The following is a 112,357-nucleotide window of genomic DNA, read 5'->3' as shown; positions in this document are numbered from 1 at the left end:
CCGATCACCCCTGACCGAGAAGTCCACGAGTATCTGGCGAAGCAAAACTACACTCTGACGAGCATCCCAGCGGAAGGAATCCCGGTCCAGCTCCGAGGCAAGGCCAATGCCAGCCAAGGCGGGGACAGCATCGACAAGACTGCAGAGATCCCGGCAGCGGTCAAAGACGCGGCAGTCCGTGCCGTTGCGGCTATTCCGGGGCTCGCCATTGCTGGGGTCGACATTCTCTACGATGCCCGCCGAAGCCCTGTTGAGGACAGCTTCCGCGTCATCGAGCTCAATTCCCGCCCTGAGATCGAGATCAATATGTATCCCTGGGAAGGTTCCGGTCAGGACGCGCCACAACACATTCTCGATGTCTTCTTCCCAGACACCAGACGTTCGGCAGACAGTGGTATGGAGAAACTAGCGCTCGACCTGGAGCAGCTCCTTGCGCCGCTTAAAGGAGCATCCGCAGAGCAGGTCCTGGTGCGTAAGAAACCCACCCACAACTATCCTGTGCGCAGCTGGTACCGGCATGGGCTGAGCTCGCCGCTCAGCGCGGACAAGAGGAACAGGATCTACTTGGCTGCCCGACAAGCATCAGTCTCAGGACGTATATGGGCCGAGGGGAACTCCGGATATCTGGCGCTGTTCGGCACTGAGGACCGAGTCCAGAAGTTCATTCGGTTGGCCGATAAGCACCTGCACCTCGATCACAGCTCAGCGCAGCACTGGACAGGTGTTGTCACACAGGGCTTCCGCATCGACGGCTGAACCTCTCTCAGGTGCAGTGCGGATGCTCAGCGATTGAAACGCGCACGGACCCCGTTCACTCCGCGCTTCAACCGCTGTAGAGCGGAAGCCTCATCGTCGTGCTGCCGGGACTCCAGCTGTTCGCGCAGCTCCAGCGACTCCGACTCAGCCTGTGCCAACTTCTTCTTGAGCCGAGCGATCTCTTGCCGCCTGCTCTTGAGCAGACTGTTGGCCTTGGAGATGCGCTTCCTGAGACTCTGCACTTCAGCCCAGGTGCGTGTGGTGCCTGACTGATAGGCACTGAGCGGTAGGTCATACGTGGGCTCCTCCCACTGCTTGCCGTTGAGCGGATACTCCAACAGCCGGGGTTCCATACGGCGGATCAGTTCCCGGAAGAGGGTCAGCTGGACCCGGTCCAGCTCGGGAACTGAGAGCATCAGCCGAATCATCCGGCGTGAGCCGAAGAGCTGGTATGTATCGAAAGTGACGTCAGACTCTACAATATGAGCGTGATTCCAGTTCGCCACCCGATGCTCCCAGAGGAACAAATCCGTCATCCGGTAGCCAGAGGGCACAGAACGCAACTGAGTGGTGTCGATGTACTCCTGGAACGCTTCCTCGCCCAGTTCCCACCACGAGTCGTCCAGGGGCCGGTCCGCGTCTTTCCCCCGTTTGGTCAGGCTTGCCATCCGCCGGGCCGAGAGCTCCAGGGACTCGGAGAAGTGCAGCATCGTGGCGAAGTGCCATTTGCCGACGCCGTTGATCTGCCCGCGGATGTGCAGCGAATCATGTGGAAGGTGGGAATGGTAGACCCACGAGATCACCGTATTGGACCGCCGGGAGCTCAGCTCACGCAGCACCTCCACATACTCTTTGGGCGGTTTCTCGGCAGTGTTCAGGTCAAACATCTGATGGGGAAGCCCGAGATCCGCAGACATCGTGGCGGCCAGTTTGTCCCGGTGCAGTTCCCGGCTCTGCCTTCCGGAGCCCAACGCCTTGGTGTAGGTGAAGACCTCCACGGACTCCTTACCTGAGGCGCCCGCAAACGCAGCCAAAGAGCTCCTGGAGTCGATGCCTGCACTGGCGGAGACCACAATCTTCCGGCTGCTCTCCAGCAGCACCTCCACCTGCTTCTCCAGCACAGGCTGCATCAGGTCGGCAGCCTGTTCCACCGTCAGCGGCTCATAGGGCCGTGGGCCGATTCGAGTGACCTCACCTGTGCCCAGCTCCAGTTCCGTGTTGGGGGTCAGCAGCCACACGCTCTCGTAGGGGGTGGTGCGACCGGGGAAGTCCTGGTTCTTCGGCTGGCTCAGCCACTTGGTGAACCGGCTTGGTTTCCGCTTCAGAGTGCGGCCCACAAGATTGACGTGGGAAGAGATCAGTGTGGCCTGCTCATCATGGAAGATGGAGCGCGAGGCGATCGCGTCAGTCTGAGCCCGGACGAGGTTGTGGACGCGGTCTAGCACCACGAACTGCCCGAACATCTCCTCCAGGATGTCCAGATACTCGTCACGGGATGACCGCAGCGCTTCCAGCAGATGGGCAGCGATCCTGCCGAGATCAGTCGTGGCGAGATTCGGGTCCAGGGCATGACCGCACAGCAGGACTTCATGATCGCCTGATGACGCCACCGCAAGGGTGACCCGGGGATCCCATCGGAAAGTTCTTCCAGCGAATGTCCGCTCTCTCCAGAAGCTCGGGACATCAGGGCTGAGGTTCTCAGGGTGCAGGACATAGCCCCGTGCGTACCGCAGATGCGAGAAGTCGGGCTGAGCGGGGATTGTTTTGGGGGCCGCTGGGTGCAGATCGACGGAATGTTCGTCCCTGACGTTATCGGGCATGTATTCTCCTCAGCGTGCGCCTTTACCGTGCCAGTCTAGAGGGCCTTCAGTCGAACCAGCGTCTCCTGCAGTACTACGCTGGGCTGGGCCGGTTGCAGCCCACAGCCCTGGAACGCACTGCCTTGAGGGCGGAGTCCGTCCATATGCGAGAGATCCTGGCCTATCGTGCCACTGAGGGACGGACCACATATACCGCGCTGGTGCAGCACGTGCTCCAGGGAGAGACGCTGGAGGAACTCAGCAATTATGAGGCCGTGGCGAGCCTGGCTTGGGTGGTTGCCCTGCAGAACAGTGAACAGGAGGATACCGCTGTTGCCGTCGGGCTCCTGGAGTATGTTCTACCCCGGTGGCCGCGGGACCAGGTGCCGGACTACCGGTACCACCGGCTGCTGGCCGAACTGTATTTCGAACAGGGGAACACCACGGCTCTGAACTCCCTCCTCACTGAGTTTCCAGGGGTGCGCCGGTACTTCCACGGATACATTCCCGTGGACGCTCAGAACCCCTTCGCAGGGAGCCGGCCGGCGAGGCAGAGATCCTTTGAGAAGTGGCTGAACGGATTCAACCGCATGTTCACCGAGAACGGTCTGATGCCAGTGCACCTGAGCGACGGTCCGGAGGAGCCCTTCAACCGGCTGCGCACAGACTATGGGCCGACGGTGGGGGAGCGGGGGCCCAGGGTAAGCGTCATTATGACCTCGTATAAGCCGGTGAGAGAGGACATCATCCAGTCAGCCCGGTGCATCCTCAACCAGACTTGGGCCGATCTGGAACTCCTCGTCGTCGATGATGCTTCACCGGATGAGTACGGGCCGATCCTCGACGATCTAGAGAACTTGGACCCGCGGGTCAAGCTCATCCGCCTGGAGGCCAACGGGGGAACCTACCGGGCCCGCAACGCTGCCCTCGAACACGCCACCGGTGAGTTCATCACCGGACAGGACGCCGACGACTGGTCGCACCCCCAACGGATCGAAACCCAGGTCAAACAGCTACTGCGCCACCCTGGCACACCGGGCAACCAGGTCTACACGGTCAATATCAGCTCCGAGCTGGTGCGAATCCGGCGCGGCTACCACCCCTTCATCCCCAGCGCTCCGACCCTGATGGTGCGTGCCGAGATCATGCAGGAACTGGGCGGATATCTGCCAGCACGCAAAGCAGCCGACAATGAGCTGCGAGGCCGGGTCGCCGCCTACGCCGGCGCCACAATCGAGGTCATCCGGCTCCCACTGATCCTGATGCGGATTCTGCCGGACTCCCTCTCCCGCGCAGACTTCCGCCCCGGCTGGCAGCACCCGGCCCGCCGCGCCTTCTGGAGCGCATACCGCACCTGGCACCGCAGTGCCCCCCGCGAGGAGCTCAGGGCAGGAGGGAACGAAAGATTCCCTATCCACGTGCCTGCCAGGTTCACCCGGCCACCTGCGGAGCAGCTCTCCACGGATGTGGTGTTCTTGGCCGATCTCTGTGGTGACGGAGGCCTGCAGTCCAGCCTGGTGGACGAAATACAGGCGCTGAAGAGTTCCGGGCTGAGTATTGGAGTGATGCATATGGAGAACGCCCAGCATCTCGCCACGGGTGCCAGGCGGTACCACCGGCCCGTCCAAGAGATGGTCTCAGCCGGAGAGATCCTCCACGTGCTGCCGGACGAAGAGTTCCATCAGGTAGGACTGCTGGTGGTCCGCAGCCCGGAGATTCTGCAGTTCATGCCCCGCGGGTCCAGCGCATTCACCCCCGGGCACCTATGGACTGTGGCAGAACGCCCGCCCGAAGAGGAACCTGTCACCTATCTGCCCGAGGCCTGCGCCCAGCACGCAGAGGAATTCTTCGGCACCCGACCACAGTGGGCGGCCACCTCTACCGAGGTGCGGGAGAGACTCCACGAGCGCCTCCCAGCCGAGGATGTCCGCCAGCAGCCCTACCTGGCTCCCTTCAGGCCCGCCCCCTACCGGGCCCCGCGGCGACGCCCCCGCAGCCTGCGGCCGGTCATCGGCGGCTGGGCCGGCCCGCTCCCCGAAGAATGGCCGAATGATCCCTCCGAAGCAGAGCTGCTGTGGCCCACCGACGGCAGCGCGGAAGTCCGGCTCTACGGGGACGCCGCCCCTGCGGCGCGGATCCTCTTTGGGCACCAGCTGCCGGCTGAATGGGTCGCCTTCCCTCCCGAAGAGACCCACCGATGGGCCTATTACCGATCCCTGGACTTCTTGGTGCACTACCCCTCATACCCGGTCTTTGCGCCGGAGAGGCCGGTGCTGGAGGCACTGGCCTCGGGGCTGGTGACGATCCTGCCGCCTAGGCACCGACCATTGTATGGGGAGGCGGCGGTGTACGCAGAACCTGCTGAGGTCCCACATATTGTTCAGGAGTACTGGAATGATAGACAGCTGTACAGTGCGCAGTCCCAGCGAGCGGCTGGTTTCAGCGCCTTTCACGGCGAAGAGGAGTACGTCCGGATGATGGCCCGCGCAGTCCAGCAGGGCAGCCTCCAGAACCAGGAGGCCCCCGCGTGATGATTCGTGGGCTTTCATTGCGGCAGCTCATACTGGCCGGTGGGTATCTGACAGCTCTGGCCGTCACGCTGGTGTGCGCAGTATTGGGTGCCTGGAAGGCAGCGGCCATAGCCGGGATTCTGAGCTTCGCGCTGTTCTCTGTGTGGGTAATCCTTACCCTGGCCGCTATGACCCGGAACCAGCAGGCATTGCGCCAGCGCATTGCCCAGCTGAACCGGGAAGGAGCCAGCTCTGAGCTGAGCAGGAGCCTCCGGCGGCTCAATAAGCACTATGCCCTGATCACCGGCAGCCTCCGGGGCTCGGAAGAACGGATAGCAGCAGCCGAACGGCGGATGCTCAACGCACTGGAAGCTCACCGCCAGCACGTTGAGGACAGCCTCGATACCATCGCTGATTCCAGCCAGAACAAAGGACCCTCTGCATGAATGACCAACAGGTGCCCAGCGCCCAGGAAGCCATCGAGCTGATGCGCCGAGCTGACCAGGCGGTGCAGCGAAGCCTGTCCAGGATGCTGAGCCCCGAGGCGCTGCAGAACGGCGGGGAGGAGCATCTCGCCCAGCTGCGGGAGCTGCTGTCCGTGGCCTCACCGCGCCATGTGCGCGATGTGCAGCTGCACCGGATGCGCAAGCACAAGCTCTACGTGGGCCGGAGCCTGTCCTTCATGGGCTCCATTGTGGCCAAGACAGAGGTGGGGCGCCTGAGCGGCTCACTGCCCGGCTGGGTGCTCACCAAGAAGCACATCGGATACGAGTTCATGGACATTCTGGATGTGCGCAGGCCGGAGACTTTCGGACCGGCTAAGCCGTTCAAGGATGTCCAGCTCACAGCAGGCACGGTGATCAAACCCTCGGCAGGTTCGGGTTCCAAGGGCGTTTACCTGGTTTTCTCCGAGGACGAGATTTTTCACGCCAAGGACGGGGAACAGTTCGCCGACAGAGCGTCGCTGGAGCAGCATGCGCAGGCGATTCTGAAGGACCGGTCCTCAGCCACCAGTGCCAAGCGTGACCTGTGGAAGGTGGAGGAACTCATCCTTTCCGACACTGAGCACCGCCGTCCTGCCGTTGACCTGAAGTTCTGGTGCTTCTACGGGAAGGTTGGTTTCGTCTCGGAGATCAACCGGCACCCTGAGACTCGCTGGGACTTTTGGAGCCCCGAGGGTGAGCGTATCGACGCTCCTGGGCGGTGGAATGCCGTTCGCTACGAAGGAGCAGGGTTTGACCCGGAGCATCTGAAGCTCGTGGAGCGCATCAGCGCCGAGATTCCCTATCCCTTCATGCGCGTTGACATGCTCCGCGGTGACGGCGAGCTGGTCTTCGGCGAGTTCACACCACGTCCGGGAAGCTCCAATGTCTTCACCCCCGAATGGGACAGGAAACTCGGGGAGATGTGGGGCCTGGCCGAAAACCGCCTCCAGAAGGACCTCATCAAGGGCAAAGAATTCTCAGCCTACCGCGTGTTGCGCCAAAGAATACAGCGACGGGAGAAGTCCGCCCGCGCCTCTGCCCGGTCGAAGAAGAGCAGCGGTGGAGATGCCGGGAAGAAAGCCTGAAGCTAACGCGACTTGCGTGCGCCCCGGGCCGAATGCTCAATCAGATGCCGGAGGATGGCTCGGTTGGGATGCTGAGCAGATCCGTAGGCTGGGTACCGGAATTCTGCGATGTCCGGGGCCGCTGAGAGGCTCAGCAGCACGGCCGATTCCAGGCTGTCCACGGAGTTGACCACCAGATCCACCGCTGCTGCGCTGAGGCCGGGGACAGCCCACATCGCGTCCAAGGCCAGCTCGGCGATCTCCGGGGCAAGCTGCTCAGTGACGTCCACGCTGATCCGCCCGTCACCATAGCCCTGCACGGAGGAGTCCAGCCGCTGAACGGTCCCCGGGGGAAGGACCTTGCGGGAATTGACCGGAAGCTGCTGGAAGAACTTCTCGCCGACCTTCGGCTGGATCTCAGCCAGATAGTTGCACTCGTTGCGCTGCTTTATCTCCCGGCTGGCCAGCTGACCCACCGTCAAGTTGCCATCACCGACCACATAGAGCGGAACCCGCACCACCGCCGCCGCAGCACGCTCACCCACCGTCAGCACCCGCAGCGGAATCCCCGGTGCAGTAGTTGTCAGCAGAATCTGCTGGAAGTTCTTGCTCCGGGCGCTGACAGCCTCCACCTCCGCCTCCCAGTCCCGGGAGAACTGCTCCTCCGAGGCGGTGCCCACCCGGGCAATGAACCCGGAGTGCTTACGGGCACTGGAGACGATGACCTCCCCCTGCTGCGAGCGGAAGTGCTCCAAGGCGGCGTCGTACTGGTGCGGGGCGAAGCTGGTGCTCTCCGGCACAGGAAGCCCGGAAGCACGCAGGTAGCTGCGGGTCAGCGGGAGCGACTGGGTGACACGCCGCGCCTGATCGCTGCTCAACGTGGTGGCCCGGCCGTCGAACCCGCCGATGGCCTCTCCTTTGTACACGTAGACATAATGGTCCCTGGTGATCTTGCGGATCTTGATCCCCAGGGAGCGGGCCGCCCCCATCATCAGCGCCGAATGGCCGAACACATTGCTGCGCACATTCAGCTCCCCGTGCTGAGGGGCCACCACCTCGCGGATGAACCGCTCTAGGGGAGCGGACTGGTCCTGACTTCGGGCAGAACGCGGAGTGTCAGCGGGTGCGGTGGCCATAGTCATACAGTATCCGCAATCGATGCGTGTGATGCTGGAAGCGTACGGCGAGGCGATGGTGGGGGGCCACGCACTATTGGTCAAAGAGAGCTGTTACCACGCATTCACGTTATCCACAGAACTGGTGAGCTTCTCAGATTGAGCGTTGGCAGATGAAAGAATGCATGGCATGAGCGCTCCTGACTTGGACCCCGAGCTGATGAACAGATTCCGTCGCTCGGGGGCGGAAAATCACGTCACACTACTTATTGGTGCAGGCGCGTCGACTGGATCAGGCCTGCCGAACTGGAGAGAACTCGCCAGGCGTTTGTTGCTCGAAAGCTCCTCCGTGGAGTCAGGAGAGGCAGCTGACCTGTTGCTCCAGCATCAGGACGAACTGCTGGCAGCAGAAGCAGCAAAAGCTCGCCTCGGGGTCGACTGGGGGTCAGTTGTTAGGAGGGTGCTCTACCAGGGGCCCCCAACTCAAACTCCCTCTGCCCTGCACCGTGCTGTTGTTGGGTACGCTCTTTCCGGAGATTCTGAAGACACTACGTTGCTAACGCTTAACTTCGACACATTGCTGGAATCAGCATTCCACCATGAGGGGGAGAACGAGGCTAAAGCTGTTGCCACAGATAACCACAAAGAGTCGCTTCCTGTGTACCACCTTCATGGGATCGTAGACCGGAGGTGCGCGCCTGAAGGATTAGCCTTGACGCTCTCCGACTTCAATGAGTTGATCGGCGCTCCAGACACCTGGCAACTGCGTGTGTTGAAGGAATGCGTCCGCAAAGGTGCGCTCTTAATCGCGGGCACATCCTACCGGGACCCGGACCTCCGCCACTGGTTGCACGAAGCGCTGCGAGAACAGCCCCAAGGTCACGAAGCCATCGTTCTGTTGGCTCGGGAAGCGTTTGGGCTGTCCCGCGCTGACTTTGCAACTGTACGCGACGCGTTGGAAGACCAATGGAGAGCGGTCGGCCTAGAGCCGGTTATCGTCGAAGAGTTCACAGATGCAGGTCAGATCCTCCGAGAACTACGGCATATTGATGCTCCAAGCTACTTATCGCCCCAGGAGAGGGCGCAGAGCCTTTGGGCCGCTCATGAACGCTCCTTCGGGGACCTCCAGAAGCAGTACGCCGAACAGCTCTCCAAAGAGTCGGGGCAGTTAAAACAACTTTTCGGCGCAGAACGCCTGAACTTATCTCTTTGGTTGGCGGAGGGGGACGGCAATCTGGTGCGCTGGGCCTCTCAAGATCGAATCTATTGTGATCCTACGCAGCTTCGCAGAGTTCCGAGCGGCCACGACAGCCCCTGGATTGCAGGACGGGTGTTAGGTGCTGATGATACGCGCTTTCAGGACCTTCCGGAGGGAGGCCCCGGGAGATGGGGAACAGTGCTGGCGACTCCGATTCGAGTAGAAATTCGCGGGTTGCCTTATATCGCCGCTGCGGTGCTCAGTGTCGGTTTGCCGGGGAAAGCAGAAGATTACGTAGGCGTGGAAGGACTTTGGGGCGAGGAGATCCTAGACATCGCAAACGATTGGAGCCGACGGCTCGGCTCCGCTGATGAGATAGCCGAATGTTCTACACTGGACACTGAAAGGGAGTGATCGCAATGGCCAGCCAATTATCTTTGCAGAGCCTAGGCAACGGTGAGTACCGGGTCACGGGAGTGCGGAGTAGCGCGCGCACGGGTCGATACATCACTGCAACCAACGCTGGAGGCACTTCACTCAGTGCAAGCGCCGTACAGGGCCGCCGCTCCTCGTAACAACGGCCATTCACTGCGCCGATGCTTTTGCACAAGGGTCTCCTGTCTCACAGCACGCACTACGTTGCCGAGCGCGTATAGCCTATTGAGGTGATTGAACAGGAGCTGGTAGACAGTGTTGGGGTGAGCGTACGGGCCACCGGAGACCCCCGGGCGCAGTTCCACGGGTTCTCCATGCCGGGCACCCGCACCGACCCGGAGCGGTACTTCGTGGTCCTCGACGACAGCTGGCCCTACCACCAGCGCACCAAGGCCCTGCAGAACTCCTGGAGCCCCCAGAAGCTGGCCGACTACATCGAGACCCGCAGCCTGAACCGCATCCTGGTGCCCGCCGCCATGGGCGAGGCACCCTTCGGACCCCAGCGGGACTACCTCTACGCCGAAGGCACCTACGAGTTCATCCAGGCCGCCGGCCTCGCCGGGCGCCGGCGCGCTGCCGAAGCCGGGAAACCCATCGCCGCAGTCACCGGATCAGCCGGAAAATCCACGTTCAAAGCCATGCTCCAGGCCGCCTACCAGGCCTGCTGTCCCCGGCATCAGGTGCTCTCCCCGCCCACCCACTTCAACACCTACATCCGGGTGCTGTCCGAACTCACCCGCGCCGCCGACCACGACCTCACCCTGCTGGAGCTCTCCGCCGGGGGCCGGGGCGCCTTCTTCCGCGAAGCCATCCCCAACGGCACCCCCATCTCCCCGGAGGTCGCGGTGATCACCAACATCAGCCACGCCCACACCAAAGTTATGAAGCACCTCAGCGGAGTGGTCAAGCAGAAGTCCGAGATCCTCAAGAGCCCGCCGCCCGGCGGCACCGCCGTGATCAACCACGACACCCTGCGCAGCCGGGACCTGCAGGACCGCGCGCTCGCCGAGGGCTGGAACCTTCTCACCTACGGCCAGCACGACGACGCCGCATACCGTCTCCTGGACTACAACCCGGCAGAGAGCACGGTACAGGCACAGACCCCGGCAGGAACCCTGCGGTACCGGATCGGCGCCCACGGCCACCATATGGCCGGCAACAGCCTGGCCGTGCTGGCAGCCCTCCACGCATTAGGGGTACAGGACACCGAGCCGGCCTTCGCCGCCTTCGAAAGCTTCCAGGCCCTGCCCGGCAGAGGCGAGACGGCTGCGGTGGATCACCCCGCAGGCGGACAGGTCCACCTCATCGATGAGACCTACAATGCCAACCCCTCCTCGATGACCGCAGCCCTGCAGAGCCTGGCCGCTCGGCAAGCCGGGGCCGGCCGGCAGCGCAGAATCGCGGTGCTGGGTGACATGCATATGCTCGGCCAGTACGAGCTGAAGCTGCACCGCAGAATCATCGAATCCCTCAGCGACTACGGACTCGACCGGATCTACCTCTGCGGGGAGCTGATGGGCCAGGCCTACGAGCAGACCGGTCCACAGAAGAACATCACCCACCTGCCGGACACCGCCGCTCTGACCCGGCAGCTCAACGATGACCTCCGCGGCGGGGACACCGTGATGCTCAAAGCCTCCAACTCCATGAACCTGGACGAGGTGCTCACCCAACTGGTGACCCAATGGCACCAGAACCGGTGACCCCCGAGGAACTGCGCAGCGGGATCCGCAGCCTGTTCGCCCCCGAGGCAGCAGCCGGGGCCTATGCCATCGACCTGCGCACCGGGGCAGTGCTGGCCAGCTGGCAGGAGAGCACGCCCCGGATGATGGCCTCCACCGCCAAGCTCTTCACCATCGGGGCCGCCCTGCAGACCCTGCCGGTCCGCGGCCACGAGCGCACCGAGCTGCTGCAGCGCTGCGCAGCAGCCGGCCGGAAATCCGACAACACCGTGGCCGATGAACTCGCCGAACAGATCTCCCGGTACAGACGGGGCCTGATCCGGCCGCGCCGGCCCAACACCGCACACGGAGCCCAGCTCATCACCCGCCACGTCAGCTCCGTGGTGCGCAGGAGCACCCAGGGCCGGGCAGCCCTGCAGCTGGGTGCCGAATACCGGCAGATCGACGGCTCCGGGTACCGGTTCGCCAACCGGGCCAGTCCCCGGCTGGTAGCCGAATATCTCGCCGCCATGGCCGCTGCCCCCGGCGCCGCGGAGTTCACCGCGAGCCTGGCCGTGATGGGCCGCAGCGGCACCCTGCGCTCCCGGGGCCGCGGAGAGGGGATCACCGGCCTGGTGCTGGGCAAGACCGGCACCCACCTGACACCGAAAAGCGAAGGCTACCCACGGGGGATGCGTTCCTCAGCTCTATCCGGGTACTGCCTGGCTGGGCCGGAGGGAACCCCCGTGGTGGCCTTCGCCGTGATGCAGGAACGCCCCGAGTCCAAAGCTGCGGCCAAGGCGCTTGAGGATCAGGCCGCCGGGCTCCTGAGCCGCTGGGCGGTGGCATAGATCTCCGCCGGCTCCTCGGTGCCCAGTGCCGCCAGCATCTGCTGGGCACCCTCGATCAGCTGCACCCGGGAGGTCCGTGCCCCATAGAGCTCGGCAAGAGATGATGCTTGGGCTGCCAGGGCGGTGATGGCGGCGTCGTCGTTCTGGTCCTTGCGCAGGATCAGCTGGGGGATATGCAGCTTCAGCAGCCGGTTCCAGTAGTCGATGCGCATCCGGCCGGCGAGCTTGGCCCGCTGCCCGCCCGCACCGCGGCCCAGTGCCAGGATGCCGAAGCAGTCATGCAGGAACTGCAGCTGCTTGACCGCCGGGATCTCCGCGCGGGAGACATGGCCGCGGCTGTTCTGACCGGCCGGATCCAAGGTGATGAAGTAGCAGTTGGTGTCCGGGACCTCAGCCACCTGGCGGGCGTGCAGGAAGGCGCTGATCATGAAGGGATGGTCACTGGCGTAGATCAGCGACTCGTTGAACCGGTAGCTGAGGCTGCGCAGGAACTCGGTGCGGAAGAGCTTCTGCACATGCAGGCTGTTCAGCCACCCGGCGTGGTAGCCGCCGGGGTGCTCGGGGTTCTTCCGGGCCAGGATGTTCGGAGCCGAGCGGTTGACCCCCACATAGCGGCCCACGGCGATATCGGCCCGCTGCGCACCGGCTGCGCGGGTCAGTGCCTGCAGGGCTTCGGGGCCGAGGTAGTCGTCTGCGTCCAGGAAGAAGGTGTAGGTGCCGCGGGCGCGGTCCAGAATGGTGTTCCGGCCCCTGGAGGGGGAGCCGGTGGACTTATGGGCCAGCACCTCGAAGCCTGCCCACTCTGCGCTGCTGCTGAAGCTGCGGGCTGCGGCGGTGGTGCGGTCCGAGGAGCCGTCATCCACCACCAGGACCTCCATCTGATCCTTGGAGAGAGTCTGATCTACGAGGCTGCTCAGGCACCGGCTGATCACCGCGGCGTCGTGATAGCTGGTCACCCCCACGGTGACCAGGGGGGTGCCGGGTGTACCGGTGCGCGGGGAGGCCCGGCGCAGGCGTTCAGCCAGAGAAAAACCCATGAGCTATACCCTAATGGGGTGAGTGAGGCCGCTGCGCCACTACGGAATGTACGCGCGTAGTCCCTGAAACCCAGCCGGCCAAATCAGGGTTAATACTTTGCGCCAGGCGCACCATGTCGCGTACGCGGCTCTTGAACTTGACGTTGAGGACAGGCTCAGCATGCGCCACGCGGTTCCGCAACGTGTGGAGACGTTCAACGCGGCCAGCATGGGCTTGAGGCTGGTCGTGAGGGCGCCCTGTAAATGCAGTCTGAAGCGCCTCTCGCCATAGGATTTTCCGTTGGACATAGTTCTTGGCGTTGGGGTCCTGTGTGGGCATAAGCCGGGCATATACGCCGAACGACAGTTGGGCGACCAGGTCATTGTGGTCGATGCTGGTATCCTTGCGAGGGTGCTGGGAGTCACGGTTGCTGCGTGCTGTCTCTGCGTTAGTTCTGGCTATTCGAAGTGGCTTGCGAATCATCGAGTTGAGGGGCTTTGCCGCCCGAGCAGTCCATTCCCAGGAATACCCCGGCCCTTGGGAAGCGTTCCATTTCCTGAGGGCATCGTCGATAGCGTTGCGGAACAACACTTCTGTGATGCTGAGCGTTTCGAAGAGGGCCCCGGAAACCTGGGTATTCCAGAGATACAGGCGTAGCGCCAGTTCCAGGTTTTGTGAGCTGGCCTGCATGTAAGGATCCATGCGGGCAGCATGTAAGTGATTCAGGACATGTTGGGCCGTAGAATCTTGCGCCATAGGATCATCCTGGCATATTGTGTAGCTAATACGAGGACAAGGTCCCTCGTTCTTTATACATAGATCGTCCCTCCGGCAACTGCCGGGGGGCTTTCTCTTTTCAGGGATACCCTAATGGGGTGAGTGAACATGGAACGCCGCCTCAGCCGATCATTGCCGTAGTGCCCTGCCGGGCCGGTTCGAAGCGGGTGAAGAACAAGAACACCAGGCCCTTCGCCGGGTTCGACAACGGCCTGCTGGAGCTGAAGCTCAAGCAGCTGAGCAGGGTCGAGGCGCTGGAGGAGATCCTCATCTCCACCAATGACCCGGTGGTGGCCGAGATCGCCGGGGAGTTCGCCGAGCAGGACCGGCGGATCACCGTGGTGGAGCGCCCTGACGAGCTGGGCCGGTCCTCCACCCCGATGAGCGAGTTCATCAAGTATCTGGGCACCCTGCGGGATGAGGGCACCATGCTGATGACCCACGTGACCCACCCCTTTGTCACCCACACCGTGTTCAACGAACTGATCAGCGCCTGGGCCAGTGCCGCCGCGCAGGGACACGACTCCCTGCTGACGGTCACCAAGCTGCACACCTTCCTCTGGGACGCCGAGGGCAAGCCCTTCAACTACGACGCATCCGTGGAGAAGTGGCCGCGCAGCCAGGACATCGCCCCGCTGTATGAGGTCAACCATGTGGCCTATCTGATTCCCTTCGCCCGGGTCCGGGAGGTCGGTGACCGGGTGGGGGAGCGGCCCTTCATGCATGAGATGGAGGGCGAGGCAGTCATGGACATCGACTGGGAGGAGCAGTTCGACCTGCTTCAGGACATCGCCCTCGCCAAGATCCACCGGGGGTATGAGCTGCTGTAGGCAGAGTGAGCGAGCCGGGGTGCCGGCGCCGTCGTCGGTCTTGGATGTCTAGGTTGGTACGATCAATTCGCTGGTCTCAGGGTGTACCAACTAAGAGGCGGTTGGTATGATCAATTAGGTAAGCGCTCGGTGTACCAAGTTTGGAGAAACCAATGCCTAGAGGCCGGCCATCGCGTGCGACGGTATACCAGCGATTGGAGAATGCAATCGAGGAGCTCAACGAGCGTCTCGGTGGCCTGCCTTCGCCGAAAGAGGCGGAATTCATCTGGTCTGATATCTGGCATTTGGAGGCGCACCACTCAACAGCGCTGGAGGGCAACACCCTGGTCCTGCGCGAGGTCGAGACTCTTCTGGAAAAAGGACGGGCTGTTGGAGCCAAGCCCCTCAAAGAGTATATGGAAGTCCAGGGGTATGGCGTCGCTGCGCAGTGGGTCTATAGTCAGGCTCTTGAGCCAGGAGATTGGAAGACGGATGGATTGATCAGCGTCTATGAGGTGCGGCAGGTCCACCACCGAGCGATGAGCCCCGTCTGGGAAGTTGCTCCCCACCCAGAAGCCACACCGGCAGAAAGTCCAGGGAATTTTCGCGAACACGACATTCATGCTTTCGACGGAGGCATGACTCCACCCCCGTGGCCGTTGGTTCCAGCAGAAGTTGATGAGTGGGTGGCTTTCATCAACTCTCATTCGGACATGTTGCGCAGTCGTGAAGACTCGAAGCCTTGGCCGGAGCGCCTCGCCGAAGTTCATAACCGGTTCGAGCAGGTGCACCCTTTTATCGATGGCAATGGACGTGCTGGCCGATTGCTGCTGAACCTGTTGCTTGTGCGGCTTGGCTATCCCCCTGTGATTGTGCTGAAAAAGCAGAGGCCGGCATACCTGAAAGCTATGCAGCGTGCCGATGACGGAGACCATGGGCCCCTTGGGGAACTCTTGGCAAGAGCAATGTATGACAACTTGAATAGGTTTATTGTGCCGAACGTCGCCGGGCCTGCACGTCTTGTCCCGTTGAGTGCATTGGTTGACAAAGAACTGTCACTTGTTGCTCTCCGGCATGCTGCTCGGCGGGGGCGTCTCGACGCCGTCCACGGTCCCGATGGAGAGTGGAGAAGCTCGCGGAAGGCCGTTGACGAGTACAAGAAGTCCCGAGGCAGGATCTGAGGGGTAACGAAGCATGATTCGTGTGATCTGTGTCCGTCATGGTGAGACGGAGTGGAATAGGGCGCACCGGCTGCAGGGGCAGTCGGAGGTTGCTTTGGCGGCGTCGGGCATTGTCCAGGCTCAGGCGGCAGGCCTCTACGTGCGCGGGCAGAACCCGGCCGCCGGGTACGTCTCCCCGCTGAAGCGCACCCATGCCACCTTCGCCGAGTTCGGGCTCGGGTTCGATCCCGTCGAGCTGCCCGGGCTGATCGAGCAGAACCTGGGTGACTGGGAGGGCATGAAGACCGCTGCGGCCAAGACCGAGTACGCCGAGCTCTATAAGTCCTGGAAGAAGGGCGAGGGCACACCTCCCGGGGGAGAGGCCCCCGGCGCGGTGGTGGAACGGATGAAGGCCGCGTTCTGCCGCATTGTGCGCTCAGCTGCCAAGCTGGAGCCGACCCCCTCAGTGGACACCGACTATGACCTGCGCACCGTGGTGCTGGTCTCCCACGGCACCTCCACCAAGGCGCTGCTGGAGGGCCTGGGGCTGATCGACCGCTCCCACGTGATTTCGTTGACCGCAGCAGCGATCAGCGTGGTGGATGTCCCGCTGCACGGCGGGCCGCTGAGCTCCTCGCTGCCCAAGGGCGGCACGGAGGTCGAAGGCGGCCCGGAGGCTGAGGCGCAGATCATCCGCAGCCTGAGCGATGAGCAGATCACCGCCTATGCCAAGCTGCGCATGTACAACCTCTCACCGGAGGTCCTGGCCGCGGTGGGTGGTGGACGGTTAGAAGCCGAGGGCTGCTGCTAGGCCTTGTTCGATGGCTCTCATGGTTTTCTGCAGCAGGGTGCCCTCAGGGTGATCGGCGACCGCTTCGTCAGGCCACACCTCGATGAGGTTGTCGCACTTTGCCCAGCCGGTGACGCATTCGCCGGCGGGCATCTCCACCACGGTAGGCAGATTTGCGTGGCGACCAGTCGTCGTGATTGGGACGGCTAATGCTGTATCCAGACCTCTGTTGCGCGCGTTGTTCGACACGATGAGCTAGGGGCGACGCCCTGCCTGACCGCCCAGGTCCATGTATCACACCTGGCCGCGCTGGAACGGCGTCATGACGCCTCAGTGCGTGCAGCAGGCCACTCTGCGGAATGTGGTGGAATCCCTGGGGCAGTCGGAGATTGCCTTGGCAGGCTACGCGCGTCAGGGCGTGAGCAGGGCGAGTGGCACTACGGCTACACCGTCTTCCCGTCGGTAAGCGACTGGGCCAGTGTTTATGACTACTTTGTCTAGGAGGCGGTCACCGATCTGGGTTTCGAGCCAATGCAGGTGCTTAACGTCAGTTTTGTCCACCTGATGCGAAAGCTTGACTTCAACCCCGAGCACGCTGTGGTCTGGGCGCTGGATGATGAGATCCACCTCATGCTCGCCACCCCTGCTGCGCATGTGGAGTACGGTCGCCTCATGCAGATCAGCATAGGTTCGCAGTGATTGGGTTACCAGGGACTCAAAAAGTGCACCGAGCCAGGTTCCGGCGTAGTCGAGGTTCTCCGGCCCCTTGCCTCTCAGCAGTCCGTGCTGGTCGATGCCCGCGAGATGGGCTGCCAATGCGGGGTCTACCAGATGATGTTTGGGTGACTGGGTCAAGCGCTTCAGCGGAGTAAAGCTGGGGAGCCAGGCATCCAGAGGCTCGAGGATGAACAGTCGCTGTAGGTGGTCTCGATAACTGATCGCGGTTTCCTTGGCTGGTCTGTCATCCTCGCCAGCGGTGGCTGCAGCTAGGACTTTTGTATAGCTGGTGCAGGTGGCCGTGGCGGCCGCGTAGGCTTCCAGCCACTTTCTCAGGCTCTGTGGTTTTCGCACTAGCACACCGTTCTCGGGGAGATCCCGAGAGATGATGCGCTGCACGTAGCTTTCGAGGTGTGGTCGACGAGCCCGGCTAGGGAGGTCTCGGATACCGGGGAAGCCTGAGCGTAGAATTTCTTCCGCGTACTCGGGAACCGAGAAATCTGTTGTTCCAGTGATATCAGCCCGAGCTCCGGAAAGAAGGTCCTTCATTGAAACCGACCCTTGGTCGGGGTGACGTTCCGCGAAGGATAAGGGGCGCATGGTGAGGCTCACGATGCGTCCGGCGCCAGAATGGATGCGAGTGCCGGATGGGATATCGGCGGAACCGGCCAGGAGAAATCTTCCGCCTGATGGGTCGGCATCTACAGATCTGCGCACACGGTCCCACACGGCTGGAACCAGTTGCCACTCGTCAATGAAGATTGGGGGTTCGGCCTCAACCACCTGTCTTGAGTGGGTCTCGACGGAAAGGCGCTGCCGGTCATCGTCCAGTGAGAACGTGGTGCGAGCCCGTTGCATCGCTGTTGCAGTCTTGCCCACACCTTTGGCTCCTTCCAGCGCGATGGCTGCAAGGTGTGGGAAGAGATCGTCAAGAATTTCATCCATGACGCGGCGCTTGTAGTTCACACGCGCAACTCTACCAAATGTCGACCTTGAATCCGACCATTTGTCGAGATCGAACTAGTCCATCTGTCGGTGCAAGGAACTCTATGTGCACGTTTTCGAGCTGGTTGGATGCTCAAACGCGAGGAAAGTGGGAGCTGTGGTGGGGGCCATAGGGGATTTTGAGCCTGAGGGTTTAGGCTGTGGTGCTGGGGGAGTCCAGCAAGACGTAAGGAGTGCCGCGAATGGGTGTGTGGCGGCGTCGTACTCTGTCTGGGACTGCCGCAGCGGCCCTGCTGCTCGGTGCGCTCGCAGCCCCGCCGGCGGCCGCCTACTCCAGCCCGGAGGAGGTGCCCAACCCGTTCCAGGACTACAGCGCTCAGGACTACTACGACGCCCTGTGGAACCTGGAGACCACCACCTATGTGCGGGAGCTCGACCGGGAGTCCGGTGAGGACTGCGATGTGATCACCTACCGGGTCAGCCACCCGCTGGGCCTGGACCCGGAGCGCACCTATGTGCACATCTCCGATGCGGAGAACTGGTGGTGCACCGGCCAAGAGGCCGATGAGCTGCGCGAGGAGTTCGACGCCCTGGACGAGGAGGACCCGAACTTCTACCACGGCCGGCCCTATGAGAACACCGCACAGCGGGTGCCCTACTACGGCACCTGGGCCGATGTGAACGGCAACGGGGTCAACTCCCGCACCGAGATCCACGCCCGCGACCTGGGCAACTCCAGCTTCACCGTCTCCGGCACCTACTGGGACCACTACTCCGGGCAGTACGTGGACATCGCGCAGACCGAGACGCACGGGGAGCACATGATCCCCGTGGGGCACACCTGGCCCGAGATGCAGCACCGGTCCCGGGAGGACCGCGTGGCCTACTACAACGACCCGATGAACCTCACCTCCACCATCGGCTGGATCAACCGGGAGAAGGCCGGGCAGACCCCGGCGGAGTGGATGCCGGAGAACACGGAGGCGCACTGCGCCTACGGGATGACCTGGACCCATATCGCCAATAAGCACCAGATCTCCCTGTTCCAGCAGGACGTGAACTACCTGCGCGATCTGCTCTGGGACTGCCTGGAGGAGGAGCTGGAGGACGGTGAGGTGCTGGGGGACGGTGGCGTGCTGGGCGGGCAGCGTAGCGAGGACCTGGACTGGCAGGCCCTGCCCCCGGAGCCCGCTTCTGAGGATGTGGCCGCGGAGCCCGGCGGGGGACCGCGGGATCACTACTCCGACCGCGACTACGCCGACGCCCTGTGGAACCTGGAGCACCATGTGCGGACCCGCTCGGTGGAGCGGGAGGAGCACGAGGAATGCGATGTGCTGAGCTTCACCACCACCCACCCCCGCACCGGTGAGGAACGGACCTATGCGCGGGTGACCACCCCGGAGAACACCCAGTGCTCGGGGGAGGAGGCCGATGAGCTGCGCGAAGAGCTGGACGAGCAGGCCGAAGAGGACGAGAACTTCTTCCACGGCAGCCCGCTGGCCGGGCAGCGCCAGGAGGCCTTCGGCGGGTGGAGCGTAGACGGTGCCGGAGTAAGCACCCGCCACCGGGTGCTGGGCCGGGACCTGGAGGCCGCGGAATGGAACAACGCGGAGACCGCAGTGCTCGGCGGGACCTTCTATGACCCCTATACCGGCGAGCAGATGTCGTACAGGCGCTTCGCGGTGACCCTGGACCACATCCTGCCGGTGGGCCACGCCTGGCCGGAGATGGAGCACCGGGACGCTGAGGAGCGAGCGGCGTTCTACAACGACCCGGCCAACCTGCTGGCCGTCCCGACCCTGGAGGCACAGGAGAGGTCCGGGGAGGCGCCGCGGAACTGGATGCCCGAACATGAGGGCTTCCACTGCCGGTACGCCATGGGCTGGGTGCACACCGCGGTGCGCTATGACATCTCCCTGTTCGGCTCGGACATCAGCCAGCTGCGCGAAACCCTCTACGCCTGCCTGGTCGAGGAGACCGACGGCGGCTCATTGGACGGGCCGCGCCGGGAGGCCCTGGACTGGGCCAGCCTGCCCCCGTACTGAGCCGTGGTGCGTGGCTGAGTGTCCGGGCTGTCCTTGGCTGGGCGGAGGCGCGGTGTGCTGCGTGGAAATGTGGGTAGCCCGGACTAGACTCGTTCCTCGATGCTAAAACCACTGGTGATAGGGGCTGAGGCCGCCAGCCGTGCCGTCCGCGGGGCCGCTAGGATCCCCGGGGCCGATACCGCCCTGGCCCGCGCCGTCGTAGCCTCCGGCCGGTTCTTCACCCCCCGGCTGGAAGTCGGGATGACCGACCGGCCCCGGGCACTGGACAACCTGCACGAACGCGCCTCCACCGTCCTGTTCGAGGCCAACCGGACCGGAGCGGAGAAACTGGCCGAACAGCTGGACATCAGCTCCATCACCTCCGCGGAGACCCTGGAGCGGCTGGCCCTGCGCTATATGAAGCTGCGCAAGTACGAAACCGCCCTGCAGCTGCGCCAGCGAGCCGCCGAGCTGCAGCCCGAGAACCCGCTGCGCTGGGTGGCCCTGGCCCGGTCCCTGCAGCGGGCCCGGCGCGGAGCAGTCACCAACGACCCGGTGGCCGGCCTGGTCCACGGCGCGGTCTCCGACACCGAGGCCGCCCGCGAAGCCCTGGCCACCGCCCAGCAGCTCGACCCGCAGAACCCCTACATCCTGCACGAACGCGGCCGGCTGGAGTTCGAGCGGGGTGACTGGCCCACCGGGCTGGAGCTGCTGCGCCAGGCCGTGGAGACCGCCCCGGAGGCCAGCTCCAGCTGGTGGTCCTACCTGGCCGCCGCCTACCGGAAACCCCATGTCGCAGACCTGGACAAATCCCTGGAGGCCTACGAAAAGGCCTTGCAGCTGCGGCCGGACCGTGAGGCCGCCTTCCGCGGCGTGATCCTCATGGGCGCCCGCGCCGACCAGGACTGGGCCCGGCTCTGGCGCAGCGCGGAGCTCTACGAATCCGCCCGCAGGACCCGCGGCCGGGCTGCCCGGATGAAGCTGATGGAAGCGCTGCGGCCCATGTTCGCCGCCGGTGCCGGCCGGGCGCAGATCAGTGCGGGGATCGTGCAGCTGGGCATCGCCCACACCAAGGGGGAGCGGCTCTCCTGGCCCACCACCAGCCTGATCGTCTACCGGCTCTCCTTCGCCCAAAGGATGAAAGAGGCCTTCGCCCTGCGCCGCGGTCTGGCCCAGCGCAGCGCCGCCTGGCTGGGCACCGCCAGCGCCGGGCACAGCAGGCACCGCCAGAAGCTTCTCTCCGCCCTGGTCTACCTGGGCGAGTACCAGCAGGCCCAGCAGCTGATCGACCCCATGCCCTGGACACCCAGCACCACATCCGAGAAGCACCGGCTGGCCAAGATGGCCGCCGATGTCCATCTCATCCAGGGCCGCCCGCAGCCGCTGATCGACCACGCCGCAGCCCGGGCAGCGGATCTTCCACTTCCCGGTGAGGAACTTTTCCGGGAGCTGGTGGCAGGGAAGCGAGTCGCCGTCGTCGGCCCTGCTGATACCGGCGACCGGCTGGGCGAACTGATTGACAGCTTCGATGTGGTGATCCGCCCCCGGCTGATGACAGAGTTCGACGACGCCCAACTCGCCAGACTCGGCAGCCGCACCGATATCAGCTACTTCTCCGGCCGCGACCTTGAAGAGTTCGTGCCGGTGGCAGAGCAGGCCGTGGCCCACGGAGAGCTGCAGATGGTGGTGGGCCGGGCCCTGAGCATGAGCAGCTTCAGCGCCGAGCTCCCGGACTGGCTGCGCTTCTACCGCCACGACTACTCCCTGGGCTTCCACGGGCCACCCATGGGGATAGGCCGGATCCTCTACGATGTGCTGCAGTTTGCCCCTGCCGAGATCGGCCTGTTCAACATCGACTTCTTCACCGGCCAGACCGCATTCGGCGCCGGCTACCGCGAGGGCAAGGACGCCGGGCTGGGGCCGTATTCCATAGTCAACGAGATCATCCTGGCCCATGACCTGGTGTTCGAGCACCGGCTGACCACAGCGATCGCCGCCACCGGCCTGCTGCGCGGCCACGGCGTGGTGGCCGATGTGCTGGACCTGGACGAGCCCGCCTACATCCAGCGGCTCGAAGAATCCCCGGCCCTGCGCACCGCAGAGGGATGAGGTGCCGACTCCGGGCCCCTGGCTAGGATTGGGTGATGACCGCCACGCTCGATCGGATGATTTACGTAGATGACTCCGGGCACCCGTCCTCGGGCTTGGTGGTCTATGGATGGATCGAGTTCCAGCCTGATCACTGGGCCACTGTGCTCCGAACATGGCTGGACCTGCGAAAAAAGTTATGGCGCGACTATGGTGTTCCTGTTGTTGAGGAACTGCACGCCACGCAGTTTGTCAATGGGCGGGGGCGTATATCGCAACGGATTCCTGATCGGTTTGTACACAGAGGCCAGGAATTCTGGAAAGACCTGGGCAGGGCGGTTGCCGTGGAATGCCTCGATGCACTTCGCTCTACGGAAGGACTCAAGGTCGGAGCGGTATGGCGGCGCGGTCCTGCGGAAGAGTTTGCAAGAGTGAAAGCTGAAACATACTCTGCGTTGATCCGAGTCTTTGAGGAGGAGCTAGCCCAAACAGACTCATTAGCACTGGTGTTTATGGACGGTGATGGGAGCGATTCTTCCTACCGGCAGAGCCATCGCAGTCTGAAGCTGGCTGATCGGAGAGTCTTGGAGGATGCGATCCACCTCGATTCCAGAACTTCACAATTGATGCAGATGGCCGATCTGGTTGCTTGGAGCGCAAATGTGTCTATAGATCCCCATGCTGGCAATCAATTCGCAAGGGAATGGTATCCGACGTATCTGGCCCTACGTGATCCTGCTCGCCGTCCTAGGGAGATTTAAGCGTGAAGAGCATTAAACAGCTAGACCCCCGTCTCCACATGTGGTGGGGGGGTCTGCACCATCTAGAATACACGACAGTTCACCGAGACGCATCTATTGGCACAGACCCGTCATTATCTCTACAAACTAGAAACTGGAGTGACTTGTGGCGGTGAGTCTGCATGGGCTGCGGTTCAAGATCGCCGCCGCAGCTGTGGTCAAGGCCGGTGTGTATGGGGCAGTGAGGGTGCCCGGGGCGGCGTCGTTGGTGGAGAGGCTTGCCGAGCGTATGGCGCCTGCAGGCCGGGAGACCACCGGCAGCTACCGGGGCTTGGCCTCCGGGCTGCTGCGCCAGGCGCTGCCGGAGAACCCGGGCGCGGGGCTGGTCTATGATCCGATCGCCGGGCTGGTCCCCGGTACCGCCGAGCCCGCAGCCGATGTGCAGGACCTGGCCCGCCGCGCCGAGCAGGACCCCACCGCGGCGAACCTGATCGCCGCCGCAGCCGCCTACCGCAAACCCTATGTGGATGATCAGCAGACTGCGGCTGATCTTTACGAGCTGGCCTTCTCCGAGAACCCCGGGGACCTGCGCGCCGCCGAAGGCGTACTGACCTGCGGGTCACGCTCCCACTATGACTGGCCGCGGATCTGGTCGGTGCTCGGCGAGCTGAAACCGCGGCGCGGCCCGCTCAGAGCCGGCAGCGGATTCTGGCGTGCCTTCGACGCGGTCTTCACCCCCGCGCCCAGCGCCGAGGAGGTCCGCGCTGCCGCCGCTCAGGTCCACTACCAGGAGCACCGGCTGCCCCGCCTGCACCAGTTGCTGCTGGAGACCCTCGCCGCCCGGATGCAGTACCTGGGCCGGTTCACCGCCGGAACCCGGCTGCGGCAGGCAATGGCAGCCAACCGGGTCCATGAGCTCAGCGGGATCCCGCTGGAATCTGCCACCTGGCACAAACACCTGCTGGGTGGCTACGCCTATATAGGGGACGACGCCGCCCTCCTGCACACGGCCCGGAAACCCTCAGTAGTTGCCCGCACCGCCTCCGTCCAGCGACAGCTGCAGAAACTGGCCGCTGACGCCGCCCTATGGACCGGGGATGCGGGGCCGCTGCGCGAGCACGCCAGGGCGCGGCAAGCCGAGACCCCGGCCCCCGGCGAGGAGCAGATGCGTCAGCTGGTGGCCGGGAAGCGGATCGCGGTGGTCGGCCCGGCCGCCGGAGACGGGCTGGGTGAGCTGATCGACTCCTATGACGCCGTGGTGCGCACCCGCCACACCCCGGCGGGGATGCCGGTGGATGCGGGTACCCGCACCGATATCGCCTACTATGCCGGGCGCGATCTGCTGCGCGACTATGACCAGATCGCCGCGGCCGCAGATTCCGGGGCCTTCCAGCTGGCAGTGACCAGGCCGTTCTTTGTCCAGGCGCCCAGCCTGCAGCAGCAGTGGCCGGCATGGCTGCGGCCGGCCCGGTTCGAATACGGGCTCTACTTCCGCGGGGCGCCGCAGGGTCTGCAGCGGATCATCTACGACCTGCTGCAGTTCGCCCCGGCGGAGATCGCCGTGTTCAACGCCGATTTCTACGCGGGGCAGGCGCTGGCCGTGGCAGGCTACCGGGCCAGCTACACGGCCTTCGGTCCCTTTAACCAGACCAATGATGTGGTGGCCATGCACGATCTGGCCCATGAGTTCCGCTGGGTCCAGGGCGTGCAGGATGCGGGATTGATCACCGCCCACGGAGCGGCTGCGGAGGTCCTGGGGTTGAGCCAGACGGCCTATCTGCAACGGCTGGAGGCCGGCCCGCTGGGGCTCGGTTCCGGCAACTGACGCTGGGTTCTCGGGTTCTGGGCTTGTGCCTCGGGGTGGCGTCTTCTTCGCTTTGCTCCCTGGCTTCGCGCTCGGATCGCTTACTGTTGTCCGTGGCCCCGCGATCTGCCGTCTGGCTTTGGCCGCGGAGCCTCTGACTCGAGTCTCTGACCTCTGGTTTCTACCTCCAGGCTCTGGACCGTGCCTCTAGGTTCCGCCTCGGGGCTGTGTCCTCTTGCCTTCAGCCCCGGGGCTCTGCCCCTGCCACCGGTCCCCGACTCCAGACTCCGCCCTCGTGGTTCCTGCCACGAGGCCCGGACCTCTGTGCCTGGTTCCCGACTCCAGCCCGCCTTTGGCTTCTGCCCGGGAGCTCTGACCTGCGTGTCTGTTCCTCGGCTGCAGCCCGTCCTCGTGGCATGTGCCTCGGGCCTCTCTGCACTTGGTTTCCGCCTCGGGGCTCTGACCCCTGCCACTGGTCCCCGACTCCAGGCCCCGCCCTCGGTCTATTGTTTCTGAGAGTTCAAAATGACACGAACAATATCATCCGAGCCTCTACATCGAACAAATATAACGAAACCACTTGTGATGCGTATCACATTGCTGTAGGATTGGAACATGGATACGAACCCAGCACTGACGCTGATCCGGGAGCCCGCTGTTGCCGGCGCAACCGGGGGCGGGGGAGTCTCTGCTGAGTTCCAGAATGACTGGCAGGGCCGCAGCTCACCTGCCCCGGCCCTGCCTGCGGAGTACGCGCACCTGACCGAGGAGCCAGAGCTCGCAGCGGTTTGGGAGGCTGAAGTCACCGCTCGGGTGGCTGAAGCCCGCAAGATTACGGAGCTGCTGGACTACCGGGACCGGAAGGTCACTGAAGCAACGCAGAGCCGGGAGAGAGTTGATAATTTCACGGGCCGGGCAGCGGCGAAGGCGGCCCACCATCAGGCGGGTGTCCTCTTGGGGGTTCCTGAACGCCATATCGCGAGCATGCTTGGTACTGCCGCCACCGCACGGCAGTGGCTGCCCCAGCTGTGGGACCAGTTCTGCCGGGGAGAGATCGATCTCTCCCGGCTGAAGGTGCTGGTCTCCGGCGCCGCAGACCTGATTGAAACCAACTCCGGCCGGCCGGAGGATCAGCAGGAGCTCACGGCCGCACTGGATGCGCAGTTTGCCGCTGTAGCCCCATCCCAGAATGAGCGGATTCTCAAAGAGCAGATCCACCACCACGTGGCTGCGGCAGACCCCTCGGGCGACCAGCGCCGCTATGAGCGGGCCCGCAGCTCCCGCGGGGTCTCCCTGACTCACCACAGCAACGGTATGTCTACCCTGCGCGCGGTTTTGCCCACTCTGACCGCTACCCGGATCTATCAGGAAGTGGATGCCGCAGCCGCAGGCATGCCGCGCCGGCAGGCCCACCCCGAGACCGGGAAACCCGAGGACACCACCCGATACAACCGAACGGCCGATGTGCTCACCGCATGGATCGACCGCGGTGCCGCGGGTGGGAATGCCGAGGGTGCCGAAAAGAGCGGGACTGCAGTGGGTAGTCCCAGCCGCCGCCCCACCGCAGCTGCCATCAACATCACCGTTCCCCTGGAGACCCTCACCGGCGATTCCCAGGCTCCGGCCGTCAGCAGCGACGGGGCATTCACCCTGCCTGCATCTGAAGCTCGCCGCATAGCTAATGACCCAACCGCAGACAACACTTACTACCTCACTGGCACCACCACCGGAACCGATGGTGTTGAAAACCGAGAGAAGATCGTCAAGATCGGTAAGACCAACCCTCTTGACGGCCTCTGTGCAACCGGTGAGCTGGCTCGTGAGGCACTGATTCAGCAGCTGAATGCTCGGCCGAACCTCCTGGAGGCGAAGTCCTCGGCCCGGTTCGTGACGGGAAACCTGCGCACCGCAGTCCAGATCCGAGCCGGGCAATGCCAGGCCTACGGATGCACTGAACCTGCCACCCGGTCAGAGGTCGACCACATCATCTCTCACGAGACAGGTGGAGCCACCGATGCGCAGAACTCTCAGGTGCTCTGCCACCACCATCACGAGATCAAATCCCACGGGCACCTCCCAGGCAACGATCCGCCACAGCGGGCCTCACCAGATCCCCCACCAGACTGGGCCACCACCGGAGCCGACCCGCCCCGGGCGAACCCAGGTGGAGCACCCTGACCCTCAGCACCCCTGATGCCTGAACACCTGGTTCCAACGGGGTGCCGGGCAGGTTGCCCCAGTCGACCTCAGCCCCCTGCTGCGGCAGGCACGGGCAAGGCGCTTGACAACTCAATAGTGATCCCGGCGCTCTTCCTGCTCCTTATACTGGATGGCCTCAAAGAGCAGATCGCGGCGGATCTCGGAGGTGGAGGTTCCCTCGGTGCGCGGCAGGTAGACCACCTCGCAGTGTTCCCGCAGGTACTCAAACCGCGGGGACCCTTCCCAGTCCGAGCCCATCACCACGGTGTTGATTTCATGCTGAGCCACATCCAGGCGCTTCTGCTCCCAGCTGGTCTCCGGAATCACCAGGTCCACATACTTGATGGCTTCCAGCATCATCTTGCGCAGCTCATAGGGGTGATAGCTGGGCTGCTTGCCGGGTTTGGCTTCATTGAACTCGTCAGTGGAGAGCCCGACGACGAGATAGTCACCAAGTGCCCTGGCCCGCTTCAGCAGTCGGATATGCCCCCAGTGCAGAAGGTCGAAGGTGCCGTAGGTGAGGATGCGCTTCATAAGGTGGGCGGGGCGGCGTCGTACTGACTGTCCGGCTGTCGCCGCTCAGGCGGAGCGGGGCAGGGCAGTGAGCTTAGTGGTCACCACGGCGGGTTCACGCACAGTACGTTTGCGCCGGGCGGGCAGCCCCACGGCATCCGAGAGCAGATCACGCCGGATCTTGGAGGTGGAGATCCCCTCAGTGCGCGGCAGATAGACCAGCTCACAATAGTCCTGGAGGTACTCGAACTGGAAGACCCTTCCCAGTCCGAACCCATGACTACAGTGTCCACATGGTAGCGGCGGATGTCATCGATCTTCTGCTCCCAGCTGGACTCCTCGATCACCAGGTCCACATAACGCACCGCCTCCAGCATGTCGCAACGGGTGGCGTATTGGTGGTAGGGGGCGCGGACCTGCTTGTGCTCCACGGCGAAGTCATCAGTGCTGGCACCGACAATAAGGTAGTCGCCCAGGGCCTTGGCGCGCTTAAGCAGGCGAATATGGCCCCAGTGGAGCAGGTCGAATGTTCCGTAGGTCAGAACTCGCTTCATAAGGTCCTCACACCGTCCCCCGGTTGTGCCCGGCACCGCACCGGCAATATCGATGACATTTGCAACTATTGCCGCATGATAGCAATGTCATGAAAAGGGAAGGTTTCAAGCTGGGGTAGAGGATGGTGTGGGCTTATGCTCAGGTTCCAGGTTGAGGGCTTCAACAATTCGGTCGGCACAGGCTGGGGGATCCTCCGGCAGCGCACCATCCCGGTCAGTGACGTAGTTCAGGTGCTTGGAGCGGAACTCGCGGTAGTCCGGGTTACGCAGTTTCAGTGCGGTCTCCACCGCCTCAGTGGCGGAAGTCACGATCGGGCCGGGGACTTCAGCCTCATAGTCCACCGCCAGGCCGCGGGCCTTGGTGTAGTCCTTGATGTCATAGGGCCAGAACACCAGGGGTACGTCCCGCAGAGCGGCCTCATAGGTCACGGCTGAGTAATCGGTAATCACCGCATCGGCCACTGACAGCCAGTCAAGAACACCGAATTCACTGCCGATAATGGTGTTTCCACCCTCCGGCAGGGGGGACTTGTCCTGCGGATGGGGCAGCAGCACCAGAGTGTTGGGCGCGTCGTCGTGATCTGGGAACGCTGCAGCCAGCTGGGTATAGGGGATGTGCTTGCCGCGCCGGAAGGTGGGAATGTAGAGCACTGTGCGGCCCCGCTGGTCCTCAGGCCTGCGCAGCTGGGGGTAGCGGTCTAGGATTTCTGTGCGCCGGGCGCGCATCGTTTCAGCATCCAGCAGGTAGTCGATCCGTGGCATCCCCAGCGGCTGGATCTTCTCGGCCGGAATGCCGAAGGCTGCGGTGTAGATGGAGGCTGGAACCTGCCCGGAGGCGCAGACAAAGCTGTAGTTCTGGTGCATACGCATCGTGGCCGCCACCCGAGGGTTCGGGCCCTCCCTGGTCCCGGAGGCCAGGTGCCCGAACTTCTTGATCGCCCCCAGGGCGTGCCAGATCTGGCCGATCCGCAGATCCTTGCGGTGGTTGAGGATGCTCACGGGAATGATGTAGCCGTCCACCAGGCAGCCCGCGCAGGTGGCCAGATGGTACATCTCGCGGAAGGCCTTGGGGATATAGCTGGAGGAGAGCTTCTTGTGCTTGATCACCACGATCCGGTGATCCGGGTGCTTGCGTTGGATCGCCTGTTTGAGCAGGGCAAAGTCCACCGTGATCTGCTTGGGCTCACGGGTGATCAGCACCACCTTGCGCTGCACCGGCAACAGCTTCAGCAAGGCATAGACGCCCCGCGCCCCGGCGATCATCACGCCCAGCGGAGTGGTGAGGATGCGTTTTTCCAGGTCCCCCAGATCCTTCCGGCATGATCGACATGTGCAAATACCATGGAAACCCTAACGTACCCCTATGAGAAGGGCGTGCAGCCATCCCGTACCCTGGTGTCCTGTGAGCGAGGATCTGTTCGACCAGGCTGAGGATACTGACACCGAGCCGGAGCATAAGAATCGGCGGGGTAAGAGGGTTGCCATCGGGGTGCTCTGCGGTGCCTTGGTGCTGCTGATCGGCGGGGTGGCCGCTGCCGCCCTGTACCTGAATTCGTTGCGCGGAGCCTATGAGGAGGCCGTCAACGTCATCGACGAGGAGCACACCTTCCCCGGGACAGCCGAGCGGCCCGATGAGACCACCATTGACGATGAGGAGACCGGCGAAGAGGTCGAGGATGAGCAGCTCAACATCCTGCTGATCGGCTCTGACTCCGGCGGCGGCTCCGGCGAATTCGAGAATGTGCCCTGGCTGCCCAACTCCGGCCGCGCCGACACCATCATGTGGATGCATATCCCGCATGACCGGGACGCCATCTACCTGATGTCCATCATGCGAGATACCTGGGTGCCCATCCCCGGGCACGGTGAGGCCAAGATCAACGCCTCGCTCTCTTTGGGGGAGGGGCCATCGGTGGCAGTTGCGACGATGGAGAACTTGGTGGGAGTGCCCATCGACCATGTGGCCACCGTAGACATGGTGGGCTTCCAGAACCTGGTCTCCGCCATGGGCGGGGTCACCGTGAACTCGCCAGTCTCCTTCACCTCCCGGGACGGCTACCAGTTTGTGGCCGGGGAGCAGCATATGGACTCCGCCCAGGCGATGAGCTTTGTGCGCGAACGCCGCTCCTTCTCCGATGGGGACTACTCCCGGGTGCGCAACCAGCAGGCCTTCATGAGCGGAGTGCTCAACGAGGTGCTCACGCCTGCCACGCTGACCAACCCGGCCCGGGTCCATGAGATGGTCTCCTCCTTCGCCCCGCATATGGCAGTGGACTCCCAACTGGCAGAGGCCGGCTACGTGGCTGATGTGACGTGGTCACTGCGCGATGTGCGCGGCGGAGACATCGAGATGTTCACCCTGCCTAACCTCGGAGTGGGCACCGCCGGCTCCGAATCGATCGTGGTGGCTGACTTCGATGCCTTTGCCGAGGCAGGCCAGGCGATGCGGGACGGCACTTTCGGCGAATTCGCGGCAAATAATTGAGCTCCGTTTCAGCCTGAGAGCCCCTGAGCGGGACTCGTCATGGGCTGGCAGCTGATTGTGCGCTGTACCAGGGCTCAACTTATGCTGGGACGACCATGACCGACTCTGACGATCTCGAAGCTCTCGCTGCCAACCCGCACACCGACTGGGATGTGCTGCATTGGATTGCCGAGAATCATCCTGAGCTGCGTGCTGTGGTCGCGGCCAACCCCGGCACCTACCAGGAGCTCGTGGATGCCCTGGGATCCCTGGGGGATCCCGAGATCGATGCTGCCATCGCCCAGCGCGAGGCCGCTGGGGGAGTGGCTGGGGGAGTGGCAGAGCCCCCGCCGGATCCCCACCCCATGGCCGGTATGTGGGATACCGCCCCCGGCGCATACGCGATCACAGAAGCTGAGCAGGCCCCCACCCCCGGGACCCCGGAGACTGCAGAGCCCAGCGCCCCTGAGACTGTAGAGCCCAGTGCCCCTGAGCCGGTGATGGACCACCGGGAGGAACACTCGGTGGATCCGGATGATCCGGAGCCGGAGGGAGAACCGGCTGATCCGGAATCGGCTGGGATTCCTGAGGGCGAACAGCAGGATCATGCCGAGGCCGAGCTGGCCGCACTGGAGGGCGCCTATGAGCCGCATGAGGTGCTCGCCGCTGTTGAGCCAGTTGTTGAACCAGCTGTTGAGCCGGAACCAGCACCTGCCCAGATGGAAGCCGCGGCGGAGGTCCCGGAAGGATATTACGGGGAAACGCCGGGAGCCCACCAGGAAGCCCGCCCCAAGCGGGAGCTGCCGCTGCTGCCGATCGCGGCTGTGCTGCTGGGCTTGATCGGGGTGGGTGCCGTGATCGGGCTGCTGGTGCTGCTGCTGGGCGGCGATGACGAGCAGCCCGCCGCGGATGACACCCCCGAACCCCAGCCCACCCAGGCTCCTGCCGAGGATGAGGCAGAGGAGGAGGAACCGGAGGAGGCTGACCCAGCAGAGGGTGAGGAGCCCGGAGAGGACCAGGAGAGCCCCGCCGTCGACGAGGAGGCCCTGGCCCAGGCCCGCACCGCAGTGGAGGAGCTTGGTGAGAACCCGAGCTGCGAAACCGGTGAGGATGCCGGCGTGGTCGCCGCTTTCCTCTCTGCCGCCGGCTCCGAGCAGGATTTCCCCGGTGATGACGACGCCGCCCTGCTGGAGTCCACCTTCGAATCCATCCAGTCGCAGTGCTCACCCACAGCGGCCGCCGCCATCTTCGAGTCCGCGCGCAGCGGGCCGCAGGCCCCCGAGGAGGGCCAGGGTGAAGCGCTGAGCACCGTAGGCACCGACTGGGTGACCCGCGGCATCAACGATCTGCGCGGAGCCGAGGAGGTCAGCTCCTTCACCGCCCAGGGCGGCAATGTGGAGTGCGAATTCTCTGATGGAGTCACCTGCACCGTCTACAGCACCACTGTTGAGCCCTGTGATGAGGGAGCCACCTACCGGATGACAGTAGAGGGCGTGGAGGTCGACTGCGGGGCCCACCTGGAGCCCGGCGAACGCGAACAGAGCCTCTCAGAGAACGACGCCGCCACCGACGGGTTCCTGGTCTGCCAGGAACTCAGCGACCGGCTGACCTGTTTCAACACGGTGGAGGTCTTCGGCTTCGAGATGTCCAACACCGGGCACTACACCTGGTAGCACCGGCGCGGAGAGGGTACAGGCGTAGAGTAGGCCCATGGCTGACTATGACCCTGAGGCTCGCGTCATCGCCCCGGTGATCGTTTCCACCCGTGCCGCCACCGGTGAGCGTGAGGACGAATCCGCGCCGATCATCGCCGAGTTCGCCGCCACCATCGGGTTCGCGACCCGGCCCCCGGTGGTCATCCCGGACGGGGAAGGGGTGCTGGCGGCCCTCTCCGAGCTGCTGGTGCAGATCGAACCAGCGGTGATCATCACCTCCGGCGGTACCGGCCTGACCCCTGATGATCTCACCCCCGAGTTCACCAAGCCCATGCTGGACAAGGAGATCCCCGGGGTGGTGGAAGCCATCCGAGCCCATGGGCGCACCAAGAATCCGCTGGCCGCACTCAGCCGCGGGGTGGCCGGGTTCAAGGACAGGACCGTGATCATCAACCTGCCCGGCTCGCCCAAGGCAGTACGCGAGGGCATGGAGGTCCTGGTGGAGCTGCTGCCGCACCTCTGCGACCAGGTGGCCGATATCCGCGACGGCCACTGGGGCTGAGCCGGCTGAGCTGACTGAGCCGGCCCCGGGTTACCTCAGCCCGGGTTACTTCGGCCTGGGTTACTCTGTACCGTTTCTGTGCATGGTGATGGCGCGCTTCATAGTGCGCCGGGCCCGCGCCCGGTCCCCGGCCACATCGTAGGCATAGGCCAGCCGGTACCAGACCCGCCAGTCCTCGGGGGCAGCCTCGGCCTCGGCCTTGAACCGCGCAAACTGTTCATCGGCCTGGGCGCGGTTCGGCCGGCCTGCCGGTGAGCGTTCCACCGTATCCTCCGGCAGTCCGCCCTCGGCATCCAGGATCCGGCCTAGCCGCTCGGTGCGCAGCCCGAAGCTGATCGCATGCCACAGGAACCAGACTCCTACCGCCACTAGGACCAGGGTTCCGGCACCCAGGAGCCGGGCCACGGCGTCGTCGACCCGGAGGAACCGCACCGCAGAGGACACCGCCCCGGCCATGACGATCCCCACTAGGGCGATCATCACCCAGGTCCATATCTTGTCCTTCATGCCCCCGCCGGCCCCAGCAGCTCATCCAGGGCAGTCAGCTCAGCCGGCTCGGAGCGCTGCAGCAGGGTGGCCACCTGCAGCAGCCGGTCCAGGCGCAGCAGCCGGTCCAGCCCGTAGATCAGCTGGCCGGGCCGGGAGGCGACCTCGCGCAGCGCCAGCAGTACCCCGGGCATGAAGCCGGCCCGGTCGAAGGAGTCATGGCGCAGGGTCAGCTGCTCACTGGGATTGCCGAAGAGCGTCTCCTGGTGGGCGGTGAGCCCGCGCAGCCGCACACTGTGCACATTGACTCCCGCCACCTGGGCGCCGCGGGCCCCCTCAAGCTGGGACTGCGTGGCATCTGGGGAGGGGCCCAGCCCAGCTGCTCGCCGGGCCTGGCCCACCAGCTCGGCAGTGCGCACTGCGGTGCCGGAGGGGGCGTCCACTTTGGTGGGATGGTGCAGCTCAATGATCTCCGCAGACTCAAAGTACGGGGCGGCGATGGCGGCGAAGGCCGAGGCCAGCACTGAGCCCAGGGCGAAGTTCGGCGCGATCACCACCCCGGGTGAACTCTGCTCGATCAGGGCGGCCAGCTGCGAGCGCCGCTGCTCATCCCAGCCCGAGGTGCCCACCACTGCGTGGATGCCGTTCGCCAGGCCGAAGCGCACATTGGCCTCGGTGACATCGGGCACTGTGAGGTCTACCAGGTGGGTGGCACCGGCCTCGATGATCTGCTCCAGGGGATCATGGCGGCCCAGCTGCGCCACCAGCTGCATATCCGGTGCCGCCTGCACCGCGCGGACCGCCTCCGAGCCCATCCGTCCGCCGGCGCCCAGCACCGCTACTCTGATCTGTTCTGACATGCTCCCAAGCCTACCTACGTTCACCGGCCAGGCTGGTGCTGCAGAAGTGCGTGAAGGCCTCCAGAGGACCACGACGCCGCAGCCTGATCTTCACTGCCCCGGCCACCAGGGCGCCTGCCACCAAAAGCAGGATCATAGTGTGTTCTTGGGTCTGGGCGAACGGCGCTCCCGGCATCCGCCACAACGGGCCCAGCACCAGCAGATGGCCCACATAGAGGCTCAGCGGCATGGCCCCGGCCCCGGCCAGCGGTGCCAGGGCCAGGCCGGCCCAGCGGCTCAGGATCAGACAGAGGCCCAGCACCGCCACTGCGCAGCTGGCGGTGTGCAGCAGGTCCATTGTGGTGCCCTGGTGCGGCATCGGGATCAGGAACCACAGCGGATCACTGATCAGCGGCAGGAAATGGTCCCCGGTCTCCAATGAGCCTGCCAGGGCCGTGGGGTCGCCTGCGTAGGGCAGGAGGCGCTCAGTGAGCCCGGAGTGCGCCTGCACCAGCGAGCCCACTGCATAGGTGATTGCGGCACCTGCTGTGCCGAAGAGCACCAGCAGCAGCTGGGTGGTGGTGCTGCGCAGGTCCAGCCGGCCCACCGCCATCCCGACGAACAGATAGGCCGGCCACAGCAGCAGCGGGTAGTAACCGGTCACCACCAGGTCCAGCCCGAGCAGGCCGGGCTGGGTCAGATCGGCGAACCCGGGGGAGTGCCAGAGCCGATCCGGCGGCTCCACCGGGGAGGGCCGCAGCTGATTCTGCAACCACCAGTACAGCGGCGGGGCGGCCGCCAGCCAGCCTGCAGCCACCAGCATCAGGGCCCGGGCACCTAGGCGCAGGAACGGCAGCGCAAGGAGGAACATCAGCCCGTAGTGGACCAGAATGATCGCCACCCCGGCTCCCAGCATCGCGCAGCCCAAGCCGATCAGAATAATCAACACCGCCCGGACCGAGATCACCCTGCGATACCAGCCAGTTCTTCCACCGGAGCCCACCATCAGCGCCAGGCCCACTCCGGCCAGGACTGCGAACAGGGCTGCGGACCGTCCGGCGAAGAGCATCCCCGCCCAGGTGGCCTCGCCAGTGGCCGGATCGGAGGTGGGCAGCACATGCACGGTCATCATGCCCAGCAGGGCGATCCCGCGCGCAGCATCAACGCCCCAGAGTCTGCTCACACAGGTAGGCTACTCCCATGACCACCGATCCGAATGCCGCCACCCATCATGCCGCGGCAGACGTCACCTCCACCGGGCACGAGTTCGACCCCTACCTGGCCAAGGGGCAGGTCAAGCACCCCGACCAGACCGATCCCCACTTCGGACACCTGATCACCGCGATGGTCACGCCTTTCACCAAGGATGACCGGGTAGATTTCAAGGCTTTCGAGGCGCTGGCCGCCAAGCTGGTGGACGAGGGCAATGACGCCCTGGTGGTCTCCGGCACCACCGGTGAGACCTCCACCCTGGAGGACTACGAGAAGGCGGATCTGGTCCGTGCGGCGAAATCCGCCGTGGGGGACAGGGCCCGGATCATCGCCGGCACGTCCACCAACCACACCAGCCATGACCTGGAGATGGCCGCCAAGGCTGAGCGCGCCGGAGCCGACGGTCAGCTGGTGGTCACCCCCTACTACAACAAACCCTCCCAGGACGGCGTGCTGGCCCACTACCGGGCCGTGGCCGATGCCGCAGACCTGCCGCTGATGATCTACGACATCCCCGGGCGCACCGGCATCCCGATCGCCACTGAGACCATCCTCAGGCTGGCCGAGCACCCCCGGATCATGAGCCTGAAGGACGCTAAGAACGACATCACCGCCACCACCGAGGTGCTGACCAAGACCGATCTGGAGATCTACTCCGGAGATGACCAGAACGTGCTGGCCTGGATGGCCATGGGAGCGGCCGGCGTGGTCTCGGTGACCGCCCATGTGGCAGCCCCCACCTTCCGCCGCATGATCGATGCAGTGCTCAACTACGATCTGCGCGAAGCCCGCATCGCCCACGGCGAGCTGGGCCCGGTGATCCGCGCCCTGATGACCCGGGTCCAGGGTGCCGTCAGCTCCAAGCTGGTGCTGAACTGGATGGGATTCCCCATCAACACAGACGTCCGCCTGCCACTGGTGCAGGCAAATGAGGCCGAGCAGGAGCTCGTCCTCGCCGACCTGCGTGAAGCAGGCTGGAAGCTCTAGAAAGGAACCCGTCACAGCGTGACACCAGAAAAACTGCAGACACCCCCCAAACTCGCCAACGGCACCCTACGAATCGTGCCGCTGGGCGGGCTCGGTGAGATCGGGCGGAACATGACCGTCTTCGAGCTCAACGGCAAGCTGCTCATTGTGGACTGCGGGGTGCTCTTCCCCGAGGAGGAGCAGCCCGGGGTGGACCTGATCCTGCCGGACTTCAGCTACATCGAGGACCGGCTCGACGACGTGGTGGGCCTAGTGCTCACCCACGGCCATGAGGACCACATCGGCGCAGTGCCCTATCTGCTGCGGCAGAAGGAGGACATTCCGATCATCGGGTCCAAGCTGACCCTGGCCCTGGTGGAGGCCAAGCTGGCCGAGCACCGGCTCAACGCCTATACACTCACCGTGCGCGAGGGTGATGTGGAACAGCTGGGCCAGTTCGAATGCGAGTTCGTGGCCGTCAACCATTCCATCCCGGACGCGCTGGCCGTATTCATCCGCACTGAGGCCGGCACCGTCCTGCACACCGGGGACTTCAAGATGGACCAGCTGCCCCTGGACGGGCGGATCACCGATCTGCGCCACTTCGCCAAGCTCGGCGAGGAGGGCGTGGACATCTACCTCTCCGACTCCACCAACGCCCATATTCCCGGGTTCACCACCCCGGAGAAGGAGATCGGTCCCACTATCGACCAGGTGATCTCTAAGGCCCAGCGCCGGGTGATCGTGGCCAGCTTCGCCAGCCATATCCACCGGGTCCAGCAGGTATTGCACGCCGCCGCCGCGCACGGGCGGAAAGTGGCATTCGTAGGCCGGTCCATGGTGCGCAATATGTCCATCGCCAAGCAGCTGGGCTATCTGGAGATCCCCGAGGGCATTCTGATCGACCTCAAGAAGGTCGATTCGCTGCCCGATCACAAGGTGGTGCTGATGTCCACCGGCTCCCAGGGCGAGCCGATGGCCGCACTGTCCCGGATGGCCAATGGTGACCACCAGATCCAGGTGGGCGAAGGCGATACCGTGATCCTGGCGTCGTCGTTGATTCCCGGCAATGAGACCGGGGTCTACCGGGTGATCAACGGGCTGATGAAGCTCGGTGCCGATGTGGTGCACAAGGACAACGCCAAGGTCCACGTCTCCGGCCACGCCTCCGCCGGGGAGCTGATGTACACCTACAACATCCTCAAGCCGCGCAACGCGATGCCGGTCCACGGTGAGCACCGGCACCTGATCGCCAACGGCAAGCTCGCCGAGGCCACCGGGGTGGATCCGGAGCAGGTGCTGCTCTGCGAGGACGGCTCCGTGGTGGATCTGCGCGAGGGCAAAGCCCGGAAGGTGGGCCAGGTGGAGGCCGGCTATGTGTATGTGGACGGCTCCTCTGTGGGTGAGATCACCGACTCCGAGCTGAAGGACCGGCGCACCCTGGGCGAGGAGGGCTTCATCTCGGTGGTCACCGTGGTGAACCGGCAGACCGGCACCATCATCTCTGGGCCAGATATCCACGCCCGCGGTGTGGCTGAGGAGGACGAGGTGTTCAAGAACATCAAGCCCAAGATCGCCAAGGCGCTCACCGAGGCCATCCAGGACAATAAGGAACACACCACCCACCAGCTTCAGCAGATCGTGCGCCGCACCATCGGCTCCTGGGTCAGCCGCAAACTGCGCCGCAAGCCGATGATCGTGCCGGTAGTGGTGGAGACCTGATCCTCCCGGCCTAGGAGACCCAGGCGCGTATATGCGGCGACACGCCGGGCCCACCGGCTAAGTTGGGGGTATGGCGACACGTACTTCCCCCTCGCGGTCGGCCGGACAGAAGAAGAGTTCATCCGCCAAACCCCGCGCAGCGACGTCGAAGAAGAACCCTCCCCAGCAGGAGCGTGGCAATCTGGCCTTCACCGCTGCCCGCGGGATCTGGCTCGCCCTGGCCACCCCGGTGGGTGGGGCGGTGCGCAGTATCGGCCGGCAGGTGAAGATCCACCCCGATGACCGCCGCGACGGTGCCGGGCTGGTGTTCTTCCTGCTCGCGGCCCTGACCGCAGTGGTCGACTGGTGGGGTGCCCACCACTGGGACCACTGGGTCTCCGATGTGGTGCACCGGGTCACCGCCGGTACCTTCGGCTGGGCCTCCGTGCTGCTGCCGCTGGCGCTGCTGATCACCGCCATGCGCTATTTCCGCACGCCTCAGCAGCATGAGGCCAACGGTCGGGTGGCGATCGGGCTGTCCATTGTGCTCGCCGCCTCCGCCGGCCTGGCCCACCTCTCGGCCGGTGCCCCGACCATCAACGAGATCTTCGCCCAGACCGAGGACGGCGGCTTCCACCACATGATCGACTCCGGGGGCATCCTGGGCTATCTGGTGGTGGTTCCGATCGCCTCGCTGATCACCAGCTACCCGGTCTGGGTGCTGCTCTGTATGGTGCTGGCACTGGGCCTGCTGGTGCTCACCGACACCCCGGTCCGCCGCATCCCCGCCCGCCTGGCCGTGGCGCGCAACTACATCATCGGCGAACCCGGTGAGCGCCCCGCCCACGGCGCAGTGCCCTCCGGTGGTGCCGCCCAGCAGGCCGATGCTGAGTACTACGACGCCGCGGACAAGCCCCCGCGCCCACGCACTGGAAAAGCTGGCCGGGCCAAGAAGTCCGCCGCCAAGTCCGAGCGGCCCAGCTTCTTTGCCAAACTGACGGGGAACAGCGCAGAGCAGGATGCTGCAGAGCAGGATTCCGCGGAGCACCAGACAGCAGAGGACGACGCCGCCGGGGGGCGCCACAGTCAGGATCCGGCGGCCACCGCCCCCACCGAGGTCTTTGGTGCCGCCGAGGGTGCCTACGACTCCTCGGTCCATGTGGAGCCCAGCGCGGATGAGGCGCCCAAGCTCAAGCCCGGGCAGAAGCGGCCCACCAAGCACGAGCAGGAGGTGGCCGCAGCCAAGCGCGCGGCAGGCATCACCGACTCCGGCAGCCAAGGCGGGTCCACAGCGGCCTCGGCAAAGTCCTCCCCTAAGCCCACGGCCACGCCGGAGGCCCCGGCACCGGCCACTGACCTGCCGGTGCGCAGCGAGCAGCTGGAACTCTCCGGGGACGTTACCTACACCCTGCCCGAGCAGTCCCTGCTGCCGGCCGGCCCGGCCCCCAAGCACAACACGGAGGCCAATGCAGAGATCGTGGCCGCCCTGGACGCCACCTTCCAGCAGTTCAAGGTGGACGCCGAGGTCACCGGCTTCAGCCGCGGCCCCACAGTGACCCGCTACGAGATCGAGCTGGCCCCTGGCACCAAGGTGGAGAAGGTCACCACTCTGGAGAAGAACATCGCCTATGCGGTGGCCTCCAATGAGGTGCGCATCCTCAGCCCCATCCCGGGCAAATCCGCCATCGGCATCGAGATCCCCAACCGGGACAAGGAGGCCGTGGCCCTGGGCGATGTGCTGCGCTCCAACGCCGCCCGCAGGCTCGAACACCCCATGGTGATGGGCGTGGGCAAGGACGTCGAGGGCGGGTTCGTGGTGGCCAATCTCGCCAAGATGCCGCACCTGTTGGTGGCCGGTGCCACCGGGGCCGGTAAGTCCGCGTTCATCAACTCGATGATCACCTCGGTGCTGATGCGCGCCACCCCGGACGAGGTCCGGATGGTCATGGTGGACCCCAAACGGGTGGAGCTGACCGCCTTCGAGGGTATCCCGCACCTGGTCACCCCCATCATCACCGACCCCAAGAAGGCCGCAGAGGCCCTGGAGTGGGTCTGCAAGGAGATGGACAACCGCTACGACGACCTCGCGCACTTCGGGTACAAGAAGATCGACGAGTTCAACGCCGCGGTCCGGGCCGGGAAGATCACCCTGCCCCCGGACTCCAAGCGGGTGCTGCGCCCCTACCCCTACCTGCTGGTGATCGTCGACGAGCTGGCCGATCTGATGATGGTGGCCCCCCGGGATGTGGAGGATTCCATCGTGCGGATCACCCAGCTGGCCCGGGCCGCCGGCATCCACCTGGTGCTGGCCACTCAGCGGCCCTCGGTCAACGTGGTCACCGGGCTGATCAAGGCCAATGTGCCCTCCCGGATGGCTTTTGCCACCAGCTCCGCCACCGATTCGCGCGTGGTGCTGGACTCGGTGGGCGCGGAGAAGCTGCTGGGCCAGGGCGATGCCCTGTTCCTGCCGATGGGCCAGTCCAAGCCGATGCGCGTGCAGGGCGCCTGGGTCAACGAGTCCGAGGTCGAGGCCGTGGTGGCCCATGTGAAGTCACAGCTGAAGGCCCAGTACCGCGAGGATGCGGTCAAGGCCATGGAGCCCAAGAAGCGTGAGATCGACGAGGACATCGGCGAGGACCTGGACCTGCTGCTGGCGGCCACCGAACTGGTGGTCACCACCCAGTTCGGTTCCACCTCCATGCTGCAGCGCAAACTGAAGATGGGCTTCGCCAAGGCCGGGCGGATCATGGACCTCATGGAGTCCCGCGGGGTGGTGGGACCCTCCGAGGGCTCCAAGGCCCGCGATGTGCTGGTTGCCCCCGAGGAGCTGGGCGAAGTCCTGGCAGCGATCAAGGGAGAGGGAGACGACGACGACGCCCCACAGCCCTTCGACGCAGCGGCTGAGGTGGAGACGGCGGAGTCCGTGCCCGTGACGGAGCAGACTGAGGCGGTACCGGCTGCTGCAGCCGGCGAGCAGGAGCCGCCGTCATCTGATGCTGCGGAGAACGACTGGGCCGCGGACCTCATCGCCCGGGATATGGCCGAACGCACCCGCGACCTCACCGAGGTCATGGACTACAACGACGGCGCGGAGAACCCCACCGACTCGGAGGACGCCTGGGCCCTGACCGGCCGGCGCTGAGCTGCCCTGACCTACTCCTGCGGGATAACCCCCTGATAACCGGAATTAGGTAGAGTCAGACCCTGATGAATGTGAACCCGCAGGCACCGCTGCTCAACATCGCGAATGTGCTCACGATGCTGCGCATTGCCCTGGTGCCGATCATGGTGGTGTTCCTGCTCATGGACGCCGAGGCCACCGGCTCCGGCCTGGCCCCCTGGGAGGCCCAGAATGGTGGCTGGCGCTGGGCCGCGGCCGCGGTGTTCACCGCCGCGATGATCACCGACAAGATTGACGGCGATCTGGCCCGCGCCCGGAACCTGGTCACAGATTTCGGCAAGATCGCTGATCCGATCGCCGATAAGCTGCTGGTAGGTGCCGCACTGATCATGCTCTCCCTGCTGGGCGAGCTCTGGTGGTGGGTGACCATCGTGATCCTGGTCCGTGAGCTCGGCATCACTGCGCTGCGGATGTGGATGATCCGCACCCAGGTGATGCCCGCCTCCCGCGGCGGCAAATGGAAGACTGCCCTGCAGGCCGCCGGCCTGTTCCTGATGCTGCTGCCGCTGGCGGCCTTCGCCAGCTGGCTGGCCACCGCGGCGCTGTGGGTGATGCTCGCCGCGATGGTGATCACCGTGGTCACCGGCATCGACTACATCATCCAGGCCGTGCACATCCGCCGAGTCGCCAGGGGGAACATATGAGCCCGAACCGCGACGATATCGAGCTCATCCAACGGATGGGGCACCGGGGAATCAGCCTGGCCACTGCCGAATCACTGACCGCCGGAGCTCTGGCTGCGCGGATCGCTGAGGTCCCCGGAGCCTCGGTGGCTCTGCTGGGCGGAGTCATCGCCTACTGCAACGAGGTCAAGCAGGAGACCCTCGGCGTGGACTCCGGCCTGTTGGAGGAGAAGGGAGCGGTGGATGGGGAGGTCGCCGCCCAGATGGCCGCCGGCGCCGCAGCGGCCTGTCACGCCGGGATCGGGGTCTCCACCACCGGTGTGGCCGGTCCGGAGCCCCACCAAGGCAAGCCGGTGGGGACTGTGTATGTGGGCATCTCAGCCGATGCCCGCGTCGTCGGCCGTTATCGGCTCAGCCTCCCCGAGGACTGCGCAGAATGTCCCGCCGAGGAGGGCCTGGCCGGATACCGGCTGCTGGAGTTGGACGGTGACCGGGCCAGCATCCGTCAAGCCAGCGTGGAGGCTGCACTGAAGCTGGTGCGCGATCTTCTACATACAGAGCCTGCAGGCCTGCCGGAAGCTCCCTGAGTTCGGCTACAGTGGGGAACAAAATAGCGGTACAGCAGGTTGGGCTAGTCGAAAGTCGTACACGCGAGGGAGAATCTCATGGTCCGTCAGCCAGTCACAGTCAATGGCGTCACCCGGTGGAAGGACACCGAGACCGAAGGCCTGCCCACCGAGGCTCGCGAGGCCAAAGGTGTGGTGCTCCGCCAGGAGATCGGCGATGTGCTGCGCAGCATCCGGCAGTCCGAGGGCCGTACCCTGCGCGATGTCTCCCATGACGCCCGGGTCTCCCTGGGCTACCTCTCCGAGGTGGAACGCGGGCAGAAGGAGGCCTCCTCCGAGCTGCTGGCCAGCATCTGCACCGCACTGAACGTGCCGCTGGCCGTGATGCTCTTCCAGGTGGCCGAGCGCATCGCCGCAGCTGAGGGCCTGCAGGTGCCAGACACAGTGCCCACCGAGATGCAGCGGGAGTTCCACAGTGCTTCTCCCGTCGGCGGGGAGACCACCCCGTTCGACTCCGTGCTGGTCACGGCAGCCAGGTAATCTGGCACCTTACTCGGCCGCAGACGGACTGCAGCCGAGCACCCGCTAAACTGGCCAGCATGGTTTCTGAGGATCGCCGCGCCCACGTCAAGGAGCTCCAGCAGGAGCTGCACCGACTCTTCCTGCGCCGGCGGCATAATGCGATCCAGCTGGCCCGCACCATCGACCCGGAGATCGAACCGGCCGCCTACTCCATCCTCTTCACCCTGCAGCGCGAAGGCGCCCAGCGGATGACCGATATCTCCAAGCACCTCGGCATCGGCAAACCGACCCTCTCCCGCCAGCTGACCACTCTGGCCGAACGTGGATTCATCACCAAGAAAGCAGACCCCGCCGACGGCCGGGCACTGGTCATCTCGCTGACCGAACAGGGCAAATCCCGGCTGGAGGCCGCCCAGAAGCAGCGCTCGGAGCGCTATCTGCACATGCTGGAAGTCTGGAGTGAGGAGGAGATCATGTCACTCTCCGCACTGGTGGCCAAGCTGAATCAGACCTACGCAGAGTACGACGACGCCCCCGCAGTCGCTGCCAGCCCGGGTGAAGATGCCCCGCAGGCCGCTGCTGATCCCGGGGCAGCAGATTCGAAGGCTGCCTGATTGGCCTCGATGCGCGAATCCCGGTTCTGGGCGCTGATGGAGGGCGAGTTCGGTGGACGCTATGCCCATGTGCTGGCCGACCAGCTGGTCATCACCTCTCTGCAGCTCACCGCCAAGCAGGCGCTGGCCGCCGGGGTACCGGCTCGCCAGGTCTGGGAGGAGCTCTGCGAACAGCAGGATGTGCCCCAGGAGCGCCGGCTGGGCAAGGACAACCCGCCTAAACGGTAGGGCAGGTTCACCGGGCAGCCGGCGGGCCCAAGGGCAGAGGTTCAGCGGGCACCCGGCGTGTTGCTCGAATACCTGTTCGATTAGGCGTAGAGTTTTCCCCAGCAGAGATCTGGGGCTGCCGGCCCACCGGATGCTCCACAGATCCATGATCCGACAATCGGCATGTCGGGGGCTGCCCGTAGTCTCGATCATGTCAGCAGAAGAACAACTTATCGAGAGGTGAAACATGGCGACCAGCCCAGACCGACAGAAGGCCCTCGAGGCCGCACTGGCCCAGATCGACAAGCAGTATGGCAAGGGCTCGGTGATGCGCCTGGGCGATGAGACCCGCGCCCCGATTGAGGCCATCCCCACCTCCTCCATCGCGATGGACGCGGCCCTGGGCATCGGTGGGTTCCCGCGCGGCCGTGTGGTGGAGATCTACGGTCCGGAGTCCTCCGGTAAGACCACGGTGGCCCTGCATGCAGTGGCCAACGCGCAGAAGAACGGCGGGATCGCCGCGTTCATCGACGCCGAGCACGCCCTGGACCCCAGCTACGCCGAGAAGCTCGGGGTCAACACTGACGAGCTGTTGGTCTCCCAGCCGGACACCGGGGAGCAGGCCCTGGAGATTATGGACATGCTGGTCTCCTCCGGCTCGCTGGACATCGTGGTCATCGACTCAGTGGCCGCCCTGGTGCCCCGCGCTGAGATCGAGGGCGAGATGGGCGACAGCCATGTGGGCCTGCAGGCCCGGCTGATGTCCCAGGCGCTGCGTAAGATCACCGGCCGGCTGGCCCAGACCAACACCACCGCTGTGTTCATCAACCAGCTGCGTGAGAAGGTCGGCGTGTTCTTCGGCTCTCCGGAGACCACCTCCGGCGGTAAGGCACTGAAGTTCTACGCCTCCGTGCGCGTTGACGTGCGCCGGATCGAGACGCTGAAGGAAGGCGTCAACGCGGTGGGCAACCGGACCCGGGCCAAGATCGTGAAGAACAAGATGGCCCCGCCCTTCAAGCAGGCTGAGTTCGACATCCTCTACGGCGAGGGCATCTCCCGTGAGGGCGGGCTCATTGACGTCGGCGTGGAGAACGGGCTGGTCAAGAAGTCCGGAGCCTGGTTCACCTATGACGGAGACCAGCTGGGCCAGGGCAAGGAGAAGGCCCGCCAGTTCCTCAAGGACAACCCTGATCTCGCCGATGAGATCGAGCTGCGCATCAAGCAGAAGCTCGGCATCATCAAGACCGAGGATGAAGGTCCCGAACTCCAGGCCGTCTGATGAGCGATTCAAAGATCGAGGCGCTGAAGGACACCCTGGCCCGGTACGAGTCCGGGGAGCTGAGCTCCGATCTCTTTGCTGGCGACGCCGAGCTGAGCTCGGCTGCGCCCCGGTCCAGACAGCAGGCGGGGCAGCGGCAAGCGGAGACGCCGGCTGATCAGGCAGCGCAGGCACCGGCTGAGCGGGCACCGGCAGCGGAGGAGCAGTACGGCAAAGCCCGGGCCGTGGTGCTGCGCAAGCTCACCGGCTCGGCCAAGTCCCGGCATCAGCTTGCCGAGGCGCTGCGCGAGAAGGAGTACAGCGAAGAGGTCATCACCCGCGTGCTGGACCGGATGGAAGAGGTCCAGCTCATCGACGATGCCGCCTTCGCCCGCACCTGGGTCCGCACCCGCCACGAGCTCAAAGGCCTCGGCACTGCGGCGCTGCGCCGAGAGTTGCAGGACAAGGGCGTCTCCGCGGAGCATATCGAAGCCGCCCTGGAACAGCTCACCGCCGAGGATGAAGATGCCGCGGCGCGTGAGCTGATTGAGGCCAAGCTGCGCGGGGTGGTGATACCCATCGGCAACGGGGTTCAGGACCGCAAGGAACGCGAGAAGATCACCCGCCGGCTGGTGAGCATGCTGGGCCGCCGGGGGCACACCCCCGCCGCAGCCTTCCAGCTGGTCCGTGAGGAACTCGACCGAAGAGCAGCCTGAACACCGGCTCCCAGCACGGCTCGGTAGAATCACCCCAATGACTGAAGCACTCCTGGAACGCACCGACACCCCGGCCGCTGAACGCACCTATGAGGTGCGCACCTTCGGCTGCCAGATGAACGTGCACGACTCCGAGCGGATCTCCGGGCTGCTCGAAGCGGCCGGCTACGCCAAAGCGAAGCAGGGAGCCACCCCGGATCTGGTGGTCTTCAACACCTGCGCGGTCCGTGAGAACGCCGACAACCGGCTCTACGGCAACCTTGGCCAGCTGAAACCGGTCAAAGAGGCCAGCGGTATGCAGATCGCAGTGGGTGGCTGCCTGGCCCAGAAGGACCAGAACGCCGTCCTGGAGAAAGCGCCCTGGGTAGATGTGGTCTTCGGCACCCACAACATCGGCTCGCTGCCCACCCTGCTGGAACGCTCACGGCACAACCGAGAGGCCAGCATCGAGATTCTCGAAGCGCTTGAGACCTTCCCCTCCACTCTGCCCACTAAGCGCGAATCGGTGCACTCCGGATGGGTGTCCATCTCAGTGGGCTGCAACAACACCTGCACCTTCTGCATCGTGCCCAGCCTCCGCGGTAAGGAGAAGGACCGCCGCCCCGGGGAGATCCTCGCCGAGGTCCAGGCCCTGGTGGACGACGGCGCCGTCGAGGTGACCCTGTTGGGGCAGAACGTCAACACCTACGGTGTGGAGTTCGGCGACCGCACCGCCTTCGCCAAACTGTTGCGCGCTTGTGGTGAGATCCAGGGCTTGGAGCGGGTTCGGTTCACCTCCCCCCATCCGGCCAGCTTCACCGATGACGTCATCGAGGCCATGGCCGAGACCCCCAATGTGATGCCGCAGCTGCATATGCCGCTGCAGTCCGGCTCCGACCGGATCCTTAAAGCCATGCGCCGCTCCTACCGGGGTAAGAAGTTCCTCGGCATCCTGGACAAGGTCCGGGAACGGATGCCCCATGCCGCGGTGACCACCGATATCATCGTCGGCTTCCCCGGGGAGACCGAGGAGGACTTTGAAGACACCATGCGCGTGGTGGAGGCCTCCCGGTTCGCCTCAGCCTTCACATTCCAGTACTCCAAACGCCCGGGAACCCCCGCTGCCGAGATGGCCGAGCAGATCCCCAAAGAGGTGGTCCAGGCCCGCTTCGAGAGGCTGACCGCTCTGCAGGACCGGATCACCGCAGAGGAGAACGCCGCGCAGGTCGGCACCTTCCAGGAACTTCTGGTCACCGCTGACTCCGGCTCCAAGGGAGCTAAGACCGGCCGGCTCTCCGGGCGGGCACCGGATAACCGGCTGGTGCACTTCAGCGTCCCCGCCGGGGCCGAGACCCCGCGCCCGGGGGACTTCGTCACCGTGCCGATCACTGAGGCCGGCAGCTTCCACCTGCTCTCCGACCCATCGGTTGAGCAGTTCAGCCTGCGCCGCTCCAGGGCCGGGGATGCGTGGGACCGTTGGCAAGCAGACTCCTGCGGGGTCGGCATCACCCAGGTCGGCGGAAACAAGCCCAGCACCGTCTCGCTGGGGCTACCCACCCTGCGCCCAGGCACCTGAGGTGGTAACACCGCCGGAGCAGATCCCGCTGGTCGTTCTGCTGGGCCCCACCGCCTCCGGGAAGACCGGGCTCAGCATCGAGCTGGCCCACCGACTCGCAGCTGAAGGTGCCCCTGGGGAGATCATCAACGCCGACTCCATGCAGCTCTACCGGGGAATGGACATCGGCACCGCCAAAGCAGATGCCGCGGAGCGGCAGGGACACCCGCACCACCTCTTCGACATCCTGGAGGTCACCCAGGAAGCCTCAGTGGCCGCCTATCAGCAGCAGGCCCGGGAGACCGTGGCGGCTGTCCGCGCCCGCGGGAACACCCCGATCCTGGTTGGCGGTTCGGGACTCTACCTGCGGGCCGTCACAGACATCATTGAGTTTCCGCCCACAGATCCGCAGCTGCGGCGCCAGCTCGAATCCGAACTCGCCGCAGAGGGTGCTGCAGCCCTGCGCGAGGAGCTGCGCCGGGCCGACCCGGAATCCGCCTCCGTGATCAAGGACGAGCGCAGACTGATCCGGGCCCTGGAGGTCATCCGGCTCACCGGGCGCAGCTTCACCTCGTATATGCCGCAGCGCAGTTATGAGCCCACTGTGGAGCCAGTCATCCAGATCGGTCTGAGAGTCCAGCGCAGTCTGCTGCACCGCCGGATCGAGCAGCGGGTCCAGCAGATGCGCCAGAAAGGCCTGCTGGAGGAGGTGCGCCGGTTGGAGGAAGCCGGGCTGCGCCGGGGGCGAACCGCACCGGCGGCCATCGGCTACCAGCAGTTCCTGCGGGTGCTCGACGGTGCCCTCTCCGAGGACCAAGCGGTGGAGGAGACCATCGTGGCAACCCGAAAATTCGCCCGCCGTCAGGAGACTTGGTTCCGCGCCGACCACCGCATCATCTGGCTGGACGCTCTGGGCGAGAACCTCGCCGAGCAGGCCATGGAAGCAATTGCAGGACTCACTGGTTGAATAGGACTATGCGCTTCACCAAAGCCCACGCCACCGGCAATGACTTCGTGATGATCAACGACGCCGCCGGTCAGCTCCATCTGCCCGCCCAGCAGGCAGCCCAGCTCTGTGACCGGCACCTGGGCATCGGCGCCGACGGGCTGATCCGGGCCGTGCCGGCCCACCGGACCGAGGACGGCCGCACCGCCCTGACCCGGGCGGAGCTGACCAGTACCGATGAAGCGCCGGTCTGGTTCATGGACTACCGCAACGCAGACGGGACCGCTGCTGAGATGTGCGGCAACGGCGTGCGGGCCTTCGCGCATTTCCTGGTGGCCGAGCGGCTAGCGGAGCTCACCGAGGGCGATTCCCTGCCCGTACTGACCAGGGCCGGACTGCGCACCGTACAGCGGGTCCCGGAAGGCTATGCGGTCGGGATGGGCATCTGGTCCTTCATCGACCCGCAGATGGCCTCAGAATCAGCCTCCGACTCCCTGGTCCAGGCACGGGGACTCACCGACCCCCGGCCGGCGCTGAGCATCTCAATGGGCAACCCGCACACTGTGGTGGCCCTGCCCGATGCGCAGACCCTGCAGCAGCTGGACCTGCACGCCGCCCCCACCGTTGAGCCGGTTCCGCCGCAGGGGACCAATGTGGAGTTCGTGGTCCCGGCAGACCCACTGGTGGAAGGCGGCGTCGGCCGTATCCAGATGCGGGTGCACGAACGCGGTGTGGGCGAGACCCTCTCCTGCGGCACCGGTACCTGTGCCGCAGCAGCGGCAGTGCGGGTCTGGGTCGGCGCGGATGCCGTGAACACCTGGCAGGTCGCAGTCCCCGGTGGAGAGGTCACAGTCACCTTTGCCTCCCGCTCCGACGGCGCCGAGGACGTGACTCTGGCCGGTCCGGCCGTACTCGTCTACTCCGGAGAGCTCACGGCATAGTAATCGCATGAATCGCGCCTTCTTCACCGCCCCGGCAACGGCTGCCCTGCTCGTCTCCTGCGGCAGCAGCCCGGAGCCCACTGAGGAGCCCCCCACGGCGGATGACCGGCTCGGCATAGCACTGGAGCAGTACGCCGGCGCCCCGGAAGGCGCATTCCCCCAGCTCGAGGACCTTGAGCCGGCCAACCCTCATCCCGAGCCGCTGAGCTCCAGCGAGGCGGACCAGCTTGATCCAGATCTCGCCGCAGAGCCGGCGGAACTGCCCGGTGGGGACTTTGAGTTCGATCCGGAGAGCCATCTCATCGAGGACGCTGCAACTCTGGAGCCCGCCCAGCCGCAGGAGCCCATTCTGGAGGAGCTGCCTGATCAGCCGATAGCGGCCCTGAGCCAGGACGGCCATCTGCATCTGACCACTTGGGGGAGCTCCAGCTGCCCCTCCCGGGTCACCGGTCTTGAGCACCAGGGCCCCGCGGAGCTGCGCGTCACCCTGGATTTCCCCTATGAAGACACCCCATGCACAGCAGATATGGCCGCCACCACCCATGTGCTCGAGCTGCCCGAGGAGGCACAGGAGCTGCCGCTGACCGTTCAGCTGGACCATGAGCAGCTCGACACCATGACAGAGCCTCTCGAAGTGGTGCAGCTGCGCCCCGGTGACTAATCCCGGTGACTAACCCTGGAGACTAGTCCGGGAGACGAGCCCCCGGAGGCTAAACCCGTTTCAGCCCGGAGACCAGGCCGGCGGATCAAACAGCCGCTCGGCCTCGGCGCCCAGGGTGCGCAGCACCAGGGAACTGAACAGCACGGTGCCCACTGCCAGCGAGTCCCCCTGCTGCAGCTGCTCCAACAGCTGGGGCGAACCCGCTGCCTCATGCACCCCGGCGGTGCCCAGATCATCCAGTCGCAGCCAGTCCCATCCCGGAGCCTGGGGCCACTCGGAGCGCTCCGGAGTGCCGGTATAGGCTCCCGGCAGCTCCACAAACACCTTGCGCCCCGGAAAGGGCTGCAGCTCCGCGATGAACCCGGCCAGATCCTTGCCGGGGGGCAGGCAGACCAGCACCTGCCGGAGCTCCGCCGCCTCGGTGTCAGCTTCCCCTGCGCCCGCGCTGGGGTTCCGGGCTTCCTGAGGCATCACCTGCGAGGCGAACTCCAAGGCCGCCCGCAGCCCCGCACCGGAGACAGCTGAGTCCACCACGCACCGCACACCGGGCACCGCCCCGCCGGGGGTCTTACCTCCAAGCACGACGCCGCCACCGGGCATCACACCGCCGGCCACCTCGCCACGGGGTATCACCGCCCCATCGGCAGCCCCGCCTTCGGGCACGACGCCGCCACCGGGCACCGCATGGACCGAGAGCCGCCCCGGGTACCGCACCGAGCGCACCACTTCCGCCAGAGTGGGCATCAGCGTACGACGATTCGTTCCCGCGGGGTCGGTGTCGTCACATATGGCGCATAACGGGTGCTCGGCGGGCAGAAAATGGGCAGTAGGTGACGATGAAACGGGTTTAGGGCCGGCGTGTCGTGCGGAACTGCGCATATTCCTTGAACCGCCCGTCACTGAACCGTCCGCCACTAAACCGTCCGCCACAGCAACCCCTGCGGCAACACCGGCCGCCGCGTTAGCCCGCTGGAACCCCGCCGGCAGATGGGCAACCAGTCCCGCGGCGTCGTCCTCCGCCCCAACCAGCTGCGCACCGGTCTCGGCGCAGCGCTGGGCCAGGATCTCCGCCACCTCAGCAGACTGCGGGCAACTGACCACCAGCTGCGTGCTCCCGGTGATCACCTCGGACTTATCCCGGGCCACATCTGCCACAGTGGGGCCCAACAGGTCCAGATGCTCGGCGAAGATACTGGTCACCACCACCGCATCCAATGGCCAGTGGCTCAGATCGTCCGAGGCCCCGCCGATCCCCGCCTCAGCCACCAGCACCTCACAGTCCTGCTGCGCCGCAGCCAGAAACCCCATCAGCAGGAACACTCCTGTGGGAGCCAGATAGCCGCTCTCAGCTGTGGCCGGCGGCAGCTGTGCCTGAGCCTGGGCAATCCTCAACAGAAGGCGGCGCCGTTCCTGCTCCGGGAGCACCACACCGTTGATCCGTATCCGGTCCGCATTAGAGAGCACCCCGGGGCTCATCACTGTGCCCACCCGGTGGCCCAACCCCGCTAAGGCGGCGGAGGCGTAGGCGCTGGCGGTGCCCTTGCCCTTGGAGCCGACCACTCCGATGGTTCGGTGCGCAGCGGTTTCTGGGTCATACTCCAGGGCCTGCATCAGCGCCCGGGTCCGCTCCAATGACCTGGCGGAGACCCCGCGCAGGGCCCGCCACTCGCCGAAGACCACCTGCTCTTCCAACTGGTCTGTGGGCAGTGCCGCCAGCGGGGCGGCGTCGTGCTGGTCCACCCGACCGGGCTGGTTCACCGGACCGAACAGCGTCATCCGATCCGCCCGCGCGCCACCCGCAGAATCCGGAACCCCTTGGAACTGGCGGTGCGCTCGGCAGAAAAATCCTCACCGACCACTGCCAGCATCGAGGTCATCCACGTCAGCAGCGAATCCGCACCCAGATTCTTCTGCACCACCAACCACGCCTCACCGCCCTCGTCCAGCCGCGGCAGCCACAGTTCCAGCAGCTCATGCAGGGCCGGTTTGCCGATCCGGATCGGCGGATTGGACCAGATGGTGGCGAACCGCTGCCCGGCGGGGACCTCCTCCGGAGCGCAGACCCGCACATTCTCCAGCCCCAGGGCGGCAGCGTTCTCCGCGCACAAGACGCGCGCCCGCTCGTTGATGTCCACTGCCCACACTGTGGCATCTGGGGAGAGCATCGCCATGGTCAGGGCCAGCGGCCCCCACCCACAGCCGATGTCCAGCAGCTGTCCGGAGGCCGCCGGTGCGGGGACCTCACGCAGCAGCACCTGGGTGCCTTTGTCCACCGCTTCGGGGGAGAAGATCCCCGCGGACGTGCTGACCTCCACCTGCCGGCTGGCGAGCTCCACATTGATCCGGCGCCGTGAGAACGGCCCCTCCGGCGCGCTGAAATAGTGCGAACTGTTCACCCTTGTTAGACTAGTACCCATGTGGATTCGCCCATTGCAGTACGCACGGCCCCGTCACGCGGCCTGAAGCGTACAGACCAGCTCCCGGCCGCTGTGGAGACAGTGCCGGTTGAGCCTGCCCGAATCCTTTACCCCAACACAAGTCCCGCACCCTTAGGTGAACCCCAGGCCGACGACGCCGCCCCTCTCACCTGCTCACCGCGGGCAAGGAATTCATGACTGAACAGAAAAACACCCCAGAAGCCTCATCCACCATCGATGAGACCATCGCCCGCATTCTCGCTGCCGGCGAGAAGGCCCCAGAGACCAGCGCCACTGAGATTGTGCCTGATCCGGAGTTCGCCACTGAGGAGGAGGCCCAGCGCCGCCGGATCCTCAGCGACCGGGCCCGTGAGCTGGCCGAGTCGGCCGAGCACACCGAGTATGACGGCGAGCAGTACGACCTCTTTGAGCGCCGCAGCCTGCGCCGGGTAGAAGGCCTCTCCACTGAGCTCGAGGACGTCACCGAGGTCGAATACCGGCAGCTGCGCCTGGAGCGCGTGGTGCTGGCCGGGCTCTGGAGCGGTGGCTCGGCAGCGGAGGCCGAATACTCCCTGCGTGAGTTGGCTGCCCTGGCCGAAACTGCCGGCTCCACTGTGCTCGACGGTTTCCTGCAGCGGCGCGCCACCCCGGATCCGGGCACCTTCTTCGGCTCCGGCAAGGCGGTAGAGATCAAGGAGGCAGTTGCTGAACTGGGCGCTGACACCGTGGTGGTGGACTCCGAGTTAGCGCCCTCCCAGCGCCGCGGGCTGGAGGACATCGTCAAGGTCAAGGTGATCGACCGCACCGGTCTGATCCTGGACATCTTCGCCCAGCACGCCAAGTCCCGAGAAGGCAAGGCCCAGGTGGAGCTTGCCCAGCTGGAATACCTGCTGCCGAGACTGCGCGGCTGGGGCGAGTCGATGTCCCGGCAGGCCGGCGGTCAGGTGGGCGGCGCCGGTGCCGGGATGGGCTCCCGCGGACCGGGTGAGACCAAGATCGAGCTGGACCGCCGCCGGATCAACCAGCGGATGGCCAAGCTGCGCCGGGAGATCGCCGGGATGAAACCGGCCCGGGAGGCCAAGCGGGCCAACCGCAAGCGCAATGCGGTGCCCTCGGTTGCGATCGCCGGCTATACCAACGCCGGCAAATCCAGCCTGCTCAACCGGCTCACCGACGCCGGGGTTCTGGTGGAGAACGCCCTGTTCGCCACATTGGACCCCACCACCCGCAAGGCGGTCACCCCCGACGGGATCGGCTACACGCTCTCGGACACGGTGGGCTTTGTGCGCCAGCTGCCCACCCAGTTGGTGGAGGCCTTCCGCTCCACCCTGGAGGAGGTGGCAGATGCCGACCTGATCCTGCATGTGGTGGATGCATCGCATCCGGAGCCGGAGGGTCAGATTGCCGCGGTGCGGACAGTGCTGGCCGAGGTGGACGCCCATCAGGTCGATGAGATCGTCGTGCTGAACAAGGCCGATGCCGCCTCCGAGCATGTCATCGAACGCATCCGGCGCCGCGAGCCGCATACCGCGGTGGTCTCGGCCCACACCGGGGAGGGCATCGAAGAGCTCAAAGAGCTCATCAGCGCCTCCATCCCGCGGCCCAGTGTGGAGCTGGAGCTGCTGATCCCCTATGAGCACGGTGAGATCGTCTCCCGCCTGCACGCTGAGGATGCCGAGATCCTCAGCACTGAGTATCAGGAGGCCGGCACCCGGCTCAGCGTGAAGGTTCGCCCTGCCCTGGCCCCCGAGTTGGAGCGCTACCAGGTCTGACCTGCCCCGTAGAATGAGGCGGATGAGTGAGACTGCTGCCTCTGCCGGGAAGCTTGCCGAACGACTTCTCGACACGGCGGTGGACTCCTTCGGCGGAGCCCGCCGCCCTGGTCAGGAGCAGATGGCGCGGCGTGTCGGCGATGCGCTGAGCACCGGCAAGCACCTGCTGGTCCAGGCCGGTACCGGCACCGGTAAATCTCTTGCCTACCTGGTTCCCGCCGTCCACCATGCTGTCACCACCGGAAAGCCGGTGCTGGTCTCCACAGCCACCTTGGCGCTGCAGGCCCAGATCATGGGCAGAGATCTGCCCCGGCTGCTGAGCAGCATCGAGCATCAGCTGCCGCGCAAGGCCAAGGTCGCTCTGGTCAAGGGCCGCTCCAACTACCTGTGCAAGCAGAAGCTGGCGGGCGGGTTCCCTGAGGACGATCATGACCAGGAGGCGCTCTTTGCCGCGGCGGTGGAGCCCACTGGGGGCGTGACCACCTATGAGCCCACATCCAAACTGGGCAAGGAAGTGGCCATGCTGCGAGACTGGGCGGAGGAGACGGACACCGGGGACCGGGACGATCTGCCCTCCGGGGTCACCGACCGGGCCTGGCGGCAGGTCTCGGTCAACGCCGTGGACTGCTTGGGGCGGAAGTGCTCCATGTTCGAGGAATGCTTCTCCGAACTGGCCCGCCAGGACGCCAAGGAGGCGGATCTGGTGGTCACCAACCATGCGATGCTGGCCATCGATGCCTTCGAAGGGCTGGAGGTGCTCCCGGAACATGATGCGGTGATCATCGATGAGGCCCATGAGCTGGCTGAGCGGGTCACCTCAGCGGTTACCGCCCAGCTCTCAGCACAGATGATCCAGGCAGCGGCCAGCTCCATGCGCAAGTACACCGCCCTGGAGGTTGAAGGACTGCAGAATGCCGCCAAGGCACTGGAGGCTGCCTTCAGCTCAGTGGCGGACGGGCTGCTGGAGCGTGGCCTGAACCCGCAGCAGGTCAACGCGGTGGAGTCGGTGCGCAATGCGGCCAAGACCCTGCTTGCAGACTCGGAGCCGAATAAGAACAAAGACCAGTCCGATGCCGAAGCTGGCCGGACCACGGCACGGGCCCGTCTCCAGGCGGTCTACGACGCCGCCGAGCGGATCCTGGGCAGCCCCGAGACCCCGGATGTGGTCTGGGTGGACAGACCGGGCAGCTTCGTGCCCGGTAAGGGGTATCAGCAGGCTGATCTCAGTGAACCGCCGATGCTCTATGTAGCACCGACTACGGTGGCGGGCCGGCTGCGGGAGGGGCTCTTCGGCAGCCGCACCGTGGTGCTCACCTCGGCGACCCTGACCATCGGGGACAGCTTTGACCCTGTGGCCGGGTCCTTGGGCCTGTTGGGCGAGGGAGCTCCAGCCTATGACGCCCTCGATGTGGGCACTCCGTTCAACTACCGCAGCCAGGGCATTCTCTATGTGGCGAGTCACCTTCCGGCCCCCTCGCTGAAGACCAAGGAGGCCCAGCACCAGGAGCTGGCGGGGCTGATCGAGGCCTGCGGCGGGGCGACCCTGGGGCTGTTCTCCTCCCGCCGGGCCGCCGAGGAGGCAGCCGAGGCCCTGCGCGAACGGCTGGAGGTGCCGATTCTCTGCCAGGGGGATTCCACCATGTCCGCACTGGTGCGGGAGTTCTCAGAGGATGAGGCCACCTGCCTGTTCGGCACAATGAGCCTCTGGCAGGGCGTGGATGTCCCGGGGCGTTCCTGCCGGATGGTGGCCATCGACAGGATTCCTTTCCCTCGCCCTGATGATCCGCTGAACAACGCGCGCAGCCAGGAGATCGCCAGAGCGGGTGGCAACGGGTTCATGCAGGTGGCGGCCACCCATGCAGCGGTGAGGCTGAGCCAGGGCGCCGGGCGGCTGATCCGAAGCACTCAGGACCGAGGGGTATTGGCCATCCTGGATTCCAGGCTCGCCCATGCCCGCTACGGCGGCTTCCTGCGCAAGTCGATGCCGGACCTGTGGCCCACCACTGACGGTGAGTTCGTCAGGCAGGCCCTCGCCCGCCTCCGTTAAGCCCCCGCGGCGGGCGCGCGACGACTTGGCCCGCACAACCGCCTAGAGCTGGAGCGTCTAGAGGCTGCGCAGAACGGTGACGACCTTGCCCATGATGGTGGCGTGGTCGCCGAGGATGGGCTCATACTGAGAGTTCTGCGGCAGCAGCCACTGGTGCCCGTCCCGGCGTTTGAGCACCTTCACTGTGGCCTCATCCTCCAAGAGTGCTGCCACGATATCGCCATTATCGGCATCCAGCTGACGGCGAACCACCACCCAGTCGCCCTCAAAGATCCCGGCATCGATCATGGAGTCGCCGCGGACCTGCAGCATGAACAGCTCGCCCTCGCCGGTCAGCTGACGCGGCAGCGGCATCACATCCTCCACATGCTGCTCCGCCAGGATGGGTCCGCCGGCAGCAATCCGCCCCACCACCGGGACATCGGCGGTCCGGGAGTCGGCCTCTGCGCGGTAGCTGGCCAGGCTCACCACAGTGGAGTCCATCTCACTCTCGGTGGACTCTTCGGCCAGCTCAGCCTCTTCGGGCACTAGAAGGTTGCCGTCGGGATCACGGATGACCTCCATGGCCCGGGGCTTGCCCGGGTCCCTGCGGATATAACCGCGCTCCTGCAGGCGGGAGAGCTGATGGGTGACCGAGGAGAGCGACTTCAGTCCCACGGCATCGCCGATCTCGCGCATGGATGGCGGATACTTCCGTTCCGCCAGGGACTCTTGGATCGTCTCGACGATCCGCCGCTGGCGGGGGGTCAGCGCGCGGCGCTGGGCCCGGGTGGGGCCGGTGTAGCCAACCATGGTTCTCTCCTTGCCGGATCGGGAGCATCTCCGACCCTCCTGATGGGATGGTCAGCGACGTCGCCGGTGCAGGTATTGACCGTCGGTGCCGCTTTCGAACTCGTTACTCATGGTACTCGAAACCGAACAAGGGTTCCATAGAAATACGCGAGTGTCGTAGACCAGGTTCGAAACAATGTGCTATACATGGAATACACGTTCGATTTCAGGAGGAACTTCCCCATGACTGCCACCGCCGCAATCGAAACAAGCATCGATACTCAGGCCGTTGTCTCGGCGCCCAGCTCAGCGCCCGCGGCTGCAGTGCAGCTGACCCGCCGGGGCAGACTGCTTCTCCTGGGACTGCCGGCCCTGCTGCTGGCTGCCGGGCTGCTGGCTGCGCTCCTGTTCTCCGCAGGCTCCCTGCTCAACCAGGCCCAGGCCACCACTGCCGCAGACCACGGGGTCCAGGCTGAGCAGATCACCGTGGCCGAGGGGGAGACCCTGTGGTCGATCGCCTCCGCGGCTGACTCCGACACTGAGGTGCAGCAGCTGATCACCCAGATCGCTGAGCTCAACGGGCTGGACTCCGCGCAGCTGCAGCCCGGCCAGGTGCTCCATATCCCTGTGGACTGAGCGTGCTGGGCCCGGGCGGGCACGCAGTAGGCCCTCTAAGATGGTGTGGTGACTCAAACGCCACTTGATCGCCTTCCACTGCGCCCGGAGCTGAAGGGGCAGCAGCCCTACGGTGCACCCCAGCTGAATGTGCCGGCAATGCTAAACGTCAACGAGACCACCTACCCGGTGCCGGCCGATGTGGTGGATGCCATCGCCAAAGAGGTCCGCGCCGCCGCTGAGACCCTCAACCGTTACCCGGATCGCGAGTTCACCGTGCTGCGCACTAAGCTCGCGGAGTACCTCAGCGTAGAGTCCGGCGCTGCATTGATTGCTGAGCAGATCTGGGCAGGAAACGGCTCCAATGAAGTCATGCAGCATATCCTGCAGGCCTTCGCCGGGCCAGGGCGCTCCGTGATGTCCTTCCCGCCCACCTATTCGATGTATCCGCTCTACGCCAGAGGCGTATACAGCAGCTATATCGCCGGCACCCGCGGACCCGGCTTCAGCCAGACCCCGCAGGATGTGGCGGCTCAGATCCGGCAGCACCGGCCCCATGTGGTGATCCTCTGCTCACCGAACAACCCCACCGGTACCGCCTTGAGCCTCGAGGTGGTGGAGGCCGCCTACCAGGCCGCGCAGGAATCAGAGACCATGGTGATCGTCGATGAGGCCTATGGAGAGTTCCGCCAACCGGGCACACCCTCAGCGCTGACCATGCTTGAGGGGCGCCCCAGGCTCATCGTCACCAGGACCATGTCCAAGGCCTTCGCCCTGGCCGGCGGACGCCTTGGCTACCTGGCAGCAGCCCCTGAGGTCACCGATGCGCTGCGCCTGGTCCGCCTGCCCTACCACCTCTCAGCGGTCACGCAGGCAGCGGCTTGCGCGGCCCTGGACCACGCCGAGCATCTGATGGCCAATGTGGAAAGGATCAAAGGTCAGCGCGACCGCATCCTCAACGAGCTGCCGCAGATGGGCCTGACCCCCTATCCCTCAGATGCCAACTTCGTCTTCTTCGGCGGGCTCGAGGACGCCCACCAGGCCTGGCAGCACCTACTCGATGACGGCATTCTGATCCGTGATGTCGGAATCGAAGGCCACCTGCGGGTCACCGCCGGCACCGAGGCGGAGACCACCGATTTCCTCAACTCTCTGCGGAACTACCTGAACCGATAGGATTGCCCCCTATGGCAGCAGAACTCATCACCGGCCGCGGCAGCCCATCCCGGGCTGCGCAGATGCAGCGCAGCACCAGCGAATCCCGGGTGCATGTGCGGATGGACCTTGACGGCACTGGATCCTCACAGATCTCCACCACTGTGCCCTTCTACGACCATATGCTCACTGCTCTGGCCAAGCACTCACTGATCGACCTGACGGTGGAGGCCCAGGGAGATACCCACATCGATGTCCACCACACTGTGGAGGACACCGCCATTGTCATCGGCGAGGTGCTGCGCACCGCCCTGGGCGATAAGCGCGGCATCCGGCGGTTCGGGCACGCCTCAGTGCCGCTGGATGAGGCGCTGGCCGAGGCCACGGTAGATGTTTCCGGGCGCCCCTATCTGGTGCACACCGGTGAGCCTGAGGGCCAGCAGTACCACCTGATCGGCGGGCACTTCACCGGGTCCATGACGCGGCATGTGTTCGAGGCCATCACGTATCACTCCGGGATCTGCCTGCATATGCGGGTGCTCTCCGGCCGGGACCCCCACCACATTGTGGAGGCCCAGTTCAAAGCCTTCGCCCGTGCCCTGCGCGCTGCCGTGGAGTCCGATCCGCGCACTGATGAGATCCCCTCCACCAAGGGGGCACTGTGAGCCGCAGGCCCAGCGTTGCCGTGCTGGACTACGGGTCCGGCAATGTGCACTCCGCAGTACGTGCCCTGGACCGTGCCGGGGCCCAGGTGGAGCTCACCCAGGACCCGGAGACACTTCTGAACGCCGATGGCCTGGTGGTCCCGGGAGTGGGAGCCTTCGCCGCGGTGATGGACGCCCTGAAAGCCATCGACGCACCGCGCTGGATCGGCCGGCGGATCGCCGGAGCCCGCCCGGTGCTCGGAATCTGCGTGGGTCATCAGATCCTCTTCGAACGCGGCGTGGAGCACGGTATCGCCGCCGAGGGGATGGGGGAGTGGCCCGGTGAGGTCACTGCCCTGCCCAGTGACGTCGTCGTCCCCCATATGGGATGGAACACGGTGCGGGCCCCTGAGGGCAGCACCCTGTTCGAAGGCATCGAGGATCAGCGCTTCTACTTTGTGCACTCCTATGCGGTGCAGTCCTGGGACTTCGACCAGAGCATCGGGAGTATGAACCCGCCCAAGGTCACCTGGTCCCACCACGGTGCCGACTTCATCGCTGCAGTGGAGAACGGGCCGCTGGCCGCCACGCAATTCCATCCGGAGAAATCCGGAGAGGCCGGCACGCAGCTGCTGCGCAACTGGATCACCTCACTCTGACCCACCTGGAGGCACGATTATGACTGAGAACTCTGCGCCCGCCGGCGCCACCAAAGCCTTGGAGCTGCTGCCCGCTGTGGATGTGGCAGACGGCCAGGCGGTCCGCCTGGTCCAGGGCGAGGCCGGCTCCGAGACCGGCTACGGCGACCCCCTGGAGGCAGCCCAGACCTGGCAGGACCAAGGAGCTGAATGGATCCACCTGGTGGATCTCGACGCCGCCTTCGGCCGCGGCCACAACCGCGAGATCCTGCAGAAGGTGGTCGAGCAGATCGATATCAAGATCGAACTCTCCGGGGGCATCCGCGATGATGAATCCCTGGACCGCGCCCTGGAGATGGGCGCCACCCGGGTGAACCTCGGCACTGCCGCCCTGGAAGATCCCGAGTGGACCGCCCGGGCCATCGCGCGCCACGGGGACGCCATTGCGGTGGGCCTGGATGTGCGCGGGGAGACCCTCGCCGCTCGCGGCTGGACCAAGGAGGGCGGCAATCTCTGGGAGGTGCTGGCCCGGCTGGAGGATGCCGGCTGCCCGCGCTATGTGGTCACCGATGTCACCAAGGACGGCACCCTGCGCGGTCCCAATACGCAGCTGCTGGCCGATGTGGCCGCCCGCACCAATAAGCCGGTGGTGGCCTCCGGCGGCATCTCCAGCGTGGACGATATCGCCGCTCTGGCAGCGATGGTCAGCTCCGGGGTGGAGGGCGCCATCATGGGTAAGGCACTCTACGCCGGCAAGTTCACCCTCCCCGAGGCACTGGAAGTAGCTGCCCAGTCCGCATGAGCGATGTGCCGAGTTCAGCCGTGACGGCCGGTAGGGATGTGCCCGCCGGCGGGATCCGCGCCGAACTGCCGGCTCATATCGCCAATCTGCTGGCCAGGCAGAACCGGGCCGCCGACGGCTCGCCGGCCGATTCGGCCGGGATCAGCTGGGCCGGGCGTGACCTCTCCGGAGACGGCAACCCGCTGCACAGCTTTGACGGTGACAACGGCCTGGTCACCGAACAGATCGGCAGAGTACGACGCCGCCTGCTCACCGGGGACACCGATGAGGCCGGGTTCGTCAATGCCCTGGCCGGCCAACGGCTCTTCGCCCCAGTCATCGCTACCGGGGAGGGCGATGCCGAGCACGGCGATAAGGAGGCCGCCATCTCCCTGGTCACCCTGACCGCTTCAGAGGGCAGGACCGCAATGCCGGTGTTCACCTCGGTGCAGGCACTTACTGACTGGCACCCTGAGGCCCGCCCGGTGGCCGCTGAATCCGAACGCGTGATGCTGGCAGCCCTGGCCGAGGGTGCTGAGCTGGTGGTGCTGGACCCGGGTGCAGAGTTCACCTTTGTCATCCGCCGCCCGGCGGTGGAGGCTCTGGCCCAAGGCGCCAGCTGGATTCCCAGCTATCAGGATCAGGAGCTGGCAGGAGCTCTGGCGGAGATCCCCCAGAGCTGCCCCGGGGTGGCCGGACTGCAGCTGAGCCCGGGGGCGGGCATTATGACCGAGACCCGTGACGGTGACCGGGTGCTTGGCGGCGGGACCGGCCCGGAGCTGAGCATCGGGGTGCTCCTGGAGCCTGGGACCGATGAAGTGGGCGCTCGGCTGGCGCTGGCCGCAGTGCAGGCGGCCATGGCGGAGATCAGCCTGCTGCGCGAGCGTGCCGACTCGGTCCAAATCCGCCTGGTGAAGCCTGGCTAGCCGGGTTCAGTCCTCGGCCTGCTCCACCGTCTGGTGGATCTGCTCACAGATCCCCTGCAGCTGTTCGGCCTGAGCATCGTCCAAGGCAGGGTGGAAGAGCTGCTTGATGTGCTGGGCGTGCACGGCGGAGGCGGCGGCGAAGACCCTGCGGCCCTCCTCAGTCAGCTGGGCTGTCATCCCGCGCTTATCGTTCTCATCGATGCACCGTTCGATCAGTCCGCGTTTGGCCAGGGACTTCGCCTGATAGGACAGCCGTGAGGGGGAGAAGACCATCCGGTCGGCCAGTTCGCCCATCCGCAGCTGGTGGTCCGGGGCCTCTGCCAGCAGCAGCAGCAGGTTGTACTCGGCCAGCTTCAGGCCGGTGACCGCGTGCAGGCGCTTCTCCATCCGGTCGCTGATCAGCGCGGAGGTCTCGAAGAAGGCACGCCAGGCACGGGCCTTGGGGGAGAATCCGGTCAGATCGCGTTTCCGGATGGAGGGTTCTGCTGGGGTCATCCCCATATAGTACGCAGGTTCAAGAGCCGTGATGACTAGATTGGTCACGAGATTCACGCCTCAGGGTTGCGTCCCAATCACTACGCTCCAGTTGGATCAAGTCTCAGAAGACAATGGACGCTCGTAGCAATCGCTAAATCACGTGTTCCGTATTTGCTGAAGGTGCTTACTCGCTGAGCGTCCCCGAATCCAGCTCCGAGCTCAAGTACAGGGCGGCGACATCCAAGCAATTCAAGTGGGTGGCCGCAGCCCTGCGGGAGTGTGGGAACCGTCACGCTACCGTCAGTATGAGGACTCGAGTGCCTCAGCCGTCTCTCAGTTGAAGCTGCTTCCCTGACTCTTCCGACCCCAGGTCCATGCAAACAGACTTAACAGACTTATGTGTTCAGGTCAGGCGAAATAGTCCGCATCCACCTCAACGGCGCTGAACCTCTGCTTTTCCTGTACTCCGACTCGGTAGGCAATCATGAGCTCGACGAGTCTCGCGCCGTTGATGAGGATGATGCGTGACGGTACTTTCAGGGCATAGTCGATTGCCCCAGAGGTAAAGGCGCTTGTTGTGAGGAAAACCCCTCGGGATGCGCCGAAGCCATGTAGGGCGCCGACGAACGCCTGGATCGACTCGCGCCCTACGTTATTGCCTTCCTTGTAGCGTTTGGCCTGGATGTATACCTGGTCGAGACCGAGTGCGTCTTGGTCTATGAGCCCGTCAATGCCCTCGTCGTTACTCCCGCCGATGCGACGACCACGCTGGGCAGCTCCTCCGTAGCCCATTTTGAGTAGCAGGTCGACGACAGCCTGCTCAAAGAAGTCCGGGTGACTGTCTCGGAGCCGTGTCAGGAGATCTTCCCCTACGCTGATCTCGATCCTTCCCACCGCGTCTTCGATCACCTCTATGGGGTCGGAGATCTCGTCGTTCGCTTCAGGGATCGGACCCGAGGTCGGCGCTTTCGACCGTTCGGGCCAGAAGGGGGCGAATACCTCTCTCGCTAGCGTGTAGTCGAAGCCCCCAGGGTAATCGAGGAGAGCTTTCCGGCCGGCGTCGGTGATTAGGTAGTAACCGCGATCGGGCCGGTCAATCCAACCGGCCTTACCCAGGTGGCTGAGCACCCACCCTAGGCGCTGCTCATAGCGAGTACCGCCTGATTTGAGTGTTTCAGCACGGGCTTGGTCGCTGAGCTGCGTGAGGGTGGCAACGGAGTCGAAAATCTCTCTCCGCTGGTGTTTTTGTCCATCCGAGAGGATCTTGAGAGTGGGCACGACGAACTCTGGCCAGATGGGGACGAGGGATGTCTTCTCACTCATAGGGTTCAGTATGTCAGGCCCCTCCGAGGTGAGTGATGCAATTTGTTTCAGGAACCCAGCCAGAGTCTCCACCGTCAAGGTAGCGTTGGTCGCTAACCTATTGCGACGAATCTGTGCCGGCGAGCTAGAGTCGACTTGAGCGAGGTAGACCGCCACTGGCCCGCCGGGGTGCCTTCGGGAACAGGCCAATAGAATGTTCTCAACGGTGTCGACTACCCGACCGGCCCTACATTCTCCGCGTCCGACTTCGGTACCGAGGCATCTACCCATGTTTGTGTCCGGCTGCTCTGCACCTAGCGTAAAGTACTGCGGGATCAGAGTTTGGCTGTGACTAGCTGGTCCTGACGACCTCACCGGTAGTGACGTCCACGTAGACCTCCGCATCGTTGGTCATCTCGAACTCCCAGACCACGGTGCCGTCCTCGGTGTCCAGCTCGCCGTCCTTGGGCTCGCCGCCGGACTCTGATTCAGCGGTCTGCAGGGCTTCGGCGATGTCGATCTGCACCGCCTGGGCGTTCTCCTCGTCGTCGGCGTCGATGCCGTCATCCTCAGTGTCGATGATCTCGAAGGTCTCGGAGTCCACCTCCAGCTCCCATTCGGTGGAGCCGTCATAGACGAAGACCTCTACATAGCCGTCCTCGTCGGTGTTGTCCTCGAACTCGGTGATGACTCCGTCAGGGTACTCGGCCAGCGCGGCCTCAATGGCCTGGTAGACCGGGTGGTCCCCTCCGGCCTCGGGAGTATCGGTGTCATCCCCGGTGCCGGCGTCGTCGGTGGCTTCCTCGGTCTCCTCCTCAGTGGGCTCGAACTCGGGCTCGGGGGAGTCCTCATTCTGCCCAGGGGTGACGTCCTCGCCGTCCTCGGGCATCTCGTCATCGGGGGCGCAGGCGGCCAGCGTCATGGCGGCAGCGGCGGTGACAGAGAGGATGCCGAAGGCTGAACGGTGCAGCGGTGAACGGGTGCTCTGAATAATGTGCTCGGTGCTCATAGGGCCATTCCATGCCCAGAGGCTCAGCATCTCCACCAAGTTTGCTTGACGCAAGCTGTAATGAGGAAACTCTCATCAGCCTTCCTGTTCAGACGGATACCCGCGGTGACTGCTCGGCGAGTGCCCACTGAACCAGCGTGGTGCCCTCGGGGCGCAGATGCACCGCCCGCCCCGGGATGGGGCGCGGCAGCACCGGGACGAGGGTGGCGAATGCCTCGCCCTGGCTGCGGGAGGTGGGGGAGAGCAGCACATTGGAGCCCTCGCTGCGGGCCGGGTGGGCCCAGGGCAGCTGGGAGAATACCGAGGAGGACGCCGCCCCTGTAGCCACCACCGGCACCCCAGCGGTGACTGCCTGCTGGATAAGACCGTGCTGCTGGGCCGGGCAGCGGGCGGCATCGTCTACCAGCAGCACCTCAGGTCTGGTCTGTGGGGCCGGCCCGCCGGGGGTGAGCACATATGCGCCGGGAACCTGTTGGGCCAGCAGCTCTAGGCAGCTGGACTTCCCGGTGCCGCGGCCGCCCAGGATCAGGTTGACCGGGCCGAGCGGGAGGGCCGCGGGGCTCCAGCTGAACTGGTGGACACCCACCACGGGGGCGGGGTTTTGGGCCTCTGCAGCGGGTTGCTGGGGTGGCAGTTCAGCGACGGCCAGCCGCTCGGGCAGCGGGCGGACCCGGATGCGGGGAGGCTCAGCGGTGTCAGCATTCCCAGGGGAGGGTGCAGCTGTGGGATGCTCAGTGACCAGCTGTACCACCAGGCCCGGCGGGGGTGTCTTCGGGTCGGTCAGCACACCTCGGCCGGGCAGCGGATCGGTGCTGCGCAGAGTGGGCCAGAGATACCGGACCTCCTCCGAGGTGCCCAGGGGCAGGTACACCCGGGCGGGGATTCGTGCTGCTAATCTGCCCATCGCCAACTCCCGGCCCCCGGCGATGAGTACGCTGATCCCAGCCTGCGGACCCTCGGCAGCCAGGGTGCCCAGCAGATGCTCCAACAGCTGGGAGCCATGCTGCCCAGCCGCATGCCACTGGGCGTAGCCGGTCACGGCCAACAGCACTGGCCGGCGCTCGCCGTTACGCATCCGGCGGGCCAGCATCTCCTCGTGCAGAGCGGACAGCAGATGCTCGACCTCCGGCACATGCTCATCAGTGAGCCAGGCCCCCACCCGGGGGTGCCCGGCGAACCGGACCAGGGAGCGGTCCCCGTCCAGCAGATAGACATCGGTCTCAGGCGCGGCTCCCAGGGCCTGGGCGGCAGCGGCACTGACCGCGCTGGCGGCACCTGAGCCGGATTCGCCCAGCAGGGCCAGTGAACGGGGCCGGAGCAGATCCAGGATCAGGTCCTCCTGACACTGGCCGGTGGGGTCATCGAGCCGACCCAGCAGCACCGTTGAGGCGGTGCCGGGGTGCTCCAGCCGGTCAGTGCAGGACAGCGTCTCCGGGAGACCGGGCAGCAGCGGGGTGTGGCTGCGGCGCTGTCCGGCAGCGGTGCAGGCCTGCTGCAGAGCCTCTACCACGGTGCGGAACTGGCTGCCTGCCGGCGCCGGAGCAGGATGGGCCTCCGGGTACAGCTGCAGCCGGGAGCTGCCGGTGAGCTGGGCAGTCTGGAAGAGCACCGAAGGCTCTCCGGGACGGCGCAGCAGTGCTCGCCCGGGAAGCTCGCGCGGGATGCCCGCTGCCTCAGGGCCGCCGATCACATCGTGAGACTCTTCCTCACTGCGCACCCGAAGACAGATGCTCGCCCCAATATTGGCCCGGATGTCAGCTGTGACCACTCCCTGCGGCCGCTGGGTGGACAGCACCAGGTGCAGGCCCAAGGACCGTCCCAGGGTGGCCAGGCGCATCAGCTCATCGAGCTGGTCCGGCAGCTCATGGGAGAAGATACGGAACTCATCAATAACCACCAGGATGCGGGCCAGCGGCTGCTTCGGCTGCATCCTCCGATACTCCGTGTAGTCCCCCGCCCCAGCCTCAAGGAACAGGCGCTCACGGCGGATCAGTTCGCTGCGGATTCCCTCCAGGGTGCGTTCTGCAGCAGCCTGGGACAGATCGGTGACCACACCCAGGGTGTGTTCCAGGGTGTTGAGCTGGTGGAATGCCGCGCCGCCTTTGAAGTCGATGAGCACCAGGCCCAGTTCAGAGGGACCGTAGGTGGCGCACAGGGAGACCAGCAGTGTCTTCAGCAGTTCGGACTTGCCTGACCCGGTGGTCCCGGCGATGAGCAGGTGCGGGCCCTCGCCCACCAGGTCCAGGGTCTGCTGCCCCTGGGCCGATTGGCCGAGCACAGCATTCAGATGTTCCGCGGCAGTGCCGCTGAACAGACGCTCCGGCAGCGGATAGCTGCACTGTTCGGGGACCCGCCCCGCAGTGCTCGAGGCTGCGGCATGAGGCAGGCTGAGCCGCAGGTGCTCGGCCAGAGTCTCCGCGGAGAGTCCGTCGAACCGCAGCTGCCGGACCGTGGTCTGCGGGCCTGCTGTTCCGGTGTGCCGCAACACTGTGCCGGCTGGAAGATCGACGGTCCACCCCGGGGCCTGGCTGGCTTCTGCCGCGGGAGCCAGGAGATGCCAACCGGCACTGAGCGCCTGCTGGACCAGGCGGCTCTGTGCTGCTTCGGTGCAGATCAACACTCCGGGGAGGGGGTGGTCAGAATCAGCCGGCGGCAGCGGCGATGGGTCATGCGGATGCACCTGGCTCAGGTGCGGAAAATCGCGCAGTTCCGTGATGCTGCGCCCGCCCAGCACCACTACTCGCGGCTGTCTCGGATTCAGCACCAGCTGCACCAGCACCCAGCGGAGCAGCCGCTGAGCTTCCCGCAGCGGACCCCGGATTCGGGTCTGCTCACCCGGTGCCAGTGTGATGCCAGCAGTGCTGAGCACCTCGGCGTCGTCGTCGTATTGTGTGGCCGTCTCAGCGCTGGCACCCAAGTCCAGCTCGGCAGGCACCCTGCCGGTGCCGATCCGCACCGCGGGGCCCGAATCGGCGGTGCCGCCGGCGTGGACCGGGAGGCCCTGAGGGCTGCGAAGCCGCCGGATGAGCTCGCCCGGGGTGCACAGGGCAGTGCTGGCGCGCTCAGCCCAGGCTGCGGCCGCCCGGCGCATCGCCCGCCGGAATTTCCGCCGCCTGCGTTGGCCGTGAGTGAAGACGGCGGCCGCGATCAGGGCGCTGGCCCCGCTGAACATCAGGAACATCCACATTCCGGTCACCAGGACCAGCACGATTCCGGCCAGCAGCGGGACCAGGGCGAAGGCTAGCATCATGCTGTGTTTGCCCTCGGGGGCTTTCTCTCCGACTGGTTGGGCAGCAGGTGGCCAGCTGGGATCAGGTGCTGGTTGCGGGGGTTCCAGGCACAGTCTGAGTCCGGTACCGCCCAGGGTGATGCCGGAGTCCACCGTCAGGGGTGTAGGGGCTCCCCCGGTGTGGGGGTGGAGGCGGATCTGGCGTGCCCCGACCTCCAGAACGGCAGCTTTGCGGGAGACTGCCGGGTCGGCGATCTGCAGCTCGGAGCTGCTGCGCCCGATGCTGTGTTGGCCCCGGTGCAGCGGGATCAGCCGGCCGGCATCCGGACCAGTATCCACGCAGAGGCTCAGCTGTCCGGGGCGAACCGGGTGCAGTTGGTGCCCAGGGGGAGCGGCCAGCACCACCATCTCCGGGTGCATCAGTGCGGAGCCGGGTTCCAGGTGGCGAAGCGGCAGCCCGGCGGTGCTCAGCTGGACCGATCTGGTGCCCAGGAACCTGTGCAGTGCCTCCTGCAGAGCGGGGCCGGACAGCGAGGCGGGGCTGTGGTCCACCTGCAGTCGCAGCTCATGGTCATAGGCCCCTGGGGCCTGGCTGCGCAGCTGTTCCCATCGGCCTGCTGGTACCGCCCCGGGGGCGTGGACCACCGTCACCGCAAACGTCACAGCACATCACCTCTGCCCTTATTAAGCCATGGTTCGTTACACTTAACTAACCTAATACGCCAGAGGGGATGTTTAATTGGGTTTGATGCAGTCTGTGGATAACTCGTCGTTTCCACAGATCCTCCGACGGGGCTTCACGCAGTCCCGGACCGACGCTAAAGTGGTCCACATCACAAACAGGTTCAAGGGCTGTTTCACCGTTGGAAGTACGAGCAGACTCCTGGGAAGGCGCGAGTCGTGGATGCTGTGGGCATTGTTGAGGATGAGGTCCGCGAAACCATCCGTGTGCGCGGCATCGATCCCTCAGCAGACCCCAGCAGCGTCAAGGGCTTGGTGGACGCCGCCGTAGCGGAGTATGACAAACGCTCTATGATCTCTGCCCTGCCGGTGCTGGGCGAACCGACGGCCGCGGCCACCCGGATCTTCCACTCGTTGGCCGGGTTCGGCGAACTCCAGCCGCTGCTGGATGACCCGCAGGTCGAGGAGATCTGGTGGAACCGTCCCGACCAGGTCTTCCAGGCCCGCTCCGGCCGGGCTGAGCTGACCTCCGTGACCCTGACCGAGAACCGGGTCAAAGACCTGGTGGAACGCATGCTGAAATCCAGCGGTAGGCGCCTAGACCTCAGCTCGCCCTTTGTGGACGCCGCCCTGCCGGACGGCTCCAGGCTGCATGTGGTCATCCCGGACATCACCCGCCGGCACTGGGCGGTGAACATCCGTAAGTTCATCACCCGAGCGCACTCGCTGGAGGATCTGGTCCGCCGCGGCTCGCTGACCCAGGAGGCAGCACAGTTCCTGGCCACTGCGGTGGCCAATGGGCTCAACGTGCTGGTCAGCGGGGCCACCGGGGCCGGTAAGACCACACTGCTCAATGCGCTGACCTCAGCCATCGGGCCGCGGGAGCGAGTGGTCACCGTCGAGGAGATCTTCGAACTGGACGTGCCGCTGCGCGATGTGGCCAGCCTCCAGTGCCGCCAGGCCAACCTCGAGGGTCATGGCGAGATCCCGCTGCGCAGGCTGGTCAAAGAGGCGCTGCGAATGCGCCCAGACCGGCTGATTGTCGGTGAGGTCCGCGAGGCCGAGAGCCTGGACATGCTCATCGCACTCAACAGCGGTATGCCTGGGCTGTGCACTATCCATGCCAACTCTGCCCAGGACGCGCTGACCAAGATCTGCACCCTGCCCCTGCTCAGCGCGGAGAACATCACCAGCCAGTTCATCGTGCCCACCGTGGCCGCCTGCATCGACTTAGTGGTGCACTGCGTGCGCACTCCCTCCGGCGCCCGCCATGTCTCGGAGATCCTCGGCATCGGCAGCAGGGTCGAATCCGGCACCATCGAGACCACATCCCTGTTCACTCACGACGGCCAGAGCCTGAACCGCCGTGAGGATGCGGTCTTCGAACACCCCAAGCTCAGCCAGAGCCAACTCCAAGGGGCGCTGCAGTGACCGGAGCGCACACCGCAGAGGCTGCCCTGCTTGGACTGGGCCTGGGCATCGGACTGCTGCTGGTCCTTGCCTCCTGCACCCCCGCACCGCCGAAGACAACGACGACGCCCCGGACATCCCGGGTGCGCAGGCTCCTCGACGAAGCCGGGCACCACCGGGTTCCGGTCTCCGCGATTCTGCTCAGCAGCGCCGGATGCGCAGCGGCAACCTTCGTGGCGGTCTTCACCATCACCACGGCGCTGCCGGTGGCCGCATGTTTCGCTCTGTTCGCAGCCGCCTTGCCCTGGGCCATGCTGCGCTGGCAGCTGCGCCGGCGCCGCAAACAGCTGGGCGAGGTCTGGCCGGATGTGATCGACCATCTCCGCTCTGCAGTGCGCTCAGGGCTGTCCCTGCCCGAAGGGCTCATCGAACTGGGGCATTCCGGACCCGCTGCGCTGCGCGAACCTTTCGCAGAGTTCGGCAGTGACTGGCGGGCGGGGGTCCCCATGGACAGCGCTCTGGAGCGCCTCAAGCTCCGGTTGGCGGATCCGGTCGGCGACCGCATTGTGCTGGCCCTGCGAATGACCCGCGAGCTCGGCGGCACCCAGCTGGGCCGCCTGCTCGACACGCTGGCTGAGGTGCTTCGTGAAGCCAGCCGCACCCGCGGTGAGCTGGAAGCCAGACAGTCGTGGACAGTGACCGGGGCAAAACTCGCCGTGGCAGCCCCGTGGGCAGTGGTGCTGCTGCTCTCCACTCAGCCGGAGGCGGCTGTGGCCTACCGCAGCGGAACCGGCACCCTGTTGCTGGTTGCCGGGTTGGGCGTCTCGGCACTGAGCTACCACCTGATGCTGCGCATCGGGTCACTGCCCGCCGAGGAGCGTGTTCTGGCATGACCAGCATCCACCTCTGGGCAGCCGTAGCCGGACTGGTCGGCGCTGCAGGATTGCTGCTGCTGGTGGCCGGGCTGCCGGTGATGAACCGCCCGCAGCTCGCCGAGCGGGTGGCGCCCTATGTGCGCTCAGCTGCGCCGGAGGCTGCGGCGCCGGCACGGGCCACAGGCTCGCTGGCAGTTGCCGCCCGCATCTTTACCCCTGGGCTTCAGGCCGCAGCAGAACGACTCAGCAGCTGGGGACTGGCCCCCAGCACGGAGACCCTGGTCAAACGGCTGCGCCAGGCCGGTGTAAGCACCACACCTGGTGAGTACCGCCTGCAGCAGCTCAGCTGGGCCAGTGCAGGGGCGGCCGCAGGGGTGCTGCTGAGCATCGGTGCAGCTGCCGCTGGGCGGTTCAGCCTGCCGGCAGCTGTCCTGATCACCGCCGGTGCAACAGTGTTGGGGGCTGCCACCTGCGATGTCAGACTCACTTCTCGCATCAATCGCCGCCGTACCCGGATGCTTGCAGAGTTCCCCACCATCGCTGAGCTGCTCGCATTAGCGGTCAGCGCCGGAGAGACCGCCCCGGGTGCCTTTCAGCGGATCGCCCGCAGCTGCCGGGGAGAGCTGGCCGGTGAGCTGACTGAGCTCACCCGCCGCACTCAAGCAGGGGTGCCCTTCAGCAGTGCGCTGCGCCAACTCAGCACCGAGATCGAAGCTCCTGCGGTGAGCAGGTTCTTCGACGGGGTGATGGTGGCGGTGGAGCGCGGCACCCCACTGGCGGAGGTGATGCGCGCTCAGGCTGCTGATGCCCGCGAACTGACCAAGCGGGAACTGATGGAGGCCGCCGGTCGCAAGGAGGTCGGCATGCTCGCTCCGGTGGTCTTCGGGATCCTGCCACTCACCATCGTCTTTGCGGCGTTCCCGGGACTGGCGCTGCTGCAGATCGGCCTATGACGTCCCTGCCACCTCACGAAACGGAGAATGCTATGTCACACCTCATGTCAACGCTGAGCACCCTGTTCAGAGATCTGCACCAGGAAGAACGAGCAGATGTGCCTGGTTGGGTGATGATCACGTTGATGAGCGCAATACTAGTGGCCGGGCTGCTCGTGCTGGCTCAGGGCGCTTTCCAAGATCTGTTCAACCAGGCCATCGGCCGGGTCACCCAGGAATGAACCGTCTCCGCCAGGCAGCCCAGGCCGAGCGTGGTGCAGCAACTGCGGAGTTCACCATGGTGGCAGCCCTCCTGGTGCTGCTGTTCCTAGCGGTCATCCAGTTTGCCGGCATGATCCACATCCGCAATACCCTCATCGACGCCGCCTCCACCGGGGCGCGCTTCGGCGCCCTCAATGACCGCACCGGTGAGGACGGGGCGGCCCGCACGCAGGCGCTGATCAGCAGCTCCATCGCCTCCCGCTACGCGCAGGACATCACCTATGAATACCTGGAAGTCCCCGAGGGCCGCACCCTGCGCATCACTGTGCGCGCCCAGGTGCCCGTGTTGGTGGTGGGCCCCGGGGTCAGCGAACTGGAAGTCACCGGCACCGCCCATGAGTACGGCTGAGAGCGGAACGCGGAACGAGGAAGGCTCGGCGATCATCGAGTTCCTGGGCCTGGCGGTGCTGCTGCTCATCCCCTCGGTGTGGTTCCTGCTGGCGGTGGCCCAGATCCAGGCAGCCCTCTATGCCGCTCAGGGCGCTGCCGACCAGGCCGCCAGGATCTACGTCGCCTCAGAGGCTGCTCCCCAGCAGGCCGCCGACTACAGCCGGCACGCAGTGGACACCACCCTGAGCGACTACAGCATCGATCCCGCACAGGCCCAGATCACTCGCAGCTGCACCACCGACTGCCACAGCACCGGAGATGTGGTCCGCTACCAGGTGCAGATCCGGGTTCCGCTGCCGCTGGTGCCCGAGTTCGGCGGGTGGGAGCACTCCCTGGTAACGGTCACGGCGTCGTCCTCTGCTCTCCAGGGGGAATGAATGGGCATTTGGGAGCGGAGAATCACCAGCGGGGACCTGCGCTGCCGCCTCCACCGTGAGCTGGCCCAGGAGTCCGGGCAGACCACCGTGCTCATCCTAGGGATGGTGAGCATTGTGCTGATGCTGGCAGCAGTGATCATCGGCGCCAGCGTGGTCAACGTAGAATCCCGCCAGCTGCTCTCCGAGGCCGATGCCGCAGCCTCCGCCGCCGCGCTCGCAGCCCAGCCCGCTCCCGGGGCTGCGCAGCTGACCGAGCAGCAGATCATTGCCGCGGCTCAGGCCTACCTCACCGAGGCAGAGGCCCATCACCGGCACCCTGGGCTCGAGGTCACCGGGGCGAGCATCTCCCCGGCAGGGGAGACCATCACTGTGGAGCTGCGCGCTGATGCCGAGCTGCCAGTGCTGCGCTGGGTGCTGCCGGCCACCGTCGAGGTCACGGCGGAGTCCCACGCCCGGATCTCCGTCAACCGCTGATCAGCCCGGTACTGGGCACGGCCTGACCGGTTCGGTGCTGCAGTACCGGTACTGTAGATACGTTATGGCAGAAACAGACTTTCCCGCCGAGGTCGCCGAAGTGCGCGATACCCTCCGGCGCATCACCGATGTCCTCGACGTTGAGGCCCTGGCCGCTGAGGTCAGCGATCTCGAGCAGCAGGCCGCCGACCCCAATCTCTGGGACGATCAGGAGAACGCCCAGCGGGTGAACTCCCAGCTGAGCCATAAGCAGGCTCAGCTCAAGCGCGTCCAGTCCCTGGCCCAGCGCATCGACGACGCCGAGGTGATGGCCGAGATGGCCGCCGAGGAGAGCGACGAGGCGGTGCTCACCGAGACCGCCAACGAACTCGCCAGCATCCGCAAGGCACTGGAGTCCCTGGAGATCGTGACCCTGATGTCCGGGGAGTATGACGAGCACGACGCCGTGGTCACCATCCGCTCCGGAGCCGGGGGAGTGGATGCCGCCGACTTCGCCGAGATGCTGCTGCGGATGTACACCCGGTGGGCGGGTGTGCGCGAATGGGACGTCAAGGTCCTGGACACCTCCTACGCGGAGGAGGCCGGGATCAAATCCGCCACCTTCGAGGTCAACGCCCCTTACGCCTTCGGCACGCTCAGTGTGGAGGCCGGCACCCACCGGCTGGTGCGGATCTCCCCCTTCGACAACCAGGGCAGGCGCCAGACCGGCTTCGCCGCAGTGGAGGTCATCCCGCTGCTGGAGGGCACCGACTCCATCGAGATCGACGAGAACGATCTGAAGATCGATGTCTTCCGCTCCTCCGGACCCGGCGGGCAGAGCGTGAACACCACCGACTCCGCAGTGCGCATCACCCACGAGCCCACCGGCATCGTGGTCTCGATGCAGAATGAGAAGTCCCAGATCCAGAACCGGGCTGCGGCCATGCGCGTGCTGGAGGCCCGGCTGCTGCTGCTGAAGAAGGAGCAGGAGGCTGCTGAGAAGAAGGAGCTGGCCGGAGACATCAAAGCCAGCTGGGGCGATCAGATCCGCTCCTATGTGCTGCACCCCTACCAGATGGTCAAGGACCTGCGCACCGGCTATGAGGTCGGCAATGCCGATAAGGTGCTGGACGGGGATCTGGACGGCTTCATCGAGGCCGGCATCCGCTGGCGCGCCCAGGGCAGCGATGACTGAGCCGGCCCGAGACTGACCCGCTCCGCAGAGGATTCCTTCCCCCTATGATCCGCTTCGAGAACGTCACCCGGAAGTACCGCTCCTCGGCCAAACCGGCACTGGAGGACATCTCCGTGGAGTTCAACCGCGGGGACTTCGTGTTCCTCATCGGGGCCTCCGGCTCCGGAAAGTCCACCCTGCTGCGGATGATCCTGCGTGAGGGCCTGCCCCAGCGCGGCAAAGTCACCGTGGCCGGGCAGAACCTAGTGCTCATGGTGGAACGCCGGGTCCCGCACTACCGGCGGTCCATCGGCATGGTCTTTCAGGACTTCCGCCTGCTGCCGGATAAGACCGTCTATGAGAACGTGGCCTTCGCCATGCGAGTCATCGGCGCTCCCCGCTCAGCCATCAAGAAACAGGTGATGAAGACCCTGGAACGGGTAGCCCTGGATCATCTGGCTCGCCGCTATCCGCACGAGATATCCGGCGGCCAGCAGCAGCGGGCCGCCATCGCCCGGGCCATCGTGAACAAACCGGCGATCGTATTGGCCGATGAGCCCACCGGAAACCTGGATCCTGCCGCCTCCGAGGAGGTCATGAAGATCCTGCGCTGGATCAACGCCTCAGGGACCACCGTGGTGATGGCCACCCACGACCGGGCGATCGTCGATGCCATGGGCCGCCGGGTGGTTCAGCTGCACCGCGGACGGCTGGTGCGTGACGAGGCGGCAGGCTCCTACGATCCGCCCGAAGGCTCCCAGGCCTGGGAGCTGTTAGCCGCTGAGCAGGAGAAGACCGGGCTGCGCGCCTCCGATCCCATGCCGCTGCTCACCGAAGCTGTTCCGGTCACCGGGACTGACGGCGGTCAGCACCCCGCAGGGCACGACGACGCCCCCTCAGCTGAGAGCCCACAGCAGGCTCCTGCCCGTGAGCCGGCAGAGCGGGAAGCGGAAGCGGGCACGTCTGTGCTGCGGCGTCGTGAGTACCAGGTCAGCTTCCCTGAGGATGATGCTGATGCGGAGCCTGACGCACCACGGACTGATATCAAACCCAGCGACCTCCCCGACTTCGACGAGCAGGGGGAGCTGCGATGAGCCAACTGATGTACCAGCTGGGCGAGACGCTCAGCTCGCTGCGCAAGAACGTGGCCATGGTGGCCTCGGTGGTACTGGTGACCTTCATCTCGCTGAGCTTTGTGGGCACTGCCGCTCTGATGCAGCTGCAGGTCAACCAGATGACCGAAGACTTCTACGACCGCCTGGAGATCTCGGTGTTCCTGTGCACCGAGAACTCAGCGGAGGCCGCCTGCCCCACCGGTGCAGTCACTGACGCTCAGCGCAATAGCATCGAGGAGATGCTGACCACTGGGGCGGCCAGCCAGTACGTGGACTCCTTCCGGTACGAGTCCCAGGAGGAGGCCTTGGAGAACTTCCAGGCCAGCCGGGAGGGCAGCATACGTGCCGAGAATGTCACTGCCGAGGATATGCCGGAGTCCTTCCGCCTGCTGCTGAGCGACCCTCAGGACTTCCTGTTGGTCAACGAGCTCTTTGCCGGGGTGGCCGGGGTGGAGAACGTGGCCGACCAGCAAGAGGTGCTGGATCAGGTCTTCAGCATCCTCAACGGGCTGACCGTGGTGGCGCTGATCATCGCAGCGGTGATGATCCTGTGTACCGTGCTGCTGGTCTCCACCACTATCCGGCTCTCCGCCTTCAGCAGGCGCCGGGAGACCTCCATCATGCGGATGGTGGGGGCTTCGAAGTCGATGATCCGCACCCCGTTCATCTTTGAGGGCATCATCGCTGCTCTGCTGGGGTCGCTGCTGGCCTGTGCCGCCACCTGGGTGGTGGCGGAGTTCCTGATGGGACAGTGGCTGGCCCAGCAGGTCACCGGCATCGTGTTCATCTCCGCGGCTGACTCCTGGATCGTGATGCCGGCCCTGGTGCTGGTTGCCGTGCTGCTGGCCGGGCTCTCCTCCTGGCTGACCGTGCGCAAGTATCTGCGCGTCTGAGTTTGTCCCGGCGGCGGGTCCGCCACGACCTGGCCCGCGCAAACGCTGCGACGTTTGCACGGGACCCAGAGGTCGCGGTTCCCGCCCCGCTCGCCTCTCGCTCGGCTCACGCCGAGCTTCAAGACCTGAAGTCGTCGCTTCGCTCCTCATACGCATCGCTTTGCGATGCTCACAACCCAGTTGACTGTAGCGGTATAGTGGGCTGTTGCGCTCTGGCAGTCAGCGAGGAGGTGAGTGCAGATGGGCAAGAACAGTTCTTCGGTGAAGAAGAGCAAGGGCGAACGCGATCCCAGGAACCATGTGGTCGCGCTGAACCGCCGTGCCCGGCATGACTACACCATCTCTGACACCTACGAGGCGGGACTGGTGCTCACCGGCACCGAGGTGAAGTCACTGCGTGAGGGCCAGGCCTCGCTGGTGGACGGCTTCGCTGCCTTCGACAATCGTGGTGAGCTCTGGCTGGAGCAGGTGCACATCCCGGAGTACCTCAACGGCACCTGGACCAATCACGCCACCCGGCGTAAGCGCAAGCTGCTGCTGCACGGCAAGGAGCTGATCAAGATCTCCCGCCAGGTGGAGGATCCGGGCAAGACCATCGTGCCGCTGCGGCTGTACTTCAAAGACGGCCGGGCCAAGGTGGAGATCGGCATCGCCACCGGTAAGCGGGAGTACGACAAACGGCACACGCTGCGGGAGAAGCAGGATGCCCGGGAGGCTCAGCGCGCTATGCGGCAGCGCAATCTCGGCGTGTCCTGAGGAGACAGGGCCTCCTTGGACTCGCGTCGATTCCCCAACCGAGGCGCCTCAGCCGAGCAGGCCGGCGATATAGCCTACGAACACCAGGATCACCAGCAGGGCAATCACTGCGCCGACGATACCCAGAATCAGTTTGCCGTTGGGCGGGCTTGAGGGCGCCGGCGCCGGGGGAGTAGCGGTGGCAGAGTTGGACTCCGGCGGGGTCTGGCCCGGCTCCAAGTCTGCGGCACTTCGCTTACCGGGGTTCTGTGCCGGGTCAGAACTCAGATCCGGGTCCCGGGTCTGCTCCGGGTCCGGATCCAGGTTCGGGTTCCTTGCTGTCTCATTGCGGCCGTAGCGGTCCTCGCTGGGACCGGCCTGTGCCGCCTCCTGCGGGGTCTCCCGCGGTGCCGGCTCGGGATTCTCATTCGGCTGGGTGGTCATATCGGTTCACCTCATCTTCTCGGTAGACGCTGATCCTTGGTCGGCACAGACTCTCTGGCAGATGCCCTGTAACGATGCCTTCGGTCTATGCGTCTGGTGGTGACACTCTAAACAGCCGAAACTCCAGGTCAGCCCACTAGAACCTGCACAAACCTTGGGAGTTTCCGCCGTAGTCTCAGAGTCCGATTCCCGCTAGACACGCGAGGCATGAGCCAGATGGAATGGTCCCTATGAGTGGTGAGGAGACATTTGCGCAGCGGTACCGGGCCGTGGCCTCCCGGGATAGGCGCTTTGATGGGCAGTTCGTCACCGCGGTCTCCTCGACCGGCATCTATTGCAGGCCTTCTTGCCCGGCCGTCACGCCGAAACCGGCCAACGTAAAGTTCTTCACTACCTCAGCTGCGGCCCATGAGGCCGGGTACCGGGCCTGCAAGCGGTGTCTTCCGGAAGCATCACCAGGAAGCCCGGAATGGGACCTCCGGCAGGACTTGGCAGGCCGGGCCATGCGGTTGATCCGGGAGGGGGCCCTCAACCAGGGCACGGTGGAGGAGCTGAGCCGCAGACTGGGGTACACCAGCCGGCATATCCACCGCACCCTGCTCGCGGAACTTGGGGCAGGTCCGCTGGCTCTGGCAAGGGCGCACCGGGCGCAGATGGCCCGCAACCTGCTGGTCAGCACAGATCTGAGCCTTGCCGATGTGGCGTTCTCTGCCGGGTTCGGCTCAGTGCGCCAGTTCAACGAGACCATCCGGGAGATCTACGCTTCCACCCCGACAGAGATCAGGCGGGGTGCCCAGAGATCCAGCGCGGAAGCCGGGGAAGGCAGCCGGCTTCGGCTGAGTCTGATGCTACCGGTGCGGCAGCCCTATGACGCCCCCGGGGTCTTCGGGTTCCTGGCCGAGCGTGCACTGCCCGGGGTGGAGGCTGCGCAGCTCGGAGCAGACCGGCTCAGGTATGCCCGGACGCTGCGGCTGCCGCACGGCCCCGGGGCCGTCGAGGTCATCGCACTGCGGGGCGAGCGGGAATGGGAGTTGTCGATGCGGGGCGAGATGGCCTCCCTGGCCGATACCGGCCTGCTGCTGGCCCGGGTGCGCAGGATGTTTGACCTGGATTCAGACCCGGCCGCCGTGGATGCGGCCCTGGGCAGGGACCCTGTGCTCGGCCCACTGGTCCGCGAGGTGCCCGGGATGCGCTTAGTGGGCACCGCTGAGCCCCAGGAGTACGTGGTCCGCGCGGTGGTCGGTCAGCAGATCTCAGTCAAGGCGGCACGCACCCAGCTCAGCCGGATGGTGCAGCAGATTGGACTGCGGGCCGAGTCCGGCTTCGAAGGGCTGGATATGCTCTTTCCCACACCTGAGCAGATCCTGGCTTCAGTCCCGGAGCCGCCCGAGGCCGGGGATCTGGACCCGGAACGGCCGCTGCGACTGGCCAGGCGCCAGATCCGCGCGGTCCGTGCTGCTGCCGGGGCGATGGCTGAGGGTGCGCTGAGTCTGCACGCCGGGGTTCATCCCGATCAGCTGCGAGCTGAGCTGCTCGCCCTGCCCGGGATCGGGAAGTGGACTGCAGCATATTTGGCGCTGCGCGTGCTGGGGCATCCCGATGACTGGATGACCGGCGACGTCGCCCTGGTCGCAGGTGCCCGGAAACTCGGTCTGATCAGCACTGGACTGCCAGTGGCTGCCGCCCACCGCCGGCTGGAACAGCTGGCGCAGCAGTGGGCACCCTGGCGCTCCTATGCCGCGATGCACCTATGGCGGGCTGCCGCCCAATGAGGGCGGCTGCAGTGACGTGTGCTCAGCCGGTCGGTGCCTCCCGCTCCAGCAGGCTCGCCTTGATCCCTAACCCGTAGCGGAAACCACCCAGGGTGCCGTCGGTGCGGATCACCCGGTGGCAGGGCACAAACAGCGCTGCGGCATTCTGAGCACAGGCCCCGGCTGCCGCCCGGACCGCCCCGGGGCTCCCCGTACGCTGGGCGTACTCGGCATAGGTCACCGGGGCCCCTGGTTGCACCTGGCGCAGCACTTCCCAGGCGCGTTCACGGTATGGCCCGGAGCGCTGCCGTACAGGCACCTCCGCTATGGAAGCCGTATCACCTGAGTAATAGGCATGGACTGCCTGGGCTGCCCGGGTCAGCAGGGCGTCGTCGTAGTCTTCTTTCTCTGCTTGGGCGCGCAGCTGGGGGTGGATGAGGCCACGCAGGGAAGCCTCATCCTCAGTCCAGCCGGAGGCGAGCACGTGATGGGCATCGCCAATGATGGTGAAGGGCCCGTCCGGTGTGGTCACGGTGGTGTGCATACCCCTATTCCACCGCGCGGCGGCCTCCGCGTCTAGCGGGAATCAGACCTCTGCCCAGCCGGCTCGACTTCTAAAGCTGCTTTTCGCAAAGTGGGCACCTCGGTCAGTACTCAGTCTCAAACCCTTCCTCATCACCCGGTGCGGTGCCTTCTTCATCCGCAGACTCCGGCTCAGGTTCGCCTGACTGAGTCTCCCCGGATTCCTCAGGTTCATCCTCAACGGACGGCTCTTCCTCACCGGGCGGCTCTTCCTCATCAACAGCAGGCTCGTCTTCAGCTGCAGCTTCTTCGGTGGGAGCCGCAGCTGCCTCCTCATCAGGCGCGCGCCTCAACATGGCCCTGTCCGGATCCCCGCCGCGGTACTCAATTTCAGTGCCAGGGGGGAACACGTCCTCGCCCAGCACCGTATCCACGTGAACCGAGGCCGTGAGCAGAGGATTGTCTAAGAAGGCCCGGGTGGCGAGGCTGATCACTGAGTCGGGGATTCTGACACTGGTCAGCTGGTTCTCCCTGAAAGCAGCAATCCCGATGCTGGTCACCGAGTCAGGGATAGTAACGCTGGACAGTCGATTGGCCCAGAAGGCCATGTTCCCGATGCTGGTCACCGAGTTTCCAATGGTGACGGTGTTCAGGAAGTTGTGGAAGAAGGCCCCATCCCCGATGCTGGTCACCGAGTCGGGGCCTTGGGGCTGGTGCGTCCAGTGATGAATCGGGGTCAGGTAACACCCCGCCGCCTACAGTGCCTGGCCGGGAGGCGATGGCCCCGTCACAGTGAACGGGGTCTGTGACGGGGCCGTGGACCAGACTAGTGCCAGTGCGGGGGAAGGGAACCACACGTGCTGCCTCTGATCCAGACCACCCCTGTGCGCATTAGGGGTATTGACCGGGGTGGCCAGCCAGTATCCCGACCACTGCCTATCGAACTACAGGATCGTGGCAGCGGGGAGCGTGGAAAACACTCAACCCAACGCAGCTTGGCTGCTGTCCGTTTTCCGCAAAGAACGCAGGCATATTCCCTGTGCGCAGCGATCTGGTGCTCCAGTGTCCGGGGTCATATGGGTGTTCTTCACCCAACTACGCAATTACGTAGGTGGTGGCCACCTATATTCTGCGCTTTCCGGTTGAAGGCCACGAGGCCGGCTATAGCGTCAGCTTCGGGTTCACCCCTGCTGACCTGACAGCTGGCAACTCCCCGAGGCACGGGGTGACCTCCGTCTGAGCTCCTAACAGCAACCCACGTTCACGAGGAGAAGCATTCATGACCGAAGTTACTAAAACCCCCGAAAGCGGGGCTGAGACTAGCTCGAAGAAGGGCCGTAAGGCCGCGGTGATCGCAGGCTCAGCCGGCGTGCTTGGCATCGCTGGTGTCTTCGCCTTCGCCAACTGGACCGACAACGAGTCCGTCGGCGCCAATTTCACCTCTGGCGAGTTCGCCCTGGAGATCTCCACCGAACAAAACACCGAGGGCGAATGGATCAACTGGCAATCCGACACAGTTTCCTATGTAGACCTGGCTGATGGTGCTCCCGAGCTGCTGGACCCCTGGGCTCCGGGCGATCAGCGCGGTGCCTCCTTCGCGGTGCGCCTCCGCCAAGGCTCCTGCCGACGTCGCTCCGTTGTTCTCCTCGATGAAGAAGCGCCCCAGGAAAGACAGCACTAGCGGCGCGTTGGAGGCGCGCAGCAACCTCCAGGAGGCATTGCGGCTTCGCATCGATTCGATCTGCTCGAGCTCCATGGCTTGACCCTAACCCGCACCGCGAACATGCCTGCGTCCACGTGTCGTGAAACTATCTCTGCTCAGGATCGTCAGCGACGGGGTCGTGGGTGTCGAAGCCGAGTTCCTTTGCCACAGACGTCATATTCTTGTCATGCGTGGCGATGACGAGCTCCTCGACGCCGCTGTGAAGAGCTGAGGCAAGATGGATAGCATCCAAAGTCATGATGTGTGGGACGATCGCCTCGGCCTCCTGAAGTATGCCGTGGTCCAGGGGCACCAGCCCGATGAAATCGAGGATCTCGGATCGCATATCAATCGGCTGTCGCACCCGACGCAGGGCGCGGGTCATCTCCGTGCGTAGCACTCGAGAAGAGATCACGGCATCTGCGGGTGACTCCACTGCGTGTTCGAACCAGCGAGCGGCCACAGGTGACTCCCCTAAGAGGATGCGTAGAGCAACCGAGGTGTCCAAGTAATACGACGTCACCACTCGCCCTTCAGCTCGTCCAGGAGGCCCTCCATGGTCATCCCTTTCGGCAGTCGGGTCCGCGGCAGAGAGCTGACAGCTGGTCGTCCAGTCCGTTTCGGCGGGATCACACGAGCCGAGGACTCTGCTGGGACGATTCGAGCAACCTCACGATTGTGTCTGGTAAGCGTATAAACCTCCCCGGACTCGACATCGTCGAGCATGCGAGTCGGGTTCTGACGCAGGTCGCCTACAGAGATCGTCTTCATGGCTCAAGAGTAGGCCTTTTGTCTAGGCATGTCTACAGTTCGATGCGACCATGGTCGGTCCTCACCCGGCGCCCTGATCCTTCATAGGAGCTGGGCACGAAAAAGCCCGACCGGGCGAGGTGCATGGTCGGGCTGTTCGTGGAGACGGCGGGAATTGAACCCGCGTCCGATCTGGATTCACCTGGACTTCTACGTGTGTAGTCCGCTAACAGTATTGCTCGGTCCCAGGTGTCTCACGGACAAGCACCTGACGGACCCAGCCGCATTAATTGTCGAGAGACCTTCCTGCGGCAAGAAGGGCTCTCCAGTGGCTATCTAGCTGATGCCAGGCACTGAGTCGATAGCAAACTCAGGCTGACAGACTCGCGGTCGCTGTATTTCAGGCAGCGAGGGCGAAGTCAGTGCGCTTAGATTCGGCACTTATTGGGTTGCTCAAGGGGTATTAACGTGGTCACTTGGCGTCCACGACACGCTTCCCCACGATCACCTCAGATCGTCGAAACCGATCGTCCCCGTATGGAGTTATCAAACTCGTTCCCGCTTGACGCGGATGTATCAGTCTATCCCAACAGGGACAGGGCCGCAAATGTTCCCCAAGGGGCCCTGCTCCCAGGCGTTGTTGCATTTTTGGTGGAGCGGGTCAGCTGGCCAGATGCCAGCCCAGGGCCAGGCCTGCCGCGGCCGCAGCGATCCCGCAGCCGGAGTGCAGGGCCCAGAGCCCCATGGCCTTCCAGTGGGAACCGGCCACCCACAGCTGCGCGGCCCACAGCGAGACAGTGGCAAAGGTGCTCAGCGCCCCGATGAAGCCAAACGCCAGCAGCCCTACCGTCCACGGCGCCCAGAGCTCGCCCCCTGCAGCAGCACCGGCGGAGACCGCTGCAGCCCCGATCAGGGCGCCCATCAAAAGGCAGCCCACGGTGTTGGCGATCAGGACCCCAACCCGCAAATACCGGTCCAGAAGGAACCGGGCCGCAGCGCCTGCGGCTCCGCCCAATGCCGCGGCGGCAATGACGCCGAAGCTCAGCTCCACGCTCACCGGGGCCCACCTCCCGCGTGTGCACAGTCCATGCCCGTGCAGCCGAACACGGCCCGGCCCAGCGTAAGTCCCGCCGCAGAGGCTGCAGTGCAGAACAGCATCGAGATCACCAAATAGGCCCCGACCTCCCACATCTCTGGCGGAACCACCAGACTGGAGGCCACCTGAGCGAATAGGTCCCGCTGCTGGGCCGCAGCCCCGGCCAGAATCACCGCAGAGAACGTGGTGAACGAACCCAGGAACCCGGTGCCCAGCACCGGCAGCGCCCACTGCGGCAGTCGCCGCCAGGCATGGGCCAGTCCCACCAGCGTGCCCAGCGCCCCGGAACCCGCCAGGTTGATCATCAGGGTCGCCCAGGGGAAGCGCATGTACTGTTCGTCCGAGAGTTCAACCAGCAGCAGGCGCAGCACTGCCCCGCAGGCCCCTGCCACAGCCACCCAGAACACGAGAGCCGGCAGTGAGAGGTCTGAACCGGCCCGGGGGCGCGCAGCAGCATTCTCTTCGGTAGTGGGCACAGCAAACAGGATAAGGCCGGATCAGGCTGCCGAGACGCTGACGCGCACAGCATGGGTCACTTCATGCGGCAGTGAGACCGATCCCCGCCCTGTGCCGGGGGAGATCACCACATCACCTTTGTTGCTGGTGAGCACTCTGGCCTCCAGTCCTATGGGCAGCTGTTCCTGGGCCATGGTCTGTAAAGCTGCCGGGACGGCGTCGTCCACCTGCTCCACCCGGACCTCAGTCTTTTCCGGCGCCCGGCACAGCAGCACGGTCTCCGGGTAGCTCAGACTCAGGTCACCGGAGGGGATGGGGTCCCCGTGCGGATCAGTCTCGGGATACCCCAGCTTGGCGTCCAACCGCTGGATGAAGGTCTCAGAGACCGCATGCTCGAGCCGTTCGGCCTCTTCATGCACCTCATCCCAGGCATAGCCCAGCTCACGGACCAGCCAGGTCTCGATCAGCCGGTGCCGGCGCACCATGGCCAGCGCCAGCCGACGGCCCTGCTCGCTGAGCCGGATCGGCGCATAGGGCTTATGCTCCACCAGGCCCTGCTCCGCCATCTTGCGGATCATCAGGGTCACCGAGGGGTTGGAGACCCCCAGCGCCTTGGCCAGCGCGCTGGCGGTCACAGCCGCACCCTCCCATTCGGCCAGGCCGTAGATGGTCTTGGCGTAGTCCTCCACACTGGTGGTGGCACCCGCGGCTGACCCGATAGTGGAACGGCCCTGGTCTGATGTGCGCGGCATAGTGCTGATTCTACTGAGGGCGCTTCAGGTGTGAATACCGGAGCTGCGAGGACGTGGCCGAATCCTTCTCCACAGTTGGCTGAGCAGCCCACGCTTGGGGGAGAGGAGATAGGCCAGGATGAACTGGGCGGAGGCGGCCAGCACGATCGAGCCGCCGGTGGAGAGGTCCCACCAGTAGCTGGCGTAGACCCCGGCCACCGCTGAGACTGCCCCCACCGCGGAGGAGACCGCCAGCATGGCTCCGAAGCTGCGCACCAGCAGGAACGCAGTGGCCCCTGGGATCACCAGCACTGCCACGACCAGGATCACTCCCAGGGTCTGCAGTGCGGTGACCGTGGTCAGGGCCAGCAGCACCAGCAGCACCCCGGTCAGCACCCCGACCGGCAGTCCGATGGCCCGGGCGTAGATCCGGTCGAAGGCGACCAGGGTGAAGTCGCGGCGCTTGACCAGCAGCACTGCGGCGGTCACCGCGGCCAGGGCCGCCACCTGGTAGAGATCAGCCCGGGAGGTGCCCAGCACATTGCCGAACAGGATGTGCTGCAGGTGGGTCTGGGTGGTCACCGTGGACATCAGCACCAGGCCCAGGGCGAACAGCGAGGTGAACACCACGCCGATGGTGGTGTCCCGCTTCAGGCGGGTGGTCTGGCCCAGTGCCCCGATCAGCGCCACCGCAGCGAGGCCGAACACAAAGGCTCCTACCCCGAGCGGGATGCCGAGGATGAAGGCCAGCACCACTCCGGGCAGGATCGAATGCGCCACCGCCTCACCCATCAGCGACCAGCCCATCAGCACCAGCCAGGCCGAGAGCATCCCACAGACGGCGGCGGAGATCACTGCCACGGCCAGCGCGTTCTGCATGAACGGGTACTGCAGCGGGGTCAGCAGCAGATCGATCATTCCGGTGGACATCAGGTCTGCGGTGCTCATTACGGTGTTGTTCAACGCAGCGCCTCCCCGAAGGCCCGGGCCAGCTGCTCATCTGTGAGCACCTCATCCGGGGGTCCGGCGGCCAGCACGCGGCGGTGAAGCAGCACGACCTGATCTGCCAGCTGGTGCACCCCTTCCAGGTGATGGGTGGAGATCAGCACCGTGGTGCCGGCCTCACGCAGGGCGTGCAGCACCTCGATGATCAGCGCCTCGGAGCCGCGGTCCACTCCGGCGAAGGGTTCGTCCAACAGCATCAGCGGCGCACCCTGGGCCAGCGCCCGGGCCACGAAGGCCCGCTTGCGCTGCCCCCCTGAGAGCTCACCGACGCTTCGCCGACGGTAGGCACTCAGCTGGGTCTGCGCCAGTGCCTTCTCCACTGCTGCGCGGTCCTGGCTGCGGGCCACCCGCAGGAACCCCATATGCGGGTACCGGCCCATCATCACCACCTGCTCCACAGTGATCGGGAAGGTGGGGTCCACCTGCTCGTGCTGAGGCACATAGGAGACCAGGTTCCGGCGCCGCGCCTGGGCGGAGTCCCGTCCGAAGATCCGCACGGTGCCGCGCAAATCCGGAACCAGGCCCAGCAGCGCCGAGAACAGCGTGGACTTGCCCGAACCGTTGGCGCCCAGCAGGGCCGTGATCCGGCCGGACTGCAGCCTCAGGCTGACCTCCTCCAGGGCAGTCACACCCGGGTACCCGGCGGTCAGGGAGTCGACGACGACGGGGGCATCCTTCATCACTGGAGCGGGATTACTCATGGGCACTCAGTATGGTGGAGATGGTGTGCTCGAGCAGCTCGAGATGGCTCGGGGCGGGCCCATCAGCCTCAGTCAGGGAATCCACGTAGAGCGGGCCGGCCAGTTCGGCGCCGGTGGTCTCTGCAACCTGCACCTGGGCGGAGTCATTGACCGTGGACTCGCAGAAGATGGCCTCCACCCCATGCTCCTGGACGAACCGGATCTGGGCCTCCACCTGCTGCGGGGTGCCCTCGTTCTCGGCGTTGAGCGGCCAGAGATAGTGCTCGATCAGGCCCAGCTCATCAGCCAGGTAGCCGAAGGCGCCCTCGCAGCTGACCAGCACCGGATCATCCAGCTCAGCGGCGCGCTGCTGAGCATCCTCCAGAATGCCGTGCAGCTGCTCGCGGTAGCGGTCAGCGTTCTCGGCAAAGTACTCAGCGTCCGCAGGGGAAAGCTCGGTCAGGGCAGCCTCAATATTGTCCACATAGATCACCGACTGAGCAGGGGAGATCCAGCCGTGGGGGTCGGTGGGCAGCTCTGCGCCTTCACCGGGATCGTCCGGGTGGCCGGGCAGCCTGGTAATGGGTCGAGTGGCAATGCCCTCGGAGGCGGTGACCGTGGGGGCCTCGGAGTGGGCGGTGAACTGCTCGAACCACTCCTCGAGGCCGATTCCGTTCTCGATGATCAGGTCGGCATCGGCAGCAGCCTGCACATCCGAGGGGGTGGGGTCGTATTCGTGCACCTCGGCCCCGGCGGGGGTGATGGAACGGACCTCGATGAGCTCTCCGCCGATCTGCTCAGTGATGTCTGCCAGAACGGAGAACGTGGTGACCACCAGGGGAGTGCCGCCGGCGGCGTCGTCCTCTTCTTCTTCTTCTGGGCTCTCTGCGCAGCTGGTGATCACCAGTAGGGACAGCGCCATTGCTGCCAGGAGTTTCTTAGGCATGCCTAGACTGTAGATTTAGGTGCACCTAAATGTCCAGCCGGCGGGAGGGCGGGCGCTCAGCCGAAGTCGAGAGTGGGCGCGTCCAGGTGGGGTGCCAGAGCCTTCAGCGCCGCGTGGTGCAGCAGGCCGTTGGTGGCCAGGCCGTTGCTGCCGGTACAGCCGGGATCGTTGTCCAGAGAGGTGAACTGGCCTCCTGCCTCAGTGACGATCGGCACCAGGGCCGCCATATCGTGCAGGTTCAGCGCCGGCTCGGCGGCGACATCCACTGTTCCTTCGGCGACCAGGCAGTAGGACCAGAAATCTCCGAAGGCCCGGGTGCGCCAGACAGTCTCGGTGAACTGCACGAACTGTGCGCTGCGGCCGATCTCCTCCCAGCCGTAGAGCGAGGAGTAGGAGAAGTAGGCGTCCTCCAGCCGGGAGACCTTGGAGACGCTGAGCTGCTTGGCCGCCGAGAGCGACTTGCCGGTATAGGCCCCACCGTCCTTAGCGGCCCACCAGCGCCGGCCCAACGCGGGTGCCGAGACCAGTCCCACCACTGGTTCGCCGTGGTCGACCAGGGCGATCAGAGTAGCCCAGACCGGCACACCGCGGATGAAGTTCTTGGTGCCGTCGATGGGGTCGATGATCCACCGGCGCGGACCGGAGCCGGACTCGCCGAATTCCTCGCCGTAGACCGCATCGCGGCCGCGGGCCCGGGACAGCTGTGAGCGGATCAGCTCCTCGGCCTGGCGGTCGGCCACAGTCACCGGGGTCAGGTCCGGCTTGGTCTCCACCTCGAAGTCCATGCGGGTGAAGTGGGCCATGGTCTGGGCATCAACCGAGTCAGCGATCATATGCGCCAGGCGCAGATCCTCGGTGTACGGGCTGGAAGCAAGGCTCATGATCTCAACCTACTGCCACGGCTGGTGCTGCCGCGCCCACCACACCGCTGAATGCGCGATCTGTGCAGTACTTTGACGCCGGAGACCGCTGAGATGCTGCACAGACTACGCAGTCACGGAGCCGAGGTGCTTCTGGGGCCCGTCGTCCTGGCTGCCCGCCAGGGATGCCAAGAGATTCCGCAGGCTGGCCAGCCGCGCCGGCCCGTGGCTTCCGGCATGGCCGGCCGCCACATAGGCGTCCAGGGCGCAGCCGCCGGCGGGAGATTCGTGTGCGCAGCCGGGCTCGCAGTCCACTGAGCCTTGCACCAGGTCTTCGAAGGCGGCCAGCACATCGTCCGGGCTGACATGGGCCAGCCCGAAGCTGCGCACCCCAGGGGTGTCAATCACCCATCCCGCAGCCGGAGAGGACCCGGTGGGCTCTGGGCCGGCTGCAGACGGGGAGGCCTGCTCAGGGGGCAGCTCGCCGGACAGCTCCGGGGCAGGTTCCAACTGCAGGGCGACTGCTGAGGAGGAAGTGTGCCGGCCCCGGCCCGTGACCGCATTGACCCCGCCGGTAGCCCGGTCAGCACCGGTGAGCGCATTGACCATAGTGGACTTCCCGACTCCGGAATGCCCGATGAGCGCGGTGACCTTACCGGCCAGCAGCTCGCGCAACTGGGCCACAGCAGCCGCGGCGAGACGATCCTGCTCCTCACGCCCGGAGATGACGGTGGTCAGCTCCAGCTCGCTGTAGTGGGAGACCAGCCCTGCCGGATCCTGCGGTGAATCGGCCAGATCAGCTTTGGTGATCAGCAGAATCGGGTCGATTCCGGCCTCATAGGCGGCCACCAGAGCGCGGTCGATGAACCCGGTGCGCGGTTCGGGATTGGCCGCTGCCACCACGATCAGCAGCTGGTCGGCATTGGCCACCACCACCCGCTCGGCCTCATCACTGTCATCGGCGGAACGCCGCAGCAGGGTCCGGCGCTCCTCGACCTGCACCAGCCGGGCCAGGGAACCCTCCGCCCCGGAGGTGTCGCCGACCAGCCGCACCAGATCACCCGGCACCACCGGGGTGCGCCGCAGTGCCTTGGCGCGCATCGCAGCGACTGTCCCGGCGGCGGGCACGCCACGACCTGGCCCGCACAAACGCTCAGGCGTTTGCACGGGACCCGCAGGTCGCGGTTCCTGTCCCGCCGCCTCTCGGCCGGCTGCGGCGGCACCTGCCTTCGCGCCTAAAGCCGGGACCTCGCGCTGTTCGTGCCTCACCGGCTGCAATAGGGCGCAGGTGTAGCGGCCACGGTCCACCTGGACCACGCGGGCCAGCTGCGCATCGGAGTAGTCAGGGGTCTCCTTGGTGCGCGGCCGGGAGCCCTTCTTATTGGCCCGCACCCGCACCCGGGATTCGTCCCAGTCCCGCCAGTTGGTTCCGCCGGCGGGGCTCATATCCACCCCGCTGGCCATGATTCGCCTGCAACCGGCGGCACGCTGCGCCTGGGCCTAATCACGAGACCAGCTCCAGCCACCGGGCGGGGAAGTCCGGCATGGTCTTGGCAGTGCAGCTGATGTCCTGCACGGTCACCGCAGGGACCGCCAGGCCCAGCACTGCCCCGAAGGTAGCCATGCGGTGATCGGCGTAGCTGTGCACCTGACCCCCGGAGGTGACCGGGGAGAGCACCCGGAACCCGTCCTCAGTCTCCTCCGCCAGACCGCCCAGCCGGCGGATCTCCGTCACTAGGGCAGCGATCCGATCAGTCTCATGGCCCCGCAGATGCCCCACCGAGGTGAACTTGGTCTCTTCGGCACACAGGGCCGCCAATGCGGCAACTGTAGGCGTCAGCTCCGCAGTGCCGTCCACCACACCGGGGGATACCAACTGATCCGGGCCGCGCACCGTGAGCCTGCCGGTGCTCGCGCTGGTGGGCACCAGCTCCACCTGACAGCCGAAATCGGCCAGCAGGCCCCCTCCGGACCGGTCAGCCCAGCGCCGGCCGATCTGGGTGGAGTCCAGAGGCCAACCGGGCATGCTCACCTCACCGGCGGTCACCGCGGCTGCGCAGAGAAAAGGCCCGGCATTGGACAGGTCAGGCTCCACCCGCACCGTGAACGGCGGGATCGGGCCGGGCTGCACCTGCCAGGTATACGGCTCGGGGGAATCCACGGCCAGGCCCAGTTCCCTGAGCACCTTCACCGTCATCTCCACATGCTCTAGAGAGGGGACCTGGGTGCCTGAGTGCTCCAGCCGCAGCCCCTGCGGAAAGCGCGGGGCCGCCAGAAGCAGCCCGGAGACGAACTGGCTGGAGGCTGAGGCGTCGATGGTGACCTCTGATCCGGTCAGCCCGGCAGGGGCGTGCACGGTGAAGGGCAGAAAACCCGGTGTGGCGGCGTCGTCGATATGGGTGCCCAGCGCTCGCAGGCCCTCCAGCACCGCGCCCATGGGCCTCACCCGCGCCTCGGGATCCCCGTCGAAGTGCACCTGCCGGCCGGTCAGGGCGGCCACCGCGGGCAGGAAACGCATCACTGTCCCGGCCAGACCACAGTCGATGCTCACCGGCTCGGTTCCGGCCCCAGGACCGGAGAACGGGATCGGGGTGATGCGCACCGCCGACTCGGCCGTGTCCTGCCAGTCGGGGATATGCTCCACGTGGGCGCCCAGGGCCTTCAGGGCGGTGAGCATCAGCCGGCTGTCACGGGACTCCAAGGGGTTGATCACCACGCAGGGGCCGGCGGCCAGGGCAGCCAGCAGCAGATACCGGTTGGTCAGCGACTTCGACGCCGGAACCCGGACCTCCCCGCGCACAGCTGACCCCGGGTGTGGAGCATTCCACGGCCCCGGGGTCACTGCAGAAGCCTGAACAGTCAGGAGACTTTACCCTTGGCCTTCTGCCCCTCGGCAGCGGCAGCCCGGACAGCCTTCTTGGCCTGCTTCTCAGCCTTCTGGAAGTTCTTCTTGGCGTCTTTCTCCCAGGCTTTCAGCGTCTTGGTGGCGTCATCGCCGAGATCCTCAGCCCATTTGGCGGTCTTCTCACCGAACCGGGTGCTCTTCTTCTTGGCCTGCTTGGAGAGATGCTCGGCCCGCCAGCTCAGCGAAGGCTTGCCGGCCAGATCCACAATGGCCAGTCCGAGACCGCCGAGAATGGAGACATTCTTCAGCAGAGTCTTCCGCTGCGCGATCTCATCGCCGGGGTTCTCCAGCGGTGCCGCCCGGAATTCGGCGTAGGAGTTCAGCTTGTGCACCCCGGCCAGGGTGAAGGCGGCCAGCCGCGGGAACTTACCGATGGCCAGAGCAGCACCGGCAGCAACCTGCACCCCGCCCAGCACCTGAGCGGTCAGCTTGGGCTTGGCGGCCAGCTGCTCAGCCTGCGGAACCAGGCTGGCCAGCTCGTCCAGCGCGGGGGAGAGCTCCTGGGCGGTCTCATCAGGGTTGCGCAGCGCCTCAACGCCGCCGTAGATGAAATGGGCACCCAGCAGCGGTCGGGCAATTTTGCGGATCAGAGTCATGCTTACTCCTCCTTGGGGCGGGAAAACCGCGCGAAAAACGCTTGTCCGGTACCAATCTATCAAGTGTGACCACCGGGCAGGAATGCTTCAGCAGCCGGCGTCGTTCTATGTGGCATGACCTTGGCAACTCTGACCCGGCCCGAGACTGCTGTGTGGGTGGGCGTAGACTTAGGGGTGATGAGTGAGCGCCCTGCATCTGCTTCCACCCTGTCCGAGGAGACCGACGTTGCCCAGGAGACTGAGGCGGCGCGGCGGATCCGCTTTGAACGCGACGCCCTGCAGTATGTGGACCAGCTGTATTCTGCGGCGATGCGGATGACCCGTAACCCGCAGGACGCCGAGGACCTGGTCCAGGAGGCCTACACCAAGGCGTACTCGGCATTCCACCAGTACAAGCCGGGCACCAATCTGAAGGCCTGGCTGTACCGGATCCTGACCAACACCTATATCAATATCTACCGGAAGAAGCAGCGGCAGCCCCAACAGGCCAATACCGACACGGTGGAGGACTGGCAGATGGCTCAGGCCGCCGAGCACACCAGCACGGGCCTGCGCTCGGCTGAGGCTGAGGCGCTGGATCACCTGCCGGACAACGATGTCAAAGAAGCCCTGCAGCAGATCCCGGAGGGGTTCCGCCTGGCGGTCTACTTCTCGGACGTGGAGGGCTTTGCCTATAAGGAGATCGCAGAGATCCTCAATATTCCGATCGGCACTGTGATGTCCCGGCTGCACAGGGGCCGCAAACTGCTGCGCGGGCTGCTGGCTGACTACGCCCGGGAACGCGGCTTCAACCGCGGGGAGGCGAACTGAGAGCTATGGGGACTGAGAACTGCAAAGACTGTGAGACCACCGCTGAGGCTGCTGAGCGCCTGGAGAGGATCTACGAGTACCTCGACGGTGCGCTGACCCGCCAGGACATCAGCGAGGTGCAGCAGCATCTGAGCGACTGCCCGGAATGCGCCTCCGACTATGACTTAGAGTGCGTGATCCGCTCCGTGGTGAAGCGCTCCTGCACGGAGCAGGCACCTGAGATGCTGAAGGTCACCATCATCGAGCGGATCAGCCAGATCAAGCTCGGCGCCCGCCACTGATCGGCTTCCGGTAGACTGTCCGGGTTGCCTAGGAAAGGAGTTCACTATGGGTAAGCGTGGACGTAAGCGCAAGGCACGCCGCAAGAACAGCGCCAATCACGGCAAGCGGCCCAACGCCTGAGCGCGGTGCTGGTCCCGGCAGCGCACTGCCGGAGACCGCACCTCAAGGACCATAGGAAGGCCCTGCCAGCTATGTGCTGGTGGGGCCTTCCGTTATATCCAGCCATTCGAACCAGCCGCGGTGCAGCACCAACCAGGCGATCAGCCCGAAGGCGGCCTGGCCCGGATGCCCGGCATTGGCGGTGAGATCCTCGCGCCACTGGGCATGGTCAAGCAGCGGTGTGAAGGCGTCCACATAGGGATGGCCCCGGCGCTCGGCGACATCCCGGTAGGCACGGTTGAGCTCTGCGACCCGCCGGTTGTGCTCAGCGTCCAGCCCGGGCACCGGTCCCACCACAAAGCAGCGGATGCCCTGCTGGGAGGCCCGGTCCAGGATATTGGCCAGGTTCAGGCGGGCCCTAGCCGAGGACGCCGTCCGCAGGTCGGCATCATTGAGGGCCACCAGCAGGTGCCGCTCGGCTGCATCCTCACCGGCCACCGGTCCGAAGCGGGGTGCAGCCTCGGCCTCCCACCGCTTGGACAGCGCCTCCACGCCCTCACCGGGTACGGCCAGGATATGAGGCTGCAGGTGCACACCGTGCAGGGGCGTCTTGGAGAGCACCCGGCCCAACCAGCCCAGTGCGCGGGGGTCGCCGGTGGGGGTGAGCAGCTCATCGCCCACCGCCACCAGCCGGATCCGGCGGGGTTCCACGAGTTCATCCATACGTAGGAACCTTACCCGGGACTAGCTCTGCCCGGGGAAGGCCTGGCCCAGCAGAGTCTCCAGTTCCTTGGCATGCCGCTTGGCCTGACCCACCGAGGTGGCCGCCGATTCCGGACGGGCCACCAGGGAGATGTCCTGCTTCAGCTGCGGGGCGAAGTTCATTCCGAAGAACGGCCAGGGGCCCTGGTTCTCCGGCTCGTCCTGGGTGTAGACGAACTCCTCGGCGTTGCTGTACTTGTCCAGCTCAGCCTGCAGGGCCTCCACCGGCATCGGGTAGAGCTGCTCAAGGCGCACGATGGCGGTGGTCTCGTCCTTCTGCTTGGCCCGGGTGGCCACCAGGTCGTAGTACAGCCGACCGGAGACCACCAGCACCCGCTTGACCTTGGCCGGATCGGCCTCGGTGTCCGGGATGACCTCCTGGAAGGTGCCGGTGGTGAAGGCTTCCACACTGTCGGCCGCAGCCTTGAGCCGCAGCAGTTGCTTGGGGCTGAACACGATCAGCGGGCGGCGGGGCCGGGCTACGGCCTGACGGCGCAGCAGGTGGAAGTAATTGGCGCCGCTGGAGGGCATGACCACGGTCATATTGTCCTCCGCGCACAGCTGCAGGAACCGTTCCGGGCGTCCCGAGGAGTGGTCGGGGCCCTGGCCCTCGTAGCCGTGGGGCAGCAGCATCACCAGCGATGAGCGCTGGCCCCATTTCTGCTCTGCGGTGGCGATGAACTCATCGATGATGATCTGCGCGCCGTTGACGAAGTCGCCGAACTGGGCCTCCCAGAGGACCAGTGAGTTGGGGTTCTCCACGGAGTACCCGTATTCGAAGCCCAGCGCTGCATACTCGGAGAGCAGCGAATCGTAGATGAAGAACCGGCCCTGACCCTCGGTGAGGTTCTTCAGCGGGTACCACTCATCGCCGTTGGCCCGGTCGTGGAAGACCGCATGGCGCTGCACAAAGGTGCCGCGGCGGGAGTCCTGCCCGGCCATCCGCACCTGGGTGCCTTCCATCAGCAGCGAACCGAAGGCTGCAATCTCCGCGAAGCCCCAGTCGATACCGCCCTCGCGGGCCATCTTGGCCCGCTTCTCCAGCAGCGACTTCAGCTTGGGGTGCGGGGTGAAGCCCTCCGGGATATTTGTGTGGACCTCACCGATATGCGCCAGATCGGCCTCGCTGATCGCGGTGTCGTCAGGGGCGCGGGAGGGAGTCTCATCCTCCTCCTGGGAGGCGGTGGGAGCCACATCCTCGCTGGTGGCCCCGCCGCCGGCCTCCACAGTGGAGACCGGCTGGGTCTGGGCCGCATGAGTCTCGGTGAAGACCCGCTCCAGCCGCTGCCGGTAGTCGGCCAGGGCCTGGTCGGCCTCTTCCTGGGTGATATCGCCGCGTCCCACCAGAGCTTCGGTGTAGAGCCGGCGGGTGGTGCGCTTGGCCTCCACCAGGTTGTACATCTTCGGCTGGGTCATCGAGGGGTCATCGCCCTCGTTGTGGCCGCGGCGGCGGTAGCAGACCAGGTCGATGACCACGTCTTTGTTGAACCGCTGCCGGTACTGGAAGGCCAGCTGGCCCACCCGGGCCACGGACTCGGGGTCATCCGCGTTGACGTGGAAGACCGGGGCCTGGATGGCCTTGGCCATATCGGTGCAGTAGGTCATGGACCGGGCCGCACTGGGCGCTGTGGTGAAGCCCACCTGGTTGTTGACCACCACATGCACAGTGCCGCCGGTGCGGTAGCCGCGCAGCTGAGACATGTTCAGGGTCTCAGCCACCACTCCCTGACCAGCGAAGGCGGCATCGCCGTGGATGAGCAGCGGCATGACCGAGAAGCTGTCCAGGCTGTCTGAGCCCTTGTCCAGCCGGTCCTGCATAGCGCGCACCACGCCCTCCAGGACCGGGTTGACCGCCTCCAGGTGGGAGGGGTTGGCCGCCAGGTACACCTTGGTGGTGTTGCCCTTGTCCGAGGTGAACTGGCCCCGGGTGCCCAGGTGATACTTCACATCCCCGGAGCCGGTTCCCTTGTCGCGGCCCTCGAACTCCCGGAAGACCTGAGCGTAGGTCTTACCGGCGATATTGGTCAGCACATTGAGCCGGCCGCGGTGGGCCATGCCGATGGCCACCTCGTCCAGACCGGCATCGGCGGCACCGGAGAGAATGGTGTCCAGCAGCGGGATCAGCGACTCGCCGCCCTCCAGCGAGAACCGCTTCTGCCCTACGAACTTGGTCTGCAGGAAGGTCTCAAAGGCCTCCGCAGAGTTCAGCCGGCCCAGGATCCGGAACTGCTCATCCCGGCTGGGCTTGGAGTAGGGGTGCTCGATCTCGTTCTGGAACCACTCCCGCTCCTCGGGGGACTGCAGATGCATGTACTCGATGCCGGTGTTGCGGCAGTAGGTATCGCGCAGCACGCCCAGGATGGAGCGCAGCGGCAGCATCTCCTTACCGCCGAAGCCGCCGGTGGGCCATTCCCGGTCCAGGTCCCACAGGGTCAGCCCGTGGTTCTCGATGTCCAGGTCCGGGTGGGAGCGCATCTTGTACTCCAGCGGGTCCACACTGGCCATCAGGTGTCCGCGCACCCGGTAGGCGTGGATCAGCTGCTGGATGCGGGCCACCTTGTTGATCTGCTCCTCAGGGTTCACCTGGATATCAGCAGACCAGTGGATGGGCAGGTAGGGGATCCGCAGCGCCTCGAAGATTTCCTCGTAGAAGCCGTCCTTGCCCAGCAGCAGCTCGTGGATGGTCTTCAAGAACTCACCGGAGCCGGCCCCCTGGATGACCCGGTGGTCATAGGTGGAGGTCAGGGTGATGACCTTAGAGACGGCCAGATTGTTCAGGGTCTTCTCAGAAGCTCCCTGGAACTCGGCCGGGTAGTCCAGGGCGCCCACGCCCACGATGACAGCCTGCCCCTTGGAGAGCCGGGGCACTGAGTGCACCGTTCCGATGCCGCCGGGGTTGGTCAGGCTCACCGTGGTCCCGGCGTAGTCGCCCGGGGTGAGCTTATTGTCCCGGGCCCGTTTGACCAGATCGTCATAGGCAGCCCACCAGTCGGTGAAGCTGAGCTCCTCGGCTCCCTTGATGTTGGGCACGATCAGTGCCCGGGTGCCGTCCGGCCGCGGCATATCGATGGCCAGCCCGAAGTTCACATGGGCGGGCTGGATCGCAGTGGGCTTACCGTCGACCACGTCATAGGTGACGTTCATCGAGGGGTGCTCGCGCAGCGCCTTGATCATGGCGTAGCCCACCAGATGGGTGAAGGAGACCTTGCCGCCGCGGGTGCGCTTGAGGTGGTTGTTGATCACGGTGCGGTTGTCAATGAGCAGCTTGGCCGGCACCGCACGCACCGTGGTGGCGGTGGGGACCTCCAGGGAGGCGTCCATATTCGCGGCGATGGCCTTGGCGATGCCCTTCAGCGGAGTGCGCTTGTCCTCCTTGGCCTCACGCTCCTCCCCATCGGCGGCCTTGACCGGCTCCGAGGGGATCGGCTGGGTGGGGTCAGCCTTACGGGTGGCCGGCTGGCTGGGCGCCTGCCGCTTCTCCGAGCTGGCCTTCTGGGAGGACTTGGGCTCAGCCGGCTTGGCGGTGGAGGGGGTGGTCTCATCCTTGGGGCGGGTCTCATTGTCCGCTGCGGGAGTGGAGTCTACGTTCTGCCGGGGAGCGGGCTTGTCACTCTTAGCCGCGGCGTCGTTGTCTGATCCGTTCTTCTCGGCCTGCTCAGCCTTCTCCGCAGCACCGTTGGAAGATTCGGATTCCAGGCGGCGGAAGATGTCCGCCCATTTGCGGTCCACCGACCCCGGATCCTGACGATACTTGTCGTATATATCCGCCACCAGCCATTCATTTCCGGGAAATTCTTCCGCAAGACGGCTGGACGTTAGCTCTGGCACTGTGGATACGCCTCTTCCATGTGATCTTGTTGCCGGGCACTGCATTGTGCATCAGTGGATCATTCGCCCTCCAAGCATAGTGACTTTCCGGTCCCAGTTGCCACCGTTCGGGGTATCGTGTCTGTGATGCAACTGATCAGCGATCCCGGTTATGACCTCACCTATGCCGATGTGTTCCTGGTTCCCTCCAGGTCGCAGGCGGCCAGCCGGTTCGAGGTGGACCTCTCCGCAGATGACGGCACCGGCAGCTCCACCCCGCTTGTCTCGGCGAATATGACGGCGGTGACCGGGCGCAGAATGGTCGAAACCATGGCTCGGCGCGGCGGGCTGGGGGTGCTGCCTCAGGATGTTCCCACCGAGGTGATCGCATCAGTCACCGAGTGGGTCAAGTCCCGTCACCCGGTGCTGGAGACTGCGCTGAAGGTCACAGCCGATGACACTGTGCTCGATGTGCTGCACCTGCTGGACAAGCGCAGCCACGGTGCGGTCTGCGTGCTGGATGACTCCGGGGTGCTGGCCGGGGTGGTCACCGCCGCCGACGGGGAGGGGGTCGACCGGTTCTCCTCAGTGGGATCGGTGATGCGGATGCCCCAGGTGCAGTTCACTGCCGATGAGCTTTTCGGAGACGACGACGCCGCCATGGAGGCAGCTGCCCTGGAACCGGCCTTCTCAGCCATGGAGGCAGCCGGGACGGACTACGCCCCGGTGACCAGCGCATCCGGGGAGCTGTTGGGCGTACTGACCCGCGCCGGTGCGCTGCGCTCCACCATCTACCGTCCCAACCTGGATGCTGCCGGACGGCTGAAGGTGGCCGCGGCGGTGGGCATCAACGGCGATGTGCAGGCCAAGGCCGAGGCGCTGTTGGAGGCTGGGGTGGACGTGCTGGTGGTCGACACCGCACATGGTCATCAGGAGAAGATGCTCCAGGCGCTGGCCGCGGTGCGTGCGGCCGTGGAGTCCACCCGGTTGGTGGTCCCGGTGGCGGCGGGGAATGTGGTCACCGCTGAGGGGACCCGGGAACTGATCGAGGCCGGAGCAGACATTGTGAAGGTCGGGGTGGGCCCCGGAGCTATGTGCACCACCCGGATGATGACCGCAGTGGGTCGCCCCCAGTTCTCCGCAGTGCTCGAATGCGCCACCGCAGCCCGCGAGGCGGGCGCCCATGTCTGGGCCGACGGGGGAGTGCGTTACCCCCGCGACATCGCCCTGGCCCTGGCCGCCGGGGCCTCCCAGGTGATGATCGGCTCCTGGTTCGCCGGGACCTATGAGTCCCCCGGAGACCTGCTCACCGCTGCTGACGGGCGCCGCTACAAGGAGAGCTACGGCATGGCCTCGGCACGGGCCGTCCAGCACCGCACGGCCACGGAGTCCGCCTTAGCCAGGGCGCGCAAAGCGATGTTCGAGGAGGGGATCTCCACCTCCACGATGTTCCTGGACCCCGAGCGCCCCGGGGTGGAGGACCTGTTGGACTCCATCACCGCAGGCGTGCGTTCCTCCTTCACCTATGCCGGGGCCCGCACCCAGGCAGAGTTCAGGCAGCGGGCGGTGGCCGGCGTGCAGTCCGCCGCCGGTTATGAGGAGGGCAAGCCGCTGTCCTCCTCCTGGTGAGCCGGGGCCGGCTGCCGCGTGACCGGCAGCATCATGTCCACGCAGACTGATTTTGAGAACAGTTTGCAACAAAGGTACTGTAGTCGGCATGCAAAGATCGTTTTTGGCAGCTGCTGCCTGCGTGGGCGTCGTCGTACTCTCCTCCTGCGGCAATGCGGAGCAGGGCACTGAACCTCTGGCTCAGGAGGACGCCGAGCTGGCCGATACCGGGCTGACCGTGGTGGCCTCCATCGATGTCTACACCGACCTGGTGCAGGGCATCGCCGGGGACACTGTGGAGGTCCAGCCGCTGGTGGCCTCCACCGCAGTTGACCCGCACTCCTATGAAGCCACCCCGCAGGACCGGATGGCCGTGGAGAATGCCGATATCATCATCGCCAACGGCGGCGGCTACGACTCTTTCATCACCCTGCTGGCCTCGGCGGCGGACAAGGACCAGGACGTCTACCAACTCATCGAGGGTGAGAACTGGCACTCCCATGACTTTGACGGAACCTGGGAGAATGAGCACGTCTGGTACGACCTGGAGCGGATGAGTGAGTTCGTCCAGGACTTCGCCGAGCACCTGGGTCAGGCCGCCCCGGAGAACGCCGAGTACTACACGGAGAACGCCGCAGCCCTGGCTGCTGAGATCGATGCCCTGGCCGAGCGCACTGCCGCCCTGGACGCGGCCGGCCACAGCTACTTCGCCACCGAGGCGGTCAGCGGGTTCCTGCTGGAGGATGCCGGGTTCGACAATGCCACCCCGCTGGAGTTCCTCAACGCGGTGGAGCACGGCGAGGACGTCTCGCCCCGGCTCTACTCCGACGCGCTGGATCTGGCCGCGGAGGTCGAGCTGCTCTCCTACAACCCGCAGACCGAGACCCAGCAGTCGGCCCGGATCCGCGACGCCGCCGCCGATGCCGGGGCCGTGGTGGTCGAGTTCACCGAGACCCTGCCCGATGACTCCGAGGGGTATCTGGAGTGGATGGCCGCTAATATCGACATCATCGAGGGCGCCCTGCAGGAGATTGAGTGACCGCGGCGCTGAGCCTGAACCAGGCTGCGGTCAGCTTCGGCGCGCGCACCCTCTGGTCGGAGGTCAGCTTTGCCCTTCAGGCCGGGGAGTTCCTGGCCGTACTGGGCCCCAACGGCGCCGGGAAGTCCACCTTCCTGAAAGTGCTGCTGGGCCTGCAGCGGCTCAGCTCCGGTTCAGCAGAGGTGCTGGGCGCCCGGGTGCGGCGCGGTTCTTCCCAGGTGGGCTACATCCCGCAGCATTACAACCTGGAGGCAGAGACCCCGCTGCGCGCCCGTGACCTGGTGGGACTGGGGCTTCAGGGGCATAGGTACGGCATCCCCTGGACCTCCCGCAAAGCCAGGCTGCGCATTGAGGAGCTGCTGGATCTGGTCGGCGCCCAGGGATACGCCGACCGCCCGGTGGGGCTGCTCTCCGGCGGTGAGCAGCAGCGGCTGCGGGCCGCCCAGGCCCTGGCCGGCAATCCCGCCCTGCTGCTCTGCGATGAGCCGCTGCACTCCCTGGACCTGCACCACCAGCGGGCCATCACCGAACTGATCCGCTCCCAGGCTGTGGAGCGCGGCTCCGCGGTGGTGTTCGTGACCCATGAGATCAACCCGGTGATCGAACATGTGGACCGGGTGCTCTACTTCGCCCGGGGGGACCACCGGATCGGCCCGGTGCATGAGGTGATGCGCTCCGAGGTGCTCTCCGAGCTCTACCAGTCCCCGGTGGAGGTCATCGAGCATAAGGGCCGCCTGGTGGTCATGGGCGAACACTCGGAGGGGGAGCATCACAATGATTGAGCAGATCACCTCCAGCTTCAGCACGGAGAACTACTGGGACCTGTTCTGGCTGGTCCGCAATTCGGTGATCACCGCGGCGGTGCTGGGCCTGATGGGCGGGATCATCGGCATCTTCATCATGCTGCGCCGCTCCGGCCTGGTGGTCCACGGCATCGCGGAGATCAGCTTTGCCGGGGCCGCCCTGTTCCTGCTGGCCGGGCTGGATGTGGTGCTCGGCTCGGCAGTGGGCGCAGTGGTCGCGGCCCTGCTCATCGGGGTGCTGGCCCTGAAGGACAAGGACACCTCAGGGGTGACCGCAGTGCTGATGCCCTTCGGCCTGGGCCTGGGGATCCTCTTCCTGCACCTCTACCAGGGCCGCAGCGCCAACCGGTTCGGGCTGCTGACCGGTCAGATCGTGGGGGTCGACGACGTCCAGACCCGCACCCTGGTCACCGGGGCGGTGATCATCTCCGCGGTGCTGATCCTGATCTGGCGCCCGCTGATGTTCGCCTCAGTGGACCCTCAGCTGGCCGCTGCCCGGGGGGTGAGCACCAATCTGCTGACCATCGTGTTCATGGTGCTGCTGGGCGGGGCGGTGGCGATGAGCGTGCAGGTGGTCGGGGCCCTGCTGGTGCTGGCCCTGCTGGTGGTGCCCTCGGCCGCGGCCCTGAAGGTGGCCCGGCACCCTGCGGCAGTGGTGGCGCTGTCCTGCACCTTCGCCGTGATCTCCGCAGTGGGCGGAATCATGATCGCGATCATGGGCACCGTGCCGATCAGCCCCTACATCACCACTATCAGCTTCCTCTTCTACCTGGTGTGCCTGCTGATCGGCTGGCGGCAGCGCAAGGCGCGTCACCGCACGGCAGTTCAGGCTGCCTGAGCCATCGGCTGCAGCTACCCCTGCTGAGCTCCCAACAACTACTGGGAGCAGGCGGCGATGAACTCCACTGTACGGCGGTTGACCAGCTCGGCGTCATGATCCAGGGTGGCCACGTGCCGGGAGCGGCGCAGGATCACCTCGCGGGTCTGCGGCACCCGGCGCTTGAGCAGGGTGGCCGAGGCCGAGCCCACCACCTTGTCAATGGGGGAGCGCAGCAGCAGCACCGGGGTGTTCCGCTGGCTCAGCTGGGGCAGTGCCGCCCGGGCTCGCCGGAACAGCCGGTCCAGTTGGACTACGGCGCGCACCGGGGTCACCTCATAGGCATCCTCGGTGACATCCGGTTTGGCGATCTCACCGGCAATGGCGGGGATCGTGGGCCGGAAGCGGTGCAGCCCCCGGGCCAGCAGCCCGGTGCCGGCCGCCAGCCGCAGCCCAGGATTGATTACGACGACGCCGGCCGCGTTCTTCTCCGCTGCGGCCCACAATGCCAGCGCACCACCCATGGACAGGCCCACGGTCACGATAGTGCCGCAGCGTTGGGAGAGTCGGTCGTATGCGGTGGAGACGGCCTCGAGGATCGCCTCGGCCCGGGTCTCGGCCAGATCCTCCCAGCGGCTGCCGTGGCCGGGCAGCAGCGGCAGCTCGGTCTCATAGCCGGCCGCGGCGGCCGCCTCAGCCACCGGCTGCATGGAGGCCGTGGTGGAGGTGAAGCCGTGCAGGACCAGCACTCCGGTGCTGCGGTTGTGGCTCATGTCTTCTGCTGGGCGGTGCAGACCTTGCACAGCCCGAAGATCTCCAGGGTGTGCCGGACATCGGTGAAGCCGTTCTCGGCGGCCATCCGCTCGGCCCAGGACTCCAAATCCGGAGCCTCGAACTCCACGGCCAGCCCGCAGCTGCGGCAGACCAGGTGGTGATGGTGCTCCTGGGCCGCGCAGAGCCGGAAGATCGCCTCACCGTCATCGGGGCGCAGCACATCGAGCAGGCCCTCCTCCTGGTGGGCCTGCAGCACCCGGTAGACCGTCGCCAGCGAGACCTTCTCGCCGCGATCGCTGAGGATCCGGTGCAGGTCCTGCGCGGAGACGAAGTCGTCCAGCTCGCTCAGGGCAGCCCAGACGGCGCGCTTCTGGCGGGTGGACCGTCCCCTCACCGGGGGAGTGGCAGTGCTGTTCATAGTGCTCCCCAGACTAGCAGTGCGGGGGTACTCTAGAGCTATGGCTACAGTCTTCTCGAAGGTGATCAGCGGGGAGTTCCCCGGGCGGTTCGTGTGGCAGGACGAGGTCTGTGTGGGCTTTCTTTCGATCGCCCCGCTGGCCTACGGGCACACTCTGGTGGTGCCCCGGGCTGAGGTGGATATGTGGACCGATGCCGAACCGGAGCTGGTGGCGCATCTGAGCACAGTGGCCCAGCGGATCGGCCAGGCCCAGGTGGAGGCCTTCGGCTCGGCACGGGCCGGGCTGGCCATCGCCGGCTACGAGGTGCCGCACCTGCATCTGCACGTCTGGCCCTCGAACTCCTTGGAGGACTTCGACTTTGCCAAGGCCATGGATAATCCGGATCAGCAGAAGATGGACGAGGCTGCCGAGAAGATCCGGGTGGCCCTGCGCCTGATGGGCGAGGCGGACCACGTCCCCGCCGAGGACAGCTGAGCCACGGCGGCGAGCCGGGACAGGCCCGAAGTCCCTAGGAGCCCCTAGTCCTGCCAGCGGCGAACGTTCGCCTGGATGAATTCGGCTGATTCCTCCAGACTCAGCTTTCCCTGCGCTGCATCGAGGATGTAGTTGAATACCGCATCATCCTCAGCTACCAGCTGAGCGTCGTTCAGAGAGAGGAACACGTTGAGCAGGAAGAATGTGCTGCGTTTATTGCCGTCCAATAGGGAGTGATTCCGGGCTAGCGACTCCGTCTGGGCTGCGGCCGCCGGCTGAAGCGTCGGATAGGCTGGATTGCCGAACACAGCGGTGACGGGCCGGGCCAGAGCGGACTCGAGGAGTCCTTCGTCACGTACATAGAAGCCCAGCCGTTCAATGACCTCGAGAGCCTGCTCCAGCGCGATGCGTTCCATCAGGCATCGGCCAGCCGCTCCACGACCTTGCCGTAGCGCTCGAAGGTGTAGTCGACGGCGCGGTCCACTTTGCGCTTGTTCTCATCCTCTTGCAGGAGTTTCTCGGTGGCCTGAATGATCAGCGACTGCTTCGAGACATGCCGGCTCGCCGCCAGCTCTTCGAGCTTGCGGTCTGTGTCCTCCGGGAGCCTCAGCGTCATAGCCATACCAAAATGATACCAACCGGCCCTATCCGCTGGCCTGCTTGATCGCCCGCCGGATGCGCTTGGCGCTGACCGTCTGGACTGAGCCCACAGGAACCGTGCCCAGCTGTTGGGCAAAGAGACTGACCCGCAGCTCCTCGATCATCCACTTCACGGCAGCCAGGTCGGCAGGCACCGGAAGCTGGGGCGGAACAGCCTCCACGGCGGCGTCGTACTCATCCTCGAGTTCCTGGACCTGCTGCATATCGGTGGTGTCCTTGGCCACGCCCTGACCAGCCTCCAGCCGGTCCAGGCGCACCAGCATGGCCTTCAGATACCGGGGCAGGTGCTGGGCCTGGGCGTAACCGGTGGCGGCCACAAAGCCTGGGTAGACCAGCTGATCGAGCTGCGCCTGCATATCCGAGACTGCCGGGCGCAGCGCCGTGGACTTCACCGAGCCCAGCCGGGCGCGCACCTGGGTGTTGAGTGTGAGTGCCTGAGCCAGCACATCGGTGAGTTTGAGCACCGTCTCGATCAGCTCAGCGCGAGCCGCCCGGGAGATCTGCTCGAACTCCCCGGCGGTGAACGGCAGCTGCGCCGGCACCAGGTGGTCCAGCACCGCCGTGGTCGCCTCGGCCACCAGCTCATCCGTGCTGGTGTCTGCATCCTGGGCGAACTGCCCGAAGGCCAGCCGTTCCCGGTTGCTCAGGTGCTCCACCACATAGCGCTGGGGGCTGGGCAGCACATGCCTGAGCAGCAGTACGACGCCGCGGCGGTGGGTGCGGGCCTGCTCACCGGGGGAGCCGGTGATGGTCAGCCGCACCCCGGCCTCATCCGGGGTGAGCGCTGGGTAGCCGGTGATCTCCTGGCCGGCGGCCCGGCTGGTGACCTGCTGCGGGATATCCCCGAAGCTCCAGCTGGTCTGGTTTCGCGCTGAGGTGTCCACCCCGGCACTCGAGTGGTGAGATCCCCCCGCCATCGAGAGCTCAGAGGGGGTCTTTGGCGGGGACTTTTCACCACTCGATGGGCGGGGGTCCCCAGGAGTGCGGGGTTGAGCAGCATTGGACCCTCCGGACCCGCTGGACCCGCTGGAGCCGCCGGAGCCGCTCACCGAGCGCTGGATGGCCTCGCGGTTCTCCCCGCTGAAGCGGATCTGCAGCTCCTCCAGGTCAAATCCGGAGTCCAACACGCGGCCGCGCTCGCTGACCACAGCGAAGGTGAAGCGCAGGTGGTCCGGCAGCGAGTCCATGTCCAGATCCGCAGGGTCCACCACCACGCCCTTGAGCCTGCGCAGCACGCTGGCCAGGGCGGGCCGGAAGGGGGTGTGGGCGGAGTCCTCAGCCTCCAAGGCTTCCCGCGCCTGGGCCGCCACATCCGGGGCGGGCACAAAGTTCCGGCGCAGCTGCTTGGGCATGGAGCGGATCAGCGCAGTGATCATCTCAGTGCGCCGGCCGGGGATGAACCACTCGAAGCGGTGCGGCTGCAGCTGGTTGAGGAAGAGCACCGGCACCCGGACGGTGACCCCGGCCTCATAGGCGTAGGTGAGCTCCAGCCTCAGCCCGTCGTGGGCAAAGTGCTCGGGGAAGGCCTCCAGGTCCACCTGTTCGGCCTCGGGGGCCATCAGTGTGGCCTCCGGCAGGTCCAGCAGCTCCGGGGTCTCGTGCCGGGCCTTCTTCCACCAGGCGTCAAAGGCCCGCTGGGAGGTGATGTGCTCGGGCAGCCGCTCGGCGAAGAACTGCATCAGGTGGTGGTCAGCGGCACGCAGGTCCTTGCGCCGGGTGCGCTCCTCGAGTTCAGCGATCTCCTTGAAGCGGGCCCGGTTGCGCTTGTCGAAGTGGTGGCGGGTGTTCCAGTCACCTTCGATCAGGGCATGGCGGATGAACTCGGCGCGGGCGAACTCCGGGTCCAGTTTGCCGTAGAGCACGCTGCGGTCGGCCACGATCGGCACCCCGAAGAGGGTCACCCGCTCGGTGGCCACCACCGCACCCCGCTTGGCGGACCAGACAGGGTCGGAGTGGCTGCGTTTGACCAGATGCCCGCCGATCTCTTCAGCCCAGGCAGGGTCCACGGCTGCCACAGTGCGGGCCCAGAGCCTGGAGGTCTCCACCAGTTCGGCGGCCATCACCATCTCAGGGTTCTTCTTGAACAGTCCGGATCCCGGGAAGATGGCGAACCGCGCCCCGCGGGCACCCTGGTACTCGCGGGTCCGGGGAGTGTAGAGCCCGATATGGCTCAGCAGCCCGGCGAGCAGGGACTTGTGGATCTCATCATGCTTGGCCACATGCTCGGCGGTGTCCCGGGCGCGGATGCGCCGGGGGGAGAGCTTGGCCTGTTGGGCCAGTTCGCCCAGTTGGTTGACCAGGTCCTGCCATTCGCGGATGCGCAGCCAGTTCAGGTGCTCGCGGCGGCACAGCTTGCGGAACTGGCTGGAGGACAGCTCGGCCTGCTGCTCACCGATGTATCGCCACAGATTCAGCAGCGCGGAGAAGTCGGATTTCTCATCTGCGAACCGCTTATGCAGGGCATCGGCCTGATCGCGCTGCTCGGTGGGGCGCTCGCGGACGTCCTGGATGGACAGCCCGGCCACCAGCACGGTGACCTCGGTGAGGCAGTCCCGGCGGGAGGCCTCCACCATCATCCGAGCCAGCCGAGGGTCCACCGGCAGCTGGGAGATCCGCCGTCCGGTGCCGGTCACCCGGCCGGAGGGCTCCAGGGCGCCGAGCTCGGTGAGCAGGCGCACGGCGTCGTTGACCGCCTTGGCCTCCGGCTTCTGCACGAAGGGGAACTCCAGCAGCTCCTGCGGGCTGCGGGTGATGCCCATGGCCGACATCTGCAGCAGCACTGAGGCCAGCGAGGTGCGCAGGATCTCCGGATCGGTGAACTCCGGCCGGGCCTCAAAATCCTCCTGAGAGTAGAGCCGGATGCAGATGCCGTCGGAGGTGCGCCCGCAGCGCCCGGCCCGCTGGTTGGCGCTGGCCTGGCTGATCGGTTCGATGGGCAGGCGCTGGACCTTAGTGCGCGTGGAGTACCGGGAGATCCGGGCGGTGCCGGTATCGATCACGTACTTGATGCCCGGCACCGTCAGGGAGGTCTCAGCGACGTTGGTGGCCAGCACAATACGACGCCGCCCACCCGGGGTGAATACTCGCTTCTGCTCCTGTAGGGAGAGCCGGCCGAACAGCGGCAGGATCTCAGAGCCCTGCAGCCTCCGGTGATGTCTAACAGTCTCACTCAGGGCCTCAGCGGCCTCTCGGATCTCCCGCTCCCCGGGGGAGAAGATCAGGATGTCCCCGTCCGGTTCATCGGCGAGCTCCACCACGGCCTCACTGATGGCATCTGCCTCATCCCGGTCAGCGGCTGAGGCATCCTCAGCAGCTTCATCGAGGTCCACCACCGGCCGGTAGCGGATCTCCACCGGGTAGGTCCTGCCGGAGACCTCGATGATCGGTGCTGCCGAAAAGTGCTCGCTGAACCGCTCCGGGTCAATGGTGGCGGAGGTGACGATCACCTTCAGATCCGGACGTTGCGGGAGGATCCGCTTGAGGTAGCCGAGGATCACATCGATGTTCAGGCTGCGCTCATGGGCTTCGTCGATGATGATCGCCGAGTACTTCCGCAGCTGGGGGTCCCGCTGGATCTCGGCCAGCAGGATGCCGTCGGTCATCAGCTTCACGGAGGTGTCCTGGCCCACCTCGGCGGTGAAGCGGACCTGGTAGCCCACGGTGCTGCCGATCTGGCTGCCCAACTCCTCGGCCAGCCGTTCGGCCACAGTGCGGGCAGCCAGCCGGCGCGGCTGGGTGTGGCCGATCAGCCCCTGCTCATGCAGTCCCAGCTCTAGCAGCATCTTGGGCAGCTGGGTGGTCTTGCCGGAGCCGGTCTCTCCGGCGATCACTATCACCTGGTGCTCACGCAGCGCCTGAAGGATGGTGTCCCGCTCACTGGTGACCGGCAGATGTTCCGGGTAGTTCAGGTCCTCAGCGGTGAAGACGGCAGAGGTGCGGGTGGCGGCAGACATCCGTCCAAGTCTAATCGTGCATTGGTGTTCCGTTAGCTGCTCCTCAAGCCCTGGCAGCACCCGCCCCAGCCTGCGGATAACGCCGCGATTAGGTCCCCAGGGGATTATCGGGTTAGGATGGCTCTCGCTGTTTTCAACAGCATCAGGTCCTCAGGGACCCGGTGGAAGCCGGGATAACGGGGGCCGATGCGCGAGTGGCGGAATTGGTAGACGCGCTGGCTTCAGGTGCCAGTGATCTCACGATCGTGGGGGTTCAACTCCCCCCTCGCGCACGAATGGAAAATGGTCTCTGATCAGGAGTTTTAAACTCCGGGTCGGGGGCCTTTTTCGTTGGAAGTGCTAGAAAAAGTGCTAAGCCTGTCCGAGATGGGCGGCGAAGCGGTCTACGGCCGACCTCTGCATGGTCGGGGTGACGTGGGAGTAGATGTTCATCGTCGTCGTGATCGTTGAGTGCCCCAAGCGCTCCTGGACGACCTTGGGATGCACGCCCATCTCCAGCAGCAGGGTCGCGTGGGTGTGGCGCAGGCCCTTGATCGTGACGCGGTGCATGGTGTCGTACTTTTTGGTGAGCCAGTTCATGCGGCGATCCCAGCGGCTGGTCATCGCGTCGGGTGAGCGCAGCTTCCCGTCGTCGTCTCCGAAGATGTAGGCGTCGGCCTTGGCGAGCGTGAACGAGAGTTCCGCGCGGGCGACCTTGTAGGAGGCGAGCACTTTCAGAGTGTCTTCGTCCACGTCGATCACGCGGGCGTTGCCGGTCTTCGGGGGCTTGGTCTTCGTCCAGTCGTCGGTATCGACCGCGCGGCGGATGCTGACCCGCATCGTCTTGGTGTTGAGGTCGCTCCACTTCAGCGCGAGGGCTTCACTGCGCCTCATCCCCGTGTAGGCGATGAGGCGCCACAGCGGGAACAGCTCGTCTTCACGCTCGTCGCGGTTCCAGGTGAGGAAGGTCTGCAACTGCTCGGCTGTCCACGTGACGATCTCGGGTTTCTGGGCCCGTACCTCGCTCGTGGTCGGGGCCTTGACGGTGCGCTTCTTCTTCGCCGGGTTCACCGTCAGGTGTCCGTCGTCGATCGCGGCATCGAGGATCGCACCGAGCACGACATGCACCTTGTGGACACTGTTGGCCGACAAGGGCTTGCCCTTGCCGTACTCGTCTTTGCGGCCGTGGTTTTCGAGGTCGCGATAGTGGCGGGCGATCCTGGTCGCGGTGAGTTTGTCGAGCCGGATCGTGCCGAGCTGGGGCTTGATGTGGTTGCGGATGATCTTCTTGTAGCCCTTGATCGTGGACGCTGCGAGCTTCAAGCCCGCCCCCCACTCATCCGCGTACGCGCCCAGGGTGGGCACCTTGTTGCCGAACTTCTCGTTCTGCTTGCGCTGCTTCAACGCCTCCTGCAAGGCGTCGTTGGCCTCGTCGGTGCTCGTGAACCCGGAACGGGTGAGACGGCGCGATCCCATCTCGGGATACTCGGGGTCTTTCAGGACGTAGATCTGGAACCGCCACCGCTTGCCCCGGTCGGTGTCGTAGGCCTGGATCGACCCGGGCTGCCGAGAGCGGGAACGCCGCTGCTGCTTCTCACCCCCGTCGCTCTGCTCTGGCGCGGGTGGCTTCTTCGGGGTCATGACAAGCTGCTCCTCGCGGTCGTCTTTCCGGGCTGGTGAGTCTGGGGATAATTGTCGATGTAGTCGGCCGCGTTGAACACGCGCCCCTCCGGGTCGAGCTGCACACCCCGCTCCCGGATCACCCGTGCTCGTGCTCTCGCCGTCTCCAACCGCTCCTGGTAGGCGGCGATGGTCTTGGGGTGCGCCTGCGTCTTCTCGGGATCGTCCGGGCTGGGTGCGGTCATACCGGCGAGCGTGGTTTCGAGGTGGTGGATGCGGTCGGTGCAGATCACCCATTCCTGCTGCCAGTAGTTGAACAGGCCCTCGTCGGTGAGCACGAGTTCTCCGCGCATCCACCGGTCGATCTCTTCCGGCTCGAACTCGTCGGGCACCCCGGTAAGCGTCGTCTGCCCCTCGGGGGGCGTGAGGAGAGCGGCGGGGGTGGTGCGCAGCAGGTACGCGATGACGGTGAGGTCGTCCACGTCTACCCGGCGATCCCCGGCCTCCAGTTTGCTGATGCCCGATGGGGAGAGCTTGCGCCCGGTGGCGGCGATCCCGTCGGAGAGCGTGCGCAAGTCCATCCCGATCGCCTGCCGGGCTGCGCGGATGTTATTCGCGACGTGCGTGTTCGTGATTCCTGCGGGGTTGCCCCGCACTCGTTCTGTTTCCATGCAAGAAATGTACACTGCGATACTTGACAGCGCAAGACCCGTGGATCTAGTCTGGTGGGCACCTTCTCGCGCGCGGACTGGAACGGATGGTGTGATCATGCGGCAGAGCACTCTCGATATGGAAGACCTGCGCGGGCGGCGCAGTCTCGTCATCACCCGCAAGGAAGCCGCCGAAGCGCTCGGCGTCGATCCGCGCACGATCACCACGAGCATCAACGACGGCACGATCCCCTCGGTGAGACTCGGGCGGCGCATCGTGATCCCGCGCGAGAAGTTCCTCGCCCTGTTCGCCGACGACACCCCTGGCCGCGATTCCTGAACGGCCACGGGTGCGGGTGTGCCGATTCGGCACCGCCCTGGGCACGGTCAGACTGCGGCGGTAGACTGAGGGTTCAGGAACGGAGGAACAGCCGATGAGCCAGACCATCCTGACCGCCCCTGCCCCGCAGGCCCGGCCGGACTACAGGGGAATCTCCGATGCCATGCTCTACGACATCGCCCGCCACAACGCCTCGGTATTGTCCGCAGGCCTACTGAACCTCGCCCGCAACGCCAAGGACGATGAAGATCGTGGCCACTGGGTTGCCAGGCGTCGCCTCGTGAAGCAGCAGGCGCGCGTGCTGAACCCGGAGGATCGGGCCGAGATCATCGCGCAGAACGAGGTGTGGCGACTCGAAAACCTCGCCCTCCCCGCCACTGCATGACCGAAACGGTCGGCAGCAGTGCCTGGTTGCGCCGGGTCTTCGAGGAGGAGGCCCGGGATGACCTGTTCGCAGGTCACGCCTCGCAGGAGCAGCCGGTGCTCGTGCTCCTGGGCGGGCAGCCCGCAGCGGGCAAGACCCGCGTCCAGCGCGCGATCCTCGCCGAGCACGTCGCGGACGATCTGGTCGAGATCACGGGAGACGACCTCCGCGAGTACCACCCCGACTTCCGGCGGCTCGCGACCCGGGCCCCGTTCGAGATGCCCGCGGCGACCGCTCCCGTCTCGGGCGGGCTCGTGAAGCTCGCCCTGGATCACGCACTCTCGCATCGCTACTCGGTGCTGTTGGAAGGCACCTTCCGCGACCCGGGCATGGTCACCGGCACCGCGGCCCGGTTCGCCAAGGCCGGATATCGGGTCGAAGTCGTCGCCGTCGCGACCCCGGCTCCGGTGTCGCGGCTGTCGGTCGAGATGCGATCCCTCGGCGACGGCCCGAACGAGCCCGGCCGGTGGACACCGCCGGAAGCGCACGAAACCGCCCTCGCCGGGTCGGCCGGGGTGCTCTTGGCGCTCGAAGCGCTCCCGCACATCGCGCGAGTGCGGGTGTTCTCCCGCGAAGCCCCGCTTTTCGACAACCACCGGGATGCCGCGGGGGAATGGGAACGGGAGCCGGTCGCAGCGCACACCCTCCGACACGAGCAGCAGCGGCCGCTGTCACCTGGCTTGGCCGCTCAGTGGTTGAAGGACTACTCAGCCGTCTACGCGCGAGCGAAACAGAGGCCGGGCTACCTCGGCACGCATACCGCCCCGACATATGCTCGCCTGCAAGACGACGCGGCACAGATGCTCCGTATCCTCTCCGATCGCGCGATGGCACCGCAGTTCCTGCTCCACGAGCATCAGCGCCGCCAGCTCGATCTGGAACATCGCCTCCCTTCCGGCACGTTCCCGCCCAGGCCACCCCGCGACGTCGGACAACCGACTACGGGCGAGCGTCAAGGCGTCGATCGGCGCGGCCCGAGCCTCGGCAGATGAGGGAACGCGCCCGGAATCGTTCCACGTGCTAAATGCTGCTGTCTCGCCGCTCAGACCTACAGGCTGAGGCCTGGCCCTGGCCGGTACGGGTCTGCGGTCTCATGCGTGCGCGCGGCCTCGCGCATCTGCCGCTCGCGTTGCGCTCGCGCCGCCTCGGCGGCGGCGCGGGTATCGAGGTACTGCCCGGCCTCCGTGGGAGTCATCGCGGTGAGCTTCGCGGCCTCGGCGCCATCGCGCCGCGCTTTCGCTGTCCAGGTGGCGGCGTCACGGGCGGGCATGTTGAGTTCAGCGCGCACGGGGTCAGTTCGGACGCGCTCGGCCCCGTAGACGAGCGCGGCGAGTCGCTGTCTCGCCCGCCGCTGCTCGGCGTCTACGGCTGGGAGGCGTTCACGTGCGGCGGTCGCGTTCTGGTCAGCTTGGGCGACGCGCGGATCGGTGTCCGTGCGGCGGGCGGCTGCGGCGTCTGCCCACTGCGCGATGTTCCCGGTGTAGAGCGTGCTCGGGTTTCCCCATTCGCGGGTGAGGTGGGCGCGGGCGGCAGTGAGTTGGTGCTGTGCGGTGGCGTGCTCTTTCCGGGCGCTCCGCCGCGCGAACAGCCCCGCTGCCCGCACGCGCTGCCCGGCCCGCTCCTGCGCGTCGGCCAGGCGCAGGACTCCCTGTGCGTCCGTCAAGGCCGCTGCTCGGAGCGGGCCGTGGATGCTCTCGCGCAGCTGCTCAGCAGCCTGGGTCGCCGCCTGCGCGGTGGCTTCGACCTCGGCGCGTTCCTGCCGGTGCTGCGTGCTGAGCCGGTCGAATCGCTCCGCGAACTCCGCGAACCGGGCGGCGCGCTGCTCGGC

General features: G+C 65.6%; 108 protein-coding genes, 1 tRNA gene and 1 other RNA gene (1 of these 110 cut by a window edge). 64 read left to right on the top strand and 46 right to left on the bottom strand.

The annotated features are described in order from the left end of the window. Positions 1–756, top strand: partial view of an ATP-grasp domain-containing protein gene (locus GNZ21_RS07675; protein ID WP_157322969.1) — the 3' portion only. Its footprint begins 654 nt before the window's first position; 756 of the gene's 1,410 nt are visible here — the last part of the coding sequence; the start codon falls outside the window, past its left edge; its stop codon occupies positions 754–756. Between the two features lie 26 nt (positions 757–782). On the opposite strand, the gene GNZ21_RS07670 is transcribed toward GNZ21_RS07675, so the two are convergent. Then, on the bottom strand, positions 783–2,576 hold the full coding sequence (locus GNZ21_RS07670; RefSeq protein ID WP_157322967.1) for an Atg14 domain-containing protein: 1,794 nt from the start codon (positions 2,574–2,576) through the stop codon (positions 783–785). Positions 2,577–2,590: 14 nt separating this feature from the next. Here GNZ21_RS07670 and GNZ21_RS07665 point away from each other — a divergent pair, with 14 nt between their 5' ends. Genes GNZ21_RS07665 through GNZ21_RS07655 form a run of 3 tightly spaced genes read left to right on the top strand, consistent with a single transcriptional unit; the run spans position 2,591 to position 6,635 of the window. Next, positions 2,591–5,086 carry a glycosyltransferase family 2 protein gene (locus GNZ21_RS07665; RefSeq protein WP_157322964.1) on the top strand — a complete coding sequence of 832 codons (2,496 nt, stop codon included), beginning with the start codon at positions 2,591–2,593 and terminating at the stop codon, positions 5,084–5,086. Then, positions 5,086–5,511, top strand: a complete 426-nt coding sequence (locus tag GNZ21_RS07660; RefSeq protein ID WP_157322962.1) for a hypothetical protein — start codon at positions 5,086–5,088, stop codon at positions 5,509–5,511. The genes GNZ21_RS07665 and GNZ21_RS07660 overlap by 1 nt, the downstream gene beginning before the upstream one ends. Beyond that, the gene (locus GNZ21_RS07655; protein WP_157322961.1) at positions 5,508–6,635 is read left to right on the top strand and encodes an ATP-grasp fold amidoligase family protein; all 1,128 of its coding nucleotides are present in this window, start codon (positions 5,508–5,510) and stop codon (positions 6,633–6,635) included. Before GNZ21_RS07660 ends, GNZ21_RS07655 begins: the two co-directional genes overlap by 4 nt. A 2-nt stretch (positions 6,636–6,637) precedes the next feature. Here the strand turns inward: GNZ21_RS07655 and GNZ21_RS07650 are convergent, their stop codons facing one another. After that, on the bottom strand, positions 6,638–7,750 hold the full coding sequence (locus tag GNZ21_RS07650) for a hypothetical protein (RefSeq protein WP_157322960.1): 1,113 nt from the start codon (positions 7,748–7,750) through the stop codon (positions 6,638–6,640). Between the two features lie 169 nt (positions 7,751–7,919). Here GNZ21_RS07650 and GNZ21_RS07645 point away from each other — a divergent pair, with 169 nt between their 5' ends. From GNZ21_RS07645 to GNZ21_RS07635, 3 genes are all read left to right on the top strand, one after another. After that, positions 7,920–9,341 carry an SIR2 family protein gene (locus tag GNZ21_RS07645; protein WP_157322959.1) on the top strand — a complete coding sequence of 474 codons (1,422 nt, stop codon included), beginning with the start codon at positions 7,920–7,922 and terminating at the stop codon, positions 9,339–9,341. A 251-nt stretch (positions 9,342–9,592) separates the two neighbouring features. Beyond that, entirely contained in the window at positions 9,593–11,065 is a 1,473-nt protein-coding gene (locus tag GNZ21_RS07640) for a Mur ligase family protein (protein WP_157322958.1), read from the top strand. Next, entirely contained in the window at positions 11,047–11,874 is an 828-nt protein-coding gene (locus tag GNZ21_RS07635) for a D-alanyl-D-alanine carboxypeptidase (protein WP_157322957.1), read from the top strand. The genes GNZ21_RS07640 and GNZ21_RS07635 overlap by 19 nt, the downstream gene beginning before the upstream one ends. Here GNZ21_RS07635 and GNZ21_RS07630 read toward each other — a convergent pair. Both GNZ21_RS07630 and GNZ21_RS07625 read right to left on the bottom strand, forming a co-directional pair. Then, a complete protein-coding gene (locus GNZ21_RS07630; protein WP_157322956.1) occupies positions 11,835–12,911 on the bottom strand; it encodes a glycosyltransferase family 2 protein in 1,077 nt (358 codons plus the stop codon). The two genes, GNZ21_RS07635 and GNZ21_RS07630, sit on opposite strands and share 40 nt — an antisense overlap. A 10-nt stretch (positions 12,912–12,921) precedes the next feature. After that, the gene (locus tag GNZ21_RS07625) at positions 12,922–13,593 is read right to left on the bottom strand and encodes an Abi family protein (protein WP_157322954.1); all 672 of its coding nucleotides are present in this window, start codon (positions 13,591–13,593) and stop codon (positions 12,922–12,924) included. Between the two features lie 173 nt (positions 13,594–13,766). On the opposite strand from GNZ21_RS07625, the gene GNZ21_RS07620 reads away from it, so the two are divergent. The 3 genes from GNZ21_RS07620 (at position 13,767) to GNZ21_RS07610 (ending at position 16,448) form a co-directional block, all read left to right on the top strand. Continuing rightward, positions 13,767–14,498 carry an acylneuraminate cytidylyltransferase family protein gene (locus GNZ21_RS07620; RefSeq protein ID WP_157322952.1) on the top strand — a complete coding sequence of 244 codons (732 nt, stop codon included), beginning with the start codon at positions 13,767–13,769 and terminating at the stop codon, positions 14,496–14,498. Positions 14,499–14,692: 194 nt separating this feature from the next. Continuing rightward, positions 14,693–15,658, top strand: a complete 966-nt coding sequence (locus GNZ21_RS07615) for a Fic family protein (protein WP_229659429.1) — start codon at positions 14,693–14,695, stop codon at positions 15,656–15,658. Between the two features lie 13 nt (positions 15,659–15,671). After that, entirely contained in the window at positions 15,672–16,448 is a 777-nt protein-coding gene (locus tag GNZ21_RS07610; protein ID WP_157322950.1) for a histidine phosphatase family protein, read from the top strand. Here the strand turns inward: GNZ21_RS07610 and GNZ21_RS07605 are convergent. Both GNZ21_RS07605 and GNZ21_RS07600 read right to left on the bottom strand, forming a co-directional pair. Further along, entirely contained in the window at positions 16,425–16,676 is a 252-nt protein-coding gene (locus GNZ21_RS07605; RefSeq protein WP_157322949.1) for a type II toxin-antitoxin system PemK/MazF family toxin, read from the bottom strand. The two genes, GNZ21_RS07610 and GNZ21_RS07605, sit on opposite strands and share 24 nt — an antisense overlap. A gap of 162 nt (positions 16,677–16,838) precedes the next feature. Then, positions 16,839–18,110: an ATP-binding protein gene (locus GNZ21_RS07600; protein WP_229659428.1), complete on the bottom strand. Its 1,272-nt coding sequence runs from the start codon at positions 18,108–18,110 to the stop codon at positions 16,839–16,841. 221 nt (positions 18,111–18,331) lie between these two features. Between GNZ21_RS07600 and GNZ21_RS07595 the strand changes: the two genes are divergently transcribed. The 5 genes from GNZ21_RS07595 to GNZ21_RS07575 all read left to right on the top strand — a co-directional run bounded on the left by GNZ21_RS07595 (position 18,332) and on the right by GNZ21_RS07575 (position 26,923). Then, entirely contained in the window at positions 18,332–20,134 is a 1,803-nt protein-coding gene (locus GNZ21_RS07595; protein WP_157322947.1) for a hypothetical protein, read from the top strand. Between the two features lie 99 nt (positions 20,135–20,233). After that, positions 20,234–22,222, top strand: coding sequence for a tetratricopeptide repeat protein (locus GNZ21_RS07590; protein ID WP_157322945.1), 1,989 nt, complete (start codon positions 20,234–20,236; stop codon positions 22,220–22,222). Between the two features lie 35 nt (positions 22,223–22,257). Next, complete coding sequence (locus tag GNZ21_RS07585; RefSeq protein WP_157322943.1) at positions 22,258–22,962, top strand: DUF3800 domain-containing protein; 705 nt, start codon at positions 22,258–22,260, stop codon at positions 22,960–22,962. A gap of 145 nt (positions 22,963–23,107) precedes the next feature. Beyond that, positions 23,108–24,766, top strand: a complete 1,659-nt coding sequence (locus GNZ21_RS07580; RefSeq protein WP_157322940.1) for a hypothetical protein — start codon at positions 23,108–23,110, stop codon at positions 24,764–24,766. A 594-nt stretch (positions 24,767–25,360) separates the two neighbouring features. Continuing rightward, positions 25,361–26,923 carry an HNH endonuclease signature motif containing protein gene (locus GNZ21_RS07575; protein WP_157322938.1) on the top strand — a complete coding sequence of 521 codons (1,563 nt, stop codon included), beginning with the start codon at positions 25,361–25,363 and terminating at the stop codon, positions 26,921–26,923. Between the two features lie 111 nt (positions 26,924–27,034). Here the strand turns inward: GNZ21_RS07575 and tagD are convergent, their stop codons facing one another. The 3 genes from tagD to GNZ21_RS07560 form a co-directional block, all read right to left on the bottom strand. Further along, entirely contained in the window at positions 27,035–27,478 is a 444-nt protein-coding gene (tagD, locus tag GNZ21_RS07570) for a glycerol-3-phosphate cytidylyltransferase (protein ID WP_157322935.1), read from the bottom strand. A gap of 80 nt (positions 27,479–27,558) precedes the next feature. Next, positions 27,559–28,011: an adenylyltransferase/cytidyltransferase family protein gene (locus GNZ21_RS07565; protein ID WP_331250816.1), complete on the bottom strand. Its 453-nt coding sequence runs from the start codon at positions 28,009–28,011 to the stop codon at positions 27,559–27,561. A gap of 105 nt (positions 28,012–28,116) precedes the next feature. Continuing rightward, positions 28,117–29,274, bottom strand: a complete 1,158-nt coding sequence (locus tag GNZ21_RS07560) for a CDP-glycerol glycerophosphotransferase family protein (protein WP_157322933.1) — start codon at positions 29,272–29,274, stop codon at positions 28,117–28,119. Between the two features lie 139 nt (positions 29,275–29,413). Between GNZ21_RS07560 and GNZ21_RS16085 the strand changes: the two genes are divergently transcribed. From GNZ21_RS16085 to GNZ21_RS07545, 3 genes are all read left to right on the top strand, one after another. Then, positions 29,414–30,496: an LCP family protein gene (locus GNZ21_RS16085; RefSeq protein WP_157322931.1), complete on the top strand. Its 1,083-nt coding sequence runs from the start codon at positions 29,414–29,416 to the stop codon at positions 30,494–30,496. A 95-nt stretch (positions 30,497–30,591) separates the two neighbouring features. After that, positions 30,592–32,148 carry a variant leucine-rich repeat-containing protein gene (locus GNZ21_RS07550; RefSeq protein ID WP_157322929.1) on the top strand — a complete coding sequence of 519 codons (1,557 nt, stop codon included), beginning with the start codon at positions 30,592–30,594 and terminating at the stop codon, positions 32,146–32,148. Positions 32,149–32,185: 37 nt separating this feature from the next. Further along, on the top strand, positions 32,186–32,692 hold the full coding sequence (locus tag GNZ21_RS07545) for a MogA/MoaB family molybdenum cofactor biosynthesis protein (protein ID WP_157322927.1): 507 nt from the start codon (positions 32,186–32,188) through the stop codon (positions 32,690–32,692). A gap of 60 nt (positions 32,693–32,752) precedes the next feature. Here GNZ21_RS07545 and GNZ21_RS07540 read toward each other — a convergent pair whose 3' ends face one another. Genes GNZ21_RS07540 through GNZ21_RS07530 form a run of 3 tightly spaced genes read right to left on the bottom strand, consistent with a single transcriptional unit; the run spans position 32,753 to position 35,200 of the window. Continuing rightward, complete coding sequence (locus GNZ21_RS07540) at positions 32,753–33,199, bottom strand: hypothetical protein (protein WP_157322925.1); 447 nt, start codon at positions 33,197–33,199, stop codon at positions 32,753–32,755. Continuing rightward, positions 33,196–34,038 (bottom strand): 4-hydroxy-tetrahydrodipicolinate reductase, encoded by an 843-nt coding sequence (gene dapB / locus GNZ21_RS07535; protein WP_157322923.1) that lies wholly within the window; start codon positions 34,036–34,038, stop codon positions 33,196–33,198. Before dapB ends, GNZ21_RS07540 begins: the two co-directional genes overlap by 4 nt. 10 nt (positions 34,039–34,048) lie before the next feature. Next, complete coding sequence (locus GNZ21_RS07530; RefSeq protein ID WP_157322921.1) at positions 34,049–35,200, bottom strand: heparan-alpha-glucosaminide N-acetyltransferase domain-containing protein; 1,152 nt, start codon at positions 35,198–35,200, stop codon at positions 34,049–34,051. 161 nt (positions 35,201–35,361) lie between these two features. Here GNZ21_RS07530 and dapA point away from each other — a divergent pair, with 161 nt between their 5' ends. From dapA to GNZ21_RS07460, 14 genes are all read left to right on the top strand, one after another. Continuing rightward, on the top strand, positions 35,362–36,216 hold the full coding sequence (gene dapA / locus GNZ21_RS07525) for a 4-hydroxy-tetrahydrodipicolinate synthase (RefSeq protein ID WP_229659434.1): 855 nt from the start codon (positions 35,362–35,364) through the stop codon (positions 36,214–36,216). A gap of 18 nt (positions 36,217–36,234) precedes the next feature. After that, positions 36,235–37,917 carry a ribonuclease J gene (locus GNZ21_RS07520; RefSeq protein WP_188503544.1) on the top strand — a complete coding sequence of 561 codons (1,683 nt, stop codon included), beginning with the start codon at positions 36,235–36,237 and terminating at the stop codon, positions 37,915–37,917. A 70-nt stretch (positions 37,918–37,987) separates the two neighbouring features. After that, complete coding sequence (locus tag GNZ21_RS07515) at positions 37,988–41,038, top strand: DNA translocase FtsK (protein WP_157322917.1); 3,051 nt, start codon at positions 37,988–37,990, stop codon at positions 41,036–41,038. Between the two features lie 65 nt (positions 41,039–41,103). Then, the gene (gene pgsA / locus GNZ21_RS07510; RefSeq protein WP_157322915.1) at positions 41,104–41,721 is read left to right on the top strand and encodes a CDP-diacylglycerol--glycerol-3-phosphate 3-phosphatidyltransferase; all 618 of its coding nucleotides are present in this window, start codon (positions 41,104–41,106) and stop codon (positions 41,719–41,721) included. Beyond that, positions 41,718–42,287, top strand: a complete 570-nt coding sequence (locus GNZ21_RS07505) for a CinA family protein (RefSeq protein WP_157322913.1) — start codon at positions 41,718–41,720, stop codon at positions 42,285–42,287. Before pgsA ends, GNZ21_RS07505 begins: the two co-directional genes overlap by 4 nt. Before the next feature lie 78 nt (positions 42,288–42,365). Beyond that, positions 42,366–42,806 (top strand): helix-turn-helix domain-containing protein, encoded by a 441-nt coding sequence (locus GNZ21_RS07500; protein WP_157322911.1) that lies wholly within the window; start codon positions 42,366–42,368, stop codon positions 42,804–42,806. Positions 42,807–42,865: 59 nt separating this feature from the next. After that, a complete protein-coding gene (locus GNZ21_RS07495) occupies positions 42,866–43,402 on the top strand; it encodes a MarR family winged helix-turn-helix transcriptional regulator (protein ID WP_157322908.1) in 537 nt (178 codons plus the stop codon). Positions 43,403–43,411: 9 nt separating this feature from the next. Beyond that, the gene (locus tag GNZ21_RS07490) at positions 43,412–43,630 is read left to right on the top strand and encodes a DUF3046 domain-containing protein (RefSeq protein WP_157323000.1); all 219 of its coding nucleotides are present in this window, start codon (positions 43,412–43,414) and stop codon (positions 43,628–43,630) included. 226 nt (positions 43,631–43,856) lie between these two features. Continuing rightward, positions 43,857–44,888 carry a recombinase RecA gene (gene recA, locus GNZ21_RS07485; protein WP_157322906.1) on the top strand — a complete coding sequence of 344 codons (1,032 nt, stop codon included), beginning with the start codon at positions 43,857–43,859 and terminating at the stop codon, positions 44,886–44,888. Further along, positions 44,888–45,583, top strand: coding sequence for a regulatory protein RecX (locus GNZ21_RS07480; RefSeq protein WP_157322904.1), 696 nt, complete (start codon positions 44,888–44,890; stop codon positions 45,581–45,583). Before recA ends, GNZ21_RS07480 begins: the two co-directional genes overlap by 1 nt. Before the next feature lie 37 nt (positions 45,584–45,620). After that, positions 45,621–47,138 carry a tRNA (N6-isopentenyl adenosine(37)-C2)-methylthiotransferase MiaB gene (miaB, locus tag GNZ21_RS07475; protein ID WP_157322901.1) on the top strand — a complete coding sequence of 506 codons (1,518 nt, stop codon included), beginning with the start codon at positions 45,621–45,623 and terminating at the stop codon, positions 47,136–47,138. 1 nt (position 47,139) lies between these two features. Continuing rightward, the gene (gene miaA, locus GNZ21_RS07470) at positions 47,140–48,084 is read left to right on the top strand and encodes a tRNA (adenosine(37)-N6)-dimethylallyltransferase MiaA (protein ID WP_229659427.1); all 945 of its coding nucleotides are present in this window, start codon (positions 47,140–47,142) and stop codon (positions 48,082–48,084) included. Between the two features lie 8 nt (positions 48,085–48,092). After that, positions 48,093–49,004, top strand: a complete 912-nt coding sequence (gene dapF, locus GNZ21_RS07465; RefSeq protein WP_157322897.1) for a diaminopimelate epimerase — start codon at positions 48,093–48,095, stop codon at positions 49,002–49,004. Between the two features lie 7 nt (positions 49,005–49,011). After that, positions 49,012–49,665: a hypothetical protein gene (locus GNZ21_RS07460; RefSeq protein WP_157322895.1), complete on the top strand. Its 654-nt coding sequence runs from the start codon at positions 49,012–49,014 to the stop codon at positions 49,663–49,665. Between the two features lie 60 nt (positions 49,666–49,725). On the opposite strand, the gene GNZ21_RS07455 is transcribed toward GNZ21_RS07460, so the two are convergent. Together GNZ21_RS07455 and GNZ21_RS07450 are read right to left on the bottom strand one after the other, a co-directional pair. After that, the gene (locus GNZ21_RS07455) at positions 49,726–51,441 is read right to left on the bottom strand and encodes a folylpolyglutamate synthase/dihydrofolate synthase family protein (protein ID WP_157322893.1); all 1,716 of its coding nucleotides are present in this window, start codon (positions 51,439–51,441) and stop codon (positions 49,726–49,728) included. Then, a complete protein-coding gene (locus GNZ21_RS07450; protein WP_188503543.1) occupies positions 51,438–52,061 on the bottom strand; it encodes a class I SAM-dependent methyltransferase in 624 nt (207 codons plus the stop codon). Before GNZ21_RS07450 ends, GNZ21_RS07455 begins: the two co-directional genes overlap by 4 nt. Positions 52,062–52,276: 215 nt before the next feature. Between GNZ21_RS07450 and hflX the strand changes: the two genes are divergently transcribed. Continuing rightward, positions 52,277–53,854 carry a GTPase HflX gene (hflX, locus tag GNZ21_RS07445; protein ID WP_157322889.1) on the top strand — a complete coding sequence of 526 codons (1,578 nt, stop codon included), beginning with the start codon at positions 52,277–52,279 and terminating at the stop codon, positions 53,852–53,854. A 22-nt stretch (positions 53,855–53,876) separates the two neighbouring features. Further along, the gene (locus tag GNZ21_RS07440) at positions 53,877–55,901 is read left to right on the top strand and encodes an ATP-dependent DNA helicase (protein ID WP_157322887.1); all 2,025 of its coding nucleotides are present in this window, start codon (positions 53,877–53,879) and stop codon (positions 55,899–55,901) included. Positions 55,902–55,958: 57 nt separating this feature from the next. On the opposite strand, the gene lexA is transcribed toward GNZ21_RS07440, so the two are convergent. Continuing rightward, positions 55,959–56,693 (bottom strand): transcriptional repressor LexA, encoded by a 735-nt coding sequence (lexA, locus tag GNZ21_RS07435; protein WP_157322885.1) that lies wholly within the window; start codon positions 56,691–56,693, stop codon positions 55,959–55,961. Positions 56,694–56,915: 222 nt separating this feature from the next. On the opposite strand from lexA, the gene GNZ21_RS07430 reads away from it, so the two are divergent. Genes GNZ21_RS07430 through GNZ21_RS07405 form a run of 6 tightly spaced genes read left to right on the top strand, consistent with a single transcriptional unit; the run spans position 56,916 to position 61,431 of the window. Continuing rightward, positions 56,916–57,308: a LysM peptidoglycan-binding domain-containing protein gene (locus GNZ21_RS07430; RefSeq protein WP_157322883.1), complete on the top strand. Its 393-nt coding sequence runs from the start codon at positions 56,916–56,918 to the stop codon at positions 57,306–57,308. Between the two features lie 48 nt (positions 57,309–57,356). Beyond that, complete coding sequence (locus GNZ21_RS07425) at positions 57,357–58,463, top strand: histidinol-phosphate transaminase (protein ID WP_188503542.1); 1,107 nt, start codon at positions 57,357–57,359, stop codon at positions 58,461–58,463. Between the two features lie 11 nt (positions 58,464–58,474). Next, positions 58,475–59,107: an imidazoleglycerol-phosphate dehydratase HisB gene (hisB, locus tag GNZ21_RS07420; protein WP_157322881.1), complete on the top strand. Its 633-nt coding sequence runs from the start codon at positions 58,475–58,477 to the stop codon at positions 59,105–59,107. After that, positions 59,104–59,745: an imidazole glycerol phosphate synthase subunit HisH gene (gene hisH / locus GNZ21_RS07415; protein WP_188503541.1), complete on the top strand. Its 642-nt coding sequence runs from the start codon at positions 59,104–59,106 to the stop codon at positions 59,743–59,745. The genes hisB and hisH overlap by 4 nt, the downstream gene beginning before the upstream one ends. Before the next feature lie 19 nt (positions 59,746–59,764). Next, complete coding sequence (gene priA, locus GNZ21_RS07410) at positions 59,765–60,526, top strand: bifunctional 1-(5-phosphoribosyl)-5-((5-phosphoribosylamino)methylideneamino)imidazole-4-carboxamide isomerase/phosphoribosylanthranilate isomerase PriA (protein WP_157322879.1); 762 nt, start codon at positions 59,765–59,767, stop codon at positions 60,524–60,526. Further along, a complete protein-coding gene (locus GNZ21_RS07405; protein ID WP_157322877.1) occupies positions 60,523–61,431 on the top strand; it encodes an SseB family protein in 909 nt (302 codons plus the stop codon). Before priA ends, GNZ21_RS07405 begins: the two co-directional genes overlap by 4 nt. Positions 61,432–61,437: 6 nt before the next feature. Here the strand turns inward: GNZ21_RS07405 and GNZ21_RS07400 are convergent, their stop codons facing one another. The 4 genes from GNZ21_RS07400 to GNZ21_RS07385 form a co-directional block, all read right to left on the bottom strand. After that, the gene (locus tag GNZ21_RS07400; protein WP_157322875.1) at positions 61,438–61,926 is read right to left on the bottom strand and encodes a MarR family winged helix-turn-helix transcriptional regulator; all 489 of its coding nucleotides are present in this window, start codon (positions 61,924–61,926) and stop codon (positions 61,438–61,440) included. Positions 61,927–62,316: 390 nt separating this feature from the next. After that, complete coding sequence (locus tag GNZ21_RS07395) at positions 62,317–63,231, bottom strand: restriction endonuclease (protein WP_157322873.1); 915 nt, start codon at positions 63,229–63,231, stop codon at positions 62,317–62,319. A 331-nt stretch (positions 63,232–63,562) separates the two neighbouring features. Further along, positions 63,563–64,219 (bottom strand): PepSY domain-containing protein, encoded by a 657-nt coding sequence (locus tag GNZ21_RS07390; protein WP_157322871.1) that lies wholly within the window; start codon positions 64,217–64,219, stop codon positions 63,563–63,565. Between the two features lie 88 nt (positions 64,220–64,307). Next, on the bottom strand, positions 64,308–68,111 hold the full coding sequence (locus GNZ21_RS07385; protein ID WP_157322869.1) for an FtsK/SpoIIIE domain-containing protein: 3,804 nt from the start codon (positions 68,109–68,111) through the stop codon (positions 64,308–64,310). Positions 68,112–68,348: 237 nt separating this feature from the next. Here GNZ21_RS07385 and GNZ21_RS07380 point away from each other — a divergent pair, with 237 nt between their 5' ends. The 11 genes from GNZ21_RS07380 to smpB all read left to right on the top strand — a co-directional run bounded on the left by GNZ21_RS07380 (position 68,349) and on the right by smpB (position 76,786). Further along, the gene (locus GNZ21_RS07380) at positions 68,349–69,560 is read left to right on the top strand and encodes a CpaF family protein (protein WP_188503539.1); all 1,212 of its coding nucleotides are present in this window, start codon (positions 68,349–68,351) and stop codon (positions 69,558–69,560) included. Continuing rightward, a complete protein-coding gene (locus GNZ21_RS07375; RefSeq protein ID WP_188503538.1) occupies positions 69,557–70,432 on the top strand; it encodes a type II secretion system F family protein in 876 nt (291 codons plus the stop codon). Before GNZ21_RS07380 ends, GNZ21_RS07375 begins: the two co-directional genes overlap by 4 nt. Then, the gene (locus GNZ21_RS07370) at positions 70,429–71,367 is read left to right on the top strand and encodes a type II secretion system F family protein (RefSeq protein WP_157322867.1); all 939 of its coding nucleotides are present in this window, start codon (positions 70,429–70,431) and stop codon (positions 71,365–71,367) included. Before GNZ21_RS07375 ends, GNZ21_RS07370 begins: the two co-directional genes overlap by 4 nt. A gap of 32 nt (positions 71,368–71,399) precedes the next feature. Then, positions 71,400–71,588 (top strand): hypothetical protein, encoded by a 189-nt coding sequence (locus GNZ21_RS07365; protein ID WP_157322865.1) that lies wholly within the window; start codon positions 71,400–71,402, stop codon positions 71,586–71,588. Continuing rightward, the gene (locus GNZ21_RS07360; protein WP_157322863.1) at positions 71,585–71,977 is read left to right on the top strand and encodes a TadE/TadG family type IV pilus assembly protein; all 393 of its coding nucleotides are present in this window, start codon (positions 71,585–71,587) and stop codon (positions 71,975–71,977) included. The genes GNZ21_RS07365 and GNZ21_RS07360 overlap by 4 nt, the downstream gene beginning before the upstream one ends. Beyond that, on the top strand, positions 71,964–72,395 hold the full coding sequence (locus tag GNZ21_RS07355) for a hypothetical protein (RefSeq protein ID WP_157322861.1): 432 nt from the start codon (positions 71,964–71,966) through the stop codon (positions 72,393–72,395). The genes GNZ21_RS07360 and GNZ21_RS07355 overlap by 14 nt, the downstream gene beginning before the upstream one ends. Next, positions 72,396–72,869 carry a hypothetical protein gene (locus tag GNZ21_RS07350; protein ID WP_157322858.1) on the top strand — a complete coding sequence of 158 codons (474 nt, stop codon included), beginning with the start codon at positions 72,396–72,398 and terminating at the stop codon, positions 72,867–72,869. Between the two features lie 64 nt (positions 72,870–72,933). Further along, complete coding sequence (gene prfB, locus GNZ21_RS07345) at positions 72,934–74,043, top strand: peptide chain release factor 2 (RefSeq protein WP_157322856.1); 1,110 nt, start codon at positions 72,934–72,936, stop codon at positions 74,041–74,043. A 44-nt stretch (positions 74,044–74,087) separates the two neighbouring features. Further along, positions 74,088–75,116, top strand: coding sequence for a cell division ATP-binding protein FtsE (gene ftsE, locus GNZ21_RS07340; RefSeq protein ID WP_157322854.1), 1,029 nt, complete (start codon positions 74,088–74,090; stop codon positions 75,114–75,116). Next, positions 75,113–76,030 carry a permease-like cell division protein FtsX gene (gene ftsX, locus GNZ21_RS07335; protein WP_157322852.1) on the top strand — a complete coding sequence of 306 codons (918 nt, stop codon included), beginning with the start codon at positions 75,113–75,115 and terminating at the stop codon, positions 76,028–76,030. The genes ftsE and ftsX overlap by 4 nt, the downstream gene beginning before the upstream one ends. 240 nt (positions 76,031–76,270) lie before the next feature. Further along, positions 76,271–76,786, top strand: a complete 516-nt coding sequence (gene smpB / locus GNZ21_RS07330) for an SsrA-binding protein SmpB (protein WP_157322850.1) — start codon at positions 76,271–76,273, stop codon at positions 76,784–76,786. 48 nt (positions 76,787–76,834) lie between these two features. Here smpB and GNZ21_RS07325 read toward each other — a convergent pair whose 3' ends face one another. After that, positions 76,835–77,209 carry a hypothetical protein gene (locus GNZ21_RS07325; RefSeq protein WP_157322848.1) on the bottom strand — a complete coding sequence of 125 codons (375 nt, stop codon included), beginning with the start codon at positions 77,207–77,209 and terminating at the stop codon, positions 76,835–76,837. Positions 77,210–77,439: 230 nt separating this feature from the next. Here GNZ21_RS07325 and GNZ21_RS07320 point away from each other — a divergent pair, with 230 nt between their 5' ends. Beyond that, positions 77,440–78,981 (top strand): DNA-3-methyladenine glycosylase 2 family protein, encoded by a 1,542-nt coding sequence (locus GNZ21_RS07320; RefSeq protein WP_157322846.1) that lies wholly within the window; start codon positions 77,440–77,442, stop codon positions 78,979–78,981. Between the two features lie 22 nt (positions 78,982–79,003). Here GNZ21_RS07320 and GNZ21_RS07315 read toward each other — a convergent pair whose 3' ends face one another. From GNZ21_RS07315 to GNZ21_RS07240, 16 genes are all read right to left on the bottom strand, one after another. Then, positions 79,004–79,504: a methylated-DNA--[protein]-cysteine S-methyltransferase gene (locus tag GNZ21_RS07315; RefSeq protein ID WP_157322844.1), complete on the bottom strand. Its 501-nt coding sequence runs from the start codon at positions 79,502–79,504 to the stop codon at positions 79,004–79,006. 103 nt (positions 79,505–79,607) lie between these two features. After that, complete coding sequence (locus GNZ21_RS07310; protein ID WP_198345987.1) at positions 79,608–80,174, bottom strand: leucine-rich repeat domain-containing protein; 567 nt, start codon at positions 80,172–80,174, stop codon at positions 79,608–79,610. Between the two features lie 668 nt (positions 80,175–80,842). Continuing rightward, entirely contained in the window at positions 80,843–81,214 is a 372-nt protein-coding gene (locus tag GNZ21_RS07305; RefSeq protein ID WP_229659433.1) for a DUF3375 family protein, read from the bottom strand. A 76-nt stretch (positions 81,215–81,290) separates the two neighbouring features. Continuing rightward, positions 81,291–81,707 (bottom strand): type II toxin-antitoxin system VapC family toxin, encoded by a 417-nt coding sequence (locus tag GNZ21_RS07300; RefSeq protein ID WP_268234813.1) that lies wholly within the window; start codon positions 81,705–81,707, stop codon positions 81,291–81,293. After that, the gene (locus GNZ21_RS07295; RefSeq protein ID WP_157322841.1) at positions 81,704–81,955 is read right to left on the bottom strand and encodes a type II toxin-antitoxin system Phd/YefM family antitoxin; all 252 of its coding nucleotides are present in this window, start codon (positions 81,953–81,955) and stop codon (positions 81,704–81,706) included. Before GNZ21_RS07295 ends, GNZ21_RS07300 begins: the two co-directional genes overlap by 4 nt. Positions 81,956–82,091: 136 nt before the next feature. Next, positions 82,092–82,469: a transfer-messenger RNA gene (ssrA, locus tag GNZ21_RS07290) on the bottom strand. 126 nt (positions 82,470–82,595) lie between these two features. After that, positions 82,596–82,991 (bottom strand): FluC/FEX family fluoride channel, encoded by a 396-nt coding sequence (locus tag GNZ21_RS07285; RefSeq protein ID WP_157322840.1) that lies wholly within the window; start codon positions 82,989–82,991, stop codon positions 82,596–82,598. Continuing rightward, the gene (locus GNZ21_RS07280; RefSeq protein WP_198345986.1) at positions 82,988–83,506 is read right to left on the bottom strand and encodes a fluoride efflux transporter FluC; all 519 of its coding nucleotides are present in this window, start codon (positions 83,504–83,506) and stop codon (positions 82,988–82,990) included. Before GNZ21_RS07280 ends, GNZ21_RS07285 begins: the two co-directional genes overlap by 4 nt. A 21-nt stretch (positions 83,507–83,527) precedes the next feature. Continuing rightward, positions 83,528–84,238, bottom strand: a complete 711-nt coding sequence (locus tag GNZ21_RS16080) for a metal-dependent transcriptional regulator (RefSeq protein ID WP_157322839.1) — start codon at positions 84,236–84,238, stop codon at positions 83,528–83,530. Between the two features lie 24 nt (positions 84,239–84,262). Beyond that, positions 84,263–85,165, bottom strand: coding sequence for a metal ABC transporter permease (locus tag GNZ21_RS07270; protein WP_229659425.1), 903 nt, complete (start codon positions 85,163–85,165; stop codon positions 84,263–84,265). Positions 85,166–85,176: 11 nt separating this feature from the next. Beyond that, on the bottom strand, positions 85,177–85,923 hold the full coding sequence (locus GNZ21_RS07265; protein ID WP_229659424.1) for a metal ABC transporter ATP-binding protein: 747 nt from the start codon (positions 85,921–85,923) through the stop codon (positions 85,177–85,179). Further along, a complete protein-coding gene (locus GNZ21_RS07260; protein ID WP_198345985.1) occupies positions 85,916–86,848 on the bottom strand; it encodes a metal ABC transporter solute-binding protein, Zn/Mn family in 933 nt (310 codons plus the stop codon). Before GNZ21_RS07260 ends, GNZ21_RS07265 begins: the two co-directional genes overlap by 8 nt. A 56-nt stretch (positions 86,849–86,904) precedes the next feature. Beyond that, a complete protein-coding gene (hisN, locus tag GNZ21_RS07255; RefSeq protein ID WP_157322838.1) occupies positions 86,905–87,729 on the bottom strand; it encodes a histidinol-phosphatase in 825 nt (274 codons plus the stop codon). 105 nt (positions 87,730–87,834) lie between these two features. After that, the gene (gene rsgA, locus GNZ21_RS07250; protein WP_229659423.1) at positions 87,835–89,172 is read right to left on the bottom strand and encodes a ribosome small subunit-dependent GTPase A; all 1,338 of its coding nucleotides are present in this window, start codon (positions 89,170–89,172) and stop codon (positions 87,835–87,837) included. A gap of 40 nt (positions 89,173–89,212) precedes the next feature. Next, positions 89,213–90,550, bottom strand: coding sequence for a 3-phosphoshikimate 1-carboxyvinyltransferase (gene aroA, locus GNZ21_RS07245; protein ID WP_188503536.1), 1,338 nt, complete (start codon positions 90,548–90,550; stop codon positions 89,213–89,215). 17 nt (positions 90,551–90,567) lie between these two features. Further along, the gene (locus tag GNZ21_RS07240; protein WP_157322837.1) at positions 90,568–91,209 is read right to left on the bottom strand and encodes a DoxX family protein; all 642 of its coding nucleotides are present in this window, start codon (positions 91,207–91,209) and stop codon (positions 90,568–90,570) included. 177 nt (positions 91,210–91,386) lie between these two features. On the opposite strand from GNZ21_RS07240, the gene GNZ21_RS07235 reads away from it, so the two are divergent. From GNZ21_RS07235 to GNZ21_RS16295, 3 genes are read left to right on the top strand one after another with little or no spacing between them, the layout of a single operon-like run. Next, complete coding sequence (locus tag GNZ21_RS07235; protein WP_157322835.1) at positions 91,387–92,019, top strand: sigma-70 family RNA polymerase sigma factor; 633 nt, start codon at positions 91,387–91,389, stop codon at positions 92,017–92,019. A 5-nt stretch (positions 92,020–92,024) separates the two neighbouring features. Beyond that, positions 92,025–92,300 (top strand): mycothiol system anti-sigma-R factor, encoded by a 276-nt coding sequence (gene rsrA / locus GNZ21_RS07230; RefSeq protein ID WP_157322833.1) that lies wholly within the window; start codon positions 92,025–92,027, stop codon positions 92,298–92,300. 46 nt (positions 92,301–92,346) lie between these two features. After that, positions 92,347–92,421: a 50S ribosomal protein bL37 gene (locus GNZ21_RS16295; protein WP_373868394.1), complete on the top strand. Its 75-nt coding sequence runs from the start codon at positions 92,347–92,349 to the stop codon at positions 92,419–92,421. Between the two features lie 69 nt (positions 92,422–92,490). On the opposite strand, the gene GNZ21_RS07225 is transcribed toward GNZ21_RS16295, so the two are convergent. Beyond that, the gene (locus GNZ21_RS07225; protein WP_157322831.1) at positions 92,491–93,123 is read right to left on the bottom strand and encodes a GDSL-type esterase/lipase family protein; all 633 of its coding nucleotides are present in this window, start codon (positions 93,121–93,123) and stop codon (positions 92,491–92,493) included. A gap of 21 nt (positions 93,124–93,144) precedes the next feature. Continuing rightward, positions 93,145–96,990, bottom strand: coding sequence for a multifunctional oxoglutarate decarboxylase/oxoglutarate dehydrogenase thiamine pyrophosphate-binding subunit/dihydrolipoyllysine-residue succinyltransferase subunit (locus GNZ21_RS07220; protein WP_188503535.1), 3,846 nt, complete (start codon positions 96,988–96,990; stop codon positions 93,145–93,147). Between the two features lie 126 nt (positions 96,991–97,116). On the opposite strand from GNZ21_RS07220, the gene guaB1 reads away from it, so the two are divergent. The 4 genes from guaB1 to GNZ21_RS07200 all read left to right on the top strand — a co-directional run bounded on the left by guaB1 (position 97,117) and on the right by GNZ21_RS07200 (position 101,257). Beyond that, positions 97,117–98,598, top strand: a complete 1,482-nt coding sequence (gene guaB1, locus GNZ21_RS07215; RefSeq protein WP_157322827.1) for a GMP reductase — start codon at positions 97,117–97,119, stop codon at positions 98,596–98,598. 88 nt (positions 98,599–98,686) lie between these two features. After that, positions 98,687–99,616, top strand: coding sequence for a metal ABC transporter solute-binding protein, Zn/Mn family (locus GNZ21_RS07210; RefSeq protein ID WP_157322825.1), 930 nt, complete (start codon positions 98,687–98,689; stop codon positions 99,614–99,616). Beyond that, on the top strand, positions 99,613–100,398 hold the full coding sequence (locus tag GNZ21_RS07205; protein WP_188503534.1) for a metal ABC transporter ATP-binding protein: 786 nt from the start codon (positions 99,613–99,615) through the stop codon (positions 100,396–100,398). Before GNZ21_RS07210 ends, GNZ21_RS07205 begins: the two co-directional genes overlap by 4 nt. After that, a complete protein-coding gene (locus tag GNZ21_RS07200) occupies positions 100,391–101,257 on the top strand; it encodes a metal ABC transporter permease (protein WP_157322824.1) in 867 nt (288 codons plus the stop codon). Before GNZ21_RS07205 ends, GNZ21_RS07200 begins: the two co-directional genes overlap by 8 nt. Positions 101,258–101,295: 38 nt before the next feature. On the opposite strand, the gene GNZ21_RS07195 is transcribed toward GNZ21_RS07200, so the two are convergent. Beyond that, the gene (locus GNZ21_RS07195) at positions 101,296–102,009 is read right to left on the bottom strand and encodes an alpha/beta hydrolase (protein WP_157322822.1); all 714 of its coding nucleotides are present in this window, start codon (positions 102,007–102,009) and stop codon (positions 101,296–101,298) included. After that, positions 102,006–102,428, bottom strand: a complete 423-nt coding sequence (locus GNZ21_RS07190; protein WP_157322820.1) for a Fur family transcriptional regulator — start codon at positions 102,426–102,428, stop codon at positions 102,006–102,008. Before GNZ21_RS07190 ends, GNZ21_RS07195 begins: the two co-directional genes overlap by 4 nt. 40 nt (positions 102,429–102,468) lie before the next feature. Between GNZ21_RS07190 and GNZ21_RS07185 the strand changes: the two genes are divergently transcribed. Next, positions 102,469–102,903, top strand: coding sequence for an HIT family protein (locus GNZ21_RS07185; RefSeq protein ID WP_157322817.1), 435 nt, complete (start codon positions 102,469–102,471; stop codon positions 102,901–102,903). A gap of 44 nt (positions 102,904–102,947) precedes the next feature. Here the strand turns inward: GNZ21_RS07185 and GNZ21_RS07180 are convergent, their stop codons facing one another. The 3 genes from GNZ21_RS07180 to hrpA are packed head-to-tail and all read right to left on the bottom strand — an operon-like array spanning position 102,948 to position 107,516. Then, complete coding sequence (locus GNZ21_RS07180) at positions 102,948–103,319, bottom strand: type II toxin-antitoxin system death-on-curing family toxin (RefSeq protein ID WP_157322815.1); 372 nt, start codon at positions 103,317–103,319, stop codon at positions 102,948–102,950. After that, positions 103,319–103,525: a ribbon-helix-helix domain-containing protein gene (locus tag GNZ21_RS07175; protein ID WP_157322813.1), complete on the bottom strand. Its 207-nt coding sequence runs from the start codon at positions 103,523–103,525 to the stop codon at positions 103,319–103,321. Before GNZ21_RS07175 ends, GNZ21_RS07180 begins: the two co-directional genes overlap by 1 nt. Before the next feature lie 22 nt (positions 103,526–103,547). Next, the gene (gene hrpA / locus GNZ21_RS07170) at positions 103,548–107,516 is read right to left on the bottom strand and encodes an ATP-dependent RNA helicase HrpA (protein ID WP_157322811.1); all 3,969 of its coding nucleotides are present in this window, start codon (positions 107,514–107,516) and stop codon (positions 103,548–103,550) included. A gap of 188 nt (positions 107,517–107,704) precedes the next feature. Between hrpA and GNZ21_RS07165 the strand changes: the two genes are divergently transcribed. Further along, positions 107,705–107,788, top strand: a tRNA-Leu gene (locus GNZ21_RS07165). Positions 107,789–107,867: 79 nt separating this feature from the next. Here the strand turns inward: GNZ21_RS07165 and GNZ21_RS07160 are convergent. Both GNZ21_RS07160 and GNZ21_RS15680 read right to left on the bottom strand, forming a co-directional pair. Further along, positions 107,868–109,136 (bottom strand): tyrosine-type recombinase/integrase, encoded by a 1,269-nt coding sequence (locus GNZ21_RS07160; protein WP_188503533.1) that lies wholly within the window; start codon positions 109,134–109,136, stop codon positions 107,868–107,870. Further along, positions 109,133–109,786: a helix-turn-helix domain-containing protein gene (locus tag GNZ21_RS15680; protein WP_188503532.1), complete on the bottom strand. Its 654-nt coding sequence runs from the start codon at positions 109,784–109,786 to the stop codon at positions 109,133–109,135. The genes GNZ21_RS07160 and GNZ21_RS15680 overlap by 4 nt, the downstream gene beginning before the upstream one ends. A gap of 97 nt (positions 109,787–109,883) precedes the next feature. Between GNZ21_RS15680 and GNZ21_RS07155 the strand changes: the two genes are divergently transcribed. From GNZ21_RS07155 to GNZ21_RS07145, 3 genes are all read left to right on the top strand, one after another. After that, complete coding sequence (locus GNZ21_RS07155) at positions 109,884–110,105, top strand: helix-turn-helix domain-containing protein (RefSeq protein WP_157322807.1); 222 nt, start codon at positions 109,884–109,886, stop codon at positions 110,103–110,105. Between the two features lie 94 nt (positions 110,106–110,199). Next, positions 110,200–110,490, top strand: coding sequence for a hypothetical protein (locus tag GNZ21_RS07150; protein WP_157322805.1), 291 nt, complete (start codon positions 110,200–110,202; stop codon positions 110,488–110,490). Further along, positions 110,487–111,521, top strand: coding sequence for a zeta toxin family protein (locus GNZ21_RS07145; protein ID WP_157322803.1), 1,035 nt, complete (start codon positions 110,487–110,489; stop codon positions 111,519–111,521). The genes GNZ21_RS07150 and GNZ21_RS07145 overlap by 4 nt, the downstream gene beginning before the upstream one ends. Before the next feature lie 56 nt (positions 111,522–111,577). Here GNZ21_RS07145 and GNZ21_RS07140 read toward each other — a convergent pair. Beyond that, a partial coding sequence (locus GNZ21_RS07140; protein WP_157322801.1) for a hypothetical protein occupies positions 111,578–112,357 on the bottom strand: 780 nt, incomplete at its 5' end.

The sequence above is a fragment of the Nesterenkonia alkaliphila genome (assembly GCF_009758175.1).
Taxonomy (GTDB): domain Bacteria; phylum Actinomycetota; class Actinomycetes; order Actinomycetales; family Micrococcaceae; genus Nesterenkonia; species Nesterenkonia alkaliphila.
Note: the sequence above shows the minus strand (reverse complement) of the source record. Positions and strands in the feature narration are given on the sequence as shown.

Coding starts and splice junctions, on each gene's coding strand:
- GNZ21_RS07670 (WP_157322967.1), bottom strand. CDS start 2,576: ATGCCCGATAACGTCAGGGACGAACATTCCGTCGATCTGCACCCAGCG.
- GNZ21_RS07660 (WP_157322962.1), top strand. CDS start 5,086: ATGATTCGTGGGCTTTCATTGCGGCAGCTCATACTGGCCGGTGGGTAT.
- GNZ21_RS07655 (WP_157322961.1), top strand. CDS start 5,508: ATGAATGACCAACAGGTGCCCAGCGCCCAGGAAGCCATCGAGCTGATG.
- GNZ21_RS07650 (WP_157322960.1), bottom strand. CDS start 7,750: ATGGCCACCGCACCCGCTGACACTCCGCGTTCTGCCCGAAGTCAGGAC.
- GNZ21_RS07645 (WP_157322959.1), top strand. CDS start 7,920: ATGAGCGCTCCTGACTTGGACCCCGAGCTGATGAACAGATTCCGTCGC.
- GNZ21_RS07635 (WP_157322957.1), top strand. CDS start 11,047: ATGGCACCAGAACCGGTGACCCCCGAGGAACTGCGCAGCGGGATCCGC.
- GNZ21_RS07630 (WP_157322956.1), bottom strand. CDS start 12,911: ATGGGTTTTTCTCTGGCTGAACGCCTGCGCCGGGCCTCCCCGCGCACC.
- GNZ21_RS07625 (WP_157322954.1), bottom strand. CDS start 13,593: ATGGATCCTTACATGCAGGCCAGCTCACAAAACCTGGAACTGGCGCTA.
- GNZ21_RS07610 (WP_157322950.1), top strand. CDS start 15,672: ATGATTCGTGTGATCTGTGTCCGTCATGGTGAGACGGAGTGGAATAGG.
- GNZ21_RS07595 (WP_157322947.1), top strand. CDS start 18,332: ATGGGTGTGTGGCGGCGTCGTACTCTGTCTGGGACTGCCGCAGCGGCC.
- GNZ21_RS07590 (WP_157322945.1), top strand. CDS start 20,234: ATGCTAAAACCACTGGTGATAGGGGCTGAGGCCGCCAGCCGTGCCGTC.
- GNZ21_RS07585 (WP_157322943.1), top strand. CDS start 22,258: ATGACCGCCACGCTCGATCGGATGATTTACGTAGATGACTCCGGGCAC.
- GNZ21_RS07575 (WP_157322938.1), top strand. CDS start 25,361: ATGGATACGAACCCAGCACTGACGCTGATCCGGGAGCCCGCTGTTGCC.
- tagD (WP_157322935.1), bottom strand. CDS start 27,478: ATGAAGCGCATCCTCACCTACGGCACCTTCGACCTTCTGCACTGGGGG.
- GNZ21_RS07565 (WP_331250816.1), bottom strand. CDS start 28,011: ATGAAGCGAGTTCTGACCTACGGAACATTCGACCTGCTCCACTGGGGC.
- GNZ21_RS07560 (WP_157322933.1), bottom strand. CDS start 29,274: ATGATCGCCGGGGCGCGGGGCGTCTATGCCTTGCTGAAGCTGTTGCCG.
- GNZ21_RS07550 (WP_157322929.1), top strand. CDS start 30,592: ATGACCGACTCTGACGATCTCGAAGCTCTCGCTGCCAACCCGCACACC.
- GNZ21_RS07545 (WP_157322927.1), top strand. CDS start 32,186: ATGGCTGACTATGACCCTGAGGCTCGCGTCATCGCCCCGGTGATCGTT.
- GNZ21_RS07540 (WP_157322925.1), bottom strand. CDS start 33,199: ATGAAGGACAAGATATGGACCTGGGTGATGATCGCCCTAGTGGGGATC.
- dapB (WP_157322923.1), bottom strand. CDS start 34,038: ATGTCAGAACAGATCAGAGTAGCGGTGCTGGGCGCCGGCGGACGGATG.
- dapA (WP_229659434.1), top strand. CDS start 35,362: ATGGTCACGCCTTTCACCAAGGATGACCGGGTAGATTTCAAGGCTTTC.
- GNZ21_RS07515 (WP_157322917.1), top strand. CDS start 37,988: ATGGCGACACGTACTTCCCCCTCGCGGTCGGCCGGACAGAAGAAGAGT.
- pgsA (WP_157322915.1), top strand. CDS start 41,104: ATGAATGTGAACCCGCAGGCACCGCTGCTCAACATCGCGAATGTGCTC.
- GNZ21_RS07505 (WP_157322913.1), top strand. CDS start 41,718: ATGAGCCCGAACCGCGACGATATCGAGCTCATCCAACGGATGGGGCAC.
- GNZ21_RS07500 (WP_157322911.1), top strand. CDS start 42,366: ATGGTCCGTCAGCCAGTCACAGTCAATGGCGTCACCCGGTGGAAGGAC.
- GNZ21_RS07495 (WP_157322908.1), top strand. CDS start 42,866: ATGGTTTCTGAGGATCGCCGCGCCCACGTCAAGGAGCTCCAGCAGGAG.
- GNZ21_RS07490 (WP_157323000.1), top strand. CDS start 43,412: ATGCGCGAATCCCGGTTCTGGGCGCTGATGGAGGGCGAGTTCGGTGGA.
- recA (WP_157322906.1), top strand. CDS start 43,857: ATGGCGACCAGCCCAGACCGACAGAAGGCCCTCGAGGCCGCACTGGCC.
- GNZ21_RS07480 (WP_157322904.1), top strand. CDS start 44,888: ATGAGCGATTCAAAGATCGAGGCGCTGAAGGACACCCTGGCCCGGTAC.
- miaB (WP_157322901.1), top strand. CDS start 45,621: ATGACTGAAGCACTCCTGGAACGCACCGACACCCCGGCCGCTGAACGC.
- dapF (WP_157322897.1), top strand. CDS start 48,093: ATGCGCTTCACCAAAGCCCACGCCACCGGCAATGACTTCGTGATGATC.
- GNZ21_RS07460 (WP_157322895.1), top strand. CDS start 49,012: ATGAATCGCGCCTTCTTCACCGCCCCGGCAACGGCTGCCCTGCTCGTC.
- GNZ21_RS07455 (WP_157322893.1), bottom strand. CDS start 51,441: ATGACGCTGTTCGGTCCGGTGAACCAGCCCGGTCGGGTGGACCAGCAC.
- hflX (WP_157322889.1), top strand. CDS start 52,277: ATGACTGAACAGAAAAACACCCCAGAAGCCTCATCCACCATCGATGAG.
- GNZ21_RS07440 (WP_157322887.1), top strand. CDS start 53,877: ATGAGTGAGACTGCTGCCTCTGCCGGGAAGCTTGCCGAACGACTTCTC.
- lexA (WP_157322885.1), bottom strand. CDS start 56,693: ATGGTTGGCTACACCGGCCCCACCCGGGCCCAGCGCCGCGCGCTGACC.
- GNZ21_RS07430 (WP_157322883.1), top strand. CDS start 56,916: ATGACTGCCACCGCCGCAATCGAAACAAGCATCGATACTCAGGCCGTT.
- hisB (WP_157322881.1), top strand. CDS start 58,475: ATGGCAGCAGAACTCATCACCGGCCGCGGCAGCCCATCCCGGGCTGCG.
- priA (WP_157322879.1), top strand. CDS start 59,765: ATGACTGAGAACTCTGCGCCCGCCGGCGCCACCAAAGCCTTGGAGCTG.
- GNZ21_RS07405 (WP_157322877.1), top strand. CDS start 60,523: ATGAGCGATGTGCCGAGTTCAGCCGTGACGGCCGGTAGGGATGTGCCC.
- GNZ21_RS07400 (WP_157322875.1), bottom strand. CDS start 61,926: ATGACCCCAGCAGAACCCTCCATCCGGAAACGCGATCTGACCGGATTC.
- GNZ21_RS07395 (WP_157322873.1), bottom strand. CDS start 63,231: ATGAGTGAGAAGACATCCCTCGTCCCCATCTGGCCAGAGTTCGTCGTG.
- GNZ21_RS07390 (WP_157322871.1), bottom strand. CDS start 64,219: ATGAGCACCGAGCACATTATTCAGAGCACCCGTTCACCGCTGCACCGT.
- GNZ21_RS07370 (WP_157322867.1), top strand. CDS start 70,429: ATGACCAGCATCCACCTCTGGGCAGCCGTAGCCGGACTGGTCGGCGCT.
- GNZ21_RS07365 (WP_157322865.1), top strand. CDS start 71,400: ATGTCACACCTCATGTCAACGCTGAGCACCCTGTTCAGAGATCTGCAC.
- GNZ21_RS07360 (WP_157322863.1), top strand. CDS start 71,585: ATGAACCGTCTCCGCCAGGCAGCCCAGGCCGAGCGTGGTGCAGCAACT.
- GNZ21_RS07355 (WP_157322861.1), top strand. CDS start 71,964: ATGAGTACGGCTGAGAGCGGAACGCGGAACGAGGAAGGCTCGGCGATC.
- GNZ21_RS07350 (WP_157322858.1), top strand. CDS start 72,396: ATGGGCATTTGGGAGCGGAGAATCACCAGCGGGGACCTGCGCTGCCGC.
- prfB (WP_157322856.1), top strand. CDS start 72,934: ATGGCAGAAACAGACTTTCCCGCCGAGGTCGCCGAAGTGCGCGATACC.
- ftsE (WP_157322854.1), top strand. CDS start 74,088: ATGATCCGCTTCGAGAACGTCACCCGGAAGTACCGCTCCTCGGCCAAA.
- ftsX (WP_157322852.1), top strand. CDS start 75,113: ATGAGCCAACTGATGTACCAGCTGGGCGAGACGCTCAGCTCGCTGCGC.
- smpB (WP_157322850.1), top strand. CDS start 76,271: ATGGGCAAGAACAGTTCTTCGGTGAAGAAGAGCAAGGGCGAACGCGAT.
- GNZ21_RS07325 (WP_157322848.1), bottom strand. CDS start 77,209: ATGACCACCCAGCCGAATGAGAATCCCGAGCCGGCACCGCGGGAGACC.
- GNZ21_RS07320 (WP_157322846.1), top strand. CDS start 77,440: ATGAGTGGTGAGGAGACATTTGCGCAGCGGTACCGGGCCGTGGCCTCC.
- GNZ21_RS07315 (WP_157322844.1), bottom strand. CDS start 79,504: ATGCACACCACCGTGACCACACCGGACGGGCCCTTCACCATCATTGGC.
- GNZ21_RS07305 (WP_229659433.1), bottom strand. CDS start 81,214: ATGCGAAGCCGCAATGCCTCCTGGAGGTTGCTGCGCGCCTCCAACGCG.
- GNZ21_RS07295 (WP_157322841.1), bottom strand. CDS start 81,955: ATGAAGACGATCTCTGTAGGCGACCTGCGTCAGAACCCGACTCGCATG.
- GNZ21_RS16080 (WP_157322839.1), bottom strand. CDS start 84,238: ATGCCGCGCACATCAGACCAGGGCCGTTCCACTATCGGGTCAGCCGCG.
- GNZ21_RS07270 (WP_229659425.1), bottom strand. CDS start 85,165: ATGAGCACCGCAGACCTGATGTCCACCGGAATGATCGATCTGCTGCTG.
- GNZ21_RS07265 (WP_229659424.1), bottom strand. CDS start 85,923: ATGAGTAATCCCGCTCCAGTGATGAAGGATGCCCCCGTCGTCGTCGAC.
- GNZ21_RS07260 (WP_198345985.1), bottom strand. CDS start 86,848: ATGCCTAAGAAACTCCTGGCAGCAATGGCGCTGTCCCTACTGGTGATC.
- hisN (WP_157322838.1), bottom strand. CDS start 87,729: ATGAGCCTTGCTTCCAGCCCGTACACCGAGGATCTGCGCCTGGCGCAT.
- rsgA (WP_229659423.1), bottom strand. CDS start 89,172: ATGGCCAGCGGGGTGGATATGAGCCCCGCCGGCGGAACCAACTGGCGG.
- GNZ21_RS07240 (WP_157322837.1), bottom strand. CDS start 91,209: ATGACTCTGATCCGCAAAATTGCCCGACCGCTGCTGGGTGCCCATTTC.
- GNZ21_RS07235 (WP_157322835.1), top strand. CDS start 91,387: ATGAGTGAGCGCCCTGCATCTGCTTCCACCCTGTCCGAGGAGACCGAC.
- rsrA (WP_157322833.1), top strand. CDS start 92,025: ATGGGGACTGAGAACTGCAAAGACTGTGAGACCACCGCTGAGGCTGCT.
- GNZ21_RS07225 (WP_157322831.1), bottom strand. CDS start 93,123: ATGGATGAACTCGTGGAACCCCGCCGGATCCGGCTGGTGGCGGTGGGC.
- guaB1 (WP_157322827.1), top strand. CDS start 97,117: ATGCAACTGATCAGCGATCCCGGTTATGACCTCACCTATGCCGATGTG.
- GNZ21_RS07210 (WP_157322825.1), top strand. CDS start 98,687: ATGCAAAGATCGTTTTTGGCAGCTGCTGCCTGCGTGGGCGTCGTCGTA.
- GNZ21_RS07200 (WP_157322824.1), top strand. CDS start 100,391: ATGATTGAGCAGATCACCTCCAGCTTCAGCACGGAGAACTACTGGGAC.
- GNZ21_RS07195 (WP_157322822.1), bottom strand. CDS start 102,009: ATGAGCCACAACCGCAGCACCGGAGTGCTGGTCCTGCACGGCTTCACC.
- GNZ21_RS07190 (WP_157322820.1), bottom strand. CDS start 102,428: ATGAACAGCACTGCCACTCCCCCGGTGAGGGGACGGTCCACCCGCCAG.
- GNZ21_RS07185 (WP_157322817.1), top strand. CDS start 102,469: ATGGCTACAGTCTTCTCGAAGGTGATCAGCGGGGAGTTCCCCGGGCGG.
- GNZ21_RS07180 (WP_157322815.1), bottom strand. CDS start 103,319: ATGGAACGCATCGCGCTGGAGCAGGCTCTCGAGGTCATTGAACGGCTG.
- GNZ21_RS07175 (WP_157322813.1), bottom strand. CDS start 103,525: ATGGCTATGACGCTGAGGCTCCCGGAGGACACAGACCGCAAGCTCGAA.
- hrpA (WP_157322811.1), bottom strand. CDS start 107,516: ATGTCTGCCGCCACCCGCACCTCTGCCGTCTTCACCGCTGAGGACCTG.
- GNZ21_RS07160 (WP_188503533.1), bottom strand. CDS start 109,136: ATGACCCCGAAGAAGCCACCCGCGCCAGAGCAGAGCGACGGGGGTGAG.
- GNZ21_RS15680 (WP_188503532.1), bottom strand. CDS start 109,786: ATGGAAACAGAACGAGTGCGGGGCAACCCCGCAGGAATCACGAACACG.
- GNZ21_RS07155 (WP_157322807.1), top strand. CDS start 109,884: ATGCGGCAGAGCACTCTCGATATGGAAGACCTGCGCGGGCGGCGCAGT.
- GNZ21_RS07150 (WP_157322805.1), top strand. CDS start 110,200: ATGAGCCAGACCATCCTGACCGCCCCTGCCCCGCAGGCCCGGCCGGAC.
- GNZ21_RS07145 (WP_157322803.1), top strand. CDS start 110,487: ATGACCGAAACGGTCGGCAGCAGTGCCTGGTTGCGCCGGGTCTTCGAG.